Origin of the sequence: Pseudomonas sp. 2835 (assembly GCF_050435905.1) — a bacterium.
In the GTDB taxonomy this organism is placed as follows: domain Bacteria; phylum Pseudomonadota; class Gammaproteobacteria; order Pseudomonadales; family Pseudomonadaceae; genus Aquipseudomonas.
This window is the reverse complement of record NZ_JBNDLE010000001.1, coordinates 1-115,343: the sequence shown is the minus strand read 5'-3', so window position 1 is coordinate 115,343 and position 115,343 is coordinate 1. Positions and strand designations below refer to the sequence as shown.

Below are 115,343 nucleotides of genomic sequence, written 5' to 3'. Positions count from 1 at the left end.
GCCCGAGGCGTGCCAGCTTGCTGCCCTGGGCGAGGATCATCAGGCTCGGCTCGTAGATCTGCGGGCTGCTGGCCACGTAGTGACTGGCCGACAGTACCTGCACCTGGGCAAGTGGCGTGTCGACGAAACCCGGGCGTAACGCCAGAGAGCGGATCAGGGCACAGAGGGCGGCGTTGGCATCGGAGTGGCGAGTGAGCTGCATGGAAAACCGCACGGAGGAATGGACACTGACATCATCGCAGTTTCGCAGCTATGCGCCAGGGGCTGGCGACCAAGTACGGAGTTTTAGGCATGAGACACGGAGGAATGACGATGGGCGGCTCGCCGCCGGATGCGCAGAATGCGCAGCCTTCACCGACCACCGTTTTTTGAGGCCCTATGTACACAGCCATCGGTTACGCCGCCCAGTCCGCCACCGCGCCCCTGGCGCCCATGACCTTCCAGCGCCGCAGCCCGCGCGCCGACGATGTGGCGATCGAGATTCTCTACTGTGGCGTGTGCCACTCCGACATTCACCAGGCCCGCAACGAATGGGGCATCGCCGTCTACCCGCTGATGCCCGGCCACGAGATCGTCGGCAAGGTAACCGCCGTCGGCGCCAACGTCAGCCGCTATAGCGTCGGTGACCTGGTGGGTGTGGGCTGCATGGTCGACTCCTGCCGCCACTGCGAAGCCTGCCAGGCGGACCTGGAGCAATATTGTCTGCAAGGCCCGACCATGACCTACGCCACCCCCGACCGGGTTGACGGCAGCAACACCATGGGCGGTTACTCCAGCAGCATCGTGGTCAGCGAGCACTTCGTCGTGCGCATCCCGCAAGGCCTGGACCTGCCCAGCGCGGCGCCGATCCTCTGCGCCGGCATCACCACCTACTCACCGCTCAAGCATTACGGGGTCAAGCCCGGCGACCGCGTCGGCATCCTCGGCATGGGCGGCCTGGGCCATATGGGCATCAAGTTCGCCAAGGCCATGGGCGCCGAAGTCACCCTCTTCACCCGCTCGCCGGCCAAGGCCGAAGAAGCCCGGCGCCAAGGGGCCGACCACGTGATCGTGTCCACCGATGAGGCGCAGATGCGCGCCGCAGCCGAGCGTTTCGATTTTCTGCTCGACACCATCCCGGTCCAGCACGACCTCAACCCCTACCTGCAGACCTTGAAGTTCGACGGCGTGCATATTCTTGTCGGCCTGATCGAGCCGGTCGACCCGGCGCTGCACGCCGCCAACCTGGTAATGAAGCGCCGCGTACTGGCCGGCTCGCTGATCGGCGGCATCGCCGAAACCCAGGAAGTGCTGGAGTTCTGCGCCGATCATGGCATCAGTTGCGATATCGAGATGCTCGATATCCGCCACATCAACGAAGCCTTCAGCCGCATGATCGCCGGCGATGTGAAGTACCGTTTCGTCATCGACATGGCCACGCTCAAGGCCTGAGCCTGTCAGGCAAACACCTGACTGTATTCGTGAGCGCGGTGCAGGGAAATCCCGTTGGCCTGCTCCAGTGCCAACGGGTGGTTGCTGTCGGTCAGGGTCACGCTGGGGCGCGAGGTCGGGCCGCTCAACTGCAACTGGCCTTCAAGCCCCAGGGTTTCTGCCAGGGTCGGAATACTGTTGGCCAGGCGCACGGCAAAAGGCGGCTCGGCGGCCTGGCGCTCATCGCGCCAGAGCTCGCAGACACGCTCGAAATCCGCCGGCTGCAGTTCGACCCAGATACCGATGCAGTAGCTATCGTTGATGTGCGCCACGGTCAGCGGCAACAGCGCCCGCAAAAAGAACCGCTCGCCGGCGATCACGCACCAGTCGTTGCTGTCCTTGACCTTGTTCTGGCGATCCTCGGCGCTAAGTGCGAACAGCGCATCCGGGCGCCGGAATGCCAGTTCACCCAGGTCATCGGCGTGGTCCTTGCCGCACTGACTGCACATCATCAAAGTTGCCTCCTGCATCGGATCGATTGGTAAAGGGTGGCGACTCTAGCAGGCTCGCCGGACAAAGTTGAGCTGCGGCTGATTGCCCCACTCGGCTTGGCCGCAGTTTTACTGGGCTAGGATTAAGGGTTAAGCCATTGCCAGCCACCTGAGCAGGAATCTTGGTGCTGGCCACCTTCCTGCTCAGCCACTTCGAACTGTTCGGCCTCAAGCAGGCGTTCGACGCCTTTCGCCCACACCCCGGTGAAGCCAGCGCCTTCAAGACCCCCTGGTTGTACCAGCTGGTGCGCCACCCGTTGTACCTGGGCGTTGTCATGAGCTTCTGGGCGACGCCGCACATGACGGTTGGCCACTTGCTGTTTGCCGGGGTGAGTACCTTGTACATCCTGATGGGCACGCTGCTGGAGGAGAAGGACCTGGTGCAGTTGTTTGGCGAGCAGTATCGGCAGTATCAGCGCAAGGCCGGGATGTTGTTGCCTTTTGTGGGGCGCAGATAGATTGATCGCGGGGCAAGTCGAGGCGTCGCACCGCCGCTCCCACAGGATTGCGCGGCCCCGCGATGCTTTTGGCTACACCGACACTTTCAACATCCCCCGCTCGACAATGAAATCAATCACCCGCTGCAAGCCCTGCCCGGTCTTGAGGTTGGTGAAGGCCCACGGCCGTTCCGGGCGCATGCGCCAGGTGTCCTTTTCCATCACCTCCAGCGAAGCGCCGACATAAGGCGCCAGGTCGATCTTGTTGATCACCAGGAAATCCGACTTGGTGATCCCGGGCCCGCCCTTGCGCGGGATCTTCTCGCCTTCGGCGACGTCGATCACGTACACGGTGAGGTCGGCCAGCTCCGGGCTGAAGGTGGCGCTGAGGTTGTCGCCGCCGCTCTCGACGAAGATCACTTCGAGGTTGCCGAATTTGCGCGCCAGCTCTTCCACCGCCGCCAGGTTCATCGAGGCATCCTCACGGATCGCGGTGTGCGGGCAGCCGCCGGTCTCCACCCCGACGATGCGCTCGGGGGCCAGGGCGCCGGCCTCGGTGAGGATGCGCTGGTCTTCCTTGGTGTAGATGTCGTTGGTCACCACGGCGATTTCATAATGGTCGCGCATGGCCTTGCACAGCGCTTCGAGCAGCGCGGTCTTGCCGGAGCCGACCGGGCCGCCGACACCAACGCGCAGGGGTTGCTGATAGCTTTGCATGGGGCTTTCCTCAGGATCGGAACAATCGGGTGTATTGGGTTTCGTGGCGCGCCGAGGCAATCGCCAGCAACGGCAGGCCGCCACCGAGCTGGTCATCGTCCAGGGCCAGGGCGGTGGCCAGGGCATCGGGCAAGGCTTCGCTCAGGTCACGCAACAGGGTCTGTGCCGCTTGCTGGCCGAACGGCACCAGCTTGACTCCGGCCATCACCGCGCCTTCGAGCCAGGCATAGCCGTGGGCGAGGGCCAGGTCAGCCAAGGGGAGATCCCAGTGCACGCCCAGCCAGGCCATGCCGCCGAGTTGGCTGAGCTCAAGCGAGCTGCGCCATTCGGGTGCCTGGCCCAGTTGCCAGCCGTCGAGCAAACGGGTCAGGGCCATGCCGCGCTGGCGTTCTTCCAGGCGCAATTCGGCGGTTTCGCGGTTGGCCAGTAAAAACCGGCTCCAACGCTCGAACGCTTCGGCGTCATCCGCCAGGCAAGCCTGGTACAACCGCGCCAGCAGCGGCCAGTCGAGGTGGCACAGGGTGTCCTCGATCTGCTGCCGTTGCCAGGCGCGAAAGCCTTCGGCGCCTTGCACCCAGCCGGCCTCCACCGCCCACTCCAGGCCTTGCGAGTAGGTAAAGCCGCCCACCGGCAGGCTGGGGCTGGCTAGCTGCAACAGGCGCAGCAGCTTCAGCTCGTTGCTCATCAGCCGGCCAGCACCAGCGCGGCACCGGCCAACAGGCCGCCACCGAAGGCCTTTTGCAGGCCGGTGTGTCGACGCAGCAGGCAACCGCCGGCAAAGCCTGCCAGCAACAGCAGGCCACTGACAGTGACGAAACCTGCGCTGAACACCCAGAACGCGCCCGGGCTGGCTTCAACGCCGTGGGCCCAGCCGTGGAACAGGGCAAACAGCGGCATGGCCAAGGCCAGCAACAGCTGGCGGCTGGGCATCAGCAGCGCGGCGGCGGCCACCAGCAGCGAACCGATGATCATCTGCTCCATGCCGATCACGCCACCGAACAAATGGCCCATCAGCGCCCCGCCGAACATCGCCCCCAGGGTCAGCAATGGCAGCGCCAGGGTGCGCCCGGTCAGCGCCGCAAGTACGCCGGTGCCAAGCAGCATGAGCAAGTGATCAAGGCCGGTCAGCGGGTGCAACAAACCGTCCTGCAGCGGGTTGGCGTCGTGGCCGGGGTGGGCAAAGACCGGAAGCGCAACCAGCAGCAATGCGAGGGTTATGAACTTTTTCATGGGTAATCTCCTTATCAATATTCAGGGGTGAGCGACGCGAACGAACAGGTGGTCACTGTGGGCATGACTGTGCGGGGCACTCTGGTAGGCCCCGGCCTCAGGCTCGAACGGCGCCTGCTCGACCGTTACGTCCAGGCCCAGACCACGGACCATTTCATCCAGCACATGGTCGTGCTGGTAGCGCACCAGGCCGGCCTCGATCTGCAGCGGCACATGGCGGTTGCCCAGGTGATAGGCGGCGCGGGTCAGCAACAGCGGATCGGCGCAGCGCACGCTGGACACCTGCTCGGCCGCCGCCAGCACGCGAATCACCTCGCCGCCCTGCGCTTCGCCGAGCAACTCGCCACCGCGCAGCAACTGCCCGCGCTCAAGCATCAGGCCGGCCTCGCGGCCATCGTCGAGGGTGATGCGCACGCGGCTCTTGATCCGCGTGTCGACATTCAGGGTGACGGTGCCGCTTACCGAGGCGGCGTCGCTCAGGCGACGGGTCAACAGGATCATGCTCGCTCCTTAAAACAGAAAATAACGCTGGGCCATCGGCAGCACCGTGGCCGGTTCGCACACCAGCAGTTCACCGTCGGCGCGCACCTCGTAGGTTTGCGAGTCGACCTCGATCATCGGCAACAGGCCGTTATGGACCATGTCGCCCTTGCGCACCGTGCGACAGCCCCGGGCCTCGCCGATCAGGCTCTGCAGCCCCAGTTGCCGGTGCACGCCACGCGCGATCGCCGCCTGCGACAGAAAGGTCATGCGCGTAGCGTGGCGCGCGGCACCGAGGGCGCCGAACATCGGCCGGTAGTGCACCGGTTGTGGGGTCGGGATCGAGCCGTTGATATCGCCCATCGGCGCCATGGCGATCATCCCGCCCTTGATCACCAGCGCAGGCTTGACGCCGAAGAACGCCGGGGCCCAGAGCACCAGGTCGGCGAGCTTGCCAGCCTCAACCGAGCCCACTTCATGGGCGATGCCATGGGTCAGCGCCGGGTTGATGGTGTACTTGGCGATGTAGCGCTTGACCCGGAAGTTGTCGCTGCGCGCGGTATCCGGCGCCAAGGGGCCACGGCGTAGTTTCATCTGGTGCGCCACCTGCCAGGTGCGCAGCACCACCTCGCCAACCCGGCCCATGGCCTGGGAGTCGGACGAAGTCATCGAGAACGCGCCCAGGTCGTGGAGGATGTCTTCGGCGGCAATCGTCTCGCGGCGGATCCGTGACTCGGCAAACGCCACGTCCTCGGCAATGCTCGGGTCCAGGTGATGGCAGACCATGAGCATGTCCAGGTGCTCGTCGACGGTGTTCTGGGTGTAGGGCAAGGTCGGGTTGGTCGAGGACGGCAGCACGTTGGCGAAGGCCGCGGCGCGGATGATGTCCGGCGCATGGCCACCGCCGGCGCCTTCGGTGTGGAAGGTATGGATGGTGCGATCGCCGATGGCCGCCAGGGTGTCCTCGATGCAGCCGGACTCGTTGAGGGTGTCGGTGTGGATCGCCACCTGCACGTCGTGCTCTTCAGCCACCCCCAGGCAGCAGTCGATGGCCGCCGGGGTCGAACCCCAGTCTTCGTGCAGCTTAAGGCCCACGGCGCCGGCTTCGATCTGTTCGCGCAGGGCTTCGGGCCGCGAGGCGTTGCCCTTGCCCAGCAGGCCGATATTGATCGGCAACTGGTCGGCGGCCTGGAGCATGCGCGCCAGGTACCAGGGCCCGGAGGTGCAGGTGGTGGCATTGGTGCCGGTGGCCGGCCCGGTGCCGCCGCCAATGAAGGTGGTAATGCCCGAGGTCAGCGCCTCTTCGACCTGCTGCGGGCAGATGAAGTGAATGTGCGAGTCGATGCCGCCGGCGGTGACGATCTTGCCTTCGGCGGCGATCACTTCGGTGCCCGGCCCGACTGGCAAGGTCACCCCCGGCTGCACATCGGGGTTGCCGGCCTTGCCGACGCCGACGATGCGCCCGTCCTTGATGCCGATGTCGGCCTTGACGATACCCCAGTGGTCGATGATCAGCGCGTTGGTCAGCACCAGGTCCAGCGCCTGTGCGGCAAGCATCTGGCCCTGGCCCATGCCGTCGCGGATGACCTTGCCGCCGCCAAACTTGACCTCCTCGCCATAGATCGTGAAGTCCTTCTCGACCTCGACCCACAGCTCGGTGTCGGCCAGGCGTACGCGGTCGCCCACCGTCGGGCCGAACATGTCGGCATAGGCCCTGCGCGAAATGCGGCTCATGCCTGATTCTCCAGCTTGCCCATGACCTTGCCCTGGAAGCCGTAGACCTCACGCTTGCCGCGGTACGGTACCAGCTGGACGGTCCGCGCCTGGCCCGGTTCGAAACGCACGGCGGTGCCGGCGGCGATGTCCAGGCGAAAGCCGCGAGTCGGCTCGCGCTCGAACACCAGGGCGTTGTTCACCTCAAAAAAGTGATAGTGCGAGCCGACCTGCACCGGCCGGTCGCCGTGGTTAGCAACGGTGACGCTGATTGCCTCAAGGCCGGCATTGAGTTCGATGTCGCCGTCGGCAACCTGTAGTTCTCCGGGAATCATCCTGCGCTCCTAGACGATCGGGTCATGGACGGTGACCAGCTTGGTGCCGTCGGGAAAAGTCGCTTCCACCTGCACATCGGGGATCATCTCGCTGACCCCGGCCATCACCTGGTCACGGCGTAGCACCTCGCGGCCGAGGTTCATCAACTCGGCGACAGTGCGCCCGTCGCGGGCGCCTTCCATCACCGTGGCGCTGATCAAGGCCACCGCTTCCGGATAGTTGAGCTTCAGGCCACGGGCCAGACGCCGTTCGGCCAGCAGTGCAGCGGTAAACAGCAGCAGTTTGTCTTTCTCTCGCGGGGTCAGCTCCATGGCGTTCTCTCAAGTGGCCCAGATCCGCGGCGGGCATGGCGCCAGGCCGACCACGGCGGGTCGCAAGGCGTGCCAGAGCCGCTGCAGGGTGAGTTGCAGGCGTTGGTTGTCGTGATCGAGCAGGCGTACCACCAGCAGCTGGCCGAGCAGCGTCGCGCCAGCCGGGGCGCCAAGGTCTGCAAGCAAGGCGCGGCTCTGCTCAAGCAGTTCGCTGTTGGCCGGAAAGGCGCAAAAGGTTGCTTGCAGCGCCAAGCCGGCGACTTTGTCGAGCTGCCCGCCTTCGATGCGCAGGCGCTCGTGCAGGCCCGGGTCATCGGCCACTTCGATGTGCAGGCGGCTGTCGACGGCGCCATGGCTGAACGCTTCGGCCATCACCGGGCGGCCCAGGCACAGGGTTTCCCAGGCCAGCAGGCGCGCGCCGGGCGCCAGGGTAAAGCGGTTTTCCAGGCGCACGCGGGCGCCGGCAAAGCAGATGTTGCCCTGGGGCAGCCATTCAAGAATGCTGTTCTCGGCCAGGTAAAAATGTTGCTGGAGGATCGAGGTCGGGCCGCCACTGCGGTAGAACTTGGTCGCCCCGGGCATGGTCAGCAGCGCATGGCTGCCGGGCTCCAGGTGCACATCGAGCAGCAGTTTGTCGCCGCCGACCACGCCACCTGGCGGGTGCAGCACATAGACGTGGCACGGCGCGCCCTCGGGGTAGAACGGCCGCTGCACCAAAAGAGGACCAAAATGGCGCCGCGCACCAATACAGGTCTTGCTCTCGCCCCGAACGAAACGCAGCCTCAGCTCGGCGCGCCAGCCGGCGTCGGCGGTGACCAGGTCGGGGGTTTCGGGGAGCGACATGCCTCAGGTTCCAGTAAACGCTGCACCAAGACGGCGACAGACGCATTTGCAAGAAACAACCTACGCGCTCAAACGAACTCAGCGACTTGCAGGTTTGACCAATCGATCAGCAATCGATAGGTGAGGCAAAGCACATAGCGGGCCAAGATGGCGCGCTGGAGGGGTTTGTTTAAACAGCCGGCATGCACCGGTTTAGCGCTGTGCGCTTGCCGCGTGTTTAAACCCGGGCATCAGACAATGCCTACAACGGCGGCCACCCGCAGCAGTGTTGCCCCTCGATAGGGTCACCACCCATGCCTGAGGTGCAGTAATGATCTGCAATCAACCCGATTGTTGCGCCACGCCCCGAGCAATACCCTCGACCACACTCACACTGTGCTCGAGGAGCCCACCCCCATGGTCATGCAAATCCGCCTTCAGCAAACCGGTGCCCCCGCTGTCCTGCAGCTCGAACAAACCAGCGCGCAAGCACCCGGCCCCGGCGAAGTCTGGCTTGAACAGGCGGCCATCGGCGTCAACCCGCTGGACGTCAGCCAGCGCAAGGGCGATGTGCCTATCGCCCTACCTTCGGGCCTTGGCCTGGAAGGCGCGGGGACGGTGGCGGCAATCGGCGCGGGAGTCAGCGGGATCAATGTCGGCGACCGCGTCGGCTATGCCACCGGCCCGCTCGGCGCCTACGCCAGCGCCCGGCTATACCCCGCCGAGCGCCTGGTCAAACTCCCGGACAATCTCGGCCTGGACGAAGCGGCCGCCCTGCTGTTCAAGGGCATCACCGCCCACTACCTGCTCAACAGCACCTACCTGGTCGGGCCCGGCACGCGGCTGATGATCTACGGCGCGGCAGGCGCGTTGGGTCAGTTGATGGTGCCCTGGGCCAAACATCTGGGCGCGTTTGTCGTCGGCGTGGTATCGAAGCCGCAAAGTGTCGCCCGTGCCCGGGCCGCCGGGTGCGATGAAGTGCTGGTGTTCGACGCCGCCACCCTGGCCGCGCAGGTGCTGGACGTGACCCACGGGCAAAAACTCGATGTGGTCTACGACCCGATCGGCCGGCTGTCGTTCGAGGCCTCGCTGGACAGCCTGCGCCCACGCGGCCTGCTGGTGTCCTGCGGCATGGCTTCGGGGGCGCCGCCAGCCATCGAGCTGAGCACCCTCAACGCCAAGGGCTCGTTGTTCATCACCCGGCCGTCGCTGGCGGCGCACACGGCAAGCGCTGGCGAGTACCAGCAGCGCGCCGGGGAGGTGCTGGCGGCGCTGGCGGCAGGTATCATTCGCCCGCATATCTGGCAGCGCTATGCCCTGGCCGACGCCGCCCTGGCCCATGACGACCTGCAACAAGGACGCTCACAGGGCGCAATCATCCTCACGCCCTGACCTACCGAGGTAACCGCGATGGACCCGTTCGACAGCCGCCAGGCCGATGAGCTTGCGACCCTCCTGGCGTTGTTCGAGCACGGCTCGTTTGCCGCCGCCGGGCGCGCGCTGCAGCGCCACCCCTCGGTGCTGTCCAAGCGCCTTGGCGCCCTGGAGCAGCGCCTGGGGATTCGCTTGGTCGAGCGCACCACCCGCCAGGTGCGCTTCACCGACGAAGGTGCGCGGCTGGTGGAGCGCCTGCGCCAGGCCGCCAGCCTGATCAGCGAAGCCGAACGCGAAGCGGCCCAGGGCGCCACCCAGGTGCGCGGGCGGCTGCGCATCGCCCTGCCCTCGTCCATGGGCCGGCTGTGGCTGAGCCCGATGCTTGCCGAGTTTGCCCTGGCATTTCCCCAGGTGCAGCTTGAGACCGAATACGCCGAACGTTTTGTCGATATCGTCGCCGAAGGCTTCGATGCCGCTATCCGCATTGGCGAGCTGGCCGACAGCCGCCTGGTGGCACGCAAGCTCTGTGAGCACCGGCGTATCCTCTGCGCAGCGCCAGCCTACCTGCAACAGCATGGCCAGCCGCAAACTCCGGCCGACCTCGCCCAGCATAACTGCCTGGGTTTTACCGGCCTGCGCTCGTACCCCGAATGGCGACTGACAGGCTTTGGTCAGCAGCAGACGGTAAAAGTACGCGGTTCACTGGTCAGTAACGACAACGAAGCGCTACTGGCCGCCGCGCGCGCCGGGGTCGGCATCCTAGCCGGCGGCGACTGGCTGATGCAGCACGACCTGGACAACGGCCGCCTGCTGCGGGTGCTGCCCGACTGGCAACTGGATGCCGACGCCGGCATCTACCTGGTGCGCCCCGGCGCCCGCTACAACAGCGCCGCGACCCTCGCCTTCAAGCAGTGGATCGAGGCGCGCTTTGCCCACGGCGCGCCCTGGCGCAGCCGCTAGACCGCCGCCAGCCGTGGCGTATGGGCCAGCAGGCTCTGGGTGTAGCGATCTGCCGGCCGGTCGAGCACCTGATCCACCAGGCCCTGCTCAACGATGCGCCCCTGCTGAATCACCACCACCCGGTCGGCAATTGCCCGCACCACCCCCAGGTCGTGGGTGACGAACACCAGGGTCATGCCTTCGCCTTGCAGTTGCTTGAGCAACGCCAGGATCGCCGCCTGCACCGAAACGTCCAGCGCCGAGGTCACTTCATCGCAGATCAGCACACTCGGCTCGCACACCAGCGCGCGGGCAATCGCCACCCGCTGGCGCTCGCCGCCGGAGAGGTGATGGGGATACTTGTCGGCCACCGAAACCGGCAAGGCCACCCGCTGCAGCGCCGCCTCGATACGCGCCCGGCACGCCTGGCCCTTGAGCTTGAAGAAGTGCTCCAGCGGTGCCTGCAGGCACTGGGCCACGGTCTGCCGGGGGTTCAAGGCCCGGTACGGGTTCTGGAAGATGTACTGGATGCGATGACGGGTTGCGCCGGGACGTTGCCGGGCCAGCAGGCTCAACGGCTGGCCGTCGAAACGCAGCTCACCGCTGGCGTTGTCGCCCAGGCCTGCCAGGGTGCGGGCCAGGCTGGTCTTGCCCGAGCCAGACTCGCCGACCACCGCCAGGCACTCGCCGGCCTGTACATCAAGGGCCAGGTCGAACAGCACCTGGCGGTCGTAGCTGAGGTTCAGATTGCTGATTGCCAGCAGCGGCGCCTGATCGGCGCGAATCGCCCGAACCAGCAGCGCCGCGGTCGGTGCCAGTGTCTCAAGCTGCGGATGCAGGCAAGCGACCTGTTGCTGCGCCTCGAGGGTTTGCAAGCCCGGCTCGGCCTGCTCGCAGGCGGCCGTTCGCCGTGGGCAGCGCGGTGCAAACGCACAGCCATAGGCACGCTGGCCCGGCGCCGGGGCATGGCCGGGAATCGCCTGCAGCGGATGCTGGCGGGCAACGTCCGGAATCGCCGCCAGCAAGCCCAGGGTGTAAGGGTGCCTGGGCCGGGCGAACAGCCGTTGGCGGCTGGCGACTTCAACGATGCGCCCGGCGTACATGACCATCACCCGGTCGACCAGGTCCTTGATCACCGCTAGGTCATGGGACACGTACACCGCCGCCACGCCCTGCTCCTTGCACAGCCGGCGCAGGGTTTGCAGGATGTGCGCCTGGGTGCTGACGTCCAGGGCCGTGGTCGGTTCGTCGAGGACGATCAACCGTGGGCGCAACACGAACGCCAGGGCGAGCATCACCCGCTGCTGCTGGCCGCCAGACAATTGATGAGGGAAGCGCCGCAGGAACTCGGCGTCGCCCGGCAGGCCGACGTCGCTCAGGGTCTGCTGCAGGCGCTGTTGCTGCGCCTCCTTGGCCAACTGCGGTTCATGGGCGTGCAGTGTTTCGAGCAACAAGCGGCCGATGCGCAGGGCCGGGTTCAGGGCTTGCGCCGGGTCCTGGGCGACGTAGCCGATCAGCCCGCCACGGGCCTGGCGCAGGGTCTCGCCGCGCAGTTCGAGCAGGCTGGCGTCGGCGACCCGGATATGCCCGGCGGCGATGCGCGCACCGCGCCGGGCATGGGCCAGCAAGGCGGTGGCCAGGGTGGTCTTGCCCGAGCCGGACTCGCCCACCAGGCCGAGGATTTCGCCGGGGTCCAGGCTGAAGGTGATGTGGTCGATGATGTCGGCGCTTGTGTTGAGTTCAACCCGCAGGTTTTGCACCAGCAAGGCCGGCTTTTCGCGGGTCAAGCCCGCTCCCACAGGGTTCGGTGCATGCAGTTCCACTGTGGGAGCGGGCTTGACCCGCGATGGGGCATAGGAATTCATCGACGTTCTCCCGCGCTGTGCCGGGCAATGCCTTCGGCGAAGATGTTGGTGCCGTAGGCGAACACCCCGATCAGCAGCGCCGGGGCCAATACCGCCCAGGGCTGGACCAGCAGGCCGGCCTGGTTTTCATTGATCATCAGGCCCCAGTCGGCAGCCGGTGGCGCCACGCCATAGCCCAGGTAGCTGAGCCCCGAGAGCATGCCGATGCCCCAGGTGAGCATGTTGCCAAAGTGCACCAGCAACGGCGTGAGCACATTGGGCAGGATCTCGCGCGCAAGGATGCGCGTACGCGAAAAGCCCATCATCTGCGCCGCCTCGACGAACTCCTGGCTGGCCACCGCCACCGCACTGCCACGGGCCAGGCGGATTACCCCAGGGGTGAAGGCAATGGCCACGGTCAGCACGATCAGCCACGGCGCCCGGCCAAGCATCGAGACGATCAACAGCACCAGGATAAGGTCGGGGAACGCCAGCCAGACATCCGCAAGCCAAGTGATCGCCTGGTCCAGGCGCTGGCGCGACAGGCCGGCCAGCAGGCCCAGCACAGTGCCGACGATCAAGGCAATCGCTGCTGCCGCCAGCGACATCCACAAAATCGACAGGCCGCCATTGAGCAAGCGCGACAGCACGTCATGGCCAAGAAAATCATGGCCCAGCGGCGCATCCGTTGCCGGCGCGCCGTACACCCCGCCAACCATGTCGGTAGGCGCATGGGGCGCCAGCCAAGGGCCGAACAGGGCCAGGAGGACGATGGCCAGGGTCACCAGGGCGCCGCGGCGAATCTGTGGCTCACGCCACCAGCGTGGATTGAACATGGGCTATTCCTCTCAAGGGGCTTTGGCTGCCGGGCGCCGCCACCAACTCTGGATACCACGGCGGTTGCGCTGGATCAGGGTGGCACGGCGTGCGGTGCGCAGTTTCGGGGTAAGCAGCACGGTGAGCAGGTCGGCCACCAGGTTGATCAGCACCACCCCGAGGGTGATGACCAGCACCACGCCCTGCACCAGCGGCAGGTCGCGCATCTGGATCGCGCTGTTGAGCTGGGTGCCGATGCCCGGGTAGCTGAAGATCACCTCGGCGAGCAAGGCGCCGCCGATCAGGGTGCGCAGGGTCAGGGCCACGCCCTGGATCGCTGGCACCAGGGCATTGGGCAAGGTGTGGCGCCAGACGATGCGCCATTCGGCAATGCCGCGCAGGCGCGCCGCGCTGACGTAGTCCGACTCCAGCGCTTCGATCATCGAGGCGCGGACCATGCGCGCCAGGTACGGCAGCGACGACAGGCTCAGGGCAAAGATCGGCAACAACAGGTACTCAAGCTGCTGCCACAGGGCCTTGTCCGGATCAAGGATCGACACCGCCGGCAGCAGGTTGACCTGGGGCATGGAGAACAGCAGCACCAGGCCGATGGCCAGCAAAAACCCCGGCGTGGCCTTGAGGAAAATCAGCGCCGACAGGCCGATCCGGTCCAGGCGGCTGTCGCGGCGCAGGGCCAGGCTGACGCCGATGCCCAGTGCCAGCGGCACCACCAGCACCAGCACCCCGGCCAGCAGCGCCAGGGTATTGCCGAAGCGGCTGAAAATGATCGAGGCCACCGGCTGGCTGGAGTCCAGCGAGATGCCCAGGTCACCGCGCAGCACCTGGCCTAGCCAGCTAAAATACTGCACCAGGATCGGCCGGTTCAGGCCCAGTTGCTCGCGCAGGGTCAGCACGCTTTGCAGCGGTGCCTCGGGGCCGAGGATGACCCGCGCCGGGTCCGACGGCAGCGCCTGAGTGGCGATGAACACCACCAGGCTGATGACCCAGGCGGTGAGCAGGCCGTAGCCCAGGCGGCCGATGAACCAGGGCAGCCAGGCAGGGAGTCGGGAGAATCGTGGGCAGGGTTCAGGCATGGTTCAACCACAGGCTGTCAAAGCGCCAGGAGGCGAAGGTGGTCTGTTCGCCGTGCAGCCCGCCGACCTTGCTGGAGGCGGCATCGAGCACGTCGGTAAAGCCCCAGATCAGCAAGCCACCGCGCTGGTGCTGGATGCTCTGGGCCTCGTGCACCAGTTGCTTGCGCCGCTCAAGGTCGGGCTGGCCGAGGGCCTGGGTGAACAGCTCGGAGAAACGCTCATCGCGAAAATTGCTGCGGTTGTAGATTGCCAGCGGCGCGTCGTTGTGCAGGCCGGTGGCCAGGAAGCCACGGGCAGGCGTGGAGCCTGGCGACATCAGCCACTGCTCTTTCTGCGGGCCGTTGAACACCGAGCTGTCCACCGGCGTAACCTTGACCTCGACCCCGGCCTTCTTCGCCTGCTGGGCGAACACCAGGGCGGCGTTGACTTCATTGGCGGTGGTGGTCAGCTCGACGCGCAGGTCAGTGGCCCCCGCCTGGCGCAGCAGCGAGCGGGCCTGGTCGAGGTCGTAGCCGCGCTGGGCGATGGCGTGGTTATAGGTTGGGTCTTGCGGCGAGTACAGGTCGTTGGCGATGCGCCCGAAGCCATTGAGGCCACGTCCGATCAGCTCCTGCCGATCGGCCAGCAGGCGGAACGCCTGGCGCACCCGCTCATCCTGGAACGGCGCCTTGGCGGTGTTGAGGTTGAAGCCGCTGAACGAGGTGGTTGGCGACACCACCAGTTGCAAGCGTGGGTCGGCCTTGATCAGGGCGCTGTGCTCGGCCTGCACACCGCTGGCGACGTCGATCTGCCCGGCGCGCAGGGCCGCAACCCGCGACACCTGGTCCTTGAATTCAATGATCTCAAGCTCGTCGGCGTAAGGCTGGTTGGGTTTGAAGTAGTTCTCGAAGCGGGTGAACAGCGCGCGCTGGCCCGGCACGAAGCTTTTCAGCCGGTACGGCCCCGCCCCCACCGGGTTGCTTACTGGATCGTAATCGGTCGGCACGATGGCGCCGAAGGCGATCAGGGTTTCGTCCAGCGGGAAGAAGCTGCGGCCCTGCTTGAAACGGATCTCGATGGTGCGCGCGTCAAGCTTGCGCAACGCCTGGCGGTCGATGGCGCCGACCAGCCCGGCAAACGGCGAAGCCAGTTTCGGATCGGTCAGGCGCAGGATCGAGAACAGCATATCGTCGGCAGTGATGCTCTTGCCGTGGTGGAACTCAAGGCCCGGCTTGATGCGGATGGTCCAGGCGCTGGCATCGGCATTGGGCTCGGCGAACTCGGCCAGGCCCAGGCGCGTGCTGACGTCGTCGTTCCACTCCCAGAACTTGCTGTACAGCGCCCAGCCGCGAATGATCCCGCCGCCGGACGGCTTGTGCGCATCAAGATTGCCGGCCTGATCGCCGTCGATGATGCCTACCCGCAGGCGCCCGCCACGCACCGGCTGGGTGGGCCGGCTGATGGCGGCGACGGCGGCCGGCTCACCGGCGCCGCAACCTGTGAGCAGGCTGGAGCCGAGCAACAGGCCGCCACCGACGGCCAGGCTGTTGCCGAGAAACACCCGGCGGGAAAATTCGTTTGGCATGGGCAACTCCTTAAGCCGGTTCGGCAACCGTGCGCGCACTCAGGCGCGGAATGTCGAAACCGTGGTCCAGGTCGAGCAAGGGGAACAGCAGGTCGGCGACCCGGTGGGCTTCATCAATCAGCGGGAAGCCCGAGAGAATGAACGCCGAGGTGCCCTGGGCTTCGTACTCGCGAATCCGTTCGGCCACCTGCTCGGCGCTGCCAACCAGGTAGGTACCGGCCGCCGGGCCGAGAATGTTGAAGCCGAACAGGCTCGGGCCGGTCCAGACGTTGGGGTAGATCTCAAGCTCCCGCGCGCTGGGCAGGCGGCCGTCGCGGATGCTCTGCACATTGCGCTGGATCTGCGGGTTGTCGCTGCTGAAGGTGTCGAGGGTTTGCCCAGGCGGCAACTGGCGTTCGATGGCGGCGCGGGCGGTGGCCAGCGAAGTCTGCTGCAGCAGTTTTTCGGCGTGGGCCCAGGCCTCGTCTTCGGTTTCGCGCACGATGATCTGTAGGCGCGTGCCAAAGGTCAGTTCGCGGCCGATTTTCGCCGCCTCCGTTGCCACCCGGCGGAACTTGTCACCAAGCTTTGGCGGGGTGTCGGCAAAGCTCAGGTAGACGTCCAGCAGTTGCACCGAATGAGCCACGCCCGGGCCCGAGGTGCCGGCGCCCCACAGCGGCACGCTGGCACGTTTTGGCGGGTGCCAGCCGCCCAGCGGATGCCGCGCCGCCGCAGCCGGACGCGGCGCCAGCTTGACGTACTGGCCGTCAAAGCCTGCGGTTTCGCCGGCATAGATGCTCTGGAACGCGTGCCAGTATTCCAGGCTGAACTGGTAGCGCTCGTCGTGCGGGTAATGCACGCCGAGGGTGGCCAGGCCGGCATCGCTGCCGTTGACCACGTTGAACAACAGGCGGCCGTTGGAGAACTCATCAAAAGTCAGCGCCCACTTGGCCAGTACCGCCGGCGACAGCTCGCCCGGATGCTGGGCCACCAGAAAGCGCAGGCGCTCGGTGGCGTCGATCAGCGCGGCGGCCACTGCCAGGCTCTCGTTGGGGCTCGAACCCAGCAGCGAGCCGTAGTAACCCAGGCGATCGCTGGCCACCGCCAGTTGCTTGAGGTGGGCGAAATCGGTCTTCCAGCGCCCCTGGGCCTCCCACGGATACGGGCCATCGGGGCTGGTCAGGTACCAGAGAATCTTCACTGCCATGTTCTTTCCTCAGGCGCGAATGCGGTCGGTGGCGGGAATCAGGCCCAGCTCGCTGGCCTTCTCGATCAGCTTGCTCATCTTCCATTGCTGGGTGAGCACGCCGGGGCCGAAGGGCCGCGAGCCGCCGATGGCTTCGGCCAGCAGTTGCAGTTGCGCGCCCTCCTCCAGCAGCACGATGAACTCGGCAGTGGCGCGCAGGCCCTGCTGGCCCCACACCGTGGCGCCGCCGTTGGCTTCGAGGATGGCCGGGGTGAAGGGGTTCTCGGCCAGGCGTTCGAGGATGAAGTCGACTTCGTCCTGGCGCCGGTCGATGTAGGTCGGCAACTCGCGGGCCAGCTGGAAGCGCTGCACCGGCACGTAGTTGAACGGCAAGGTGCGCTGGGTCTGGGCCCAGGCGCCGAGGTACGGCGAGTGCACGTGGGACACCGTGGTGATCTGCGCCTGCTCGCGGAACAATTTGGCGTAACGGCCCAGGCCGCCCTTGCCCTGGCCATGCACCAGGTTGCCGGCCAGGTCGCTGACCGTGGCCTGCAGCGGTTTGCGGTAATCCCACGGCCCCGGGTAGTTGACCGACACCAGCAGCTCGCGCCCCGGTACCCGTTCGATAAAGCCGACCGTGCCGTTGGCGGTGATGGTGTTGGTCTCGCGGAACACGGTGAAGGCCTGATCGGCCTCGTTGACCACCTGCTCGATGAAGGTTTGCAGCTCGGCATCGATCAGGTGCTCGGTGGTCAGTACGGTCATGGCAATGCTCCTTTAAGCGCGGGCGCGGCGTTCAGCCAGCAGGTGTTGGGCGGCTTGCAGTGGACGCGGGTCGACCCAGTCGGCCAGGGCAAAATCGGCTTCGAGAAAGCCGTGCAGGTTGAGGAAGGTTTTCTGGATATCGAGGTACGCCAGGCGCTCGGCCGAGAGGTCCGGAGCCAAAGTGGTATGGAAGTCGCCGCGGTAGGCTTGATCGACGCCTTCGGCACCGGCGCGGGTTTCGTCCTGGAGGATGCGCAGCAGGCCGTCGCGGTTGTCGCGGGCCCAGTCCGCGGCGCGCAGGGTCTGGGCAAGAAAGCGCACCACCAGCTCGAAGTGATCGTCAAGCAGGCTCTGGTGCACGGTGATCGGCCGTGGCGTGCCGTTGTTGATGCGATAGCGCGGGTCTGCGATCTGGTCCAGGTCAATACCCACCACCAGGCCCAGGCGCCGGGCGGCATCGGCGGCGGCCGCGCCCTTGACGTAAACCGCATCGACCTCGCCGCGCACCAGATAATCCAGGCCCGACCACAGGCGTTGCAGGCCCTGCTGCGGGGTCGGCGCATCGTCCTGGGATTGCAGCGCCACTTCCACCAGTTGGACATCATCGAAGCTCAGCCCGGCCAGACTCAGCGCGCCCTTGTAGCCGTGCAGGCTCATGGCCCGGGCGATGCTGCCGGGGCGGTTGGCGCCCCAGGCCGGCAGCGCCAGGCGCTTGCCCTTGAGGTCAGCGGCGCTGCGAATGCCCGAATCCGGGCGCACCAGAATGGTCTGCCATTCCTCGATCCAGGTCAGGCCGATCAGCCGGCTCGGCGCACCGGCGGCGCGGGCGGCCAACGCCGGCACGTTACCGCCCTCGCGAAACAGCCCGGGCAGTTGGTGATCGTAGTGGTGATGACCCAGTTGCCGGGCTTCCTGCAGGGTTTCTACCGGCAGGCCATCGGCGGCGAATTCTTCCGTGAGCCAACCCAGGGTGTAGGCGATGCCTGAGGCGGTCGGCACCGGGCAGCGGGTGAACCAGAGTTGCTCAAGCGTGGTTGCGCTGGGCAGTGGCAAGGTGGCGGCGATTGTCATGGGCATGCTCCATCAAGCGGATCGAATCGGCCAGGTGGCCTTTGCCTGAGCTATTGCAGCGCCCGTGCCAACTCGGCAAAGCCCTGATTTCATTGGGCTTTACCCCTTGCTGCAGGGCCCGACTGCTGATCTGCCAGCAATCGGGCCGCAAGCCTGCTGCTGCCAGAGCAACAATCACCGGCTTACTGCTGCCCCAGCAACACCCGGCACCGGCAAAAACGCCGCGAGCCTTGCATCACGGGGCTTTGCCGCCACTGGCACAGAACCTGCTCAAGGCCCTGGGTACCTGTTCATTCAAGGAAGCCCTATCGTGAGTACCCTGCCCCGTCGTCTGCACAGTCCCGCCCAGGCCATCGCCGCGGCCCATGAAATTGCCGAGGAAATCGCCGCCCTTGCCGCCGACCCGTTGCTCAACCGCGAACTGCCCCGGCGCCAGGCACAGTTGCTGTCCGACAGTGGCATCACCGCCATCGGCGTTCCGACCGCACTCGGCGGCCTGGGCGCGTCGGTCGAGACCATCGTCGAGACCGTGCGGATCATCTCCCGCGCCGACGGCGGCGTCGGCCAGTTGCTGCAGATTCACAACGTGATGCTGCGCGGCGTGCTCAGCGGCTACCCGGATGCAGTGCGCGATCGGCTGGTCGCCGATGTGCTGGCCGGCAAGCGCCTGGGCAATGCCCTGGCCGAGGTCGGCGGCAAGAACAAGTTCGCCCTCAAGACCCGGGTCGAGCGCCGCGCCGATGGCAAGCTGATCCTCAACGGCAGCAAGTTCTACTCCACCGGCGCCTACCTGGCCGAGTGGATCTCGCTGACCGCCGCCAGCGATGATGGCGGCGCCGGCGTGCTGCTGCAGCGCGACACGCCCGGCCTGACCCTGGTCGATGACTGGGACGCCTTCGGCCAGAACAACTCGGTCAGCGGCACGGTAATCTTCGACAACATCGAGCTGGACGAGCGCTACGTGCTGCGCCGCCAGGGCCCGATGAAGCGCACCGGCCTGACCTTCCCGCAGATCCTTCACGCCGCCATCGACACCGGTATCGCCGCCGGCGCCCTGCAGGCCGGCATCGACTACCTCAACCAGCACGCCCGGCCGTGGGTCGAGAGCGAGGTGGAACGGGCCAGCGACGAGCCGCACATCATCCGCCAGATCGGCGAGTACGCGGTGGCCCTGCGCGCCGCCGAATCGCTGCTGCGTGACGCCGCACGAACCTTCGACGCCCATGAGCAAGCCCCCGACAACAAGGCCCTGGAAGACGAACTGATCCTCTCGGTGGCCACCGCCCGCGCCCACTCCGATGGCGCTTCGCTGAAGATCTCCAGCGACATCTTCTCGCTGCTTGGCGCCAGCTCATCCTTGAGCAAGTGGAACCTCGACCGCTTCTGGCGCAACGCCCGGGTGCACACCACCCACGACCCGATCCGCTGGCGCCTGCACCACGTCGGCAACTACTACCTCAACGGCATCGACCCCGGTGAATACACCGCCATCCTCAATGCCAAGCAAAAGGCCGGCGCCAGCCGCTGAGCACACACTTTCCTCCTGCCGCGAGTCTTTCATGAGCCCTCGACACCCGCTGCTGCGCAGCCTGGCGATTTACGGTGAAATGCCCTGGCGTTTCGCCCTGGTCGCCGGGCTGTTCGTTTCCATCAACCTCGGCCTGGTCTGGCAGCAATGGCTGATCGGCCGCGCCCTCAACGAGGTCAGCGCCGGCACAGCGGTGCAGCGCCTGGCCGATGGCAGCCTCGACAGCCAGCGCGCCTGGGGCTGGTTCTGGCTGATCCTCGGCGTGGCCCTGGGCCGCGCGCTGCTGCAGTACGCGGCCGCCATCGGCTCGCTGATCCTTGGCCAGGCGCTGCTCACGCGCCTGCGCGAACGCCTGCTGGAGCAGGTGCTGCGCCTGCACCTGGGGTATCACTGGCAGCACGGCATGGGCGAGATGGTCACCCGCACCACCCGCGATGCCGACAAGGTTCGCGATGCACTGGTGAGCTTCTGGCGCCAGCTGGTCGAAACGCCGCTGGTGATACTCGCCACCGTCGGCCTGCTGGCCTGGTACCACCCGTGGCTGGCGCTCGGGCCGCTGCTGCTGACGGTGATCGGGGTGTGGATATTCGTATTGCAGACCGAGCGCCTGGTCAGCCTCGACCGCGCGGTCGGCGCCGCCTACGACCGGGTCAACCAGGACCTGGCCGAAGGCATTGGCGCGGTGCGGGTGATCAAGTCGTTCGGCCTGCAGGCCCAGCGCATCGACGGTTTCGAGCGTCAGGTCGAGCAATTCAGCGCCCTGGCGCGCCAGGCCCTGGCCTATGCCAGTTCGCGGATTCCACTGCCGCAAGCGGTGGTGGCGCTGGGGCATGTGTGGATACTGGTGATTGGTGCACAGTTGGTCGCAAAAGGCCTGATCGGCATGGGCGAATTGGTGACTTCGCTGCTGATCGCCACCACCCTGGTGTTTCGCATCGAAGGCATTGGCCGGGTGATGCAGACCTTCGCCGACGCCCGCGCTTCGGCCGGGCGTATCTGGCAGTTGCTGGATGCACCGGCGGCGATTGCCGGCGGCAGTCAGCGCCTGCCCGAGGGGCCGCTGGGGCTGAGGCTTGAAGACGTCAGCGTTGCCGCCCCTGGCGGTGGCCAGGCGATCCTGCATCACTGCTCGTTCGAGCTGGCCCCCGGTGAAACCGTCGCCCTGGTCGGCGCCACCGGCACCGGCAAGAGCCTCTTGGCCAGCCTGTTGCCGCGCCTGACCGATGTTGCCCAAGGCCGTGTGCTGCTCGGCAACGCGCAGTCCGGCTGGCAGGACATTCGCGACCTGGACCTGAGCGACCTGCGCCGGCGCGTGCATGTATTGCCTCAGGAGAGCTTTCTGTTTGCCGACAGCCTGGCCGCCAACCTGCGCCTGAGCGCGCCCGGCGCCAGCGACCCGCAACTGCTCCAGGCCCTGCACCAGGCCGCCGCCGACGACATCCTCGAACGCCTGCCCGCAGGCCTCGACAGCCCCCTCGGCGATCGCGGCGTGACCCTCTCCGGCGGCCAGCGCCAGCGCTTGTGCCTGGCCCGGGCCTTGCTCGCCACGCCGGCCATTCTCTGCCTGGACGATGCCACCAGCGCCCTGGATGCGCTGAGCGAAGGCCGGGTGCTGGACAAGCTGCGCCAGCAGGCAAGCGCCACCACCCTGCTGCTGATCGCCAGCAAAGTTTCCACCGTGCAACGCGCCGATCGCGTGCTGCTGCTCGACAACGGCGCCATCGCCGACAGCGGCACCCACACGCAACTACTGCAACGCAACCCGACCTACCGTGACCTGCTGGGGATCGACCATGGCTAAGCCACTGCCGGGCAACGCCCTGAGCGATATCGAAATCGAAGAGCTGCTGGCAAAAAAAGCCCTCGACCGCAGCATGTTCCAGCGCCTGCTGCCGTTGTTGCGACCGGTGCGCAAACAGATCGCCTGGGTCATCGGCCTGGAGCTGGCGCTGGTGTTCACCGTGTTCCTGCGGCCCTGGTTCGTTCGTGAGCTGCTCGACCGCGGCCTGATCCACGACGGCGACCGCTGGCTGCTCGACCAACCGCTGGTGCTGTGGCTGGGGGTGGGCCTGGCGGCCAGTTGGCTGGGGCGCTTTGTGCTGGCCGGGGTATCGCAGTACATCGCCGGCAGCGCGGCGATCCAGGTGCTCAACCAGTTGCGGGTGCGGGTATTTGCCCATGTTCAGGCCTTGAGCGTCGGTTACTTCGACCGCACCCGCGCCGGGCGTATCATTTCCCGCGCCGACCGCGATGTCGATGCCCTGGAGCCGCTACTCATCCAGGGCCCGCCGGAACTGCTCGGCGCCCTGCTGCGCTGCAGCCTGGCGGCGGTGATGCTGTGGCTGATCGAGCCGCTGTTCTTCTTCAGCCTGATCGGTAGCGTGCCGCTGCTGCTGGCGGCGACCTGGGCGTTCAAGCGCATCGCCCAGCGCAACTGGGCCAAGGTCGCTGAACAGCGCAGCCGCTTTACCGCGCACCTGGTCGAGAGCGTCAGCGGCGTGCGCCTGCTGCAGCAGACCGGCCGGCAGGCGCCGAACCTGGCGCGCTACAGGCAACTGCTGCATGACTTCAACAACGCGCTGATCGTCGGCAGCCTACGCTCGGGCTGGTTCGCGCCCTTTACCGCACTGCTCACCGCCGCCGGCATGGCGGTGCTGGTGCTGGTCGGCGGCTACAGCCTGGCCGAGGGCACGGTCACGGTCGGCCAGGTCGGCGAAAGCCTGTTCTATGTGATGCTGTTTCTCGGACCATTGCAGGAGCTGACCGACCTGTTCGAGCGCTATGCCACCGGCTCCGCCTCGGCCCAGCGGATCTTCCTGTTGCTCGACACCGCGCCGCAGATTGTCGACCCGGTGGCGCCGGTGGACTTGCCCATGGCGCGCGGCGAAGTGCATTTTCAGCAGGTGCGCTTTGCCTATTTGCCGCAACCCACCCGGCCAGTGATCGACGGCCTCGACCTGCGCATCAATGCCGGTGAAGTGCTGGCGATTGTCGGCCCGTCCGGGCATGGCAAGAGCACCCTGGTGCAGTTGCTCACGCGTTTCTACGAAGTCGATCACGGTGCCGTGACCCTCGATGGCGTCGATATCCGCCAGCTCAGCCAGCAACAGTTGCGCCGCCATGTGGGCGTGGTGCTGCAGGACAACGTGCTGTTCAACGGCAGCATCCTCGACAACCTGCGCCTGGCCGCCCCGGATGCCGAGGATCAAACCCTGATTGCTGCGGTGCGCGAACTGGGTGCCGACGAGGTGCTGGAGCGCCTGCCGCATCGCTACGACACCCAGGTCGGGCCGCTGGGCAGCCACCTGAGCCAGGGCCAGCGCCAGCTGGTGTGCCTGGTGCGTGCTTACCTGGCGGACCCGGCGGTGCTGGTGCTCGACGAGGCCACCTCGGCGGTCGATGTACACACCGAGCGGCGCATCCAGCGGGCGCTGCGGCGGCTGTGCGAAGGGCGCACGGCGATCATCATCGCCCATCGCCTGGCGACCATCCGCGATGCCGACCGGATTGTGCTGATTCGCGAGGGCAAGCTGGTCGAGCAAGGGCCGCATCAGCAGTTACTGGCCAAGGGTGGCGATTATGCGGCGTTGTATCGGCGCTATCAGCACGGTGCCGAGTTACAAGGGCAAGCCAGCTGAAAAGCGGGAAGGCTTCGCCTTCCATCGCCGGCAAGTCCGGCTCCCACAAGGATCGGTGTACTTTGTGCTGCAACCGCCGCAGCCACTGCTGACCGGTTGCTGCCCTGGCAACACCCCTGCCCGCAATCCCCAATGATTGCGGGCCCGCGCCGCGTGGCATGGGCGTTGCACCGCTGTCCTGACCTTCATCGAGGAACAGCCATGAGCACCGAATTCTTCTGGCGTCTGCCCCTGGGCACCGACGGCCCGCAACTGAGCACCGACAAACACAACCGCGGCAGCTTCAGCCGCACGCCTGGGCATATCGCCCCCGGCCTGTTGCAGGATGGCAGCGCCGATGGCTTCACCTACATCGACTACATCGCCCAGGTAGCCAAGGCCGCAGAACTTGCAGGCTTTGAAGGCGCGCTGCTGCCCACCGGCCCCGAGCCGTGGATCGCCGCCGCGGCCCTGGCCCGGGAAACCCGCCGGCTGCGCTTTCTGATCGCCTTCCAGGCCACCTGGACCCTGCCCGCCTACGCCGCGCAGCAGGCGGCAATCCTCCAGCACCTGAGCCACGGCCGCCTGGACTGGAACATCATCACCGGCGGCAACCCGGCCAGCCAGCGTGCCCAGGGCGACTTTCTCGACCACGACCAGCGCTACAAGCGTACCGGCGAGTTCCTCGACATCATCCAGGGTTTGTGGAGCAACGAACGCTTCTCTTACGATGGCGACATCTACCGCCTGGAGAACGGCGCACTGCCGCCGCACCTGGGCGACGAGCGCAAGCCGGGGGTGTACTTCTCGGGCTTCTCCGAGCCGGCGCTGGAAGTCGCCGCCCGCCACGCCGACGTGTACCTGAACTGGGCCGAGCCGGTTGAGCAGCTCAAGCCACACATCGAGCGGGTACGTGAGCTTGCCGACAAGCAAGGGCGCACGGTGCGTTTCGGCCTGCGTGTCGACCTGTTCGCGCGGGAAACCGAAGAAGCCGCCTGGCGCGACCTGCGCCGCCAGTTCGACAAGCTCGAAGGCAAGCCCAGCGCCGTCTCCAAGGCCTTCACCAGCGCCAGCGACTCGGTTGGCGGCGCGCGGCAGACCGCCTACCACCAGAATATCCAGCGCTTTGACGACCTGATCATCGGCGCCAACCTCTGGGCCGGTTTTGCCAAGGCCAAGCCGGGGCCGACCGTGGGCCTGGTGGGCAGCCACGAGAACATCGCCGAACGCCTGGCCGAGTACCGCGACGCCGGTTTCTCGACCTTTATCCTGGCCGGCAATCCGCACCTGGAAGAAGCCTTGCGCATCGGCCAGGAGGTGCTGCCGCTGGTGCGCCAGGCGCCGCTCGCGAGCCTGCCGCTGACTGCCAGCGCCTGACCGGAGCCCGACATGAGCACACCCCTCGATACCCTCTGGTACACCCGCTGCCCGGTGCCCACGGGCCTGGGCATTGCCGTTCAGCAAGGCTGGCTGCAGGATAGCCTGCACACGCTTGGCACCCAGGTGCAGTCGATTCGCGAGGCCGACGATGCTGCGGTGCGCGAGTCGCACTTCGATCACAGCCTGCGCCATTCGGTGCGTCATGGCGGCAGCATTCCAGCAATCTGGGCCCGCGCCCAGGGCCGCGAGACGCGCCTGATCGGGCTGTCCTGGGCCGATGAGGCGCAGTTGATCCTGACCCGCGCCGACAGTGGCATTCACAGCATCAGGCAACTGGCCGGCAAGCGTTTCGGCCTGCCCGACCGCGCCCGTGCGCAGATCGACTTCACCCGCGCCCAGGCCCTGCGCGGGCTGGAGAACGCGCTGAAGCTCGAGGGCTTGCAGGTTGGCGACTTGCAGCTGGTCAACTACCGCTACGACAACGGTTTCAGTGACAGCCCGGTGCGCGTTGTTGCCGGTAGCAGCGTGGCCAGCAGCGAAGAGGCGCGCAACCTGGAGCTGATCGGCCTGCTGCGCGGTGAGGTCGATGCGATCTTTCTCAAGGGCGCCAGCGCTGTGCAGCAGGCCCATGATTTCGGTCTGCGCACATTACTGGACATCGGCGCCCACCCCGACCCGCTGATGCGCAGCAACAACGGTACGCCGCGCACCCTGACGGTCGACCAGGCGCTGCTCGACCAGCACCTGCCGGTAGCCACCCAGGTGCTCGACAGCGTCCTGCGCGCCGAAGCCTGGGCCCATCAGCACCCAGAGCAGACCCGCCGCTACCTGGCCCTGGAAACCAACAGCAGCGAGTACTGGGTCAGCCGCGCCTACGGCGAGAACGCGCACTTGCGCTTGCGCACCGCCCTCGACGAACAGGCCATCGCCGCCCTGCAGGACTTTGTGACCTTCCTGCAGCGCTGGCGCTTTATCCGCACGGCGTTCGATGTACGCCAATGGATCGACCGCCGCCCCATGGACGGGCTGCATACCGCACTGGCCGGCTAACCGGCCACCTGACAAGGACTAGAACCGACAATGAGCACACCCCTCGATACCCTCTGGTACACCCACAGCCCGGTGCCTACCGGCCTTGGCATCGCCGTGCAAAGCGGGCGCCTGGCCGAAGCCTTCCAGCCGCTGGGCACCTCGATCCAGTCGCTGCGTGAATCCAGCGAGCGCGAAGTGCGCGAAGCCCATTACGACCATCACCTGCGCAACTCGGTGCGCCACGGCGGCAACATTCCGGCCATCTGGGCCTACGCCAGCGGCGTGCAGACCCGCGTGCTCGGCCTGAGCTGGGCCGATGAGGTGCAGTTGATCCTGACCACTGAAGACAGTGGCGTGCGCACTGTGCGCGACCTGAAGAACCGCCGCTTCGGCCTGCCGAAATGGGCCAACGTGCAGATCGACTTCACCCGCGCCCAGGCCCTGCGCGGGCTGGAGAACGCGCTGAAGCTCGAAGGCCTGAACGTCGCCGATGTCGAGCTGGTCGACTACCCCTACGGCGGCACCCACAGCGATGAGCAGGTCACCCATGTGCATGGCGCGGCGGTGACCCTCGGCGTTAACCGGGTCAGCCGCCGTAACAACGAGCTGATCGGCCTGCTGCGCGGCGATATCGACGCGATCTTTTTGAAAGGCGCCACGGCCCTGCAATTGGCCCACGAGTTCGGCTTGCGGGTGGTGATCGACACCGGCTCCCACCCTGACCCGCTGATTCGTTCGAACAACGGCACGCCGCGCACCCTGACCGTGGATATCAACCTGCTGGAGCAGCACTTCGGTGCCTGCAAGCGCATCGTTGATGTGCTGCTGCGTACCGAGCAATGGGCCTGGGCCAATGCCGATGAAACCCGGCGCTACCTGGCCCGTGAGTTGAACACCAGCGAGTACTGGGTGGCGGCGGCCTATGGCGAGGATGCCCATCGGCGCTTGCGCACCACGCTCGATGGGCGCTCGATCGAGGCGTTGCAGGACTTCACTGACTTTTTGCATCGCTGGGACTTTATACCGCGACGCTTCGATGTGCGTGACTGGATTGATTTCAGGGTGCTGGAGGCGGTGATCGGCTCGACATCGCGGGTGGCGACCTGAGGGTTTTTGGGGCTGCTTTGCAGCCCATCGCTGGCAAGCCAGCTCCCACAGGGTTGGTGATTGCTGCTGGAGCAGCAGGCATTCCACAGCCCCCTGCTGAATAACTAGCAGTCACCGCTAAAAAACCCAACAAAACCCTTTAAATACAACACGATACAAACATGGCACAAACCCTGCTCTATCCCCTGCAACTGCACATCCGGGGAGACCAGCAGCATGCACACACTTAACCCAATCGCCAAAGGCATCGGCCTGAGCATCCTGCTGGCCAGCCAGTCGGAACTGCTCAGGGCCGAAGACAACACCAGCACTACACCGGCCCTGAAGACCGTTACCGTCACTGCCCAGCACCGCGAAGAGACCCTGCAGGAAGTGCCGGTGGCGGTCACCGCGGTACAAGGCAGCAGCATCACTGCCGACGGTGTGCGCGCCATGGGCGATATCACCACCTTCATCCCCAACGCCTCGGCGAAGAACCCCGACGGCGATGGCCGCCCGCGCTGGTACATTCGCGGCCTGGGCACCGGCGACACCGGCGCCGCCACCGTCTACCCGGTGGGTATCTACGCCGACGACGTCTACCTCAATGCGCCGGTGGCCGGCGGCGGCCCGCTGTTCGACCTTGAGCGCATCGAGATCCTGCGCGGCCCGCAAGGCACCCTGTACGGCAAGAACACCACCGCAGGCGCGGTGAACATCATCTCCAAGAAGCCGGGCTTCGATACCGACGGCTTTGGCACCCTCGGCTTTGGCAGCAAGAACGAGCGCATCTTGAGTGGCGCCATCGGCGGCGTCCTGGTCGATGAGCGCCTGGCAGCAAGGGTGTCGCTGTACTCCGAAGAGCGCGATGGCTTCACCCATAACCTGACCAACGACCAGACCTACGGCGACGTCAACAAGAAGGCCGTGCGCGTGCAGTTCCTGGCCAGGCTCAACCCTGACCTGGAAGCGCTGTGGAAAATCCACGGGCGCCAGTTCAAGGGCGATGGCAGCAGCGGTTCGCTGCCGCTGGGGCGCTACTACAACGTCGGCTACCAGCGCCCGGAAGGCCGGCGCATCGAGCTCAACGTCGATGAAGATGCCAAGCTCGACCACAACGGCACCTCGCTGACCCTGAACTGGGACATCGGCGACTACAAGCTGACCTCGATCACCGCCTACGACTATATCCGCAACCAGCAACTCAGCGACGCCGACTACACCCCCTATGAAGTCAACGGCGCCGCCGACAGCGACAACCGCTACGACCAGTATTCCCAGGAATTTCGCCTGGCCTCGCCGCAACAGGAAACCCTGCGCTGGATGCTCGGCGCCCACTACTTCCACGAAACCCTCGACAGCAGCGCCCTGCGCACCGTCACCCCGGGGCCTACGCCCAATGGCACTGGCTCCAACCAGACCGGCGGCACCGTGGACTTTCGCGACCTGAGCTACACCCACAAAACCGACAGCTACGCGCTGTTCGGAAATCTCGCTTACGACTTGACCGACAACCTGACGGTGACCGGCGGCCTGCGCTGGACCACCGAGAAAAAGGATATCGACCTGGACCTGGTGCAACTAACCCGCGCCACTGCCAACGGCCCGCTGATCCCGCTGACCGCCAGCGGCAGCAACGGCTCCCAGGAAGAGGCCAAGCGCTGGGATGCCTGGACCTACGACCTGACCCCCGAGTACCGCATCAACGACAACCTGCGGGTGTTCTTCCGCTATGCCCATGGTTTTCGTTCCGGCGGCTTCAACACCGGGCTGTCGACCAGCCTTGCGCAGTTGACCACGGTCGATCCGGAAGAGCTGGATGCCTACGAGCTGGGCCTGAAATCCGAATGGCTCGACCATCGCCTGACGGTCAACGCCAACCTGTTCTACTACGACTACCAGGACATCCAGGTCAACCTGCTGACGGTCAACAACGGCATCCTCACCACGGCGTTGACCAACGGCGCCAAGGGCAAGGTCAAAGGCGCCGAGCTGGAGCTCGAAGGCCAGCCGACCGACTACCTGCACCTGCGCGCGGCGCTGTCGTTCCTCGACACCGAATACACCGACTTCAAGAACACCAACCCCACCACCGGCGCGGTGACCGCCGACTACAGCGGCAACAGCTTTGTGCGTTCACCGCGCTACGTGGTGTCGCTGGGCGGCGACTACACCATCCCGCTGGAGGTCGGCGGCAAGCTGGTGGCCGGTGCCGATGTCAGTTTCCGCGACCGCGAGTACTTTCTGGCCGACCGCCAGAGCAGCGCCGACCAGCCGCTCAACCAGCCGCACTACACCCTGGCCAACACCCGCCTGACCTGGTTCAGCCCGGATGAAAAGCTCAGCGTCACCGGTTTCGTCAATAACCTCACCGACCGCCGCTACCAGGTCCATGGCCGCCCCAACGGCACCGCCGGCCAGTACGTGATCACCTATGGCGACCCGCGCACCGTGGGCCTGAGTGTCACCAGCCGGTTCTGATCGCTGCATCCTTTTTGCCTTACAGGAGTCTGTTCCCATGTTCCGACCTACCCCCTTGGCTGGCGCCATCGCGCTGGTCATCGGCGGCTTCGGCGCGCCCGGCGTTTACGCCCAGGCGCCGGGCGCCAGCGACAGCAAGCTCGACACCGTGGTGGTGGTCGGCACCCGCCGCAGTGATCTCACCGCCCTGCAGAGCGCGGCCCCGGTGGATGTGCTCAGCGCCGAGCAGTTGCAGGAAACCGGCGCCCAGGATTTGTCCGGGGCGCTCACCGCGTTGTCGCCGTCGTTCAGTTTCCCGCAGTCGCCGCAGGGCGCCTTTGCCGGCTCCATCGCCCAGGGCGCCTCGTTGCGCGGCCTGGCCTCTGACCAGGTGCTGGTGCTGGTCAATGGCAAGCGCCGCCACAGCAGCGCCAACGTCACCCGCCAGGGCCTGGCCAACGGCCGCGGCGCGGCGGCGGTGGACTTGAGCCTGATCCCGCTGAGTGCCATTTCGCGGGTGGAGATCCTGCGGGACGGTGCTGCCGCCCAGTACGGCTCGGACGCCATCGCCGGGGTAATCAACATCGTGCTCAAAGAGAACGACGCCGGTGGCAACCTCGGCTATCGCTTCGGCGGCTACGCCAAGGGCGACGGCCTGCAGCGCAAGCTCAGCGGCTGGAAGGGCCTGGCGCTGCCCAACGATGGCTTTCTCAACCTGAGTTTCGATGCAGGCAGCCAGGACCCGGCCAGCGACACCCGCGCGGACAATCGGATCTTTTACCCAGGCTCCACCAACATCAATACCGAGCGCGAACAGAACAACCGCTACCGCACCTGGCACTGGGGCTCGGGCAATGTCTCGGACCAGTACAACCTGGTGGCCAACAGCGAGATTGGCGTCGGCGACGGCCTGACCGCCTACGGCTTTGCCACCTACGCGCACAAGAACACCGACGCCGAAGGCTTCTTCGACCCGCCGACAACCCTGCGCAACAACTACGCCAGCGTGGCCCTGCAGCGCTACCCGGACGGGCGCCTGCCGATCACCCGCTACAACCTCGAAGACTACGCCGTGACGGGTGGCCTGCGGTACGAAGACGAACACCTGGGCAAGTTCGACCTCGCCGCCAACTACGGCAACGACTCGCTCAAGTCCACCGACCGCAATGCCATCAACCCCAGTTGGGGCAACGCCAGCCCGGCGAAAATCTACACCGGCGAGCGCGAGAACGAGCAGACCAACCTGACCCTGGACTGGGTCCGCGACTTCCCTACCGACCTGCTGGCCAGGCCGCTGACCCTGTCGGCGGGCCTGGCCTGGCGCAAGGAGAACTACCGCCTGAGTGCCGGCGAAGCGGCCGGCTGGCAGAACGGGCCGCTGTTCAACACCCTCGATCCGCTCACTGGCCGGCGCATTCCCGGTTACTACGCCGGCATCACCCAGGTCGATGCCGCATCGCTTGAGCGCAAGGTGTTCGGTGCCTATGTCGATGTCGAAGGGCAGATCACCGACAAGTTCCAGGCCGGAGTCGCGGTGCGCTCAGAGCACTATTCGGACTTTGGCGACACCACCAACGGCAAGCTCTCGCTGCGCTACGACTTCACCCCGCAGATTGCCGCGCGCAGCAGCATCAGCTCCGGCTACCGCGCGCCGTCGCTGGTGCAGAGCGGGCTGTCGTCGTTCAGTGTGCAGGTAGTCGAGCAGCCTTCGGGCAGCGGCAATTGGGTCGAAGTGCAGCAGCGCACCCTGCGCGCCGACAGCCCGGAGGCGGCCTTGCTCGGCGGCCGGGCGCTGAAACCGGAGGAGTCCACCAACCTGTCGCTGGGCCTGGTCTGGCGCCCGCTGGCCAACGCCTCGGTGACCCTCGATGCCTACCGCATCGATATCGACAACCGTATCACCCTCTCCGACCAGCTACCGGGCAACGTGGTCGGGCCGATCTTTGCCGGCACGCCCTACGCCAATATCCAGAGCGCGGCGTTCTACACCAACATCGCCGAAACCCGCACCGACGGCGTCGAACTGGCCGGGCAATACCAGTGGGACTTGCAGCAGTTTGGCCGGCTCAACCTCAACGCAGGCTTTGCCAAGACCCGCACGCGGATCACCGAGTTGCGTGATGTCGGCGGCATCAGCGGCGAGCAGATCGTCGGCCGCACCACCCAGGGCCTGATCGAGCACGGCACGCCGGAAGATAAACTGACCTTGAGCGCCAACTGGCTGTATGAGAACTGGGGCGTGACCCTGACCCAGCGCCGCTATGGCGAGTGGCAGAGCTTGAACAGCAGCAACCCGAACCTGGACCAGACCTTCAGCGCGCAGTGGATCACCGACCTGGACCTGAGCTACAGCTTTGACCAGGGGCTGAAATTATCGGTGGGCGCGATTAACCTGTTCGACAGCCATCCGGACAAGCTCGAAGGGCCGCAGTTGTATGGGGTGCCGAAGTATTCGATTACCTCGCCGGAGGGGGCGCAGGGGGCGTTTTACTATGCGAGTGTCAGTTATGACTTTTGAGGCTTGAAAACCATCGCGGGGCAAGCCCGCTCCCACAGGGTGGACTACCCCTGTGGGAGCGGGCTTGCCCCGCGATAGCTACATTAGTAGTAAGCGTTTTCTTTCTGACTGTGGTCAGTCACATCACGCACACCCTTGAGCTCGGGAATACGCTCGAGCAAGGTCCGCTCGATGCCTTCCTTCAAGGTCACGTCGGCCTGGCCGCAGCCCTGGCAACCGCCACCGAACTGCAGCACGGCAATGCCGTCCTCGACCACTTCGATCAGGCTGACCTGCCCGCCGTGGCTGGCCAGCCCCGGGTTGATCTCGGTTTGCAGGTAGTAGTTGATGCGCTCGTTGACCGGGCTGTCTTCGTTGACCATCGGCACCTTGGCGTTCGGTGCCTTGATGGTCAGCTGGCCGCCCATGCGGTCGGTGGCGTAGTCAACCACGGCGTCCTCAAGAAACGGAATGCTGACCGCGTCAAGGTAGGCGGTAAAGGTCTTCAGGCCCACCGCCTCGTCCTCCGGCTTCTCTTCGCCCGGCTTGCAGTAGGCAATGCAGGTTTCAGCGTAGGTGGTGCCCGGTTGGGTAATGAAAATGCGAATGCCAATACCTGGGGTGTTCTGCTTTTCCAGCAGATCGGCCAGGTAATCATGCGCGGCGTCGGTAATAGTTATGGCGCTCATGGAAGTTCCTCACAGACTTGTCGGCAGTTTACGCCAACCTGGCCGCCGAACAAAGTCCTAGTAATTCTGTCAGGAAAGGGTTACCGCCACCGGCGTGCCGCGCCGCGCCTCGAACCAGTCGCTCATGCGCCGGTACAAACGCTTTTCCAGCAGCAGGTAACTGGCCCACGACAACCCGGCGATCAACGGTACACACAGGGCGAACACGGCATAGGGGCTGAGGTTCAGGCGCTCGCTGGCAAACCAGCCGGCATACAGCACCAGCACGTGGATCAGGTACACCGAGTACGAGCAATCGCCGAGCGCCTTGAGCAGGCGGTTACCCTTGAAGTACGGCTCCAGGGCAATGCAGGCGAAGACGATCAGCGCGCTCGGCACACCCCAGTGCAACAGGCGCATCGAGGCATCCAGGTGATAGATTGCCAGACCCGCCGCCGCCAGGATCGCCAGCGGCAGCCACAGGCCCTGGGCGATCCAGCCACGGCGGTAGAGCACGCCGATGCCGATACCGAGCAAAAATTCATAGACGATATTGTTGCGGTAGAAGTGATTGAGCAGCCCGGCGCGGGTCAGCACCTCGCTGACCAGCAGCAAGGCCACCGCCACCAGCAACAGCCGGTGTTGCTGGCGGACCACGAACACCAGCGAGAACAACAGGTAGAAGAACATCTCGTAGTTCAGGGTCCAGCCGACATTGAGGGTCGGGTACTGGCCGTAACCGCCGGGGTTCTCGGCCGGAATGAACAGCAACGACAACAGAAAATGCTCAAGGTCGATGGCCTGGTGCGGCATCCACTGGCTGGCGGCGACCAGCAGCAAGGCCATCAGCGCGGTGTAGAACCAGTAGGCCGGCACGATGCGCAGCGCCCGGTTGAGCAGAAAGCGCCGGGCCGGCATGGCCTTGTCGCGGGTCGACAGGTAGATCACCAGACCGCTGATCACGAAGAACACATCCACGCCCACGGCCCCGCGGTCAGTCAAGAACTGTCCAATCGGGCCACTGGCATGGAAGTCGAAGAAAATCTGCATGAAGTGATGGCAAACCACCACCCAGGCGGCAAGCGCCCTTAAAGCCTGAAGCGAATACAGCATCCGGTTACCTGCGTCTTAAGTCCCACTCAAGCCCCGGCCGGAACCGGGGCCGCATGAGAGCTCGGACCACAGGTTGCCGGGAAAGGTCAGGCGACCTTCCCGGCGGTCATCGTTACAGGTTCTCGTAGCGGTTCATATCGAGCACGCCCGACTCCACCGCGTCGGTCTCCTTGATGTAGCTGTTGAGATCGTGAAAGTACTGCCAGAACTGCGGGTGGCTGCGGCGCACACCCCAGCGCATGACGATGCGCTCGAACCTGGCGGTGTCATCGCGCGCCGCTTCAAGGTCTTCGACGAACTCCGGCACATCGCTGGCCGGGACGTTGAACATGAAGTTCGGGTAGCTGCTGAGCACGCCCGGCACCAGGGTCAGGGTGTCCAGGCCCGGCTGGTAACGGTAGGCTTCGCCGAGCATGAAGGCGACGTTGCTGTGCGCGCGGTTGCGCAGCAGGCTGTAGACCTGGCGCTGGCCGCCCTGCCCTTCGATGCGCAGCATGGTTGCTTCGGGCAACTGGTTGATGACCTTAAGGCCCGCCGCCGGGCGCGATACCAGGCGGCTCAGCGACTGCTCGACATCCCGGAACTCCTCGCTCATTTGCGGCCGCGAGCAATAGGCGCCCTGGCAGCGGTTGATCGGGTCGGGGGCGGCGTTGAGGCTGCCGGTGCGCTGGATCAGCTTGAGGCCGAAGTCACGCTTGGGGTCGCGCTTGTCGAGTTTCAGCGCGCTCGGGGTGTTGGTGTCGATGTCCTCGTAGTCCATCCACATCTTCACCTTGCCGCTGTTCTGGTACCAGTCGCTGAGGATCGTACCGCGGGCATCGGCCGGCATCAGGCGCAGGAAGTTGACCTCGGCGCCATTGCGAATCAGGTCGAAGTACAGCCGCGTCTGCGCCTGGTGCGAGACGTTGCCGTAAACGTCGAAGTTGACCGCCAGCTGGTAGTAGGTGCGCTCGAACAGCGGGTAGTCGAACAGCCAGATGGTTTTCGGCACATCACCGATCAGGCCCTTGCTCACCGAGGCGCTATCGAAGTGCCGGAAGATGGTCAGCAGCGCGTTGTCGTTGCCGGCCCAGAGGCTCGACCAGCTCGGCGGCGGCACTTCGGCGTAGGCTTCGCGGCGCAGCTTTTCGTACTCGTTGCGCTTGTCGCGGTAGGCATGCCAGAGGGTCAGGATGCTGCCGACGTCGTCGATCTGCCCGGGCATCGCCAGTAGCGGCGTAGCCTGGCCGCGGTACTCGGCATCGGTCAGATAGCGGTCGTGGGCCGGCTCCTGGAACAGCGTCCAGAAGTTGTCGCGGATCACGTCGGTGGCAATCTGGCCACGGCACACCGGGCCACGAATGAAGGTGCGCACGAAGTACTCGGCGTTATCCAGCATGAACTGGTAACGGGCCACCGCCGGGATCGCTTCGAAGGTTTCGAACGGGTTGGCGCGGTGGCGCGGGCCGTAGCCGGGCAGCGCACTGGCGTGCCAGTCGCCGCTGTAGAACAGCTGCTTGACGCGCTTGAGCTTCTGCGGGCCCATGGGGTAGGTGATGTGGGTTTTATGCACGATCACGCCCTGCACCGGCATCAGCCGGTAATAGAAGTCGGTGCCCGGCGGGTCGTTGGGCCGGCGCGTGGCGATCAGGTCGATCGGCTGGCCGCTTGGGGTGCGCGAACGCACCCACTGGAAGAAGTGCCCCTGCTCGCCGCCGACAAAGTGAATGTGGGCGAGGAACAGGTGCTCGTACAGCCAGCGGCCAACCAGCGCTTCGGTCGAGCCCGGACGGTTGAGCAGTGCTTCCCAGTCGGCAATTTGCGCGGCCTCCCTGGCGCTTGGCTGGATCGGCTCGTGCTCCACCGGCGCACCGGCCGCCAGCCAGCGCTGCAGGGTCTGGTACTGGGCATCGGTGAGACCGGTGACCGCCAGCGGCATGCCCTCTTTGGGGTGCGCGCCTGCATAAACGTCGAACTCGCCGGGCAACGGGCACATGTTGTTGCGGTTCAGGCCCAGGACGATCTCCTCGGGCAACTTGGCGTTGGGCGTCAGCGGGGTCTTGTGGCCCAGCTCGAGCATCCGCGCCATCAGCGCAGCCTGGCTGCCCTGGTTGTCGAGCACCGAGTAGAAGCCCTTGCGCTGCCAGCCTTCAGTGCTGGTGGCGTCGTAGAACAAGCGCGTCGGCGCGACCGCCGTGCTGCGTTCGCCCTGGTACACCGGCACCTTGGAGGCACCCCGCGAGGCGCCCTCGGCACTGCCCAGGTTGAGCTGGCAGGCAGCGTCGTTGCAGGCGTGGCAGGCCACGCATTTCTCGGTGAAGATCGGTTGGATGTCCCGGGTATACGAAATAGCCGAGCTTGATTGAGGGGCTTGCCCCAACGCTACGCTGCTGATGAACAGAGCGAAAGCGCCGGCAAGTAAGCGATGCACCATGTGCCGAATGTCCTGGGTATTGATAGCTTCACGATTCTACCGGTGCTGGCGGCGTGCCAACATGAATGAAATTCATGTAAATCTTCAACACGTCTAAAAACCGCGCAGCTTTGTTATTATTCCGCAACTTTTGTTTTTGCCCGACCAGGTAGTCCTATGTCTGACCGCAGCGCTCGTTTCCAAGCACTTCAGCAAGCACTCAAAGAGCGCATCCTGATTCTCGATGGCGGCATGGGTACTATGATCCAAAGCTACCGCCTCGAGGAACACGACTATCGTGGCACGCGCTTCGCCGATTGGCCAAGCGATGTCAAAGGCAACAACGACCTGTTGCTGCTGTCGCGCCCCGACGTCATCGCCGCCATCGAGAAGGCCTACCTGGACGCCGGCGCCGACATTCTCGAAACCAACACTTTCAACGCCACGCAGATTTCCCAGGCCGACTACGGCATGGAGTCGCTGGCCTATGAGCTTAACCTTGAAGGCGCACGCATCGCCCGCCAGGTCGCCGACGCCAAGACCCTCGAAACCCCGGGCAAGCCGCGCTTCGTTGCCGGCGTGCTCGGCCCGACCAGCCGCACCTGCTCGATTTCCCCCGACGTCAACGATCCGGGCTATCGCAACGTCACCTTCGACCTGCTGGTAGAAAACTACCTGGAGGCGACCCGTGGCCTGATCGCAGGCGGCGCCGACCTGATCCTGATCGAGACCATCTTCGACACCCTCAACGCCAAGGCGGCGATCTTCGCCGTGCAGCAGGTGTTCGAGGAAGACGGCGTCGAATTGCCGATCATGATCTCCGGGACCATCACCGACGCCTCCGGCCGCACCCTGTCGGGGCAGACCACCGAAGCGTTCTGGAACTCGGTGCGCCATGCCAAGCCGATCTCGGTGGGCCTGAACTGCGCCCTCGGCGCCAAGGACCTGCGCCCCTACCTCGAAGAGCTGTCGAGCAAAGCCGGCACCCATGTCTCGGCGCACCCTAACGCCGGCCTGCCGAACGCCTTCGGTGAATACGACGAAACCCCGGCCGAAATGGCCGTGGTGGTCGAAGAATTCGCCGCCAGCGGCTTCTTGAACATCATTGGCGGTTGCTGCGGCACCACCCCGGGGCATATCCAGGCGATTGCCGAAGCGGTAAGCAAATACCCGCCACGGGCCATTCCGGACATCCCCAAGGCCTGCCGGCTGTCGGGCCTTGAGCCGTTCACCATCGACCGCAACTCGTTGTTCGTCAACGTCGGTGAGCGCACCAACATCACCGGTTCCGCCAAGTTCGCCCGCTTGATCCGCGAAGAGAACTACACCGAAGCACTGGAGGTCGCCCTGCAGCAGGTCGAGGCCGGCGCCCAGGTGATCGACATCAACATGGACGAAGGGATGCTCGATTCCCAGGCGGCCATGGTCAAGTTCCTCAACCTGATCGCCGGTGAGCCGGACATCTCCCGCGTACCGATCATGATCGACTCCTCCAAATGGGAAGTGATCGAAGCGGGCCTCAAATGCATCCAGGGCAAGGGCATCGTCAACTCGATCTCGATGAAGGAAGGCGTCGAGGCCTTCAAGCATCACGCCAAGCTGTGCAAGCGCTACGGCGCCGCCGTGGTGGTGATGGCCTTCGACGAGGTCGGCCAGGCCGACACCGCCGCGCGCAAGCGCGAGATCTGCCAGCGCAGCTATGACATCCTGGTCAACGAAGTGGGCTTTCCGCCCGAAGACATCATCTTCGACCCGAACATCTTCGCCGTCGCCACCGGCATCGAGGAGCACAACAACTACGCCGTCGACTTCATCGAAGCCTGCGCCTACATCCGCGATCACCTGCCCTACGCCCTGAGCTCGGGTGGTGTTTCCAACGTGTCGTTCTCGTTCCGTGGCAACAACCCGGTGCGCGAGGCGATCCACTCGGTGTTCCTCTACCACGCGATCCAGAATGGCCTGACCATGGGTATCGTCAACGCCGGCCAGCTGGAGATCTACGACGAGATCCCGCCGGCGCTGCGCGAACGGGTCGAGGACGTGGTGCTCAATCGCACCCCGGAAGGCACCGACGCCCTGCTGGCGATTGCCGACGATTACAAGGGCGGTGGCGCGGTCAAGGAAGTCGAGAACGAGGAATGGCGCTCGCTGCCAGTTGGCAAGCGCCTGGAACATGCGCTGGTCAAGGGCATCACCGCCTTTATCGTGGAAGACACCGAAGAGTGCCGCCAGCAGTGCGCGCGCCCTATCGAGGTGATTGAAGGCCCGCTGATGAGCGGCATGAACGTGGTCGGCGACCTGTTTGGCGCCGGCAAGATGTTCCTGCCCCAGGTGGTCAAGTCGGCGCGGGTGATGAAGCAGGCGGTAGCGCACCTGATTCCCTTCATTGAACTGGAAAAAGGCGACAAGCCCGAAGCCAAGGGCAAGATCCTCATGGCCACGGTCAAGGGCGACGTGCACGACATCGGCAAGAACATCGTCGGCGTGGTGCTCGGTTGCAACGGCTATGACATCGTCGACCTCGGCGTCATGGTCCCGGCCGAGAAAATTCTGCAGACCGCCCGCGAGCAGAAGTGCGACATCATCGGCTTGTCCGGCTTGATCACCCCGTCGCTGGACGAGATGGTCCATGTTGCCCGCGAAATGCAGCGCCAGGACTTCCACCTGCCGCTGATGATCGGCGGCGCCACCACCTCCAAGGCCCACACGGCGGTGAAGATCGAGCCCAAGTACAGCAACGACGCGGTGATCTACGTCACCGACGCCTCGCGCGCGGTGGGCGTCGCCACCCAGTTGCTGTCCAAGGAACTCAAGCCAGGCTTCGTCGAGAAGACCCGCCTGGACTACATCGAGGTGCGCGAGCGCACCGCCAACCGCAGCGCCCGCACTGAGCGCCTGAGCTACGAGCAGTCGATTGCCGCCAAGCCCAAGTACGACTGGGCCGGTTACCAGCCGGTGGTGCCGAGCTTCACCGGCGTCAAGGTGCTGGAAAACATCGACCTCAAGGTGCTGGCCGAGTACATCGACTGGACGCCGTTCTTCATCTCCTGGGACCTGGCCGGCAAGTACCCGCGCATCCTCACCGACGAAGTGGTCGGCGAAGCCGCAACCGCGCTGTTCAAGGATGCCCAGGAAATGCTCGCCAAGCTGATCGACGAAAAGCTGATCAGCGCCCGCGCGGTGTTCGGCTTCTGGCCGGCCAACCAGGTCAACCATGACGACATCGAAGTCTATGGCGCCGATGGCCAGCCACTGGCGCACCTGCACCACCTGCGCCAGCAGACCATCAAGCCGGACAACAAGCCGAACTTCTCCCTGGCCGACTTCGTCGCGCCCAAGGAAACCGGTATCACCGATTACGTCGGCGGCTTCATCACCACCGCCGGCATCGGCGCCGAGGAAGTGGCCAAGGCTTACCAGGACAAGGGCGACGACTACAACTCGATCATGGTCAAGGCCCTCGCCGACCGCCTGGCCGAGGCCTGCGCCGAATGGCTGCACGAGCAGGTGCGTAAAGACTACTGGGGTTACGCCAAGGACGAGCACCTGAGCAACGAAGCGCTGATCAAGGAGCAGTACTCGGGTATCCGCCCTGCCCCGGGCTACCCGGCCTGCCCCGACCACACCGAGAAGGAAACCCTGTTCCGCCTGCTCGACGGCACTGCCATCGGCGAAACCGGCCCCAGCGGCGTGTTCCTTACCGAACACTTCGCCATGTTCCCGGCGGCGGCGGTCAGCGGCTGGTACTTCGCCCACCCGCAAGCGCAGTACTTCGCCGTGGGCAAGGTCGACAAGGACCAGGTGCAGAGCTACACCGCGCGCAAAGGCCAGGACCTGAGCGTGAGCGAGCGCTGGCTGGCGCCTAACCTTGGTTATGACAACTGAAGCTTCAAGCTACAAGCTACAAGCTGCAAGAAGGCGCACCAGCTTCTTGTAGCTTGTAGCTCATAGCTTGCAGCTACCGTCTACACTGAGGGGGATGCCTTTTACAAGGAGCCCCTCATGGACGAACCCGCCCAAGGCAAACCCCCGACCTTCTGGCAGATGCTGCAAAGCATCCTGGCAGCGGCCTTCGGGGTGCAGAGCGGCAAGAACCGCGCCCGCGACTTCAACCACGGCAAGGCCAGCCACTTTATCGCGCTGGGCACCGTGTTCACCTTGCTGTTCATTCTGGTATTGATCGGGCTGGTGCAACTGGCCATGCACCTGACCGCCCGCTGAAAAGCAGTCCGCCCGCAGATGTCCATTCTGCGGGCGGTTCACTGTTACCCATCGGGTGATGTCACTGGTGGCTGACCCAATACACGGCGGTCACTACCACGAGGATGATCAGACAGAGTATCGCCCAGGCATCGACACTGCTGTCAGGCTTACCCGCTTTGGTCGAATTTCCCATTGCATTGCCTCTTGTTGGGGTTATGGGAATGCATGTCACCCGTAGCAGTTAAGTTCAGCAATGGCCATTGCTCAAGCAGGGGTTTTCACTGTTCGTCGGTTGCAAGCCCCATTTGCTCACGGGTCAGTTGTACCAACAGGTCCTGCTCGGCCGCTTCATAGGTGTCGCGCAAGTTGTTGGCCTGTTGGCCGTAATCCGGTGCATCAACGTCCAGAGCTTCCTGGCGTTCAGCGAAACGGTCACTCAGGGTGCTGAAACGCGCAGGATGCCGATTGCGCAGGTACGACTGCCAAAACGTCCGATCACTGATCGATTGCACCATCAATGGCCCGTCGAACTCACTCTGCAACAGTGTCCTGGCGGCACGGTAATGTGCTTCGGTAAGACCGCAGACATCGGCGTATAACATGGTGCGGGCCACCGGCGGCAAGTTGAACTCGGACTCGAACCGGATGCACAACGCCAGGTAACCCTCAATCTGCTCGCCGCCAGGCAAGCGTGAAGCATATTCGGCAAGTACCCCGCGTTGAAACAACCCCCGGGCCAGCCCCAGCAACTCAGCGCCTTCGGCCTGACCGTTCGCGACCCTGGCCTCAGCCCTGAACAGCAAGACCTCCTCCTCCAGCAAGGCAAACTGGGCGATCACCGCATCCCGGCAGCGTGGCTGCTCGGCGACCTCGAACAGGCGTTGGCGCAACGCCTGGCTTTCGCTTGCTGCGTCAAGCAGTGTCCAGGCCCGGTTCCTGAGAACCTGCGGTACCTGCTGGGCATCAGCAGTTGAGCCCAAGCGTTCGATGATCACAAACAGCGGCCCTGACCTCTGTTCAGCCTTCAGTTGCTGCCACTGCGCACGGCGCACATCACTGACACCCGATAGCAGAAAGTCGGCCTCAGCCGGAATACCCACTACAGGCCCCCAACCTCCAGTGGCAATAGCCTGTATCAGATCCATACGCTCAATACCGAAATCCACTACGCCGCCTTCGAGGTCGCCCGCCTGGCCATCTGTCTGCAACTGTTGTTCATCAATGAACTCCAGAAGCCTGTCACTACTGGGCATGTCCAAGGGGTTTCCCTCCAGGCCAATCGCAGCAGCGCGTGTGCGATTGGTTGCCGCCAGCCAGAGCTCTGGCAGGGTAGTAATCCGATTACGTTGCAGGTAGACGTTTTCCAAGTGGTTCAAGTGCTCCAGCCCACGTGGCCACGCGCTGATTTCGGTACCGATCAGGCCCAGGATGCGCAGGCGCGACATGCCCGATACATCAGGCGCCCGGGTCAAAGGGTTATCGCTCAGGAACAACTCTCGCAGCCGGGTAAAACCTGCCAGTACCTCGACGTCTATGGCATCCAGGACGATCCGGTTGCTGTTCAGGCTCACGCTACGCAACTGGCGCCTGGTACTCAACACATGCAGCAACCGGACTGAATCGAGCTCGCATTCACTCATGTACAGGTTCTCCAGCCTGGGCAGCGCTGCCAGCCGGGTGTAGGCCTGGGCATCCAGGTTCAACCTGTTGCTGGACAGGTCCAAGGTGCTCAGTTCAGTCAGGCGGGTGATTTCCTCCGGAACGGTGGTCAGGTTGGTGTTCGGCAGCGAGAGAGTATCCAGTTCGGGGAAGCTGGCCAGAAATCCCGGCGGCAAACTGCCCAGTTGCACGCTGTCCAGCTCCAGGTGCAACACCGAATCCATCTGGCAGCCAAGTGTCGGCAAGCTTTGCAGTTCAAGTTCCGACAGACTCAGGTGCAGGCCCATCCGCTGGCGCGGTGCCCGGCCGAAAGATAACGGCGGCTCCTGGCGTTGCCAGCAGCTACGGATACGGCGCGCAGCCTCCAGGTGATCACGATGGGTACCGGCCCAAGCGGTCAGGTTCTGGTCCAGGGCCTGGTAGTCACGCTCAAGCTGCGCCACCCTTGCTTGCAACTGTTCGATGCCCACCTCTCGTTGAAGCTGGGAAAGGTAGTGACTCGCACGTTCGTCATTCATCTGCGGGTACAACTGGCGGACGCGACTGCGAAGGTTGACATCGGTTCGTAGCCTGCCAACCGCGCTGCCGCCACCGCGCAGACCAAGGCCGGGCCTGAACCAGGGATGCACCGCCGGGGTGCTGATGATTCGCGCAACGCGCGGGTGGTCGGCAAGGGCCAGCTCGGCGAGTCGTGCGCCCAGCACTTGGCTGTCGTGTATTTGCAGGGCCATGCTGAGCCGTGCCCGGTCCGGCAATGCCTTGAGGATGGATGCAAACAGGTTGTGCTCGCCTTTACCCGGCAGATTGTTCAGGCTCAGGCCGTTGCCATCGTAAGCACGAATCCCCCCAGCCTCGCGCACCAGGTACTTGACCTCGCTCGCCGTCGCTGGCCCCACGGTTTCCAGTTGCACCCCCGACGTCGAGCCAACCCGCAGCTCCAGGCGCAAGTCGTCTGGCCAACCCGGCAAGAACTCCAGCAAACGCAGGGCCAGGCGGTCGCTGTCATCGCCGTGCAATGCCGGGCGGCACACGCCCTCGATTGCCTGCGAAACCCTAGCCTGGCTATTCAGCACCTGTGCCTGCTCGGCCAGGCGCAGGGGAATCGGCTGGTCGAGGTCACTCAACTGCAAGGCTTCACGGCGGGTGGCCTGTCGGTACAACGCCTCGACGCTGCGATTGGGCAGGTAGGGAAAGCGGTCTTTCAGGCGCTGCAGCGGCGGCTCGAGCGTACGGTCGGCGCGCATGCCGAGGAGGATTTCGGTCCTGTTGACCTGCAACGTTTCGACCATGCGAGCACGCAACACCTGCAGCGCATTACCCGTTTCAACGCTGCTTCCCATCATCTGCCTGAACGTCGTCGGCTGCATTTCACGCTGGATGGCCTGGGCAAGTTTGCCCTCAAGGATTTCGTCATCAGACACTTTGAGCAAGACACTGTCCGCGTTCACCACCCCATACACCGTCGAGTTACCGCTCAACTGCGGGCTCTGGAAACGCTCAAGCACATGAGTTTTCGGCCAGCCTTCGATCTGCTCGAGGTAATTCAGGTGATAGCTGGTCTCTGCGGACAGGCTGCGACCTTCGCCTATTGCCACGATGGCGCCCTCTACCTTGCGTTCGTCCTGCAGGTGGTCAAGGATGTCACTCAGGGCCATTGGTGCTTCTGTGCCTTGCACGTGAACTTGCAACAGGCTTTGCTCGCTCACTCCCGACGCCTTTAGCGCGTATTCAAGCTCGAGTTCGTCCAGGCCATGCGCGGCCCCGCCCAGGTGCTGGAGCAACTGACGGCGTGACCAGGCCAGGGGATTATCGCCTTGAACCTGCCAGGCGCCTTGCCCGTAATGCTGCACCTGGGGCTGGTAAGCATTGGGCTCGCGTGCATGGGCGATTCGTTGCGGGTCCTGATGGCTTTGCTGATAGTGCTTGCCATCGCGCCGCCAATACCGCCTGCCCGCATAGGTATGCTGTCCGAACTCATCAGGTGGGGATTCAGGTGCTATCGGCACCTGTGTCTCGTATCCTTCCAGGCCAGGCCGCCAAAGCCGTTGTTGGCCATCCGGCAGGCTCACCTCGACCAGCTCGTCGACGACCTTTGGGGACGGCGCCACCACCTTCGCGCCCACCAGCAGGCCGGCTGCCAGAGCGACATTCAGCGCCACCGACTGTAAATGCGCCAAGGCCTGGGCCTTGTCGCCATCCCCCCAGTCATGGGCGCCCTCGAAAACGTCCTCAATCAGTTGCACGCCTTGCACGACCGCCATCACCTCTCCCAGCCCCGGGACAAAGAATGCCGCCACATTAAGCAAGTTCAGGCCCAGGCTTTGCCAATACGCGATCCGGCTGTGACGAAGTTGCTCGTCGACCTCCGCACTGGGGACTGCGAGGACTCTGGCATCGGCTTTGATCCGAGCAACATGCTGGGTGTAGAGAGCGGCAAACAGCGGTGCATGGACCACGGTTTCTCTCAGGTGCAAATTGGCCTGCGGATCGTTGATCGTCCAGCGCAGCCCGTCGGCACCGGTAACGGTAGTCTGCAGATTGAGCTTAAGACGGTGGCGGAAGGTCTGCCGGTCGGCCTGCGGCACAAAGCGGATGAAATCATCGACGAAGGCTGTATCGCGCAAGCGCTCGCGCAGGTCGGCCTTGAGCAGTGCAACCGAGCCATACTCCTTGAGTACGGCGCCTGGCACACCCGGCAGATAGAGTGACACCGGCTCCACTTGCTGGCTGCTGTCGCGGTCCGGCCCCAGCACCAGTACGTCGCTGAGGGCGATACCGAACATCTGCAACTGGCTGAATCGTACATGCTGGCCAGCCCGGGCCTGCGCAATCAACTGCAACAAGCGAGCGTGGGCCGTCTCACTGATCCAGTTGCGCAGCAAGGCAACATGGCTATTGACCTGCAATCGGTCAGCGGTGGCAGTCATCCATGCACGGCCTAGCACCTCTCGGGTAGTAGGTGATTCGTAGATTTGGGCGAGGTGCGCCTGGTACTGGCCGCCCAGGTCGAGCTCATGGCAGAGCGCGGCAAACGCCTGGGGGGTTACGCTCAGGGTGCTGGCGAAGCCGAAGCTGACCGAAGGAAGCGAATCTTCGCTGGCCCCGGGTACCACGGTCAGTGCGAACGCATCCACCGGCGCCAACGCGCTGCGCTTGTCGAACCGGGTGTCCTTGTCAAAATTCTGCAAGGCCGCCTGCAAAAGCGTGTACTGGATGATGTCAGGGTCCAGTAGATTGTTAGCGCCAGGCTGGAACTGCACGAGATTGTTACGGCTGACATCGATTTCAACCTGGTGTGTGGCTTGCAGGCGCGCCCGTAGTCGCGGCTCGCTGAACTCGGTGATGCCTTGCAGACCCTTCAAGGCCTGCGCAAGGGCTCGCGCGGAGGTACGGCTGGCTGCCTGGCTGGCCAGCAAGGCCTGCTGTCGAGCCTGGGGGGCATCGCTGAACCAGGCTGGCTGGCGCTCGGCCTGGTTCTGCGCACCCAGAAAGAAGCGGCGCAGACGTGCAAAATCATCGGCGGTCGAATGTTTGACCCATTCAGGTAATCGATCGCGGATGAACTGCGCGTGGCGAGAGGTGGCCGCAGGGAGCGTAGGCGTATTCATAGAGTCACCGGTATGAGTAGATAAGCCAGTTAAGCGGCGCTCCACCCAGTACAGGCGCTACATATGTACTCGCGTCAGTAATCCACCGAACGCACCAGGAAAGGATACTGGTAACCGGCAGCCTGTTTTTGCGCACTGAACTGGCGAAAATCCAGGCCGTAATCGGCTTCGTCCTGCAGTTGGAGCCAGCGGCGCGCCCTTTGAGGGCCGATCATCTGCAGCACCGGCACCTGATACTCATGTCTCCTATCCTCGGTGATCGGCAGGTGCAGGGCGTCATCGTGCAGTAACACCATGGCCCAGCCGCCGAGGGAAAAGTGCCCGCCCATGAGCACACTCAGGCGCCCGTCGATACGGGCCTGCAACGCCGCCGGCGAGCTGTTGACGGCGCTCAGCAACACATCCTTGCCCGGCACGCGCCCGGATTCCTCCAGCGCCTGCATGGCGCCAAAAGCCATTTCGTCGTTGGCCGACCACACCAGCTCGACCTTAGGGTAGCGCTGTAACAGCTGCCGGGCCTGTTCGTAGGCCCGCTCCTGGCCCCAACCGCCGTACACCACCTGGCGCAGGCGCACCTCGGGGTGCTCGGCCAGCGCGCGGCGCATGCCCTGCTCGCGTAGCTGCGAGGCCGGCGTGGTCTTGAGCCCGGAAAACGCCAGCAGCTCCAGCGGCCGGGTCACCCCCGGCTGGGCGCGCAGGGCAATCAGCGCCTTGAGCATCTGGTAGCCGGCCTGCTCGTCATTGCCCACCAGTGTGCCGAGCAAGGGCGGGTATTTGTCCGGGTGGTTGTCAATCAGCTCGGCCTGGTCCGGCGTCAGGCCGTTGTTGACCAGGAACAGCTTGACCCCGCTGTCACGGGACAGGCGGATGATCTCCGGGGCGATGTACTGTTCGTTGACCAGCACCAGGTAGTCCGGGCGCTGGCGGCCTTCGAGCACTTCACGGGCCTGGGTCAGCGCCAGCTCCGGCCGGCGTTCGCTGTACTGGATGCGCAACTGCAGGCCGAGGTCGTCGGCAGCGGCCTGCATGAAACGCGAATAACTGACCCAGAAGGTCTCGTTGGAATAGCCCGGATTGAGAAACACCACTGAAGCCGCCTGCGCGCCGGCCACCAGTGGCAGGCTCAGGCAAAGGCTTTGGCACAAGGCCTTGAGCATGCGTTGACGCTCCCGCTATTCAAACCGCTAATTATAACCGCCCGTAGTGGCACATTGGACAAATGCCAGTCAGTCTCACTTAGTCCAAATGGTTCTTTTCATATGCAAAAACTTCACTTTTGCGCATAAACGCAAACTGCTATCTTTCCTCGGCTCCGCATCGGAGTGCGCGGCCGTGCGCGCGATTAGCTGCAAGCAGCTTGAGAACAGGACCCCTATGTACGTATACGACGAGTACGATCAGCGGATCATCGAGGACCGCGTCAAGCAGTTCCGAGATCAGACTAGCCGCTACCTGGCCGGTGAACTGAGCGAAGAAGAGTTCCGCCCCCTGCGCCTGCAAAATGGCCTTTATATCCAACGTTTTGCCCCGATGTTGCGGGTCGCCGTGCCCTATGGCCAGCTGACCTCGCGCCAGACACGGATGCTGGCGAAGATCGCGCGCGACTACGACAAGGGCTACGCCCACATCAGCACCCGGCAGAACGTGCAGTACAACTGGCCAGCCCTGGAAGACATCCCCGAGATCCTGGCCGAGCTTGCCACCGTGCAGATGCACGCGATCCAGACCAGTGGCAACTGCCTGCGCAACGTCACCACCGACCAGTTCGCCGGTGTCGCTGCCGATGAAGTGATCGACCCGCGCCCCTGGTGCGAGATCGTCCGCCAGTGGACTACCTTCCACCCCGAGTTCGCCTACCTGCCGCGCAAGTTCAAGATCGCCATCAACGGCTCGAGCAGCGACCGCGCGGCCATCGAAGTGCACGATATTGGCCTGGAGCCTGTGTACAACGCAGCCGGCGAACTGGGTTTCCGCGTACTGGTCGGTGGTGGCCTGGGCCGTACCCCGGTGGTCGGTGCCTTCATCAACGAGTTCCTGCCCTGGCAAGACCTGCTCAGCTACCTGGACGCGATCCTGCGGGTGTACAACCGCTACGGCCGTCGCGACAACAAGTACAAGGCGCGGATCAAGATCCTGGTCAAGGCGCTCACCCCTGAAGTGTTCGCCGAGAAGGTCGAGGCCGAGATGGTCCACCTGCGCGGCGGCAGCACCACCCTGACCGAAGCCGAAGTGCACCGCGTGGCCAAGCACTTCGTCGACCCGGACTACAAGGCGCTGGACAACCTCGACTTCAGCGAGCTCGAACAGCAGCACCCCGGCTTTGCCCGCTGGCGCGCGCGCAACGTGCTGGCGCACAAGCAGCCTGGCTACGTCGCCGTCACCCTGTCGCTCAAGCCAACCGGCGTCGCCCCCGGCGACCTCACCGACAAGCAACTGGATGCGGTGGCCGACCTTGCCGAGCGCTACAGTTTCGGCCAACTGCGCACCTCCCATGAGCAGAACATCATCCTCGCCGACGTCGAGCAGAGCCAGTTGCACGCCCTGTGGCTGGAGCTGCGCGAAAACGGCTTTGCCACGCCGAACATCGGCCTGCTGACCGACATCATCTGCTGCCCGGGCGGTGACTTCTGCTCGCTGGCCAACGCCAAGTCGATCCCGATAGCCGAGTCCATCCAGCGCCGCTTCGACGACCTCGACTACCTGTTCGACATCGGCGAGCTGGACCTGAACATCTCCGGCTGCATGAACGCCTGTGGTCACCACCACGTCGGTCATATCGGTATCCTTGGCGTAGACAAGAAAGGCGAAGAGTTCTACCAGGTCTCCCTGGGTGGCAGCGCCAGCCGCGACGCCAGCCTGGGCAAGATCCTCGGCCCTTCCTTTGCCCAGGACGACATGCCGGATGTGATCGAGAAGCTGATCGACGTCTACGTTGAAAAACGCACCGAAGACGAGCGCTTCATCGACACCTACCAACGTATTGGCATCGACCCATTCAAGGAACGCGTCTATGCAGCGAATCATTAAGAACAACCAGATCGTCGACGAAACCTGGCACCTGCTGCCCAAGGATTTCAACATCGACGAGGTGACCAACTGCGACGACTACATCGTGCCGCTGCAGCTGTGGCGTGAACACGGCCATATGCTCAAGGCCCGCGACGGCGGCCTGGGCGTCTGGCTGGACGCCGACGAAGAGGCTGAAGAAATCGGCGAAGTCGCCAACCAGTTCCAGGTCATTGCCCTGAACTTCCCGGCCTTCACCGACGGGCGCAACTACTCCAACGCGCGCCTGCTGCGTGACCGCTACAAGTTCACCGGCGAGCTGCGCGCCATTGGCGACGTATTGCGTGACCAGTTGTTCTACATGAAGCGTTGCGGCTTCGATGCCTTCGCCCTGCGTGCCGACAAGGACCCGGTCGAAGCGCTGAAGAGCCTGCAGGACTTCTCGGTGACCTACCAGGCCGCCACTGACGAACCGCAACCGCTGTTCCGTCGCCGCTGAATGCATCGCGGGGCAAGCCGACTTGCCCCGCGATCAATCTCAAGTACCTGGATCATCCTGCGCCAATGCCGTGCCCTCTGCCGCGCTTCTCGCGGCACGACGCAGCTTGCGGCCTGACGTGGGGCGCTTCGTCGACTCAAGGGCGAGCCAGGCATCCTGGTCTTCATCGGCAAAGGTTTTTTTCTGGCCTACCGGCGACAACGGCCCTGCCGCGTCGGCAAAGCGCCGGGTCATGAGTAAAAAGCCGGTGTGGGCGATCATCCGGTGCTCGGGACGCACCGCCAGCCCTTCAAGATGCCATTCACGAACCATCGACTCCCAGGCTTGGGGCTCAGTGAAGCGCCCGTCTGCGCGAATCGCTTCAGCCGTACGTGACAGCTGGGTCACGGTGGCGACATAGCTGATCCATACACCACCGGGTACCAGCACCTGGGCGACCGCATCAAGACACTCCCAAGGCGCCAGCATGTCGAGTACCACACGATCGATACTGCCCGGTACTTCGTGCTTGAGCACCTGTTCCTGCAAATCACCCAAGGTCATGCGCCAGGCCGGGTGCATCTGCCCAAACAGGCTCTGGACGTTACCGCGAGCGATATCGGCGAACTCCTGGCGGCGCTCGATCGAGTGCAGGTAGCCGTGATCGCCCACCGCACGCAGCAAGGAAATAGACAGCGCCCCCGAACCCACGCCAGCCTCAACCACCCGCGCACCAGGAAAAATATCGGCCATGGTCACGATCTGGCCGGCGTCCTTGGGGTAGACCACCGCCGCACCGCGGGGCATGGATTGGACAAAGTTGCTCAGCAGCGGCCTGAAGACGTGGTACTGCTGGCCTTGGCTGCCGGTGACCCGGGAGCCATCCGGACACCCGATGATCTGGTCATGATCAAGATAGCCTTTGTGGGTGTGAAATTGCCCCCCCGGCGCCAGGCAGATGACATTCAGACGCCCGCGTTCATCACTGAGCTGGACACGCTCCCCAGCACGCATCGGGCCACGTCGCTGGGACGACCCTACCGCTACCTGAGGTGCGGCTTGGGCCGATGGCGAGCAAAAACTGTTCAAAAGGCGTACTCCTCCAGGCTCTTGGAAAAAAATCCGTGTGTCGAGACTGGAGTAGAACCCGGGCAGAGTGTTACGCAGCCGGCATGTGTCACGCCAGTGCTTGTGTAATAGCATGTAAGAACGGCTCCCGCACCCAGCCAGGCACGGGAGCCGGCAGTTAGAGATGGGTAACCTGGTCCGGCACGCTATTCCAGATCGTCGTGGTCAGTGTCTCGATCAGGCGTTGTTCTTCCGCCTTGCGCCGTTGCCCAATGGTTTCTGATCTTTCACGGTACACCTGGTCAGTCATCGTCTGTTTGTCGGCATCCAGCGCCTCCAGCCGGGCAAAGTAAGGCTTGTTGACGGCATCGAATCGGGCCGCATAACGCGCCTTGAGAAACTCGATCCAGAAGTCCCGCCCTGCAATACCCGCCTTCATGAACTCAGGCGTCTCGCCTTCCAGCACCTCGGTAGCAGCGCTGTCCAGTTGCGCGGCGGTGACATTGCCCATGCGTTCGAACAGCATGCTTTGCGGTTGACCCGGCAAGTCCAGGCGCTCGGCCAGCCCGATGCGATACGCCAAACGCACTTCCACATCGTCAACCCGAAGCCCTGCCGCGCGCCGCTCAGCGATATCACCCAAGGCGATCCGCTCTACTGCATCCAGGCGGCTCAAGCCACGGGCGAGGTTAATCAGCGCGTACTCGGCGCCGACCACTGTCCCGGCGCGCTTGGCTTGCTCCAACAGCACCAGCACCTCCAACTGGCTGAACACCAGAATGATGCCATCGCCGCAGGTGTCCACGTGATTGGCAAACTCGAACAACGCGGTACGCGCGCCCTCATAGTCGTTGGCGGCAGCGAGCATGTTCCATACCCGCGCGCGCAGCCCGGGGTAGTCCTGGCTAAAATCGGCGGTACTGCGCAAATCGTTGAGCAGGCGGAAGAACTCACCACTTTGCGGATTTTCAGCCAACGCACTCCAATACCCATTGATCTGCGCCACCCTGGCCGCATCGGCGCCGATCAGCCAATGAGCTGCCGGTGATACCGGTGCTTGCAGGTGCGGCCCGCGCAGGTTCTGCACTACCTGGAAATTCACGCCAGTGCGCTGGTGGTAAGTTTCGAGCCGCTCAAGACTGAATTGATCCAGGAAATTGCCATGCAGGCTGGTGATGCGATTGATCCTCACAATCTGCGGCGAGCTCTGCAATACCGCATCGGGTATATGGCGAATCTGGTTGTTGCGCAGGTCCAGCATAGTCAGGTGCTCAAGCCCGAACACGCCCTCCGGCCAGGTGCTGATTCCGGTACTCCTCAAAGACAGATTGAGCAGCCCCGGCATTGTTCCGACAACAGGTGGCTCGCGCAGCGGGTTGTCGTCCAGAAACAGCAGTTTCAGTTGCGTGAGCCGCCCCAGCACCGCCTGGGTCGCCTCGGTCATTTCCAGGTTGTTATGGCGTACTTGTAGCCGGGTCAGGCCCTGCAGTTCGCCGATTGCCTCGTCCAGCCCGGTCAGGCGGTTGCCGTTGAGGTCGAGCCAGCGCAGCCTGGTGAAAACCTGCACGAAGCTTGCCGGCACTGATCGCAAGCCCATTGCCGAGAGACCCAGGTCGCCAATGTGACTGAAATCCGCCGTCAACGCTGGCAGCACGCCCAGACGCCAGTTGCTCAAGTCCAGACGGTAACCGATAAAGCGCCCGTCACCGGCGTGGACACGGGCAGTTTCCCGGCGCCAGGCCTTTTTGATTTGTTCAACTACCCGAATCAGCGCCGGCGAGTTTGCCGGGGCTACCATCGCACCAAACCCTAAATCCTGCTCCTGGCCGGCCCATTGCTTCAACGTTTCACTCAACTGCCGATACTCTTGCCGACGCTGCTCCAGCGCCTGTGCCTGCTCAACCTCGGTCGCGCCCAGTTCCTGAAGCAAACGCTGCGCCTCTTCCGGCTCCAGGATCGGATACAGGCTGCGGACCTGGCTCAACAGGCTATTGTCGAATCGATTGCCAACCGCGCCACGGCCACTGAGCGGATAGCCGGTACGTCCGTCGGCCAAACGCAACGGCGAGCGTAACCAGGGGCGTACCGGCTGCTGGCCGAGCAAGCGTGAAGCGCGAAGCCGGTCTGCCGAGGCCAACGCTGCCAGCTTCGCCTGCAAGCGATCCCGGTCGCCAATCTGCAGCCCCAGTGACTGGCGTTCATCGTCCGGCAGTGCCCGCAGCAGCGCCGCGGCCATGTCGTCGTTGACCGTCAGTTGGTTACCGTGCTCATCGAAGGCGCTGTAACGCTGGTCTTTGCGCAGCAGGGTTTTGAGTTCGCCGTTCGGCTCGCCAACCGACGCCAGCAGCTCACCATCGAAGTTGTCGGCACGCAATTGCAGATGGACCCTTGCGCTCCAGCCGGGTAATTGATCGAGCAGGCGCAGCATCAGCAGGTCACTGTCCAGGCTGGCCAAACGCGGTTGGTAGATCCCCTCGAACGCCCGGTTCAAGCGCACCTGGCGCTGGTACAGCCGGGCTTCCTCGGCCAGGCGCAGGGGCACCCGGGCAGTGGCTTGCTGCAACGTGCCAAGTTCGGCCGGGGTGGCATGGCTGAGCAGTTCTTCAGCGGCCTGCAGGGGCAGCAAGGGGAAGTCCCGTTGCAGCAGACGCACCTCTGCTTGCGCCTGCTGGGCAGGCGTCGCATAGATGCTTTCGAATATCGCCGCACGCCTGAGCTGCGCCCGCGTTGCCAATGCGTTACGCAGTGCCTGAAGGCGATCAGCAGGTTGCACGTGGGCGCCCAGCAGACGCTTGATGGCCTGTTCATCGAACTGCTGCAGTATGGCTTCGGGCAACTGGTTGGCGTAGAGCTCACTGGTCAGCACCTTGAACGTCGCCACATCAGGCCAGCGGGCCAGGCCGTATGCCGTCGAGTCGCCCCATAACTCGGGGCCGCGAAACACTTCGATCGGCAGGTTCAGCCAGTTGGGCAGTTCGGTGGCCAGGACCACGGCAAAGTCCCGGCCCACGCCGCCCGGCGAGCCGCTGCGCAGGTTGCCGATCCAGGTTTCGAGCTGGCGGTCCAGGCGCAAACGCAGCAGGGTATCGGCCAGCACCGGCGGCAGTGGTTGCTGCGTGGCATAGATGGCGCGCAGGACATCATCGCTGACCCCGCTGATATCGGCCGCCTGCAGCCGCTCGGCATCGCTGAGCCCTTCGGCGGCATGCCCCAGTCGCTGCAACAACTGCAGGCGACTCCAGCCCAGTGGCTGCTCGCCGATCACCCGCCAGGTGCCCTGACCGTTGTGCTCAAGCGCTGGCCGGTATGCCGCTTGGTCCGATGGGTGGAGGATACTCCACTGCCCGGTTTCGGTTGTCGCCACGGCGAAAGTGTCGTCGCCCAGGCGGATGTAGCGTTTGCCCTCGACCAGGTAGTGACCCATGCCATCAGTCTCGATCCCTTGCAGGTCGATGTCCCGGGCGTAGTCGCCCAGCGCAGGCTGCCATAAGCGCAATTGACCATCGGGCAGCCTGACCTTGACCAGGCGATTGATCGCCTCGCTGGATGCAACCGGCTCGAGGGACCTGCCAGCGACGCCCAACCCGGCAATGAAGGCAACATTGAGGCCGACCGATTTAAGGTGCGTCCAGGCCTCGGCCAGCTCCCCAGCCTCCCAGGCGTGGGCACCTTCGACCACCTCGCCGATCAGTTGCGCCGCCGCCACGGCGGCCATCACCGCCCCGAGCGAGGGGACAAAAAACGCCGCAGCATTGAGCAGGTTGAAACCGATCGACTCCCAGTAAGCCAGGCGTTCGCGCCAGGCCTGGTCGTCGGCGTCTGCGCTGGGCACCGCCAGCGTCCGCGCGTCATCTTTGATCTTCTGCAGATGGCGGTCCTGCAGGTAGCCAAACAGTTCCTGGTCGATGAAGGTCTCGCGCACCTGCAGGTTGGCGTCCGGGTTCGGACGCCGCCAGTGCAGGCCATCGCCATCATTGACCAGGTGATACAGCGCCTCCTCCAGCCGTTTCAATACATGTTGCTGCGATTGGTGGGCAACGTAGCCGCGCAACAGCGACTGGTACGCGGGCTTGCGCAGCAGGACCTTCAGGTCGTCAGTGGCGGCCTTGACCGACGGGTACTCCTTGAGCGCCGCACCCGGCGCCCCAGGCAGGTAGAGGATCACCGGCTCAACACGATTGTCGTTGCGCTCAGGCCCAATCACCAGCACATCGGACAGCGGCGCTTCGAACATGCTCAGTTGGCTGCAACGCACGGGCTTACCATTCCAGCGCGGCGCCCGCACGCCACTCAACAGATCGAGCAAGGCCTTACGTCCCTGCTCGCTGATCTGTTGTTTCATGAAGGCGACCTGCAGGTTCACCCTTAACTGATCCTTGTACAGCTCGATTGCCAGGCTACGGCGCAGGGCGCTGCTGGCCGGTGTCTCGAATACTTCGCTCAGGTGCCGCTGGTATTGCCCACCCAGGTTCAGGTCATGGCACATGCGGGCAAACGCCCGGGGTTCGATATCAAGCTTTTGCGTGTACCGATAGCGAAAACGCGGGTAGCCCTGCTCAGTCCCCGGTATCAGTTCAAGAAAGAAAGCGTCCTTGGGCGCCAGTGCAGTGCCGGCTTCAAACTCACTGCCGGCGGCAAAGTTCTGCAAAGCCACCTGCATCAGGCTCTGCCGGCGCGGGACAGTCCTGAGCATTGACCCGAGCAGCACCGATTCGCGGTCGATGCGCACGAACTCGTCATTGTCGATATCAGGCTCAGCCCCAAGCTCGGCCTTGATCTGCGCCTTGAGCAAGGGCTCGCAAAACGCGCCGATGCCTTTGAAGTCTTTCAGTTCACGGGCCAGGCGCTGGCCGGAGTAGCGGCTGCGCTGCTGGTAATCGAGCAGTAGCGTTTGTTCCGCTGCGCTGGCAGTCACAAACCAGTCTTGCTGCTCGCGACCATGCTGCTGCGTCAGCAGGTGCGCGCCCATGCGCTCAAAGTCTTCGGGCATGGCATGGCGAAGCCAGGCCGGCAGGCGTTGCGAAATGAACGGGCCATGCAGGCCGGGAACGGATAGTGAAGAGGGGGTGGTCATGGCAAGTCTCCTATTGGCTTGAATGCCTAGGAGACCTGCCGGCAGCACCGCCAGGGTGCTAATTAATGCTTGTGCGTTGCAGGGCTAGCCGGTCACCACAGCCGGCCACTGAGACGGCTCCAGAGCTTGATCGCCAGGTGCTCAAGCGAGCCACTGGCCGCCAGGCCCACACGCTCCTGCAGGCTTTTGCGCTCGGCAAAGTGCAGGTGATAGAGGTTGGCCTCGCGGGCGCGCTGGCTCAGGTACTCGTCGCTGGTCATCAACTGGTCGACCAGTTGCTTGTTCAGCGCCGCAACACCCAGCCAGACTTCACCGGTGGCGACATCATCAATGTGCAACTGCGGGCGGTAGCGCGAGACAAAATCCTTGAACAACTGGTGGGTGATGTCCAGGTCTTCCTGGAACTTCTCCCGGCCTTTTTCGGTGTTCTCGCCAAACACGGTCACGGTGCGTTTGTATTCACCGGCGGTGAATACCTCGAAGTCAACGTCGTGCTTTTTCAGCAGGCGGTTGACGTTGGGCAGCTGCGCCACCACGCCGATCGAGCCGAGGATGGCAAAGGGTGCGCTGACAATCTTGTCGCCGATGCAGGCCATCATGTAACCGCCACTGGCGGCGACCTTGTCGATGCACACGGTCAGCGGCACGCCGGCCTGGCGGATACGCGCCAGTTGCGAGGCGGCCAGGCCATAGCTGTGAACCATCCCGCCACCGCTTTCAAGGCGCAGCACCACTTCGTCCTGGGCAGTGGCCAGGCTCAGCACCGCGCTGATTTCATGGCGCAGGCTTTCGGTAGCAGAGGCCTTGATGTCGCCGTCAAAGTCGAGGACGAACACCCGGCTTTTGTCTTCGGGCTTTTTCTTCAGCAGTTTGTCGGCCTTGGCCTGCTGCTTGCGCAGGGCTTTGAGCTGGGCCTTGTCCAGCAAGCTGCTTTCCAGGCGCTCGCGCAAGTCCTTGTAGAACTCGTTGAGCTTGTTGACCTGCAACTGACCGCCGCCTTTGCGCCGGCCCTTGCCGCGCAGGCCGGCAATCGCCGAGAGGACAATCAGAATCGCGATCACCAGGGTCGCGGTCTTGGCGAGAAAGCTTGCGTACTCTGCAAGAAACTCCACAGTAACTCCTTAACATGCCGGCGCCCGTGCGGCGCGAACCGATAGTCAAGCATACCGAGGCCGCCGCGCCCCTGCCAGCGCAGGAAATCTTCGGCAACGCAGTTCAAACGCTCTTTTCAAACGCTTGTATGCTTTTTCGTTGACAGCCTGCCAGCGGCAACCTAACCTCGGCTCATCCTTAGCACAGGCGGACGACGTGGGCAGTATCTACCTGATTCGACATGGCCAGGCTTCATTTGGTGCAGACGACTATGACGTCCTCTCGCCCGTGGGCATGCGCCAGAGCGAGGCCCTCGGCGAGCACCTGGCGCAGCTGGGCCTGCGCCTGGACCGCTGCCTGGCCGGCGACCTGCGCCGCCAGCAGGATACCGCGCGCCTGGCCCTGGCCCGCATGCAAGCGGCCGGAGCCGCGGTACCGGCACTGGAAACCGACAATGCCTTCAACGAATTCGACGCCGACGGCGTAATCCGCGGCCTGCTGCCCGGCCTGTTGCCGGACGAGCCCGAAGCCTTGCACGTGCTGCGCAACGCCGCGCAGAACCGAAGCGAGTTCCAGCGCCTGTTCGCCTTGCTGGTGCAGCGCTGGCACGGCGGCGAACACACCTGCGACGGCGCCGAGAGCTGGCAGGGGTTTGTCCAGCGTGTCGACGGCGGCCTGCAGCGGGTGCTGCAACAGGCCGGCAACAGCGACAACATTGCCATTTTCACCTCGGGCGGCACCATCGCCGCCCTGCTCCACCTGGTAACCCGTATCACTGCCGGCCAGGCTTTCGAGCTGAACTGGCAGATCATCAACACCTCGCTCAGCCAACTGAAGTTTCGCGGCCGCGAGGTGGCCCTGGCTTCCTTCAACAGCCAGGCCCATGTGCAGCTGTTGAAGGCGCCGGAGCTCATCACCTACCGATGAACCCCGGCTCGTTGTGACCTCACCCGTCACGCCAATCACTTAATAAGGAACACACCATGAGCGATGTAGCAAAAGCCGTCGAAGCGATGAAAGCCAAGTTCAACCCCGCCGCTGCCGCCGGCCTGGACCTGGTTTTCGGTTTCAACATCACTGACGAAGACAAGCACTACGCCCTCATCGTCAAGGATGGCACCTGCGAAATCCAGGAAGGCGAAAACACCGACGCCAACTGCACCCTGGTCCTGGACAGCGAAACCCTCAAGGGTATCGTCAGCGGCGACACCGACGGCATGCAGGCCTTCATGGGCGGCAAGCTGCGCGTTGAAGGCGACATGATGCTGTCGATGAAACTGAGCGAGCTGTTCCCGGCCTGATCGGCTTGCAGCGATAAAAAAACCGAAGCCCTGGCTTCGGTTTTTTTTGTTGGATCAACCGGCTTTACGCTCAATTTCCTCTTTTGTCAGGACCCCTGGAAGCTCATTCTCCTTTGCCTCCCTGGCATCCTGCAGTTTTGCGTACGCCTGAGTCCAATTGGCTTCATCGTAGGCTAGCTGCGCCAGCTCGCTTGGTGCCACCGCAAATGCCGAGGCCAACTGTTCAGCCGTCTCACCCTCTGGCGCAGGAAGCGGCGTCGTCAGGTCCGCTTGCTCCCCTCGCAGCTGTTGTAGTGCCTCCATGAAATCGATTGCCGGATCGAAGATGCTGGCCAGTTCAACCTGCAGTGCCTCAAAACGCGTGCTGTGCACACGCCTGAGATAATCCTGCCAATAGATTTCCTGGGTCATCCACTCGAGCAGCAGAGCCGCCTGATCCTGGCGGATGATGTGCGCAGCGTCTGCGAGCATATCGCTGGTGACCCAGAACACCGTATTACCATGGACCATTTCTGTCGGTTGATGACGCAAGCCCAGGCGTTCGGCCAGATGAATCCGGTAATACAATTCCACTTCGATCGCATCGATAAAGTGCACGAACTGCGGATCGGCCTGCCAGCCACGGATCTGCTCCGCCACATAGGTACGCAGGCGCTGCAAGCGCCAGCGGCTGATACCCAGGGCGAGCAATTGCCGGCTCGCCTGGTCACCTTGCGCCAGGGCAACCTGGCTGAGCGCTTGATCGGCTTCGCGAAGCCCCTCCATGTCACTGAACACCACAATGTCGCGGTCCTCGCAGGTATCGGCATCAACTGCCTGGGCGAACAGTTGCCTGCCCAGCCCTTCAGGGTCATTCGCTGCCGCCTCGATCATCCGCAGCGCTTCATCCTGGCCTATTTGCCCGTTGTTCAACAACCGGTCCAGCAAGCACCGGAATGACCGCGACCCGGGCAGGCGAAACAGCTCCAGCGCGGTTTGCTCCTGTTCTTGCGTCAGCGCCTGATAGGCACTGAGGTCATCATCCGCGCCCTCATCCAGCACTTCCTCGATCAGCACGTCTGCGCCCGGTTCGGCCTGCACCTGCATGCGCTCACCAATCAACCGGGTGATGAGCGCTTCGCTCATGCCCCCATAGCCGAACGACAGCCCCGGCATCCTTCCGGCACCCACGGGCACCTCGGTGATGGCGTTGCCTTCGAGACGCACTTCAATGTTCGAGGTGGTCTCGAGCCCGGCCGGCCAGCTAGCGAGCTGCGCATCCGGCAAGGCCAGAAGGCGCAGCGCTGGCATCTGGCTGATGTCTGGGGTGCGCATCAGCGGGTTCATGCCCATGGACAATTCGCGCAAGTTGGTAATCCCTGCCAGGTCACTGACGTCGGCCTCGGTCAGGGTGATGTTGTTACGGGCCAGGAACAACCGGCGCAAGCTCGGCATCCGGGCCAGTTCAGCAAACGCCCCCGGGCCAAAACTGGCTTCGTTCTCCATCAGCGACAAGAAGCGCAAGCCAGGCAGCTGGCGCAAGGGCGACAGTTGCTCGGCTGTCACAGTGACAGGTGATGGCGAGACGCCCCGCAGATCCAGCGACCACAAGCGCCGAAGCCCGCTCAAACGCGCCAGGTGGGCCAACCCTGTTCGGCTGTAGGTGAGATCAAGTACCCGCAACTCACTCAGTTGCTCAATGTTCTGCGGGATTTGCGTGATCGGTGTGTGACGTACGCTCAAGCGGCGCAGGTTGGGAAAAGCCCGCAAGAAATCTGCCGGCAGTTCGCTGATGGCCGTCATGCTGCTCAACTCCAGCTCGAGAATCTGGTCGATGGCGCTCGCAAGAGGCGGCAGCGCATCCACCACAGGGGAGTCGAGTGTCAGGAGGTAGCCAGGCGCCCCATCCAGTTGATACTCGCTGACCTCAAGTGGCGCCCTGCTTCGAAGCTGCCAAACATCCAGCAACTGCATCGCCAGTTGCCTGCGCCGTTCGCGGACAGTGGCTGTAGCCCCCTGCTCCACCCAGGCTGACAAGCCTTGGCGTTCGCTTTCAAGCTCCTGCTCCAGGTCACCGATCACGCTGTCCAACGCTTCGCCCTGCAAGCCTACATTGCGAGAAAAGTCGCGCAACTGCGCATCGGTATAGTCGGGAAACAGGGTACGCAGACGCTGCTCATCCGTGCGCGGCAACAAGCGCCCGACCACCCCGCCCAAGGGGTAGCCGCGGCGCCCTGCCCCCACCGGCAGAGGCGGCCTAAAGCGGCCATGCTCCACCGCCATGCCCAGCGCCAGCCGCGCCTTGGCAGGCTGACGCGCTGCCTGCACCAGCAGGGCGCGGCGCAGTGCGCTGCTGTCACCGATATTCAGGCCAAGCGCCACGCGCTCGCTGTCGGGCAAAGCCTGCAGCAGGCTGGCGAAGAAGCCGTGATCCGCTGTCTCAAACCCGCTCAACTCGGCGTCATTTTCGTCGAAAGCGCGCCAGCCTCGGGCGCTTTTAACCAGGGTTTTTCGCGACGTCGCGCTCGCGCTGCCAATGCTGTCGAGCTCGGTGCCGGAAACACTGTCGCGGCGCACACTCACATGAACCGTATCGCTCCAGCCAGATAATTCCGGCAACAAATGCAGGGCCAGCCGGTAGCTGTCGTCATTGGCCAGGTAGCTGACTTCGAGGCCTTCGCAGGCACGTGACAGGCGTACCTGGCGCGACGCCTCGCGGGCCCGTTTGGCAAGCGTCAGCGGCACCCGCCCGGAAGCCTGCCAGCGGCTGCGTTCAAGTTCGCTGGCAGCCTTGGCCAGCGCTTCGGCGAACGGACGCGACAGCCCCTGGAAATCCCTTTGCAGCGCCGTTTGCAGTGGGTCGAGCGGTTCACTCACATTCTGGTACAGGCTGTCGAATATCCGTGACCTGGATGCCTGCATCTGCTCAGCCAGTTGCTGGCCGATCTCGGCCTCAAGGTCGCGGGCCAGGTGGTCATTACCAAACCAGCGGCTGCGTTCGGCCAGGCTCAAACCTTCTACCACCCGGCGAGCCAGACTACCCGCCGCAAGATCACTGCGCGACACTTTGATCGCTTCGACACCAGGCACCGGGCTGCCATACACCGTGGGTTGCCCCCACAATTCGGCACTGTCGTACAGCTCGATGGCCTTGCCCATCGGCCAGCCCGGCAACTCCGGCAGGAGCGATACCGGGTATTCGAAACCTTGCTGCAGCCCCTGCCCCGCCCGGACACTGGCGATCTGCGCACTGATCAGGTGATCAATTTCAAACCGCTGCCTGACGTCAAGCAGAGCCGCCGGAGCAGGTTCGTTATCACTGTAGACACGGCGCAGTTCAGCGTCGCTGACGCCGCTGATGTCGGCCATGCGCTCAAGCACCGCGTCAGGCCAGCCCTCGAAGGCATGCCCGAGCCTGCGCACCAGGGCCTTGCGCGGCCAACGGTCCACGGGTTCCAGGGAGTGATGCCACGCGCCTTGACCGTTGTGCTCAAGCACAGGCCGGTAAGCCTGGGGATCGTCAGGATGCTCGACGCGCCATTTGCCCAGGCGCGAATCCAGGGTGATTTCGAACGGTTTGCCGTCGATGCGAATGTAGCGCTTGTCAGCAACCCGAAAAATGCCCTGCGGGTCGGCAAAGCGTCCCTCAAGGGCCGCTGCGCTTTGCTGGTAAGGGTCAAGATCCGGCCGCCACAAGCGGACCTCGCCACCCGGTAGCTCGACAGCCTCCAGCACATCGATCGCCAGGGGCTGGCGCAGCGCTGCGCTCACGGCGCCGCCGGCAATTCCCAGACCGGCGGTAAGGGCCAGGTTGATACCAAAGGATTGCAGGTAGCTGATGGTCTCTCGCTGGTCATTGGCTTCCCAGGCCTGCAGACCATGGAAAAGGTCGCTTAGCAGCTGCGCGCCCAAGGCCACCATCATCACTTCGCCCAGGCCCGGGACAAAGAAGGCGGCAACGTTGAGCATACTAAAGCCCAGCCCCAGGTAATGGTTCAACTCCTGCAGCCAGGCGTCGCGATCAACATCAGCGGTCGGCACCGCCAGCACTTTTGCGTCGTCCCGGGCCCTGGCCAACATCGCGGTGTGCAGGTAATCGAAACACTCGCCCCGCACTTCCTGGGCCTTGGGCTTTTGCACGTGCCAGTTGCTGGAATTGGTCAATTGACTGAACACACTCGATTGCCCACGGCGCCCAACGAAGCGACTGAAAAAACGCTGGAATTGCGGGTCCTGCAGGCGTTCTTTCAAGCTGCTGTAAAAATCTGCATAAGAGTCGTACTCCTGCACAGGCCTGATATCGCCCGGCATCACTACCACCACTGGCACCGGCAGTTGCTGGCCCGCCGGATCGGGGCCAACCAACAGGAAGCCGCCGCCCAGGGTGCTACCGAAGAGGTTGAGCAGGTAGCAACGCGAGCCGTCGAACGCGCTGTTGCCACGCTCATTGACCTTGTCGACCCTCAAGGTCTGGGTGGCCTGCGCCTGTGCCGACTGCCTGAGCATCTGTTTGAGCATGCGGTAGGCCGGCTCGCTGATGTGCCCGGCAATACGCGCGGCGTGCACGTTGCTTTCGCAGCGGTCGCGGGCTGCCGAAACCAGCGTGCGGCGTACGGCGTCGCGCGTCTTGGGGGCATCTAGAATCGATTGCAGATGATCCTGGTACTGTTGGCCAATATCCAGCTCCCGGCACAGCTTCGCAAACTGATGGGGGCTGATTGGCGACTTGCTGGAGTAATGGATGGATTGATGGGCGCGGCGCGCGGGGTCCACGGTCGAAGGGAAAGGCTGCAAGGCACCCACCGCCGTTACCGCGCTGTAGGCATCGGTGCGAAAGATCTCGACATCGCCCGCACTGAAGTTCTGCAAGGCCGCTTGCAGCAGCGGCTGGCGTGATATCAGCACCGAGGCCAGACGGTCCTCGCGCAACGAAGCGTCATCGCGCATGTGTACCAGTTCATTGGTGGTTACGCTGACATCCTGGGCGAAACGCTTCTTTATTTCAGCGCGCAGCAGCGGCTCGGCAAACTCGCTGATACCCTTGATCTTGCTCAGGACCCTGGCGGCGGCAGCGCTGGAAACCTCGGTACGCCTGAGGCTGTCGCTCAAGGCCTGGCGCAGTTGCGGATCGGTATCAGCGACCACCTGCGCACGGGGTAATTGACGTTGATGCAGCTCTTTGATGGCATGGGTGCTGGCGTGGCTCAGCCAGGTGGGGATCTGCTGGGTGAAATAGCGCTCGTGGCTATTGAATGGCGTGAGTGCGTCGGCGGTCATTGTCGCGGCCTCTTGGATGGCGTGAGGCAGCAGTCAACCAAAGGCACGCCGGGCGCAGGATGTAGTTATATATGCACCTGAAGGCCACAGCCGATCAAACCTGCTGATTGTGCTGCAACACGCTCACCTATAACGCCCGGGCGTGCTTGTGAGCATCCGCCGCAGGAATTAGATTGGCCAATAATCTCTGGCTTTGATCATAAGGGAAACGCATGACGCTCACCGACCAGTCCACCCAGGTCCGCCCCGGCGAAGAACTTGACGCCGCCGTGATCGACCCTTATCTGAAAGCACATATTCCGGGCCTGGCCGGTGCGCCAACCATCAGCCAGTTCCCCGGTGGCGCCTCGAACCTGACCTACCTGGTGCAATACCCCGAGCGCGAGTTTGTGTTGCGCCGCCCCCCGTTTGGCCACAAGGCCAAGTCCGCCCATGACATGGGCCGCGAGTTCCGCATCCTCAACCAGCTCAACAGCGGTTTCCCCTATTGCCCCAAGGCCTACGTGCATTGCACCGACGAGTCGCTGATCGGCGGCGAATTCTATGTCATGGACCGGGTCAAGGGCATCATCCTGCGCTCGGACCTGCCGCCGGAGCTGGGCCTGGATGCCCAACGCACCGAGACCCTGTGCAAGAGCTTCATCGAGCGCATGGTCGAGCTGCACCAGGTCGACTACAACGCCTGCGGCCTGGGCGACCTGGGCAAGCCCGAAGGCTATGTGCAACGCCAGATCGAAGGCTGGGCCAGCCGCTACGAAAAAGCCCTGACCGCGGACGCACCGCGCTGGGAAAAGGTCATCGCCTGGCTGCGCGACAAGATGCCGGCCGATCACCCCAAGCCTGCCATCGTGCACAACGACTACCGTTTCGACAACGTCATCCTCGATGCCGACAACCCCATGCGCATCATCGGCGTGCTCGACTGGGAAATGACCACCCTCGGCGACCCCTTGATGGACCTGGGCAACACCCTGGCCTACTGGATTCAAGCCGACGACCCGGCGCCGGTGCAACTGATGCGCCGCCAGCCGAGCAATGCCCCGGGCATGCTGAGCCGCCAGCAGTTTGTCGACTACTACGCCGAGCGCGCCGGGATCAAAATCGACAACTACGACTTTTACTACACCTACGGCCTGTTCCGCCTGGCCGGCATCGTCCAGCAGATCTACTACCGGTTCTTCCACGGCCAGACCCAGGACAAGCGCTTCGCCCAGTTCATTCACATGAACACGCTGCTGGAGCACATGAGCCTGCAGGTCATCGCCAAGTCCCCACTCTGACGACTAAAACAAGGAAAAGATCATGTCCAAGACCCAACTGTTCGACCTCGACGGCAAAGTCGCCTTCGTCTCCGGTGCCAGCCGCGGAATCGGCGAAGCCATCGCCCACCTGCTGGCCCAGCAAGGCGCCCATGTGATCGTTTCGAGCCGCAAGCTCGACGGCTGCCAGCAGGTTGCCGAGGCAATCATCGCCGCCGGCGGCAAGGCCACAGCAGTTGCCTGCCACATCGGCGAGATGGAGCAGATCAGCCAGGTCTTCGCCGGCATTCGCGAACAGTTCGGGCGCCTGGATATCCTGGTCAACAACGCCGCCACCAACCCGCAATTCTGCAACGTGCTGGACACTGACCTGGGCGCCTTCCAGAAGACCGTCGACGTCAACATCCGCGGGTACTTCTTCATGTCGGTGGAAGCCGGCAAGCTGATGCGCGACAACGGCGGCGGCAGCATCATCAACGTCGCCTCGATCAACGGCGTATCGCCAGGGATTTTCCAGGGCATCTACTCGGTGACCAAGGCGGCGGTGATCAACATGACCAAGGTCTTCGCCAAGGAATGCGCGCAGTTCGGTATCCGCTGCAACGCCCTGCTGCCAGGCCTGACCGATACCAAGTTCGCCTCGGCGCTGGTCAAGAACGATGCGATCCTCAACACCGCCCTGCAGCAGATACCGCTCAAGCGCGTGGCCGATCCGAAGGAGATGGCCGGCGCGGTGCTGTACCTGGCCAGTGATGCGTCGAGCTACACCACTGGCGTCGCGTTAAATGTCGACGGCGGGTTTCTGAGCTGAGGGCTGGCCGTAAAAGAAAGGGGCCCAGGCCCCTTTCCTCATGCCTAGATGCTTTTGCCGATCAGGGCTTGCGCTGTACCCCTGAAGGCCCGGGCTCCGGGCTTTGTGTCGGTATGCCCTGGGCAACGTACTCGCTGACTACCTGGCGGGTGTATTCGACCCTGGACAACTGGATCATTGCCGGCATCAGGTTGAACGCTTGCAGCCGATGGTCTTCGTTGTCCAGCACCAGCGGCCCGGAACTCACCGGCACCTCATCACGCTCGGCAATGACGTTGCGGGCCTGAGTCAAGAGTTGCTCCAGCCGGGTACGTGCCGATTCGCCCAATGTGCGTGGCAGCCCTTCACCAACGGCCAATTCCTGCAGCGCCGACTCAACCTCGTAGCTCCAGGGAGCGCACTCTTGCGCAACCAGGTGCTCCTGCCAGAACGGCTGGTCGCTCAAGGCAACGGGGAAATCCTGAGCCTGCGTGGTCAGCACATCTGTCTCGACCTCATCCGCCATCGAACCGGTCATCCACGTCACCATGCCGGCATTGACCTGGCGTCTGGGCTGGTGGCGCAAGCGCAGCCGGGCCGTCAATGCGATACGAATGTACAACTCGATCTCGGCATAATCTGGCTGGCCAGCGCGTTGCCCCCACCAATCAAGGTACCGCCTGGCAACAGAGGCTCGCAAGCTGCGCAGCCGCCACAAGGAAAGACCCAGGTCGATCAGCTCAGGGCGGGCATTGCCAGAGGCATCGGCCGCCACCCGATCCGCCTCTGCCAGCCCCAACAGGTCGGAAAAACGCTGTACTGCAGAATCAATGCAGCCCAGGTCCAGTGCCACGCGGTAGAACTCCTCGCGCCGGGTTTCATCGAACATCCGCAGGATGATCGAGTGGGCTTGCCTGGTTACCTCGTCGCGCTCATCCGCTGGCGTTCGCGACAGTATCGTATTCATCAACGCAAAGAACGCACGGCTGCCATTACTGTTCGAATCGACCAGTTGCTGCGCCAGGCTGCGGTCTTGTTCCGACAGGCCGTCGAACAGATTACCTACGACTATCCCTTCAGCGCCGATGGGCGCATCAGGTTCGATCTCCTCCTCTTCGGATTCATTTGATGTCTCGCCCAATTCGACCCGTGACAGGTAGAATTCGCTATGATCCGCGCCCTGCAGGTTATTCACTTCAGCCATTTCCCTCAAAACCCGTTCGCGATCCGTGGCGTTGAGGTTGACAACCGACAGACGCAGCCCGCGCGCACGGCCAGCACCAGCCGGCACCGTGTTCAGGTCGACCTCTGTAAGGTTAGCCTGTTCAATATGCGCGAGGTTTTCCAGCCCAACCGGCCAATCAGCCCGGGAGTAATGCAGGTCGAGACAGCGTAGATCGCTCATGGCACTCACATCGAGCCCTGCGTTCAGCGGATTGCGACTCAGGTCCAGGTGGCGCAGATGAACGAGCCCGCGGACATTCTCCCCATACAGCGTGAACGAGTTGCCCGAAAGGTCTAGATGCGTCAACTGTTGAAGTGGCGCCAGCGCGCCAATCACATCGCCCTCGAACAGCGCCCGGCAGTCCTGGATCTGCAAGCGCCGCAGGTGTTGGCAACGGGCGATAGCCGCCATGTCTTCGGTGTCCCAGGTGCGTGCGGCGTAAACCGATTCGCCCTCGCTTTGCGGCGGCGTCAGGTGAATGATGCTCAGCTCTCTCAACTGCGCAATCTGGCCGATCGGCCTCAGGTCCTCTGGACGCAGGTGTGCGTTGGTCAAGGACAGGCTACGCAGCTGCGGCAATTCCACCAGGCCGTTTGGCAGCCTGCCGACCCGGGTGTTCAAACGCAGTTCGCGCAGGTTCGCAAAGCGCGCGAGAAAGCGGCCAGGCAAGCTATCCATGGCCGGCAGGTTAATGGTCAGGACCGTTATGGCGTCGAAGTCCAGCGGCAATTCGGGCAAGCTGCTGACAAACCCATCATTGATCTCAAGCACAGTGACTGTCGGGTCCAGTGCGTTGAGCAACTGCTCGGCAATATGCCCTCGCCGGCGCGCCCCAAAACCCGCCCCGTACACAGTGGTGGCCCCGACCCAGGCCCGCAGCGCACCGTCCAGGCGCAATCGCGCATCTTCCAGGCGATTGAGTGCGTCAACGACCGTTGGCCCCTGTCGTGTCACCTGTTCAAGAATACGCTGGATATGGCTATCGAGTGCCCGAGGGAACATCAACTGCAACCGTTCGATGCTGCTCTCGCGCTCGAATCGCCCACCCGTACCAGCCATCGCCCGGGCGCGGCGCTCGGATCCATGCGGATGCAAGGTAACCCGTGGACGTTCGATGCCGAGCAGGGCCAGGGAGCGCGTCGGCTGGCTCACAGCCAGTTCATACAGCAGGTCGCGCAGTCGTTCAGTCTCGTTTGTACCCAACCCCAGGCGTTGGCGCTGCGCCGGCCCCATCAGATCCAGCAATGCGCCATAGAAATCACGGTGTAAACGGCTTTCAAGGTAACGTTCGCCTTGCAGTTGTACCACTTCGTAGCTGGACGCGCCGCCAACCCCCATCCCCCAGGACGCCGCACCTTGCACCTGGGCAAGGCGCCTGGGCGTGGTTCTGCGCACATCCCCCGGGTACAATGCCAGGTTCAGGTCCGAGTGCCAGCTGGGCAAGGCCGGTAACAATGCGAACGCCAGCGTACGGGTATCGAGGTCGGCTTGAGCTGGCGCGCGAAAGCCCATCAGCGCCCGCGTCAGCCGGTACGCGTTCCAGGCTCGGCGTGAACGCTCAAACAGGTTCAGGTCAAGGACACCGCGGGCAAGACGCTCCAGAACGGGCGGTGAGGACTGGGCAATCAGCTCGTCAAGCATCTGCACAGGCAGGTTCGGGTAATGCTGGCGAAGCTCTCCGAGCTGTACATCGGAAGCCACTTGCGCCGACTCAGGCAGTTGCGGCATGTGTTCGCTGCGCGCCAGGAATGCACGAAAAAGCCTGTCGTACCATTCCAGAAACAGCACCGCCGGCGGTGCGCCGCAGTCCGGCCCACAGTACGCGTTGCTATCGTCCTCAAGCGGGCTGCGTCGTGGCCGGAGGACTTGAGTCTCGGTGCCGGCAAATAACGCACGAAATGCTGTCAGCTCTGGCACCTCGTACTCAGCAGGCACTACACGCCCATCCTTGACCAGCGCCAGCAGCGATTCGGCCTTGCGCACCCGCCGCAGTTGGCCGATCGTCCACACCAGCAATGCAGGCGGCGCGTCGTCATGGCTATACACCCTGCGCAAGGTGGCATTGGTTACCCCACTGAGGCGTGCAGCCAGCATCAGGTCGTCATCGCCAAGTTCGTCCAGCCAGCTACCCAGGCGACGCAGAAGCGTTAGCCGCCCCCATCGTTCAGGCCGCTCCAGGCTGTGATGCCAACTGCCCGCGCCGTTGTGCTCGAGGATCGGGTTGTAAGTACGTTTATCGGAAGACAGGTACAAGCGCTCTTTGCCGATACTGGCATCGAATCTGATCAAATAGCTGCGGCCATTGATACGGATGGCCCGCCCCAGGGACGAGTGGATGATACCTTGGGAATTTGGCGGATCGAACTGCAGCCCGGGCCTCAATGTGTATGGGGCCAGGTTACTGGCCCAACGGCTGTAGCGACCGTTGGGCAGGATTACCCAGCGCAACGGCGCGACGTAGTCGGAAGGGGCCTGGCCTTCGTCCTCCTCGCAGGCCTGAAACCCGACGCCGGCCCCGTACATCAGGTGCTGCTGGGTAGCTTCGAGAAAACCGGGGATTCTGGCGAACGTGGTGCGACCCTCCACCTTCGCGGTGGGCACGGCCAGGTACTTGGCATCATCGCCCAGCCTGCGGCACATCTGCTCATACCAGTGGGCCTTCAAACCCTTGTTCAGCGATTGGGTACGCAGATTCAAGCGCCTGGTGCGTGTGTACTCGTCGGTTTCCTGCAAGGCTTCCAGCACGCGGGGCCATTTGGCCAATGGCACGAACCGACGGAAAAAGGCCTGGAAGGCTCCGTCGCTCAACTGTACCTGCAGATCATTGAGAAACGCTGAACGGGAGGGATACTCCTTCAGCGGCTGCTGTGGATGCCCCGGTACAAAGGCAACGCAGGGCGCTTGCGGCTTGGCCGCGCCAAACACGAGAATTTCACTCAGCGCCAGATCATCCAGCAGGTGTAGCGACCACTCCTCGGCATAATCGTAGGGTGAAATACCGTCGTTGAGCGTATGGCGGATCTGACTGCCATGAGGGTCATCACGCTCAGCGCCCTTTATGAATTCGTTAAGGACGACCTTCGCGGCGCTGCTCAACAGCCCCTTGATATCGGCAATTACCAACTCCTCGGACAGAACATTCGTGGCAGCTTCACATTTGGCCTGCTGCAAGGAGCCGGCAGCCAGCTGGCGGGTCAGGTACTCCTGGTATTGTTTGCCCAGATCCAGGCTGCGAACGCGCAACGCATAGCCGACACCCTCATCGGCATAACAAACAATCGAGCTGACGGCATCTAAAGCATCGCGTTCCTTGCCATTGAATCCGGCAAACAGGTCGAACTCCGTCGGTATCGCCAGCTTGACGAAGGGATTGCCGCCCAGTTGCAGCAACTGCGTCTGGCTGAAATTCTGCAAGGCTGCCTCATACAGCGAGCGCTGACTCACCAGCACCTCATCCAGGCGGTTGGGTAGCATGGCTGAGTTGGGCTTGAACACCAAAAACGTGCCATTCTCGGTATCGACCACATCACCGTGGCTTTCCTGGGCCATTTGCTCAAGCCTGGGTCGACAGAATTCATGCAGGGTCTGCAACGTGCTGATTGCCGCTGTCAGTTCATGGCGCAGCGTGCGGCCCTCTTCACGTATGCGCATCAGGCGCAGGCGCTTGGCCGGATCGGCAGTCTGCAGCCATTGGGGCAAACCTTCCTGTTCAAGGGGTGAAACCAACGACGGGATGTAACCGATCCCGGCATGCGGCAACGATGCCACAGGGGAATTGTTCATTAGCGATGACATCTTAGGTGCCTCTGATTGAAGGGGAACCTTCAGTTCATCAGAGGCAGGCAGCGCCGATCACATAGATAATTGTTCAGTACCTGGGTTGTACTGGGCAGCGCAAACGCTTGCGTTTAACATGGCGGCCTTGCGCCTGCCAACGCGCGTCCTGTTAAGCCCATGCCATGCCTTTCGAACTCAGCGTAGACCTCACTACCCTCGCGATTCTCGCTGCCGTCGCCTTCGTTGCCGGCTTCATCGATGCCATTGCCGGCGGTGGCGGCCTGCTCACCACCCCGGCGCTGCTCACTGCCGGCATGCCGCCGCACCTGGTGCTGGGTACCAACAAGCTCAGTTCGACCTTCGGCTCAGCCACCGCCGGCTTCACCTATTACCGGCGCAAGCTGTTCCACCCGGCGCAGTGGCGTCACGCCCTGGTCGGCACCTTCGTCGGCGCCCTGATCGGTGCGGTGGTGGCCCACTACCTGCCCGCCGAATGGCTGAACAAGATGCTGCCGGTGATCGTCTTTTTGTGTGGCGTCTACCTGCTGTTCGGCGGCACGCCCAAGGCACCACTGGATGCCGACGCACCGGTAAAAAAGACGTGGCAGATCCCCCAGGGCTTCACCCTGGGCTTCTACGACGGCGTGGCCGGCCCCGGCACCGGCGCGTTCTGGACTGTCAGTACCCTGCTGCTCTACCCCATCGACCTGGTCAAGGCCAGCGGCGTGGCGCGCAGCATGAACTTCGTCAGCAACGCCGCTGCCTTGTCGGTGTTTATCTTCTCCGGCCAGGTCGACTGGCTGGTGGGCCTGTCGATGGGTTCGGCGCTGATGGTCGGCGCGTTCTTCGGCGCACGCACCGCCATCAGCGGCGGCAGCAAGTTCATCCGCCCGGTGTTCATCACCGTGGTGCTGGCGTTGACTGTGCGCCTAGCGTGGCAGCACTGGTTCGGCCAGGCCTAGGCGCCGGGCCACGTACAGGTCAATCAGATACCGCGCAATCGAGCGTCCCGCCGGCAACGGCGGCAGCGCATCGACGCGGAACCACTGGGCATCCTCGATCTCGTCCGGCTGCATGACGATCTCGCCGCCGGCGTACTCGGCATGAAAGCCGAGCATCATCGAATGCGGGAACGGCCAGCACTGACTGCCGACGTACTGGATGTTCTGCACCTCGATCGCCACCTCTTCGCGCACTTCGCGCACCAGGCAGTCTTCGGCCGACTCGCCAGGCTCGGCGAAGCCTGCCAGGGTGCTGTAGACGCCGCTGACAAAGCGTGGTGAACGGGCCAGGAGGATTTCGTCGCCACGGGTAATCAGCACGATCATGCTCGGCGAAATGCGCGGGTAACTGCGCAGATCACACGGCGCGCAGTACATGGCCCGCTCCCAGTGGATCTGGCTCATGGCCTGGCCGCAGCTGCCACAAAAGCGGTGCTCGCGGGCCCAGGTGCCGATCTGCGCGGCGTAGCCAAGAATCTTGTAGGTCTCAAAGTCGCCTTCGAGCATGAACTGACGCAAGCCGCGCCAGCTACAGCCGGCTACCACCTGCGGGCTGCGCAACTCCAGAAGGAACACCGGCTGGCCATCGAAATGGCCGATACCGTGTTCGCAAAGTACATCCAGCTCCTGGCGCTTGAGCCAGTCACGCGGGAACAGCGCGCCGTTGTCATCGACCAGAAATCCCTCGCGGCTGCGGGCGACCGCCCAGCCGCCGGTAAGGTGTGTGTCCAGTACTGCGGTGGTCCAACGCGCTGACATGTGCCGGTTCCTTGCGGGGCTCGCCGCCGGGGGTCAGTCGGCGAACTCGGGTTTCTGTTTGCTCATGTGGGCGGCAACCGCCACCCGCAGATCGGTGGATTGCAGCATGGCGGCGTTCCAGGTGGCGATGTACTCCAGGCCATCGTCGATGCGGTGATCACGCATGTAGCTGATCATGTGCTTGGTGCCGGCCACGGCAATGGGGGATTTTCCCGCAATTTCGGCGGCAATGGCAAAGACTCCGTCAAGCAATGCCTCATGGCTATCGAACACGCGGTTGACCAGGCCGATACGCCGGGCTTCGTCGGCGGCAACATTGCGCCCGGTGTAGGCCAGCTCGCGCATGATGCCGTCGCCGATGATCCGTGGCAGGCGCTGCAGGGTGCCGACGTCGGCGGCCATGCCCATGTCGACTTCCTTGATCGAGAACTGTGCATCGCTGCTGCAGTAACGCATGTCGCAGGCCGAGACCAGGTCGATGGCGCCGCCGATGCAGTAGCCCTGGATCGCCGCCAGCACCGGCTTGCGGCAGTTGTCAACGGCATTGAACGAGGCCTGCATGCGCAGGATGGTGCGACGCAGCAGGCGCGCATTACGACCGACGTCCTTGCCCAGCTCGTTGGCTACCGAGGCCAGCAGCATCAGGTCGATGCCGGACGAAAAATGCTTGCCGGCACCGCTGATTACCACCGCGCGCACTTCGTCGGTTTCATCGATCCAGCGGAAGATCTCGACGATTTCGCTCCAGAACGCCGCGTTCATGGCGTTGTACTTTTCCGGGCGGTTGATCTGCACGTGGGCAATGCGGTTGTTCAGTTCGACCTTGAACGCTTGGTAGTCAGTCACGGTGCTCTCCTTGAAGGCGGCGAGGTTGATCGCAGGACTATAACAAGGTGCCTGTTGGCGCCAAGGCCGCGCTTGTGCCAAAACCGGGACTTTTACCTTGATCTCCGTTCACACATGCGGCACTTTGCCCAGCTGTTGAATCATAAGGATACATTTTCATGTCCCGCTCCCTGGCCGGCGCCCTGGCCCACAATTTTCTCGGCCAGTCGCCGCGCTGGTACAAGGCTACCTTGTGCCTGTTCCTGCTGCTCAATCCCCTGCTGCTGTTCACCCTCGGCCCGGTCGTGGCCGGCTGGGTGCTGGTGATCGAGTTCATCTTCACCCTCGGCATGGCGCTCAAGTGCTACCCGCTGATGCCCGGCGGCCTGCTGATGGTCGAAGCCCTGCTGCTGGGCATGACCACGCCGCAAGCGCTGTATGAAGAGCTGCAGCACAACTTCCCGGTGATCCTGCTGCTGATGTTCATGGTCGCTGGCATCTACTTCATGAAGGACCTGCTGCTGTTCGTGTTCTCGCGCATCCTTCTCGGTGTGCGCTCCAAGGCCCTGCTGGCCTTGCTGTTCTGCTTTCTGTCGGCCTTCCTCTCGGCGTTTCTCGATGCGCTGACGGTCACCGCGGTGATTATCAGCGCCGCGGTCGGCTTTTACTCGGTGTATCACCGCGTCGCTTCGGGCACTAACCCACGGGAAGACTCGGACCTGGACAGCGACCAGCACGTCGCCCATCTGCACCGCGAAGACCTGCAGCAGTTTCGCGCGTTCTTGCGCAGCCTGCTGATGCACGGCGCCGTCGGTACCGCCCTGGGCGGCGTGTGCACCTTGGTGGGCGAGCCGCAGAACCTGCTGATCGGCCACGAAATGGGCTGGCACTTCGCGGACTTCTTCCTCAAGGTTGCGCCCGTGTCACTGCCGGTACTCGCCGCCGGACTGGTCACCTGCGTGCTGCTGGAAAAGCTGCGCTGGTTCGGCTACGGCACCCTGCTGCCAGACAACGTGCGCCAGGTGCTGGCCGCCTATGCCGCCGAAGACGATGCCCAGCGCACCACGCAGCAACGTGCCGCGCTGGTGGTACAAGGCCTGGCGGCGCTGATCCTGATCATCGGCCTGGGCCTGCATGTGGCCGAAGTCGGCCTGATCGGCTTGTTGGTGATCGTCTTGATTACCGCCTTTACCGGCATCACCGACGAACACCGCCTGGGCCGCGCGTTCCAGGACGCCATGCCGTTCACCTCGTTGTTGGTGGTGTTCTTTGCCGTGGTTGCGGTGATTCACCAGCAGCAGCTGTTTACCCCGCTGATCCAGTGGGTGCTGGCGCTGCCGGCCGATCAACAACCGGGCATGCTGTTTATCGCCAACGGCCTGTTGTCGGCGATCAGCGACAATGTGTTCGTCGCCACTATCTACATCACCGAGGTCAAGCAGGCGTTTGTCAACGGCGGCATGAGCCGCGAACACTTCGAGACGCTGGCGGTGGCAATCAACACCGGCACCAACCTGCCGAGCGTGGCCACGCCCAATGGCCAGGCGGCGTTCCTGTTCCTGCTGACCTCGGCAATTGCCCCGCTGATTCGCCTGTCGTATGGGCGCATGGTATGGATGGCGCTGCCTTACACCGTGGTCATGGGCGGCCTTGGGTGGTGGGCGGTGACTTACTGGTTGTAACTCTTCTGCATGCACGGAACCTGTGGGAGCCGGCCTTGCCGGCGATCGAGCGCGCAGCGGTCGCAATCCAGACAGGCTCTCGCGATGCCTTTAACCACATTGCGCCCGGTCGCGCGCCGGGCACTGGGCGCGGTGCAGGTTCAGCGCGGTGTTGATAATGCCGATGTGGCTGAACGCCTGGGGGAAGTTGCCGAGCATGCGCCGGCCCAGCGGGTCGTACTGCTCGGCCAGCAGGCCGACGTCGTTGCACAGGCCCGCCAGGCGTTCGAACAACGCCCTGGCCTCGCGCTCACGGCCCAGCAATACATAGACATCCGCCAGCCAGAACGAACAGACCAGGAAGGTCCCCTCCCCCGGCGCCAGGCCATCGCAGCCGCTGTCGCTGTCATAACGCAGCAACAGGCCATTGCGCAGCAGGCGCTGCTCGATGCGCGCAAGGGTGGCGAGAAAACGCGGATCATCCGCCGGTAGAAAACCGGTCAGGGCAATCTGCAACAGGCTGGCATCCATCTCGGTCGAGCCATACGCCTGGACAAAACAGCCCAGTTGCCGGTCGAAACCCTGTTCGCACACCTGGCGGTGTATCTCGGCAGCGACCTGACGGTAATGCCCGGCCCGCGCCTGGCCTTCTTCGGTGGTGTCGCTCAAGCCGGCAGCACGGTCAAAGGCCACCCAGGCCATGACTTTGGAATGGGTAAAATGCTGCTGCCCGCCGCGCACCTCCCAGATGCCCTCGTCCGGTTGCTGCCAGGTGTTTTTCAGGTACGGCATGATCAACCGGGCAATCGCCGCGCTACGCGGGTGGCGCGGCAAGCCACCGCGAATCGCCTGGCTCATGGCGTCGGCGACCTCGCCATAGATATCCAGCTGATGCTGCAAGGCCGCGGCATTGCCGATGCGCACCGGTCGCGCGCCCTGGTATCCGGCCAGCCACGGCACTTCATACTCCGGCAGCCGCCGCTCGCCGGCCAGGCCGTACATGATCTGCATCTGCTCGGGGTTGCCGGCCACCGAGCGCAGCAGCCATTCGCGCCAGGCCTGGGCCTCTTCGAAGTAACCGAGGTTCATGAACGCCAGCAAGGTCATGGTCGCATCGCGCAGCCAGCAATAGCGGTAGTCCCAGTTGCGCTCGCCGCCCAGGCGCTCGGGCAACGAGGTGGTCACCGCCGCAACAATGCCGCCGGTGGGCGCGTAGGTGATGGCCTTGAGGGTGAGCAGCGAGCGCTTGACCAGCGCCGTCCAGGGGCCGACGTCCGGGCAGCGCGACGAAAATTGCTGCCACTGCTCCCGGGTCCGTTGCAAAGTTTGCTCGGCGTCGAACGCAGCAGGCAATGGCAGGTGTGACGCCTGGTGGCTCAGGCTGAAGGCCAGGCGCTGGCCGGCCTTGACGGTAAAGCGGCTGCCGGTGTGATGATCCAGGGCATGAGTTGCCGTGTCGCTGCGCACGATCAGCCGGTCCGGCCCGACCACCGCCGAGAGCACCAGCGGCTCGGCCTTCTCGACCCAGGGCACGCTGTTGCCATAGTCAAAGCGCATCACCAGGTCCATCTCGAACGGCACTTCGCCCTCCAGGCCTTCGACAATGCGCAACACGCTGTTGTGTTCAGCCAGGGGCATGCAGTCGATCAGGCGCGCACGGCCACTGGTGGTGGTGAAGGTGGTGTGCAGGATCAGGGTGCCGTCGAGGTACTCGCGGTTGACCCGCACTACCGGCTCGCTCGGCGCCAGGCGCCAGCGGCCGTTTTCTTCATCGCCGAGCAAGGCGGCGAACACCGCCGGGGAATCGAACCTGGGCAGGCACAGCCAGTCCAGGGAGCCGTCGCGGCCGACCAGAGCGGCGCTGCGGCAATTACCCAGCAAGGCGTAGTCTTCGATCAAACCGGGCATTGATCCCCCTTGTGCGTGAACCTCAACCAATCGGGTGCCAGACCCGTCGATCGCGGGTCAGCAGTTCGTCCGCCGCGGCCGGGCCGTTGTCACCGGCGGCATAGGGCTGCACCTCGCCGCCCTCCTTCCAGGCATCGAGGAACGGCTGCACCGCACGCCAGCCGTTCTCGATGTTGTCGGCGCGCTGGAACAAGGTCTGGTCGCCGGTCAGGCAGTCGTAGATCAGCGTCTCGTAGCCAGTGGACGGCTGCATCTTGAAAAAGTCCTTGTAGGCAAAGCCCAGCTCGACGTTCTCCATGGCCAGGGCCGGGCCCGGGCGCTTGGCCTGCAGGTCGAACCACATGCCTTCGTTGGGCTGGATCTGGATCTTCAGGTAGTTGGGCTTGAGCCGCTCGACCTCGGTATCGCGAAACTGCGCATAGGGCGCAGGCTTGAAGCAGATGGCGATCTCGGTGTCACGCACGCTCATGCGCTTGCCGGTGCGCAGGTAGAACGGCACGCCGACCCAGCGCCAGTTGTCGATCATCACCTTGAGGGCGACGAAGGTTTCGGTGTTGCTGTCAGGCGCGACCCGGGGTTCTTCGCGGTAGCCCGGAACCTTCTTGCGCCCTTGTTTGCCGGCGCAGTACTGGCCGCGTACCGAGTTTTTCAGGGCCATGTTCTTCGACCAGGGCCGGATCGCACCGATGACCTTGGCTTTCTCGCTGCGCACCGCATCGGCGCCGAACGCCGCCGGCGGCTCCATAGCGACCATGGCCAGCAACTGGAACAGGTGGTTGGGTACCATGTCACGCAGGGCGCCGGTGGTGTCGTAGAAGGCGCCGCGGCTTTCGACGCCGACGGTTTCGGCGGCGGTGATCTGCACATGATCGATGTAGTGGTTGTTCCAGAACGCTTCGAACAGGCCGTTGGAAAAACGGCTGACCAGGATGTTCTGCACCGTCTCTTTGCCCAGGTAATGATCGATGCGGTAGATCTGTTTTTCGCTCATGACCTTGAGCAGGCAGGCATTGAGCGCTTCGGCGCTGGCCAGGTCCGAGCCGAAGGGTTTTTCCACCACCACCCGGCGAAAGCCGTCGCTTTCGTCGAGCAGGCCGGCGTCGCCCAGGCGCTGCACCACTTCGCTGAAAAAGCGCGGCGAGGTGGCCAGGTAGAACACCGCATTGGCGCTGGGGTTGCTGCGGATGCGTTCGGCGATGGCCTGGTAGGTCGCCTCGTCGAGAAAGTCTCCGGTGAGGTAGCCGATGCGCTTGGCCAGGCGCGCCCAGAGTTTGTCGTCCAGGCACTTGCTGGCGCCTTCGCTGGCCCTGTCGCGCTCGCGCATGAAGGCTTCCAGGCGCGCGGCAAATTCACTGTCGGTGGCGGCGTTGTGATCGACGCCAATAATGCGCAGGCCCTTGTCGAGCAGGCCGTCGCGGCTGAGGTTATACAGCGCCGGCATTAACAGGCGTTTGACCAGGTCGCCGTTGGCGCCAAACAGGAACAGGTTGCAAGGCGGTGCCGCTTCGATCGGTGTTTTGCTCATTCGGCTTTCTTCTCGACGTGACCACCAAAACCGAAGCGCATGGCCGACAGCATGCGGTCGGCGTAGGTGCCCTGCTGCTGGCGCGAACGAAAGCGTGCGAACAGCGCACTGGACAGTACCGGCACCGGCACCGCCTGCTCCACCGCCGCATCGATGGTCCAGCGCCCTTCGCCGCTGTCGGCCACCGAGCCGCTGTAGCCGCCCAGTTGCGGATCGGCCACCAGCGCGTCGGCGGTAAGGTCGAGCAGCCAGGAGGTGACCACACTGCCACGGCGCCAGACCTCGGCGATCTCGGCCAGGTTCAGGTCAAAGCGGTGCTCGGCCGGCAGCGCATCGCTGCCCTTGCTCTTGAGCAGGTCGAACCCTTCGGCATAGGCCTGCATCAGGCCGTACTCGATGCCGTTGTGGATCATCTTCACGTAGTGCCCGGCACCTGCGGGGCCGGCATGGATATAACCCTGTTCGGCACGCCCGGCCGGGCCCTGGCGGCCGCGGGTACGGGGAATGTCACCGACCCCGGGGGCAAGGGTGGCGAACAGCGGGTCGAGGCGGTCGACCACCGCCTGCTCGCCGCCGATCATCATGCAATAGCCGCGCTCCAGGCCCCAGACGCCGCCCGAGGTACCGACGTCGATATAGTGCAGGTTGCGCGTGCCCAGCTCGGCGGCGCGGCGCATGTCGTCCTTGTAGAAGGTATTGCCGCCGTCGATGATCACGTCGTCGGCGTCGAGCAGATCGGCCAGTTGCGCGATGGTCTGCTCGGTCGGTTCACCGGCCGGCAGCATCACCCACACCGCCCGTGGTTTTTCCAGCTTGCCCACCAGGGCGCCAAGGTCATGGGCGCCGTTGGCGCCTTCCTTGACCAGGGTTTCAACCGCCTGGCGATCGCGGTCATGCACCACCATGCGGTGCCCGCCACGCATCAAGCGCCGTGCAATATTGCCGCCCATGCGGCCCAGCCCCACGATTCCCAATTGCATGTGCGATGCTCCCCTGGAATGAAAAATACCGGCTCAGGCCTTCAAGGTTAGTCCAGCCCTCGCCCACTTGGTTCAGCGACGAACGGCAAGACACCCAGAAACAAAAAAGTTCCCAACCCCGGAAAAAGAATTCAGAATCGCCGCCGATCAAGCAGCTACGCTGTTAGAAAAACGAACCACCCTATGCGAGGTGTGCAATGGGAACCCTTCTGCCGAAAATGCCTGCCCAGACCCTTTACGTCACGATTACCCGCGACGAGCTGCGTCGACTCAAAGAAGAACGCGAACAGCTGCAACAGCAAGTCGCGCAACTCAGTTTGCTTCTGCAGCAAGCCCAGGACGGCCAGTTGCCAGCGCGCAGCTGACCTTCCCCGCGGCTGGTTGTGCACCTAATGTTTTTCTGCCCTGCTTGACGGCATTTTTCCAGCCCAAGCCGTCTGAAACGTTGTGCCACAACCTGCAGCCGCGCTGCTGCAGGTTCCTGCGAGCAAAAGTGACCAGCGGGTCACATTCTTCACGATATCTCTCCTACACTCGGTATTCGGCCAGACATCGCCCGGCAAACTCGACTGAAAATAGTCGAAACTTCTGGAATCGCGGTAGGTCAGGAACTAAGTAGGCCATCGATTCCGCTTCAACGGACGCGGCCCACCCACCCCATATCGTCAACACGCCGCCGGCAGGACGCCGGTTTGCGTAGCGCTTGTGCGCTTGGCTTCGGGGCATGGAACGCAAGGCAAGACCACTTACAGAGAGAAGTACCAGCAGAGAAACAACAACGGGCGCCCACGCCCGCACAACATAGGGACGGAGAGAAGTATGATCAGTGCCGCTGTCGAACCTCATGTAGAGCAATTCACCCCGGATTCGCGTGAACCGCTGGTTGGAGCGGATTTAACGCCGACAGCCAAGGCACTGGGTGCTGACCCCAGACATTCTTCGCACAAACGCAAAGTGTTGTTCGTCACCTCGGAAATCGCCGATCTGGTCAAGACCGGCGGCCTGGGCGATGTTTCGGCGGCGCTGCCGCGGGCCATGCGACACCTGCACGATGTGCGCGTCTTGATTCCCGGTTACCCGCAGGTGCTGGAAAGCGACAACCCGATCCACCTGGTCGGCGAGCTGGGCGGCCACGCGGCCTTGCCGCCCTGCAAGATCGGGCGTATGGACCTCGCCGATGGCCTGGTCATCTATGTACTGATCTGCCCCGAGCTGTACCAGCGCGAAGGCACACCCTATGGTGCCAACAACGGTCGCGACTGGCCCGACAACCACATCCGCTTTGCCCGCCTGGGCCTGGCCGCGGCGGAAATCGCCGCCGGCGAAGGCATGGTCCACTGGAAGCCCGACCTGGTCCACGCCCATGACTGGCCCGCCGGCCTGGCCCCGGCCTACATGCACTGGCGCGGCCTGCAGACGCCGACCCTGTTCACCATTCACAACCTCGCCTACCAGGGCGTGGTCAGCCGCGCCTGCTGCCCGGAGCTGGCGATCCCCGACCATGCCCTGCAACAGGAAGGCATGGAGTTCTACGGCAAACTGTCGTTCCTCAAGGCGGGCCTGGCCTACTCCAGCCACATCACTACGGTCAGCGCCACCTACGCCCGGGAAATCACCACCCCCTCGTTCGGTTGCGGGCTGGATGGCTTTCTCGCCAGCAAGGCCCAGCAGGGTTTGCTCAGTGGCATTCCCAACGGTATCGACGAGAGCTGGGATTCGGCCAGCGACCCGCACCTGGCCCACCCTTTCAGCCTCAACGACTGGAACGGCAAGGCCGCCAACGCCCGTCAGGTGCGCGAACTGTTCGAACTGCAGCCCTCGACCGGGCCGCTGTTCGCCGTGGTCTCGCGCCTGGTCTACCAGAAAGGCCTGGACCTGACCCTGGGTGTAGCCGAATACATCGTCCGCCAGGGCGGCCAGATCGCGATCATTGGCCGTGGCGAGCCAGAGGAAGAACAGGCCATGCGCGAACTTGCCGTGCGCCATCCGGGGCAGGTCGGCGTGCGCATCGGCTTCAACGAAACCGATGCCCGGCGCATGTTCGCCGGCAGCGATTTCCTCCTGATGCCGTCGCGCTACGAGCCCTGCGGCCTGAGCCAGATGTACGCCCAGCGCTTCGGCTCGCTGCCGGTGGCGCGCAATACCGGGGGGCTGGCCGACACCATCGAGAATGGCGTCACCGGCTTTTTGTTCGATGAATCGACTGTCGACAGCTACCGCGAAGCCCTGAGCCGGGCGTTCTACGTGTACAGCAAGAAGAACCTGCTCAACGCCATGCGCTGCCTGGCCATGACCCAACCGTTCAACTGGTGCCAGGCCGTCGAGCCTTATGCCCGCCTTTATCAGGAGCTGGTCGAAAACGCTCGAGTAACCCCACGCTGAACGCGAGGTGGCAGGTATGCCCTTGAGGTCACAGGAACAGGCGACCCACGGGGCCGCGATGGTGGACAGTAACAGCGCCCGGTTTGCCCTCTGGGCTCCGGACGCGCAGCAGGTTGAAGTCGAGTTCCAGGCTGGCCGGTGTGAACCTTTGCAGGCGCAGGCTGACGGTTGGTTCGTCGGCCGCTTGCCGTGCAGAGCGGGTGATCGCTACCGCTACCGGATCGACGCGAACCTGGCGGTGGCCGACCCGGCCTCGCGCTACCAGCCAGAAGGGGTACACGGCCCCAGCGAGCTGGTCGATCCTGCGGCCTACCGCTGGCAGCACGCGGATTGGCACGGACGCCCCTGGCACCAAGCGGTCATCTATGAGCTGCATGTTGGCCTGTGCGGCGGCTATGCCGGGGTGATCGAGCGCTTGCCGGCGCTGGCCGAGCTGGGTATCACCGCAATCGAACTGATGCCGCTCGGACAGTTCCCGGGGGAGCGCAACTGGGGTTATGACGGCGTGCTGCCGTTCGCCCCGCAGCACAGCTATGGCAGCCCCGAGCAACTGCGCGAACTGATCGACCAGGCCCACGGTCATGGCCTGATGGTGCTGGTGGATGTGGTCTACAACCACTTCGGCCCGGATGGCAACTACCTCGGCCAGTATGCCAGTGGATTTTTCCGCGAAGATCGCCAGACCCCTTGGGGCGCGGCGATTGATTTTCGCCGCCGCCAGGTGCGTGACTTCTTTGTCGAGAACGCCCTGATGTGGCTGCAGGACTACCGCGTCGACGGCCTGCGCCTGGACGCCGTGCATGCCATTGACGACCCGGACTTTCTCGCCGAGCTGGCGCGTCGGGTACGCAGCACCCTCGACCCGGGGCGCCAGGTGTGGCTCAACCTTGAGAACGAACACAACCAGGCGCACCTGCTCGAACAGGGCTTCGATGCGCAGTGGAACGACGATGGCCACAATGCCCTGCACGTGCTGCTCACCGGCGAGCAGGAGGCCTACTACGCCGACTACAGCGAGTCGACCATCGAAAAGCTGGCACGCTGCCTGAGCCAGGGCTTCGTCTTCCAGGGCCAGCCGGATCGCAATGGCCGCCCCCGCGGCGAACCCAGCGGCCACCTGCCACCCACCGCCTTCGTGCTGTTCTTGCAGAACCACGACCAGATTGGCAACCGCGCCTTCGGCGAGCGCCTCAACCAGCTGTGCCCACCCCAGGCGTTGCGCGCCGCCACCACCCTGTTGCTGCTGGCGCCGATGATTCCGCTGCTGTTTATGGGCGATGAATGGGGCTGCGAGCAACCTTTCGTGTTTTTCACCGATCACCACGATGAGCTGGCCGATGCCGTGCGCGAAGGCCGACGCGCCGAGTTTGCAGGCTTCACCGCCTTCGCCGATGCCGCCACCCGGGCGCGGATTCCCGACCCCAACGCCGCCAATACCTTCAACGCTTCACGGCCGCTTGCCGCCGAAACCCGCCAGCACGCCTGGCTGCAATTCTACCGGCAACTGTTGGCGCTGCGCGCCCGCCATATCGTCCCGCACCTGCCTGGCATCCACGCGCTCGGTGCGCAGGTGCTGGGGCCGCAGGCCCTGAGTGTGCGCTGGCACCTGCACAGCGGCGCTGAACTGCGTATCGACCTGAACCTGGGCCCGACCGCGCAAGTTGCCGACCTGCCCGATCACGCCGTACGGCTGTTCACCTGCAGCCAGGCCAGCGTCGGTACCACTCAACTGCCGCCCTACACCACCCTGGTCAGCCTGATGCCGACCACCCCAGCGGAGCCCGCCCATGACTGACCCACGCTTGCAGCAACTGGCCGAACTGGCCGGCCTTGCAGTGGACTGGATCGATGCCAACGGCCGCGCCCAGCGGGTCAGCGACCCGGCGCTGCAGCAGGTCCTGGCCGGCCTTGGTCACCCGGCCGACAGCGCTGAAGCAATCGAAGCCAGCATCCAGGCGCTGCTGCGCGCCCACGATGCCCGCCACCTGCCGCCGCTGTTGACGGTTGACCACGGCCAGCCCCTGGAGTTGTCCGGTTTTTTCCCGGCAGCGATGGACTGCCAGGTGCTGCTTGAAGATGGCAGCGAACAACCGTTGCAACTGGATGACCAGGCCAGGCTTCCCGCCGGCTTGCCGATCGGCTATCACCAGGTGCAGATCGACCGCCAGCAGTTCACCCTGGCCGTGGCGCCGGCACGCTGCTACAGCATCGCCGACGCCCTCGATACGCCGACCCCGCGCTGCTGGGGCCTGAGCGCCCAGCTTTACAGCCTGCGCCGCCCCGGCGACGGCGGTTATGGCGACTGCCTGGCCCTCGAAGCGCTGGTGCGCAGCGCGGCCGAACGCGGCGCCGATGCCCTGGCGATCAGCCCACTGCACGCCATGTTCGCCAGCGACACCCAGCGCTACAGCCCTTACTCGCCCTCGAGCCGGCTGTTTCTCAACAGCCTTTATGCCAGCCCCGCGGCGCTGCTGGGTGATCGCGCCGTGCGCATGGCCATCGAAGCTTGCCAGTTGCACGGGCCGCTGGAGCAACTCGAACTGCTGCCAATCATCGACTGGCCACAGGCAGCGTCGTTTCGCCAGCGTTTGCTGCGCGCGCTGTATCGCGACTTCATCGCCGGCGAACACCCGCTGTTCGCCGACTTCGACAGCTATCGCCAGCACGCAGGTCCGGCCCTGGAACGTCATTGCCGCTTCGAGGTGTTGCTGGAACACGCGCTCAAGCGCGATATCGGCCAGGACTGGCGCGACTGGCCGGCTGCCTGGCACGACCCGCACAGCCCGCAGGTGAGTGCCTTCGCTCGCCAGCACAGCGAAGAAGTGGAGTTTCACGCCTTCTGCCAATGGCTGATCGAACGCAGCCTGCAACGCGCCCAGGATGCGGCGCGCAGCAATGGCATGAGCATCGGCCTGATCGCCGACCTTGCGGTCGGTGCCGACGGCGCCGGCAGCCAGGCCTGGAGCCGTCAGGACGAATTGCTGGCCGGCCTCAATGTCGGCGCGCCGCCGGATATTCTCAACCGCGCCGGGCAGAACTGGGGCATCTGCGCCTTCTCGCCGGAAGGTTTGCGGCGCAACGGCTACCGCGCCTTTATCGAAATGCTGCGGGCCAACTTCGCCCATGCCGGTGGCTTGCGTATCGACCATGTCATGGGCCTGCAACGCCTGTGGCTGATCCCCCAGGGCGCCACTGCGGCCGAAGGTGCCTACCTGCACTACCCGCTTGATGATCTGCTGCGCCTGCTGAGCCTTGAGTCGGTGCGTCACCAGGCAATCGTGCTGGGTGAAGACCTCGGCACCGTGCCCGAAGGCCTGCGCGAAAAGCTCGCCGCCCGGGCCATCCTCGGCATGCGCGTGCTGCTGTTCGAGCAAGACCCGCCCGGCCATTTCAAACCTATCCTCGACTGGCCCGACAACGCCCTGGCGACCACCAGCACCCATGACCTGCCGCCACTGGCCGGCTGGTTGCAGGCCCGCGATATCGACTGGAGCCAGCGCCTGAGCCTGATCGACGCCATCACCGAACGCCACTGGCGCGAAACCCGCCAGCACGAGCGCCAGGGCCTGCGGCGCATCCTTGAGCAGAACTACGGCCAGGGCCTGGCCGAGGGCGACGCCCTGATCGATGCCAGCATCCGCTACCTCGGCCATACCCGCGCGCCGCTGGTGCTGGTACCGCTGGAAGACCTGCTGGGCATCGACGAGCAACCCAACCTGCCCGGCACCATCGACAGCCACCCGAACTGGCGCAGGCGCTTTGCCCTGCCGGCCACCGGCCTGCTCGACGACGAGGACGCGGCGCGGCGCCTGGAACTACTTGCGCAGGCCCGAGAACAAGCCTGGGAGCGTGACCGATGAAAGCCCTGACCGCGACCCTGCGCCTGCAGTTTCATGCCGATTTCGGCCTTGACCAGGCCGCAGCGCTGGTGCCCTATTTCGCCCGTTTAGGCATCAGCCACCTGTACGCCTCGCCACTGCTGCGCGCCCGCCCCGGCTCGCGTCACGGCTACGACGTGGTCGACCCCGGCCAGGTCAGCCCGCAGCTGGGCGGCGAAGCTGCGCTGGAGCGCCTGGTGGCGGCGCTGCGCCTGCACGGCATGGGCCTGATCCTCGACATGGTCTCCAACCATATGGCGGTCGGCAGCGACAACCCCTGGTGGCAGGACCTGCTGGCCTGGGGCCGGCGCAGCCGCTACGCCGAGTTCTTCGACATCCAGTGGCACTCGCCCGACCCCCTGCTTGAAGGCCAGCTGCTGCTGCCGTTTCTGGCCGGCGACTACGGCGCGATGCTGCAAGGCGGCGAAATCCCCCTGCGCTTGGACACTGCGACCGGCCAGTTGCATATCCAGCACCACGAACACCGTTTTCCGATCTGCCCGGCCGACTATGCCGTGGTGCTCGCCACCGGTGGCGCCGCTCTGCAGGAACTGGCCACCCGCTTCAGTGCCTTGCGCAGCGGTGCCGACGCCCCGGCGCGGGCCAGGCCGCTGCTGGCCGAACTGGCGGCGCTGGCCCGCCAACAGCCCCTGGATGATCTGCTCAGCGCTTTCGACAGCCGCACGCCCGAAGGCTTCAAACGCCTGCATGCGCTGCTCGAACGCCAGCCCTACCGCCTGGCCAGCTGGCGCACTGCCGGTGACGATATCAACTGGCGGCGCTTCTTCGACGTCAACGAGCTGGGCGGCCTGCGCGTCGAGCGCACGGCAGTGTTCGAAGCCACCCACAGCAAGGTCTTCGAGCTGATCGGCCGCGGCCTGGTCGACGGCCTGCGCATCGACCACATCGACGGCCTGGCCGACCCGCGAGGCTACTGCCGCAAGCTGCGCCGAAGGGTCGACGGGCTCTTGGCCCAGCGCCCACTGGAGGCAGCGCTGGAGCACTTTCCGATCTATGTCGAGAAAATCCTCGGCGCCGACGAGCAGTTGCACCGCGACTGGCAGGTCGACGGCAGCACCGGCTACGAATTCATGAACCAGGTTTCGCTGCTGCAGCATGATCCAGACGGCGAAGCCGAACTGGCCACGCTGTGGAGCGCGGTGAGCGAGCGCCCGGACTTCAGCGAGGAACTGCGCCTGGCCCGCCAGCACATCCTCAACGGTAGCCTGGCCGGCGACTTCGAATCGGTGGCCCAGGCACTGTTGCAGGTGGCCCGCGACGACCTGATGAGCCGCGACCTGACCCTTGGCGCCATTCGCCGTACGCTGCAGGCGTTGATCGAGCATTACCCGGTGTACCGCACCTACATCAATGCCTGCGGGCGCCCGGCAGAAGATGAAGGGTTCTTCCAGCAAGCCATGCGCGGTGCCCGCCAGTGCCTGAGTGAAGCCGACTGGCCAGTGCTCGAGTACCTGCAGCGCTGGCTCGGCGGCGAGCCCTGGCGCCGCTTGCCACCGGGCCGGCCGCGCAAGCACCTGCGCCACGCCTGCGTTCGCTTCCAGCAACTGACCTCGCCCACCGCTGCCAAAGCCGTAGAAGATACCGCGTTCTACCGTTCGGCACTGTTGCTGTCGCGCAACGATGTCGGCTTCGATGCCGAGCGCTTCAGCGCCCCGGCCGAGGACTTCCATCGCCAGTGCCTGAAGCGCCTTGAGCAGTTCCCGGACAACCTGCTGGCCACCGCCACCCATGACCACAAACGCGGCGAAGACAGCCGCGCGCGCCTGGCGGTGCTCAGCGAACGCAGCCGCTGGTTCGCCAGTCGGGTCGAACACTGGCGCGAACTTGCCAGCCCCTTGCGCAGCAACCTGGCCGACGGCGAGGCGCCGGGTGCCGGCGATGAACTGCTGCTGTACCAGACCCTGCTTGGCAGCTGGCCACTGGACCTCGACGAAAACGATCCGCTGGCGCTTGAGGCCTATGCCGAGCGCCTGCGCCTGTGGCAGCGCAAGGCCCTGCGTGAAGCCAAGCTGCGCAGCAGCTGGAGCGCCCCGAACGAGGCCTATGAACAAGCCTGCCTGGATTTCATCGACACCCTCCTGCTGGACCGCGCCAGCCAGCAGTTGCGCCACTCGCTGGCCGAGGCCGCGCAGGCCATCGCCTGCCCGGGCGCCCTCAACAGCCTGGTGCAGTGCCTGCTGCGCATGACCGCGCCCGGGGTGCCCGACCTGTACCAGGGCAACGAGTTCTGGGATTTCAGCCTGGTCGACCCGGACAACCGCCGCGCGGTGGACTTTGCCAGTCGGCGCCAGGCCCTGGGGGACGGCACCACAACGGCGCAGTTGCTCCAGGACTGGCGCAGCGGCCGGGTTAAACAAGCGCTGATTAACCAGGTGCTGGAATGGCGCCAGCACTACCCACAGTTGTTCCTGCGTGGTCAATACCTGCCCCTGCAAGTGCGCGGCAGACACGCCGGGCGGGTCCTGGCGTTTGCCCGGGTAAGCGCCGAACAGCGCGCCGTAGTCGTGGTGCCACGCCTGGCCTGCAGCTTGCTTGGCCAATCACCGATACCGCTGATCCCGGCACAGAACTGGGACGATACCCGGCTGATCCTGCCGTTTGCCTTGTCGCCTGCCAATTGCTCGGGACTTTTTGCCACAGGCGCAGTCACACCCACAAAGGAGCTGTGGCTGAGCACTGCACTCAAGGAGTTTCCGGCCAATCTGTTCGTTGAACACAGTTAAGTCCTCAGGAGCGTAGAGATGAGTGTCGAAGAAAAACGTATCCGTGAATTCGCCTATCAGATCTGGGAGTCGGAAGGTAAGCCCGAAGGCCAGGAAGAACGGCACTGGGCGATGGCGCGCAAGCTTGCCGAAGCCGAAGCGCTGGCGCCCAAGGTCACGCCGCGCAAACCGGCCAAGGCGCCGGCGGGCAGTACCGGCAAGGCCAAGCCGGCAAGCAATGCGCCAGCGCCGAAAAAGCCCAGGGCAACCAAGAAGCCACCGACTGCATGAACCTGATCGCGGGGCAAGCCCGCTCCTACACAGCCTGTGGGAGCGGCGGTGCGACGCCTCGACTTGCCCCGCGATAACCCCTGTGCCAACCCCCGGTCTCATCAAGGATCTCCATGAGCAAGCCAAAGCCCGCCGCCGATCACCTCGAACCCTCGCGCATCCGCGAAGGCCTGCCCTTCCCGCTGGGCGCCACCTGGGATGGGTTGGGGGTCAATTTCGCGCTGTTCTCGGCCAATGCCACCAAGGTCGAGCTGTGCCTGTTCGATGCCAGCGGCGAGGTCGAGCTTGAACGCATCGAGCTGCCGGAATACACCGACGAGATCTTCCATGGCTACCTGCCCGACGCCCACCCTGGGCAGATCTACGGCTACCGCGTGCACGGCCCGTACGACCCGGAAAACGGCCACCGTTTCAACCCCAACAAACTGCTGATCGACCCCTACGCCAAGCAACTGGTCGGCAGCCTGAAATGGTCCGAAGCGCTGTTCGGCTACACCATCGGCCACCCTGACGGCGACCTCAGTTTCGATGAGCGCGACAGCGCGCCGTTCGTGCCCAAATGCAAGGTCATCGACCCGGCCTACACCTGGGGCCGCGACCAGCGCGTGGGCATCCCCTGGGAGCGCACCATCCTCTACGAGGCGCACGTGCGCGGTATCAGCATGCGCCACCCGGCGGTGCCGGAGGCCAATCGCGGCACCTTCGCCGGCTTGATGTGCGACGAGTTGCTCGGGCATATCAAGCAGCTCGGGGTGTCGTCGATCGAGCTGTTGCCGATCCATGCCTTCGTCAACGACCAGCACCTGCTGCAAAAAGGCCTGAACAACTATTGGGGCTACAACAGCATCGCCTTTTTCGCCCCGCACCCGCGCTACCTGGCCAATGGCAAGATCGCCGAGTTCAAGGAGATGGTCGCGCACCTGCACGACGCCGGCCTGGAGGTGATTCTCGACGTGGTCTACAACCACACCGCCGAAGGCAACGAGCTGGGCCCGACGCTGTCCATGCGCGGCATCGACAACGCCTCTTATTACCGGCTGATGCCCGATGACAAGCGTTTCTATATCAACGATTCCGGCACCGGCAACACCCTGGACCTGAGCCACCCGTGCGTCTTGCAACTGGTCACCGACTCGCTGCGCTACTGGGCCGGCGAGATGCACGTGGACGGTTTTCGTTTCGACCTGGCAACCATTCTCGGCCGCTACCACGAGGGCTTTGACGAGCGTCACAGCTTTCTCGTCGCCTGCCGCCAGGACCCGTTGCTAAGCCAGGTCAAGCTGATCGCCGAACCCTGGGACTGCGGCCCCGGTGGCTACCAGGTGGGCAACTTCGCCCCCGGCTGGGCAGAATGGAACGACCGTTTTCGCGATACCGTGCGGGCGTTCTGGAAAGGCGACGAAGGCCAGCTGGCCGACTTTGCCGCGCGCATGACCGCCTCCGGCGAGCTGTTCAACCGCCGCGGGCGCAGGCCCTACGCCTCGGTCAACTTCATCACCGCCCACGACGGCTTCACCCTGCGCGACCTGGTGTCGTACAACGACAAGCACAACGAGGACAACGACGAAGACAACCAGGACGGCAGCAACAACAACCTGTCGTGGAACCATGGCGTCGAAGGGCCCACCGACGATCCCGAGATCAAGGCCCTGCGCCTGCGCCAGATGCGCAACTTCTTCGCCACCCTGCTGCTGGCCCAGGGCACGCCGATGATCGTTGCCGGCGATGAGTTCAGCCGCACCCAGCACGGCAACAACAACGCGTACTGCCAGGACAGCGAAATTGGCTGGATCAACTGGGAGCTGGACGACGACGGCGCCGCGCTGCTCAAGTTCGTCAAGCGCCTGACCAAACTGCGCCTGGCCTACCCGGTGCTGCGCCGCTCGCGTTTTCTGGTCGGTGACTACAACGAGGCGATCGGGGTCAAGGACGTCACCTGGCTGGCGCCAGACGCCAGCGAGATGAGCGTCGAGCAGTGGCAGGACGCCCACGGGCGCTGCCTGGGTATGCTGATGGACGGCCGCGCCCAGGTCAGCGGTATCCTGCGCCCTGGCGCCGATGCCACCCTGCTGCTGATCGTCAACGCCCATCACGATACCGTGGCCTTCACCCTGCCGCAGGTGCCTGAGGGCGAATACTGGAACTGCCTGATCGACACCGACCGGCCGCAACTGCGCAAAGGCGAGCATCATGACTTTGGCAGCGAGTTCCAGGTCAGTGGCCGCTCGTTGCTGTTGCTGGAGCTATACCGTGACGATGATGTCTGAAAACCAGGCGGCCGCGGTCAAGCGCCTGCGGGTGCTGACCGTCAATACCCACAAGGGCTTTACCGCCTTCAACCGCCGCTTCATCCTCCCCGAACTGCGCGAAGCGGTTCGCAGCACCCGCGCCGATATCGTCTTCCTTCAGGAAGTGCTCGGCTCCCACGACCGCCATGCCGCCCGTTACGCAGGCTGGCCGCAGACCTCGCAGTACGAGTTTCTCGCCGACAGCATGTGGAGCGATTTCGCCTATGGGCGCAACGCCGTTTACCCGGACGGCCATCATGGCAATGCGTTGTTGTCCAAGTACCCGATCATCGAGCACCGCAACCTCGATGTGTCGATCACCGGTCCCGAGCGGCGCGGCTTGCTGCATTGCGTGCTGGATGTGCCCGGGCAGCGCGAGGTGCATGCCATCTGTGTGCACCTGTCGCTGCTCGAAAGCCACCGGCAAAAGCAGCTGCAACTGCTGCGCAAGCTGCTTGACTCACTGCCTGCCGACGCCCCGGTGATCATCGCCGGCGACTTCAACGACTGGAAACTGCGCGGCAACCGTACCCTCAACCTGCACCGCGACCTGCACGAAGCCTTCGAGCGCCATCACGGCCTGCTTGCCCGCACCTACCCTGCCCGCCTGCCGCTGCTGCGCCTGGACCGCATCTACCTGCGCAACGCCCACAGTCATGCCCCGCAAATCCTTGGCAACAAGCCCTGGAGTCATCTCTGCGACCATCTGCCGTTGGCGGTTGAAGTGCAGCTTTAGCAATCATTCGGCATAGCCGCAACGCTGGAAAGAGCGGTTGCGGCTATAGGATGAAATTTATTGTTTAATTTCAGCAAATTGCCGCTACCAATAGCGTGACAACGGTTACTTCACGCTTTCTTGACGCCTGCCCCGTCCTCTCCTTAGCTACAAGTAATGCAGCAACTGCAGATTCCATTCCGAGCCTCTAGCGCGCGCTTTTCAGCGCGTGAAAGGGACCGGTTTGCTGGTTTGGGTCGCCCTCTGGTTTTGCTTTACAGCCCGTGACATCAGGCCAGAACCCTGGCTAATAAAAACAGAGGAGATCCGCCATGAAAAAAACTCCGAATCCTGCGGGCTTTGAGTATGTTTTCTATGCGGTTTCCACGTCGCTGCTACTGGCAACCCCGTTGGAAACCCATGCATTGGGCCTGGAGGATAACGACCCGTTCAACAACCTGGTGCAGGCACAACCTGTGCTGACGCTCAACCCGGTCAGCGCCAGCGGTCTGGGCCTGAGCACCCTTGGCGCCTTTTCCGAGCGCCTGGCCGAGCGCAATGCTCCGGCACCGCGCGACAACATCGCCACGCAATGGGCCCAGTTCTTCCCGGCCCCGGTGCGTACCCCGAGCCCAGAGGCCGACAACCTCGCCACCCCGAACCAGAGCCTGCAAATCAGCCCAGACCTGTTCGTTCGTGAAACCGGTGGCGGCAATACTCACCGTGCCGGTTTCTTTGTCGGCCACAGCAATCTGCAAAGCGGCTTTGATGGCCTGCGCAAACCCCAGGTCGGCAACAAGGAGACCGTGCTCAACCTCGACGGGCAAAGCCTGGGTGTGTACTGGAGCATGACCCACGACCAGGGCTGGCACCTGGATGCGGTGGCCATGGGTACGCGATTTGATATCAACGGCCGCAGCGAGAGCGGCCAGCGCCTGGATGGCAACGGCCACGCCCTGACCCTGTCGGTCGAAGGCGGCTACCCCATCAGCCTGGGCAACAACTGGACCCTGGAACCGCAAGCACAGTTGATCAACCAGCAGTACTTTCCCGGCAGCCAGACCCAGACCGACACCCAGCAAGCCTTTGACCAGCAGCCCAACTGGACCGGCCGGGTCGGTGCCAAGTTGTCGGCGCGCTACAACGTACGCGGCATGCCGATCGAACCGTTCGTGCGGACCAACGTCTGGTACGACTTCTCCAATGCCGACACGGTGAGCCTGGACAAGGTCGACAAGATCAGCAGCGGGCGCAACTCCGCCACCGTTGAACTGGGCTTGGGCCTGGTGGCGCGGGTCACGCCGAAAGTGGCGCTGTTTGTCAGCGCCGACTACAGCAGTGACGTGGATGACAATGACCTCAATGGCCTGATCGGCAACCTGGGGGTCAGGGTGCGCTGGTGATGCCAGCGCTGGCACGGCCAACTCCCACAGGTTCACTGCATGCAGGTCCGTTGTGGGAGCCGGCCTTGCCGGCGATGGCCCTCACTGCGGCCGCAGGATCAACACCCCCAGCGGCGGCAGGTTCAGTCCCAACGACAGCGGCTGGCCATGGCTGGGCTGGGCCTGGCTGGCCACCTCGCCAAGGTTGCCGTAGTTTGAGCCGGCATAGCCCTCGGCATCGCTGTTGAACACCTCGGCCCAACGCTCGCCAAACGGCACGCCAATGCGATAACCCTCGCGCGGCACCGGGGTGAAATTGGCCACCACCAGCAACGGCGCGCCGTTCGCACTCCAACGCAGCCAGGCGTAGACGCTGTTGTGCGCGTCATCGCCGATCAACCATTGAAAGCCCTGCGGCACGCAGTCCTGCTCGTGCAGCGCACGCTCGTCGCGGTACAAGCGGTTGAGGTCGCTGACCAGTCGTTGTACGCCCAGATGCTCGGGGTACTTGAGCAGGTACCAGTCCAGCTCGCTGTCATGGTTCCACTCGCGCCACTGACCGAACTCGCAGCCCATGAACAACAGCTTCTTGCCCGGATGGGTCCACATGAAGGTCAGGTAGGCGCGCAGGTTGGCGAATTTCTGCCAGCGATCACCGGGCATCTTGTCGATCAGCGAATGCTTGCCGTGCACCACTTCGTCGTGGGAGATCGGCAGGATGAAATGCTCGGAATAGGCGTAGATCAGGCCGAAGCTCATTTCGTTGTGATGATAGGTACGGTGGATCGGGTCGTTCTGGATGTAATGCAAGGTGTCGTGCATCCAGCCCATGTTCCACTTGTAGGCAAAGCCCAGGCCGCCCTGCTGGGTTGGCTGGCTGACGCCCGGCCAGGCCGTGGATTCTTCGGCGATCACCAGGGCACCGGGGGCCTCCAGGGCCACCACGTCGTTGAGGTGACGCAAAAAGTCGATGGCCTCGAGGTTCTCGCGCCCGCCGTGGCGGTTGGGCACCCACTCGCCGGCCTTGCGTGAGTAGTCGCGGTAGAGCATCGAGGCCACGGCATCGACGCGCAGCCCGTCGATATGAAAGTGCTTGAGCCAGTGCAACGCCGAGGCCAGCATGAAGCCGTGCACTTCGGTGCGGCCGAGGTTGTAGATCAGCGTGTCCCAGTCCTGGTGGAAGCCCTCCAGCGGGTTGTCGTACTCGTACAGCGCGGTGCCGTCGAAGCGCGCCAGGCCGTGGGTGTCGGTGGGGAAATGCGCCGGCACCCAGTCGAGAAGCACGCCGATCTGCGCCTGGTGGCAGGCGTCGATGAAGGCGGCAAAATCCTCGGCGCTGCCATAGCGCGCGGTCGGCGCAAACATCGACAGCGGCTGATAACCCCAGGAGCCGCCAAACGGATGCTCCATGATCGGCATCAGTTCGATATGGGTGAAGCCCAATTGCTGGATATAGGGCACCAAACGCTCGGCCAGTTCGCGCCAGTTGTAAAAGCGCGCCACTTCGCCATTGTCGTCCAGCTCGCATTGCCAGGAGCCGGCGTGCAGTTCGTAGATCGACAGCGGCGCGTTGCTGGCCTGGCGCTCGCCGCGCAGTTGCATCCAGTGCTGGTCCTGCCAGTCATGGGCCAGGGGCCCGGCAACCTTCGAGGCGGTGCTGGGCGGCAACTCGGTGGCGCGGGCCAGCGGGTCGGCCTTGAGCGGCAGGATGCCTTCGCGCCCGAGCACTTCGTACTTGTACGCTTCGCCGGCGCGCAGGCGCGGCACGAACAGCTCCCAGACCCCGGACGGATGGCGCAGGCGCATGGGGTGGCGACGGCCGTCCCAGTTGTTGAAATCACCGACCACCGAGACGCGCCGGGCGTTCGGTGCCCACACCGAAAAGCGCACGCCGTCGACGCCTTCAACGTTCAGCGGTTGCGCGCCCATTGCCGCCGACAGGTCACGGTGGTTGCCCTCGGCAAACAGGTACAGGTCCATGTCGCCCAGCAAAGGCCCGAAGCTGTAAGGGTCTTCGGTGATCTGCTCACCGCCGGCCCAGTTGATCTGCAGCAGGTACGGCTGCGGCTCCTGCAGATGGGTGATGAACAACCCCGGCACCGGGCCTTGCTCCAGCTCTGCCAGCACGCGACTGTCGTCACGGGCCAGCACCCGTACGTTCAGGGCGTTGGGCAGGTAGGCGCGGACAAACTGGCCACCGGCACCATCCGGGTGCGGACCGAGCACCGCGAACGGGTCGGTATGTTCGGCTCTTACCAGGGCATCGATATCGCGCTGCCCCAGTCCTCCTTCCTCGCGCTTGCGTTGAGTCATTTACTGCTCTCCCCAGGTACTGATCAGACCATGCAGGCCATGCAAAGGCACGGCCAGCCAATGCGGACGGTTCTCGGCTTCGTAGAGGATTTCGTAGGCGGCTTTCTCGAGGCTGAACAACGCCAGCGCCGCCTGCTCGCCGTCAGCCAGCTCCCAGGCATGGGGCATGGCCGCACTGGCCAGCCCATACGCCTCGACAAAGGCATGCCGGGCCTGGTGCAGATAACGGCGGGCGACGCGTTGACGCGCCTGACGGGCAGCCTCGGAAAGGTCGACAGCAGAAGCACTGCGCAGCACCATCGCTGCAGCATAGTCGAAGGAACGCAGTACGCCGCTGACATCCTTGTACGGGCTGTGCCTGGCCCGCCGCTCATCCAGCGGCCGCGCCGGTTCGCCTTCGAAATCGATCAGGTAGGCATCACCCTGCACCACCAGCACCTGGCCCAGGTGCAAGTCGCCATGCACGCGCATCAATAGCCCGCCGACCGCCTGTTTGCTCAGCTCGCCAATGTGCTTGAGCAGGCTCTTGCGTTGCTGTTGCAGGTCGTCGACCAGGGCCTGGCTGTCGCTGTCGAGGCTGGCGCGGTGCTCCTGCAGCAGGTCCAGGGCGCGGCTCAGCTGGGCGCTGATGTGCTTGTTCCAGGCCTGGCTGTCGCGGCTGTTGCTGGCCCGTGGCTGGAACGCCGGATCAGCGCTGGGCGCGGCCAGCAGCAGGTGCATCTCACCCAGGCGCTGGCCGAGCAAGGCGGCAAAGTCGGCCAGGTCCTGCAGGGCATCGGTGTGTACGTCCTGATCCTTGCTCGACGGCTCCATCTCGTCGCGGATGGCCCGCTCGAGGTTGTTCTGGGTCCAGTCCCAGGCATCGCCCTGGTTGCTCAGGTAGCCCTGGGCGATCATCAGCAGGTGCGGTTGCGCCTCAGCATCGACGCGGCTGACCCAGGCCAGCAGCGGCGAGATATTGGCAAAGCCTGCGGCCGTCAGGTAGGCGCTCATTTCCAGCTCCGGGTGCACCCCGGGATTGACCCGGCGGATCAGCTTCAGCACCAGGCTGCCACCGACCACCACCGAGCTGTTGGACTGCTCGGCGCTCAGGTAGCGCACGTCGGCATCCTCACCCAGGTTCAGCGCCGCCAGTTGTTCGCTGGCCTCAAAGCGCAGCTCGCCCTCGCTGCAGGGCAAGCGCAAGCCGTCCTTGCAGCCGGCAAGGACGGCACGCACAAAGCTTTCAAGCACAAAGCCATCGGTGATCAGCCCCACCTGGCGACCGCGGCGCACCCGCGCCAGGGCCAGTTGTTGCGGCGCCGGGCTGTTGATGTGCTCTTCGCCGATCAGGCCGAACGGCAGTTGATAGCGGCTGCTCTGGCCGCCGCCCTGCACGTCGATCTCGCTCAGCAGCACCGGGCTGGTGGCGGCGCCAAAGCGCACGCCGTAGGCGATCTGCACCTGTTCGATGCGGGTTTCCTTGCCGGAAAACCAGCGGCGCTTGGGCAGGTACTGGGGCAGGATGCTGTCTTGCAAAGTAGCCCGCGACGGCGCTTCAAGCAGCTCTTCCATGCGCTTTTTCAGCACCAGGGTGGTGAACTCCGGCAGGCTCTGGGCCGGCTCCATGTGCCAACTGGGCATCTGGTCCTTGTCGGCGAGCAGGAACCAGTAAAAACCATAGGGCGGCAAGGTCAGCAGGAACGGCAGCTGGCCGATCGGCGGGAAGGCGCTGCCGCCGAGCATCTCCACCGGCACCTTGTCGACATACTGCTGCAGTTCGAGTTCGGCCGCCTGCGCGGCGCGCGAAACGTTGGCCACGCAGAGGATGATCTCGCTCTTGCCGTCGCTGGCGGTGTACTCGCGGATGTAGGCGAGAATCCGTCGGTTGCTCGGCGTGAGCATCTTCAGCGTGCCGCGGCCAAAGGCTTTTTGCTGCTTGCGCACCGCCAGCAGGCGGCGGTTCCAGTTCAGCAGCGAATGCGGGTCGTGGGCCTGGGCCTCGACGTTGACCGACTGGAAACCGTACAGCGGGTCCATGATGGGCGGCAGCACCAGGCGCGCCGGGTCGGCGCGGGAGAACCCGCCGTTGCGGTCGATCGACCACTGCATCGGCGTGCGCACGCCATCGCGGTCACCCAGGTAGATGTTGTCGCCCATGCCGATCTCGTCGCCGTAGTACAGGGTCGGCGTGCCGGGCATCGACAGCAGCAGGCTGCACAAAAGCTCGACCCGGCGTCGGTCGCGTTGCAGCAACGGCGCCAGGCGCCGGCGGATACCGAGGTTGATCCGCGCGCGGCGGTCCTCGGCGTAGTAGTTCCACAGGTAATCGCGCTCGCGGTCGGTGACCATCTCCAGGGTCAGCTCATCGTGGTTGCGCAAGAAAATCGCCCACTGGCAGTTGGCCGGAATCTCCGGGGTCTGGCGCAGGATATCGGTGATCGGAAAGCGGTCTTCCTGGGCCACGGCCATGTACATGCGCGGCATCAGCGGGAAGTGAAACGCCATGTGGCATTCATCACCCTGCCCTTCGCCAAAGTACAACTGGGTGTCTTCCGGCCACTGGTTAGCCTCGGCCAGGAGCATGCGGTCGGGGTAGTTGGCGTCGATCTCGGCGCGGATCTTTTTCAGCACCTGGTGGGTTTCGGGCAGGTTCTCGTTGTTGGTGCCGTCACGTTCAATCAGGTACGGGATGGCGTCCAGGCGCAGGCCGTCGACGCCCAGGTCGAGCCAGTAGCGCATGACCCCGAGCACCGCCTTGAGCACCTGCGGGTTGTCGAAGTTCAGGTCCGGCTGGTGCGAGTAGAAGCGGTGCCAGAAGTACTGGCCGGCCACCGGGTCCCAGGTCCAGTTGGATTTCTCGGTGTCGAGGAAGATGATCCGCGTGCCGTCGTACTTCTGGTCGCTGTCGGACCACACGTAAAAGTCCCGGGCCTTGCTTCCCGGCTTGGCGCGCCGGGCTTTCTGGAACCATGGGTGCTGGTCGGAGGTGTGGTTGATGACAAGCTCGGTGATCACCCGCAGGCCGCGCTTGTGCGCCTGGGCAATGAAGTGCTTGACGTCAGCCAGGGTGCCATAGTCGGGGTGCACCGCCTTGTATTCGGCGATGTCGTAGCCATCGTCGCGCCGTGGCGAGGGGTAGAACGGCAGCAGCCACAGGGTGTTGACCCCTAGCTCGGCGATGTAGTCGAGCTTGGCGATCAGGCCGGGGAAGTCACCGATGCCATCGTTGTTGGAATCAAAGAAGGATTTGACGTGTACCTGGTAGATGATCGCGTCCTTGTACCACAACGGATCATCGATAAAGGCGGCTGGGCGGGCGCGCTTGGCCATGCTCGACTCCTTTCTAGAGGGCTTTTTCGATACGCCAGATAGCAAACGGCAGGTGCCAGGGCTCGATGCGCATCCATTGGGTCTTGCCGTGCCAGGTCCAGCGATGGCCGGTCATCAGGTCTTCGCCGAAGGTGTCGGTATTGTCGTCCAGCCCCAGCTCCCACAACGGCAGTTCGAAGTGCGCCTCCTGGGCGTTGTGCGGGTCGAGGCTGACGGCGATGAGGATGAAATTGTCGCGTTCGGCGGTGCGTTTGCCGAAGTACAGGATGTTGTCGTTCCAGGCGTGATAGAAGGCCACGCCAAGATGCGTGTGCAAGGCCGGGTTCTGCCGGCGGATACGGTTGAGCTGGGCGATTTCGGCGATGATGTTGCCGGGCTGGGTGAAGTCGCGCGGGCGGATCTCGTACTTCTCGGAATCGAGGTATTCCTCCTTGCCCGGCACCGGCGTCGCCTCGCACAGCTCGAAGCCCGAGTACATGCCCCACAGGCCCGAACCCATGGCCGCCAGCGCGGCGCGGATAAGAAAGCCGGCGCGCCCCGACTCATGCAGAAAGTACGGGTTGATGTCCGGGGTATTGACGAAGAAGTTCGGCCGGTAGCAGTAGCACCACGGCGGCTGGTTGAGCTCCTCGAAGTAGCTTTGCAGCTCGGCCTTGGTGTTGCGCCAGGTGAAGTAGGTGTAGCTCTGGGAATAACCGACCTTGCCCAGGCGCGCCATCATCGCAGGTTTAGTGAAGGCCTCGGCGAGGAAGATCACCTCGGGGTATTGGCTGCGTACATTGGCGATCAGCCAGTGCCAGAACGGCAAGGGTTTGGTGTGCGGGTTGTCGACACGGAAGGTCTTGACCCCCTCCTTGACCCAGCCCACCACTACGTCGCGCAGGGCCAGCCACAGGGCTGGTACCGAATCGGCAGCATAGAAGTCGACGTTGACGATATCCTGGTATTTTTTTGGCGGGTTCTCGGCGTAGCGGATGCTGCCGTCCGGGCGCCAGGAGAACCAGCCCGGGTGCTCTTTGAGCCAGGGGTGATCCTGGGAGCACTGGATGGCAAAATCCAGGGCGATTTCCAGGCCGTGCTCGGCGGCAGCGGCCACCAGCCGGCGAAAATCCTCGCGGCTGCCCAGTTGCGGGTGAATCGCCTCGTGCCCGCCTTCGGCGCCGCCAATCGCATAGGGGCTGCCCGGGTCGCCAGGCTCGGCCTGCAAGGCATTGTTGCGGCCCTTGCGGTGGCGCACGCCGATGGGGTGGATGGGCGGGAAGTACAGCACGTCAAAGCCCATGTCGCGGATCATCGGCAGGCGTTCGTGCACGTCATTGAAGGTGCCGTGACGCTGCGGGTCGTCGGTGACCGAGCGCGGAAACAGCTCGTACCAACTGGCGAACTGGGCCTGGATGCGTTCGACATCCAGCGGGTATTCGGGGCTGCGGCTCAGGTAGGTGCGGTGCTCGGCCTCGGCCATCAACAGCGCCGTGTCCGGGTGCAGCAGCAAGGCCACCTGCTCGTCGACCGGCAAACCTGGCAGGTGCTGGTACAGGGCCTGCAACTGGTCACGCAGGGGCCCGTTGCTGCGGCCGATATTATGCTCGATAAGCAGCAGGCCTTCCTGCAGTTCCAGCGGCACCGCGACGCCGGCATTGAACTTCTTCTCCAGGTCATGGCAATAGGTGGCGAAGGGGTCGATCCAGGCCTCGATACTGAACAGGTGACGGCCTTGCTCGCTGACGGTGAACTCTGCCTGCCACAAATCATTGCCGGCAAACTGCATCGGTACACAATGCCAGCGCCGGCTGTGGGCCTGGCGCCAGTTGAGCATCACCGCCAGGGCGTCATGGCCATCAACATAGACCTTGCTGCTGACCTGCACCGCGGCACCGACCACCGCCTTGACCGCAAACAACCCGCCATCGAGCACCGGCACGGTGTTCTCGATCACGATCCGCGGTTCGAGCAAGGCCTGGGACAGGCTCAGGGCCTGGTCCGGGTGGTCGCTAGCCGCGGTCATACGGTCGGTTTCGAAGGGCTCATCGCGGGTCATCGAACGTTGCTCCGTTATGAAGTGGCGGTAAAGGTTCAGAGCGGGGGCGCGGCCGGGGGTTCAAAAAAAATGAGCGATTGATCGGCGCCGGGGTCCAAACCCTGAGCATGCCAACCATAACCCCGTTGCGAGGTCAGGCCATGAACATTCCCATCCCGGCAGAAACGCCCGATCCGAATATCGACGACCCGACACTGCCACCGCCGGTGCCAGAGCAAGACCCTGAAGAGGTGCCGGTGCAACCGACGGTGCCGCCCACCGTGGGCGACCCGCCGAGTAGCGAGCCGCCGGTGAAAGCGTAGAGGATTATTGGCAGTCAGCACCGGCCTCATCGCTGGCACGGCCAGCTCCCACAGGTCTAGTGTGGGAGCCTGCCTTGCCGGCGATGCAGGCGCCGCCGAATCAGCGTTTGATCAACTCTTCAATGCTGATCTCGCGCATCCTGAATTTCTGCACCTTGCCGGTCACCGTCATCGGAAACTCATCGACAAAGCGGAAGTAGCGCGGGGCCTTGAAGTGGGCAATGCGGCGCTTGCACCACTGCTGCAGTTCGATCTCACTGGCGCTGTGGCCGGGGTGAAACTTGATCCAGGCGACGATCTCTTCACCATAACGCTCATCGGGTATGCCGATCACCTGCACATCCGCCACCGCCGGGTGGGTAAAGAAGAACTCCTCAAGTTCGCGCGGATAGATGTTCTCGCCACCGCGAATGATCATGTCCTTGTTGCGCCCGGCGATACACACATAGCCGGCCTCGTTCATGCTCGCCAGGTCGCCGGTGTGCATCCAGCCGGCCGGGTCGATGGCTTCACTGGTGGCCGCCGGGTTGCCCCAGTAGCCGAGCATCACGCTGTAGCCGCGCGTGCACAGCTCGCCGATCTGCCCGCGCGGCACGATGCAGCCCTGTTCATCAATGATCTTGCTCTCCAGCTGCGGCTGGGTCCGCCCTACCGTGGTCACCCGCAGTTCAAGGTCGTCATCGGCGCCGGTCTGCATCGACACCGGGCTGGTTTCGGTCATGCCGTAGGCGATCTGCACCTCGCTCATGTGCATCTCGCCGATCACCCGGCGCATTACCTCGATCGGGCAGGTGGCGCCGGCCATGATCCCGGTGCGCAGGGTCGACAGGTCCATGTCGGGGCGCTGCGGATGATCGAGCATGGCGATGAACATGGTCGGCACGCCGTACAGCGCGGTGGCCTTCTCCTCGCTGACACAGTTCAAGGTCAGCAGCGGGTCGAAGGCGTCGTTGGGGTAGATCATGGTGCTGCCGTGGGTAATACAGCCGAGGTTGCCCATGACCATGCCGAAGCAGTGGTACAGCGGCACCGGGATCACCATGCGGTCATGCTCGCTCAGGCCCAGGCTCTCGCCGACCATATAGCCGTTGTTGAGGATGTTGTAGTGGCTGAGGGTGGCGCCCTTGGGGAAGCCGGTGGTGCCGGAGGTGTACTGGATGTTCACTGGCTGGTCGAACTGCAGGCTGTGCTGGCGGGCCTGGAAGTCAGCCGGGTCGGTTTCGCTGGCCAGCCAGGCCAGGCGTTCCCAGGGCAGAAAGCCTGCCGACGGCTGCGCATCGAGGCTGATCAGCCCGCGCAGCTCCGGCAGGCGCTCGCTGCGCAGTTGCCCCGGCGCTTGTTGAGCCAGGTCCGGCAGCAGCTCGCCAAGCATGGCGTGGTAGTCGGAGCTCTTGAAGGCACCGGCGCTGATCAACCATTGGCAGCCCGACTGCTTGAGCACGTATTCAAGCTCGCTGGTGCGATACGCCGGGTTGATGTTGACCAGGATCACGCCGATCTTGGCGCTGGCGAACTGGGCGATGCACCACTGCGCGCAGTTGGGCGCCCAGATACCTAAGCGATCGCCGGTTTTCAGCCCCAGCGCCATCAGCGCCCGGGCATGCAGGTCGACGCTGGCGGCCAGCGCCTGCCAGGTGTAGCGCTGCTGCTGATGACGCACCACCAGCGCCTCGCGATGGGCAAAACGCGACACCGTCTGGTCGAACGCCTGGCCGATGGTCATGGCCAGCAACGGCTTGTCCTGACGGCCCTGGGTATAGCTCGGTTGATTCATGGCGGTCCCTTTTTGTGGTTGTTCTGGGAGCTGACTCAAGCGGGTCTTACTCTGGCGCATATTTACGTTAACGTAAAGGTCATGGCGAGATTGACAGCATCGGGCGGCAGGTTTACGTTAACGTAAAGGTTACTGACAATCAGGGTTTGTGTTGTGAGGCTATCGCGGGGCAAGCCCGCTCCCACAAAGAACTGTAGGAGCGGGCATAACCTGCGATGAGACCAGCACAAGCACCCTTAATCCAAGAACAATCAACAATAGGTGCCAGCATGCGTTATCCGACCCTGAACTTCGCCCTGGGCGAAACCATCGACATGCTTCGCGACCAGGTGCAGTCCTTCGTCGCCGCAGAGCTGGCGCCGCGCGCCGCGCAGATCGACCAGGACAACCTGTTCCCCGCCGACATGTGGCGCAAGTTCGGTGACATGGGCCTGCTGGGCATCACCGTCAGTGAAGAATACGGCGGCGCCGGCCTCGGCTACCTGGCCCACGTGGTGGCCATGGAAGAAATCAGCCGCGGCTCGGCCTCGGTCGCCCTCTCCTACGGCGCCCACTCCAACCTCTGCGTCAACCAGATCAACCGCAACGGCAACGCCGAACAGAAAGCCAAATACCTGCCCAAGTTGATCAGCGGCGAGCACATCGGCGCCCTGGCCATGAGCGAGCCGAATGCCGGTTCCGACGTGGTATCGATGAAACTGCGCGCCGAACAGCGCGGCGATCACTTCGTCCTCAACGGCAGCAAGACCTGGATCACCAACGGCCCGGACGCCAACACCTACGTGATCTACGCCAAGACCGACCTTGAAAAAGGCGCCCACGGCATCACCGCCTTTATTGTCGAGCGCGACTGGAAAGGCTTCAGCCGCAGCAACAAATTCGACAAGCTGGGCATGCGCGGCTCCAACACCTGCGAGCTGTTCTTCGACAACGTCGAAGTACCGAAAGAGAACATCCTCGGCGTGCTCAACGGCGGCGTCAAAGTGCTGATGAGCGGCCTGGACTACGAGCGCGTGGTGCTCTCCGGCGGCCCGACCGGGATCATGCAGGCCTGCATGGACCTGGTGGTGCCCTACATCCACGACCGCAAACAGTTCGGCCAGAGCATCGGCGAGTTTCAGTTGATCCAGGGCAAGATCGCCGACATGTACACCCAGCTCAACGCCAGCCGCGCCTACCTGTACGCCGTGGCCCAGGCCTGCGACCGCGCCGAAACCACGCGCAAGGACGCCGCCGGGGTCATCCTCTACACCGCCGAGCGCGCCACCCAGATGGCCCTTGAGGCGATCCAGATTCTGGGAGGCAACGGCTACATCAATGAATTTCCGGCCGGCCGCCTGCTGCGCGATGCCAAGCTCTACGAGATCGGCGCCGGCACCAGTGAGATCCGCCGGATGCTGATCGGTCGAGAACTCTTCCAAGAGACGCGCTGAAGCGCTTAGCAGCAAGCTACAAGCGGCAAGTCGATGCAGCCCGCGCAGTACTGACGGCTTGCGATTGCCGCCATAACACAGATCAGTCTTGCAGCTTGAAGCTTGTAGCTTGATTCTGCGTGAGGAACCACAATGATCATCAAGTCTCACATCAATCCGAAGTCAGCAGAGTTCGCGCAGAGCTACGCCGCAATGGCGGACCAGGTCAACGCCTTGCGCAGCCTGATCGCCCAGGTACACCAGGGCGGCGGGCCCAAGGCCCAGGAGCGGCACACCTCGCGGGGCAAACTGTTGCCACGCGAACGAATCGACCGCCTGCTCGACGCAGGTTCGCCGTTCCTCGAAATCGGTCAGCTGGCCGCCCATGAGGTGTACGGCGAAGACGTCCCGGCCGCAGGCGTGATCGCCGGCATCGGCCGGGTCGAAGGCGTCGAATGCATGATCGTCGCCAACGACGCCACGGTCAAAGGCGGCTCCTACTACCCGCTGACGGTGAAAAAGCACCTGCGCGCCCAGGCCATCGCCCTGCAGAACCGCCTGCCGTGCCTGTACCTGGTGGACTCGGGCGGTGCCAACCTGCCGCGCCAGGATGAAGTATTCCCTGACCGTGAGCACTTCGGGCGGATCTTCTTCAACCAGGCCAACATGAGCGCCCTCGGCATTCCACAGATTGCCGTGGTCATGGGCTCATGCACCGCAGGCGGCGCCTACGTGCCGGCCATGGCTGACGAAGCAATCATGGTCCGCCAGCAGGCGACGATCTTTCTTGCCGGCCCGCCGCTGGTCAAGGCCGCCACCGGTGAAGTGGTCAGCGCCGAAGACCTTGGCGGCGCCGATGTGCACTGCAAAACCAGCGGCGTTGCCGACCACTATGCCGACAACGACGAGCACGCCCTGGCCATCGCCCGGCGCTGCGTGGCCAACCTCAATTGGCACAAGCTCGGCGAATTGCAGCAGCGCGCGCCGGTGGCGCCGCTGTACAGCAGTGAAGAGCTGTACGGCGTGGTGCCAGCCGATGCCAAGCAGCCGTTTGATGTGCGCGAGGTGATTGCGCGGCTGGTCGACGGCTCGGTGTTCGATGAATTCAAGGCGCTGTTCGGCACTACCCTGGTGTGCGGCTTTGCCCACCTGCACGGGTATCCGGTAGCGATCCTGGCCAACAACGGCATCCTCTTCGCGGAAGCGGCGCAAAAAGGCGCGCACTTCATCGAACTGGCCTGCCAGCGCGGCATCCCGCTGCTGTTTTTGCAGAACATCACAGGTTTCATGGTCGGCCAGAAGTACGAAGCCGGCGGCATCGCCAAACACGGCGCCAAGCTGGTCACCGCGGTGGCCTGCGCCCAGGTGCCAAAGTTCACGGTGATCATCGGCGGCAGCTTCGGCGCTGGTAACTACGGCATGTGCGGCCGCGCCTACGACCCGCGCTTCTTGTGGATGTGGCCGAATGCGCGGATCGGCGTGATGGGCGCCGAACAGGCCGCCGGCGTGCTCGCCCAGGTCAAGCGCGAGCAGAGCGAACGCAGCGGCCAGGCCTTCAGCGCCGAAGACGAAGCGCGCCTGAAGCAGCCGATCCTCGACCAGTACGAGCACCAGGGCCACCCTTACTACTCCAGCGCCCGGCTCTGGGACGACGGCGTCATCGACCCGGCGCAAACCCGCGAGATCCTTGGCCTGGCGTTGTCCGCTGCCCTCAACGCACCGATCGAACAAAGCCGTTTCGGCATTTTCCGGATGTGACCATGAGCGACTTCACTACCCTTGAACTGATCAAGGACCCCCGTGGTTTCGCCACCCTGTGGCTGAGCCGGGAAGACAAGAACAACGCCTTCAACGCACAGATGATCCGCGAGCTGATCATCGCCATCGACCACATCGGCGCCGACAGCAGCCTGCGTTTCGTGCTGTTGCGCGGCCGTGGCCGGCACTTCAGCGCCGGTGCCGACCTGGCCTGGATGCAGCAGTCGGCCCAACTGGACTACAACACCAACCTTGACGACGCCCGCGAGCTGGCTGAGCTGATGTACAACCTGGCGCGGCTCAAGGTGCCGACCCTGGCGGTGGTGCAAGGCGCAGCCTTTGGCGGCGCCCTGGGCCTGATCAGCTGCTGCGACATGGCCATTGGCACCAGTGACGCGCAGCTGTGCCTGTCGGAAGTGCGCATCGGTCTCGCGCCAGCGGTGATCAGCCCGTTCGTGGTCCAGGCCATGGGCGAGCGCGCCGCACGCCGCTATGCCCTGACCGCCGAACGATTCAGCGGCGAGCGTGCCCGTGAGCTGGGCCTGCTGGCCGAAGCCTACCCGGCCGCAGAGCTGGAACAGCAGGTCAACAACTGGATCGACAACCTGCTGCTCAACAGCCCGCAGGCCATGCGCGCCAGCAAGGAGCTGCTGCGTGAAGTCGGCCACGGCGAGCTGACCCCGGCCATCCGCCGCTACTGCGAAAACGCCATCGCCCGCATCCGCGTCAGCCCCGAAGGCCAGGAAGGCCTGCGCGCCTTCCTGGAAAAACGCAGCCCGGCCTGGCAGGGCCAACCGTCGAACAAGGAGCCGCGCCCATGAGCCGCACCCCGTTGACCACCCTGCTGGTCGCCAACCGTGGCGAGATCGCCTGCCGGGTGATGCGCACCGCCAAGGCCCTGGGCCTGACCACCGTGGCCGTGCACAGCGCCATCGATCGTGAAGCGCGGCACAGCCGCGAAGCTGATATCCGCGTCGACCTGGGCGGTGCCAAGGCCGCTGAAAGCTACCTGGACATCGACAAGCTACTGGCCGCGGCCAAAGCCAGCGGCGCCCAGGCGATCCACCCCGGCTACGGCTTCTTGTCCGAGAACGCAGGCTTTGCCCGCGCCATCGAGCAAGCCGGGCTGATCTTCCTCGGCCCACCGGCCAGCGCCATCGATGCCATGGGCAGCAAGTCGGCGGCCAAGGCCCTGATGGAACAGGCCGGCGTGCCGCTGGTACCGGGTTATCACGGCGAGGCCCAGGACCTGGAAACCTTCCGCGCCGCCGCCGAAAAGATCGGCTATCCGGTACTGCTCAAGGCCACCGCCGGTGGCGGCGGCAAGGGCATGAAGGTGGTCGAGCACGAAAGCCAGCTCGGCGAAGCCCTGGCCTCAGCCCAGCGTGAAGCGCAGTCGTCGTTCGGCGATGCGCGCATGCTGGTGGAAAAATACGTGCTCAAGCCGCGCCACGTGGAGATTCAGGTGTTCGCCGACCAGCACGGCAATTGCCTGTACCTCAACGAGCGCGACTGCTCGATCCAGCGCCGGCACCAGAAGGTCGTCGAAGAAGCCCCTGCCCCGGGCCTGAGCAGCGCCCAGCGCCAGGCCATGGGCGAAGCGGCGGTCAAGGCCGCCCAGGCCATCGGCTATGTCGGTGCCGGCACCGTGGAGTTCCTGCTCGACGCCCGCGGCGAGTTCTTCTTCATGGAGATGAACACCCGCCTGCAGGTCGAACACCCGGTCACTGAAGCGATCACCGGCCTGGACCTGGTCGCCTGGCAGATCCGCGTCGCCTGCGGCGAGCCGCTGCCAATCACCCAGGCGCAGGTGCCGCTCAATGGCCACGCCATTGAAGTGCGCCTGTATGCCGAAGACCCGGCCAATGACTTTCTCCCGGCCACCGGCCACCTGGCGCTGTACCGCGAGTCGACGCCGGGCGAAGGCCGGCGGGTTGATAGCGGCGTCAGCGAGGGCGACGACGTTTCGCCGTTCTATGACCCGATGCTCGGCAAGCTGATCGCCTGGGGCGAAACCCGCGAACAGGCGCGCCTGCGCTTGCTGGCGATGCTCGACGAGTTTGCCATCGGCGGGCTGAAGACCAACATCGCCTTCCTGCGGCACATCCTCGCCCACCCGGCATTTGCCGAGGCCGAGCTGGATACCGGGTTCATCCCGCGCTATCAGGAGCAACTGCTGCCGGCGCCGCAAGCCTTGCCGCCGGCCTTCTGGCAGGCAGCGGCCGAAGCCTTCATCCAGAGCCAGCCGGCCCAGGCGCGGGCCGATGACCGTCATTCGCCGTGGGCCGCCAACAGCGGTTTTCGTGCCGGCGTGCCGGCGCAGATCAGCCTGCACCTGACCTGCAACGGTGAGGACCGTGGCATCACCCTCAGCCAGGCGGCGGCGTCGAACCTGACGCTGGATGGCGAGCAACTGCTGATCGACCTCAACGGCCTGCGCCGCCGGCACCTGGCGATCCGCCGAGGCCAGACCCTGTACCTGCAATGGGACGGCGAGCTGCACAGCGTCAACCGCTACGACCCGATTGCCGAGGCCGACGCCAGCCACAGTCATCAGGGCGGCCTCGGCGCGCCGATGAACGGCAGTATCGTGCGGGTACTGGTGGAAGTTGGCCAGGCGGTGGAAGCTGGCACGCAGCTGGTGGTGCTGGAAGCCATGAAGATGGAACACAGCATCCGCGCGCCCCATGCCGGGACGGTCAAGGCGCTGTTCTGCCAGGAAGGCGAGATGGTCAGTGAAGGGGCTGTGCTGGTGGAGCTGGACGAGGCTTGAGCGCCTCATCGCGGGGCAAGCCCGCTCCCACAGTGTGGGAGCGGGCTTGCCCCGCGATCAGATTCAGCTCAAAACTTGACCAACGCCTGCACCACCACCCCCAGCAACTCACACTGCTCGCTGCACAAGGCCTTGGGATAGGTCGGGTTGAGCGGGCGCAGATAGCGCTGGCCGCCCTCCTCGCTCAGCTGGCGAAAACTCACCGCTGCGCTGCCTGGCGAACGCGCGATCACCAGCTTGCCGGTTTCGGCCTCAAGCCCGGTGTCGACCAGGATCAACATCCCCTCCGGCACGCTCAAGCCCAGCGGCGCGGTCATCGCATCGCCTTCAACCCTGAGCCAGAACGCCCGCCCCTGCGCTTTGTAGTCGGTTGACTGCAACGGCGAGTCGTCGGCCGCCTCCACCAGGTCAAGATTGCCCCAGGCCAGAATCGGATAGCGAAAATACAGTTCGTGCTGTAGGCCATCGGCGCCAGTCACAGTAGTCGGGTTGCCCGAGACTGTGTAGGAACCGTTGCTTTCCGAAACCTGGTGGGGGAAAACCATCTGCAGCGGCGGCAGGCCCACTTCCACCAGGATCTGGTTGAGCACCCGCAGTTTCGGCTCACGCTCCTCGCGCAGCCAGTGGCCCACGGCGCCCTGGGTGACTCCGATGCGTTCGGCGAGATTTTCCTGCGTGACCTTCAGTTCACGCATCCTGGCTTTGACCAGGTCAGTCCATTTATCCATCGCTGGCACGATACGGACTGCCTCCTGGCGCTCAATACACATATTGTAGTATTTAAACAATAGTCATAACTACATATCGTATTAATATCTGCCAACACCTTTCATCGCTTACCCAGACAGCAGGCAGACGCATGAAACCGATATCCCCTGAAATGGACCTCAGCCTCGATTCCGAAGCATTAAGTAACAGTGATGCCGCCCGGCGTGCGCTGGACTACTACCTCAATCCGGCCCCGGTGGCCTTTGGCCCGGACGAACCACTGCTGGTCGCCCGCGAAGGCCTTAGTGGCGCGCAAGCCACCGCCCATGCCACCAATCTGTTGCGTTGCGCCGCCGCTACCGCCTACGAATCGGCTGACGGCCTGCAAGGCGTACCGCGCGAACTGGCGCTGGCGTCGATGCACATGATCAACATGGCCAGGGCCATGCTAGAGCGTACGGCGGCCAACCAGGAGCATTCCTGAGCCTTGATGCAGAACGTTACGTGGGAGTCGACCGAAGGCGGGTGCTGGTGTCCGCCGGTCAGGAGGGAGCGCACTGCGTAAAAGTTTTTTACGCAATGACAGAAAATTCATTTGACTTGCAAATGATAACGATTATTATTGCTCACAACTGGTCGCGAGACTGGTTGGATAAACTGAAAGCCCTTAGGTCGGACTCTCAGATTATCTCCTCATCAGGCTAATCACGGTTTTTGACCCGGCTTTTTGCCGGGTCTTTTTTTTGGTCTTCAGGCTAATGAAGATGGGTGTTGCTTGAATGGCCGCGATGATAGCAAATGAATGTCGCGCAGTGAATGGTTGTAACAGCGCTTTGCAGAATTAGCACTTGAGAATCAATCTCGTTACTAATAAGCTGTTGCAGCGTCACGGAAGACGCCCCCACTCCACCGACCAGCAAGGAGCTTGTACATGACCCGTCTGTTGCTGCCCCTTGAGCACAATCCCCTTTCCCACAACCTGGCGGATGACGCCCTGCTGCTGCGCCTGAAAAAGCTGCCGCGCCGCGTTCAACAGGTGTTCCTCCTCAGCCGCCTCGACCAGTTGTCGTTTGCCAGCATTGCCGAGCGCCTCGACCTGCCGGCCGTCACCGTCGAGCGCCACATGAACCAGGCGCTGCAGATTGCCCGCGAAGAACGCGACGCCCTGGCGAGCATCGCCGGCCAGTGGTACGTGCGCCTGCAGAGCCCGGATGTGACGGCCAGCGAACGCATCGACTTTCGTCGCTGGCTCGACAGCGCCCCGGCACACCGCGAGGCGTTCCACGCCACCGAGCTGCGCTGGCGCACCTTGCTGGCCCCGGCCCGTCAGCTGGGCGAAGACGGCTGGTACCGTCAACCCCGCGCGGCGCTGTCGCTGGGCGGTTGCTCGGTTGCCATCGGCCTGGGGCTGGCGGCATTGGCAGCGATCGGTTTCTGGTCCTGAGCCAGGCGTGTAGAGTAGTTGCCACAACAACTCTACATGGAGCCTGGTGATGACCGTGACGCTGTCCCCCCTGCACATCGACTGCGATTTCGATTCCGGCAACATCCTCGTCAAGGATGCCAGTGACCCTGCACAGGTGCGCCTGGATATCCGCCCCGATACCAGCAGCGAGCACTTCCAGTGGTTCCACTTCAAGGCTGCGGGGCTGACCCCGGGCCACACCCATGTTTTTATCCTGGAAAACGCCGGCGCCTCGTCCTACCACAAGGCCTGGAGCGGTTACCAGGCCGTGGCGTCCTACGACCAGCAGCAGTGGTTCCGGGTGCCCACTACTTTCGATGGCAAGGCCCTTGAGTTCAGCCTCAAGGCCGAACATCCCCATGCCTGGTTCGCCTACTTCGAGCCCTACCCGCGCGCGCGCCACAATCAATTGATTGAACGCGCCACCAGCCTGCCTGGCGTTGAACTGCTGGCCACCGGCCGCAGCGTCGAAGGCCGTGACATCCAGCTGCTGCGCGCCGGCGACGGCGCCGCAACCAAGCGCAAACTGTGGATCATCGCCCAGCAGCACCCGGGCGAGCATATGGCCGAGTGGTTCATGGAGGGGGTGATCGATCGCCTGCAGCACAATGACCCGACTGTCCAGGCCTTGCTGCAGGAAGCCGACCTGTACCTGATCCCGAACATGAACCCCGACGGCGCCATCCATGGCCACCTGCGCACCAACGCCAAGGGCCAGGACCTGAACCGCGCCTGGCAGGATGCAAGCATCGACAAGAGCCCGGAGGTGTACTTCGCCCAGCAGCAAATGAAGCTGCACGGCGTCGACCTGTTCCTCGACGTGCACGGCGACGAAGAAATCCCCCACGTGTTCACCGCCGGCTGCGAAGGCAACCCCGGCTATAACGCGCGCATCGCCGCCCTGGAAGCCACCTTCCGCGACAGCCTGTGCAAGCGCACCGTGGACTTCCAGCAAGTCCATGGCTACCCGCGGTCCGCCCCAGGCCAGGCCAACATGACCCTGGCCTGCAACAGTGTCGGCCAGGCCTTTGACTGCCTGTCGCTGACCCTTGAGATGCCGTTCAAGGACCACGACAACGCGCCCAACCCCAAAACCGGCTGGAACGGCCTGCGCAGCAAGGACCTGGCCAGCGCCGTACTCGATGTGTTCGGGCAGATGGCCGCCACCTTACGCTAAACCTGCTGGCGAGCAGGATCAACCGCCCTGGCAGGCAAAGCAAAGACCTGCCGGGGCCTTCGAACCCTAAATGGCGGCCACCAACGCCTCCTTTAGGGAACCTGCGCCATGACCACCCGCCTCCCCCGTTTGCTCAAGGGCACCGGCCTCAGCCTGCTGCTGGCCCTGCCCCCGGCTCAGGCACTTGAGCTGTATGCCGATGACGACACGCACCTGAACGCCAACTTCCTCGCCGTCTACGGCCTGTTCAACAGCCGCAAGAACTACGACGGCACCACGGGCGGCTCGACCTGGCGCGAAGGCTTCATCAAATATGGTCTGAGCGCCGACCAGCGCCTGGGCGAGCTGGGCACGGTCTACGGCACCACCAACCTGGTAAGTTCCGCCACCTGGGGCGACGGCGATGCCGCCGGTATCAGCGATGGCAGCGAACGCACCACTAAATTCGACGAAGCCTTCGCCGGCTGGCGCTCGGGCAAACTGATCCCGGCACTGGGCGAGGATGGCCTGGACCTGTCGTTCGGCCGCCAGGTGATCACCCTCGGCGATGGCTTCATCATCAACGACGACGGCCTTAACTTCGGCAAGGGCCCGGCCGACGGCGCGCTCAATCGCGGCGGCGCCTATTACCTGGCCGCCCGCCATGCCTTCGACAAGACCGCAGTACTGCGCCTGGGCACCAAGGAGGGCCTGCATGGCAGCCTGCTCTGGATGAAGTCAGACAACCGCGCCCAGGCCAACAGCGAACTGGCTGCCAGTACGCTGGCCTACAGCGCTGCCCCCGGCACCCTGGAGCTGGCTTACATCCGCGGCCTGAACGTCGATGATCGCTACGCCAGCGAGTTCCAGAAGCAACGCGAAGGCATGGACATCTACAGCCTGCGCGGCGCCGGTGATGCCGGGGTCGAGAACGCGCATTTTGCCTTCGAGTACGCCTGGCAGAACAAGGACGCAGGCGCAGAGAAAGCCTGGTACGCCGAGGCCGGCTACACCTTCGCCGAGGTGCCCTGGCACCCGGACCTCACCTACCGCTACAGCCGCTATTCCGAAGGCTGGGACTCAATGTTCAACGGCATGAACCGCGGCTACGGCACCTGGTTCCAGGGCGAGGTCACAGGCAACTATTCAGGCCCGTTCAACAGCAACAACGACGTGCACTTTGTCGGCCTCAAGGCCACCCCGGTCGAGAACCTGACCCTGGGCGTACTGCTGTTCAACTACAAGACCCTGCACGAGCGCGACACGCTGAACCTCGATGGCCGCGAGCTGGACCTGTACGCTGAATGGGCGGTCAGCGAGCACCTGATCATCAGCCCGCTGCTGGGCCTGTACCAGCCGCGCAAGAGCAGCGATGACGGCGGCAACCAGGTCGGCGGCAATGGCACCAACGTCTACAGCCAGTTGACCATTGCCGTGCCGTTTTAAGCGGTGCCGTGGGCCTTGTGCTTGAGCTTTTCGGTGTCGACCCGAACGAACACCGAGTCGGCGCTGACGGTCAGTACGTCGTCGGCCCAGACTTCGCAGATCACCCGGCTCTTGCGCCCCACGTCACCCTCGACCCGGGCCCTGAGCAGTAGCTCGACGCCCATCGGCGTGGGTTTCAGGTAGGTCAGGTTGAGCTGGCCGGTGACGCAGTCGATACGCGGCAGGCTGCCCGGCTCGCGGCCTTCGGCGCGGTAGTGGTAGGCCATGGCGGTCCAGTTCGAATGGCAGTCGACCAGCATCGCCAGCAAACCGCCATAGACCAGCCCCGGCCAGCCGAGGAAGGTGCTGTCGGGCGAATGGCGGCACAGCAGGTGGATACCGTCGGCGTCCCAGTGGCTCTTCAGGTGCAGGCCGCTGGGGTGGGAACAGCCGCAGCCGTAGCAGACGCCTTCGGGGGCGGCCAGTTCCTGCAGGGATAAGGCTTGGGTACTCATAGGCTTCCTGATTGTCTGTTTTTTAAAGGGAAAGCATTGCCGATAGTAACGCCGCACAACGAAAAAGCCCATGAACCAGTCATGGGCTTTTGCCGTGCCAAGCGCCGCGCTAGAGGCCTTTGGCCGATACCGCCGGGCTGCCGGCCGGCTCGCTGGCCGGTGTTTTGCGCCGGGTCAGCGAGATCAGCAGGATGGCCAGGGTCACCCCTGCAGTCATCAGGGTTTCATAGCGGTAGGCCGGGCTGATCAGCATGTAGCCGAGCACCAGGGTAATCAGGCCGATGACCAGCCAGGTCAGCCACGGGAACAACCACATCTTGAACGCAAGCTCGGTGCCCTGGCGATCGGTGATGGCGCGCATGCGCAGCTGCGACACGGCGATCACCAGGTACACCAGCAAGGCGATGGCGCCGGTGGTCGAGAGCAAGAAGCCAAAGACCTTGCCAGGGAACACGTAGTTGACCAGGCAACCGGCAAAGCCTGCGAAGGTCGAGAGGATCACCGCCACGGTCGGCACGCCGTTGCCGGAAATGCGCTTGGTCATCTTCAGGGCTTCGCCGCGCGAGCCCAGCGAGTAGAGCATGCGCGAGGCGGTGTAGAGGCCCGAGTTCATGCAGCTGGTCACCGCCACCAGCACCACCAGGTCGACCATCAGCTTGGCGCCCGGCACGTTCAGCACTTCCAGCACGCGCTGGAACGAGCCCACAGCCTTGAGGCCCGGATCGTTCCAGGCCACCAACGAAACGATGAAAAAGATCGAGACGATGTAGAAGATTGCGATGCGGTACACCACCAGGTTGGTGGCCTTGCGGATCTTGTCCTTGGGGTTGGAGGTTTCGTCGGCGGCGATGGTGACGATCTCGGCACCGAAGAACGAAAAGATCGTCACCAGCACGCCGCCGAGCACCGCGCCAAAACCGTTGGGCATGAAACCGCCGGTGGCCCACAGCTGTTGCACACCCGAGACTTCGGCCAATGGCCAGAAGCCGAACACCGCCAAGGTACAGACGCCAATAAAGGCAAGAATGGCAATGACCTTGATCAGGGCGAACCAGTACTCGAACTCGCCGAAGTTCTTCACGCTGATCAGGTTGGTGCCCGACAGTACGATCATGATCAGGAAGGCGAACAGCCACGACGGTACGCCGGGGAAGTAGGCATGCAGGATATCGGCGCCAGCAATCGCCTCGACCGGGATGATCAGCACCCAGAACCACCAGTACAGCCAGCCGATGGTAAACCCGGCCCAGGGCCCGATGGCCTGGCTGGCGTAGGTGGAGAACGAGCCGCTGTTGGGGTTGGCAATAGCCATTTCGCCGAGCATGCGCATGACCAGCAGCACCAGCAGGCCGGTCATGGTGTAGGAAATCAGAATGGCCGGCCCGGCGGTGGCGATGGCCGTTGACGAGCCAATGAACAGCCCGGCGCCGATGATCCCGGCAATGGAGATCATCGACACCTGGCGCGAGGTCAGACCGTGTTGCAGCGAACGCTGTTTGTTTTGTTGTAGCGATGCCATGGGTAACCCTCTACTGCTTATTCTTGTGGTCATCGCCGGGCAAGCCAGCCCCTGCAGGGTCTTGCATATAGCAGAGATCCCTGTGGGAGCCGGCCTTGCCGGCGATGGAGCCGACGCCGTCGTCAGTCGAAGACAATCCCCTGCGCCAGCGGCAGCTCGCGGGAATAGTTCACGGTATTGGTCTGCCGGCGCATGTAGGCCTTCCACGAATCCGAGCCCGACTCACGGCCGCCACCGGTTTCCTTCTCACCACCAAAGGCGCCGCCAATCTCCGCACCGCTGGTGCCGATGTTGACGTTGGCAATCCCGCAGTCACTGCCCGCGGCGCTCTGGAAGCGCTCGGCTTC

Annotated in this window: 79 protein-coding genes and 1 pseudogene (1 of these 80 running past the window's edge); 40 read left to right on the top strand and 40 right to left on the bottom strand. The window is 64.0% G+C overall.

The features are described 5' to 3' along the window. Positions 1–202 carry the 5' portion of an AraC family transcriptional regulator N-terminal domain-containing protein gene (locus tag ABIE20_RS00400; RefSeq protein ID WP_429501810.1) on the bottom strand. It extends 692 nt beyond the left edge of the window, so the window shows 202 of its 894 coding nt (coding positions 1–202); the start codon lies at positions 200–202; its stop codon lies off the left edge, out of view. A 176-nt stretch (positions 203–378) separates the two neighbouring features. On the opposite strand from ABIE20_RS00400, the gene ABIE20_RS00395 reads away from it, so the two are divergent. Continuing rightward, on the top strand, positions 379–1,431 hold the full coding sequence (locus ABIE20_RS00395) for an NAD(P)-dependent alcohol dehydrogenase (protein ID WP_429501809.1): 1,053 nt from the start codon (positions 379–381) through the stop codon (positions 1,429–1,431). Positions 1,432–1,436: 5 nt separating this feature from the next. Here ABIE20_RS00395 and ABIE20_RS00390 read toward each other — a convergent pair whose 3' ends face one another. After that, complete coding sequence (locus ABIE20_RS00390) at positions 1,437–1,922, bottom strand: DUF2199 domain-containing protein (RefSeq protein ID WP_429501807.1); 486 nt, start codon at positions 1,920–1,922, stop codon at positions 1,437–1,439. Positions 1,923–2,086: 164 nt separating this feature from the next. Between ABIE20_RS00390 and ABIE20_RS00385 the strand changes: the two genes are divergently transcribed. Beyond that, entirely contained in the window at positions 2,087–2,419 is a 333-nt protein-coding gene (locus tag ABIE20_RS00385) for a methyltransferase family protein (RefSeq protein WP_429501805.1), read from the top strand. Between the two features lie 72 nt (positions 2,420–2,491). Here the strand turns inward: ABIE20_RS00385 and ureG are convergent, their stop codons facing one another. Genes ureG through ABIE20_RS00345 form a run of 8 tightly spaced genes read right to left on the bottom strand, consistent with a single transcriptional unit; the run spans position 2,492 to position 8,028 of the window. Continuing rightward, positions 2,492–3,115, bottom strand: coding sequence for an urease accessory protein UreG (gene ureG, locus ABIE20_RS00380; protein WP_045198646.1), 624 nt, complete (start codon positions 3,113–3,115; stop codon positions 2,492–2,494). A gap of 10 nt (positions 3,116–3,125) precedes the next feature. Then, complete coding sequence (locus tag ABIE20_RS00375; RefSeq protein WP_429501802.1) at positions 3,126–3,800, bottom strand: urease accessory protein UreF; 675 nt, start codon at positions 3,798–3,800, stop codon at positions 3,126–3,128. Next, positions 3,800–4,345: a HupE/UreJ family protein gene (locus ABIE20_RS00370; RefSeq protein ID WP_429501800.1), complete on the bottom strand. Its 546-nt coding sequence runs from the start codon at positions 4,343–4,345 to the stop codon at positions 3,800–3,802. The genes ABIE20_RS00375 and ABIE20_RS00370 overlap by 1 nt, the downstream gene beginning before the upstream one ends. A 21-nt stretch (positions 4,346–4,366) precedes the next feature. Further along, on the bottom strand, positions 4,367–4,846 hold the full coding sequence (gene ureE, locus ABIE20_RS00365; RefSeq protein ID WP_429501798.1) for an urease accessory protein UreE: 480 nt from the start codon (positions 4,844–4,846) through the stop codon (positions 4,367–4,369). A gap of 9 nt (positions 4,847–4,855) precedes the next feature. Continuing rightward, positions 4,856–6,559, bottom strand: coding sequence for an urease subunit alpha (gene ureC / locus ABIE20_RS00360; protein WP_429501796.1), 1,704 nt, complete (start codon positions 6,557–6,559; stop codon positions 4,856–4,858). After that, positions 6,556–6,873 (bottom strand): urease subunit beta, encoded by a 318-nt coding sequence (locus ABIE20_RS00355; RefSeq protein WP_429501794.1) that lies wholly within the window; start codon positions 6,871–6,873, stop codon positions 6,556–6,558. Before ABIE20_RS00355 ends, ureC begins: the two co-directional genes overlap by 4 nt. A 9-nt stretch (positions 6,874–6,882) precedes the next feature. Beyond that, complete coding sequence (locus ABIE20_RS00350; RefSeq protein ID WP_038994905.1) at positions 6,883–7,185, bottom strand: urease subunit gamma; 303 nt, start codon at positions 7,183–7,185, stop codon at positions 6,883–6,885. 9 nt (positions 7,186–7,194) lie between these two features. Then, entirely contained in the window at positions 7,195–8,028 is an 834-nt protein-coding gene (locus tag ABIE20_RS00345) for an urease accessory protein UreD (protein ID WP_429501791.1), read from the bottom strand. 396 nt (positions 8,029–8,424) lie between these two features. Here ABIE20_RS00345 and ABIE20_RS00340 point away from each other — a divergent pair, with 396 nt between their 5' ends. Together ABIE20_RS00340 and ABIE20_RS00335 are read left to right on the top strand one after the other, a co-directional pair. After that, entirely contained in the window at positions 8,425–9,399 is a 975-nt protein-coding gene (locus ABIE20_RS00340; protein WP_429501789.1) for a quinone oxidoreductase family protein, read from the top strand. Positions 9,400–9,417: 18 nt separating this feature from the next. Then, complete coding sequence (locus ABIE20_RS00335; RefSeq protein ID WP_429501787.1) at positions 9,418–10,341, top strand: LysR family transcriptional regulator; 924 nt, start codon at positions 9,418–9,420, stop codon at positions 10,339–10,341. Here ABIE20_RS00335 and ABIE20_RS00330 read toward each other — a convergent pair. From ABIE20_RS00330 to ABIE20_RS00300, 7 genes are read right to left on the bottom strand one after another with little or no spacing between them, the layout of a single operon-like run. Continuing rightward, on the bottom strand, positions 10,338–12,185 hold the full coding sequence (locus tag ABIE20_RS00330) for a dipeptide ABC transporter ATP-binding protein (RefSeq protein ID WP_429501785.1): 1,848 nt from the start codon (positions 12,183–12,185) through the stop codon (positions 10,338–10,340). The two genes, ABIE20_RS00335 and ABIE20_RS00330, sit on opposite strands and share 4 nt — an antisense overlap. Continuing rightward, positions 12,182–13,000, bottom strand: coding sequence for an ABC transporter permease (locus ABIE20_RS00325; RefSeq protein WP_429501783.1), 819 nt, complete (start codon positions 12,998–13,000; stop codon positions 12,182–12,184). The genes ABIE20_RS00330 and ABIE20_RS00325 overlap by 4 nt, the downstream gene beginning before the upstream one ends. 12 nt (positions 13,001–13,012) lie before the next feature. Continuing rightward, entirely contained in the window at positions 13,013–14,074 is a 1,062-nt protein-coding gene (locus ABIE20_RS00320; RefSeq protein ID WP_429501781.1) for an ABC transporter permease, read from the bottom strand. After that, a complete protein-coding gene (locus ABIE20_RS00315; RefSeq protein ID WP_429501779.1) occupies positions 14,067–15,638 on the bottom strand; it encodes an ABC transporter substrate-binding protein in 1,572 nt (523 codons plus the stop codon). The genes ABIE20_RS00320 and ABIE20_RS00315 overlap by 8 nt, the downstream gene beginning before the upstream one ends. 10 nt (positions 15,639–15,648) lie before the next feature. Beyond that, positions 15,649–16,824 carry an LLM class flavin-dependent oxidoreductase gene (locus tag ABIE20_RS00310; protein ID WP_429501777.1) on the bottom strand — a complete coding sequence of 392 codons (1,176 nt, stop codon included), beginning with the start codon at positions 16,822–16,824 and terminating at the stop codon, positions 15,649–15,651. 9 nt (positions 16,825–16,833) lie between these two features. Next, positions 16,834–17,568, bottom strand: coding sequence for a class II aldolase/adducin family protein (locus ABIE20_RS00305; RefSeq protein WP_429501775.1), 735 nt, complete (start codon positions 17,566–17,568; stop codon positions 16,834–16,836). 12 nt (positions 17,569–17,580) lie between these two features. After that, on the bottom strand, positions 17,581–18,639 hold the full coding sequence (locus ABIE20_RS00300; RefSeq protein ID WP_429501773.1) for an ABC transporter substrate-binding protein: 1,059 nt from the start codon (positions 18,637–18,639) through the stop codon (positions 17,581–17,583). 310 nt (positions 18,640–18,949) lie between these two features. Here ABIE20_RS00300 and ABIE20_RS00295 point away from each other — a divergent pair, with 310 nt between their 5' ends. The 8 genes from ABIE20_RS00295 to ABIE20_RS00260 all read left to right on the top strand — a co-directional run bounded on the left by ABIE20_RS00295 (position 18,950) and on the right by ABIE20_RS00260 (position 32,260). Further along, positions 18,950–20,167, top strand: coding sequence for an acyl-CoA dehydrogenase family protein (locus ABIE20_RS00295; RefSeq protein WP_429501771.1), 1,218 nt, complete (start codon positions 18,950–18,952; stop codon positions 20,165–20,167). A gap of 31 nt (positions 20,168–20,198) precedes the next feature. Next, positions 20,199–21,968 carry an ABC transporter ATP-binding protein gene (locus tag ABIE20_RS00290; RefSeq protein ID WP_429501769.1) on the top strand — a complete coding sequence of 590 codons (1,770 nt, stop codon included), beginning with the start codon at positions 20,199–20,201 and terminating at the stop codon, positions 21,966–21,968. After that, a complete protein-coding gene (locus ABIE20_RS00285; protein ID WP_429501767.1) occupies positions 21,961–23,805 on the top strand; it encodes an ABC transporter ATP-binding protein in 1,845 nt (614 codons plus the stop codon). The genes ABIE20_RS00290 and ABIE20_RS00285 overlap by 8 nt, the downstream gene beginning before the upstream one ends. A gap of 201 nt (positions 23,806–24,006) precedes the next feature. Continuing rightward, on the top strand, positions 24,007–25,161 hold the full coding sequence (locus ABIE20_RS00280) for an LLM class flavin-dependent oxidoreductase (protein WP_429501765.1): 1,155 nt from the start codon (positions 24,007–24,009) through the stop codon (positions 25,159–25,161). A 12-nt stretch (positions 25,162–25,173) separates the two neighbouring features. Next, positions 25,174–26,214: an ABC transporter substrate-binding protein gene (locus ABIE20_RS00275; protein ID WP_429501763.1), complete on the top strand. Its 1,041-nt coding sequence runs from the start codon at positions 25,174–25,176 to the stop codon at positions 26,212–26,214. A 30-nt stretch (positions 26,215–26,244) separates the two neighbouring features. After that, positions 26,245–27,303: an ABC transporter substrate-binding protein gene (locus ABIE20_RS00270; protein WP_429501761.1), complete on the top strand. Its 1,059-nt coding sequence runs from the start codon at positions 26,245–26,247 to the stop codon at positions 27,301–27,303. Positions 27,304–27,519: 216 nt separating this feature from the next. After that, positions 27,520–29,763, top strand: coding sequence for a TonB-dependent receptor (locus tag ABIE20_RS00265; RefSeq protein ID WP_429501759.1), 2,244 nt, complete (start codon positions 27,520–27,522; stop codon positions 29,761–29,763). A gap of 37 nt (positions 29,764–29,800) precedes the next feature. Further along, a complete protein-coding gene (locus ABIE20_RS00260) occupies positions 29,801–32,260 on the top strand; it encodes a TonB-dependent receptor plug domain-containing protein (protein ID WP_429501757.1) in 2,460 nt (819 codons plus the stop codon). 83 nt (positions 32,261–32,343) lie between these two features. Here the strand turns inward: ABIE20_RS00260 and nfuA are convergent, their stop codons facing one another. From nfuA to ABIE20_RS00245, 3 genes are all read right to left on the bottom strand, one after another. Further along, positions 32,344–32,928 carry a Fe-S biogenesis protein NfuA gene (nfuA, locus tag ABIE20_RS00255; protein WP_045198594.1) on the bottom strand — a complete coding sequence of 195 codons (585 nt, stop codon included), beginning with the start codon at positions 32,926–32,928 and terminating at the stop codon, positions 32,344–32,346. A gap of 69 nt (positions 32,929–32,997) precedes the next feature. Beyond that, positions 32,998–34,020 carry an acyltransferase family protein gene (locus ABIE20_RS00250; protein ID WP_429501754.1) on the bottom strand — a complete coding sequence of 341 codons (1,023 nt, stop codon included), beginning with the start codon at positions 34,018–34,020 and terminating at the stop codon, positions 32,998–33,000. 112 nt (positions 34,021–34,132) lie between these two features. Further along, positions 34,133–36,433: a fatty acid cis/trans isomerase gene (locus tag ABIE20_RS00245; RefSeq protein ID WP_429501752.1), complete on the bottom strand. Its 2,301-nt coding sequence runs from the start codon at positions 36,431–36,433 to the stop codon at positions 34,133–34,135. A 156-nt stretch (positions 36,434–36,589) separates the two neighbouring features. On the opposite strand from ABIE20_RS00245, the gene metH reads away from it, so the two are divergent. Beyond that, positions 36,590–40,297 carry a methionine synthase gene (gene metH, locus ABIE20_RS00240; protein ID WP_429501750.1) on the top strand — a complete coding sequence of 1,236 codons (3,708 nt, stop codon included), beginning with the start codon at positions 36,590–36,592 and terminating at the stop codon, positions 40,295–40,297. A 117-nt stretch (positions 40,298–40,414) separates the two neighbouring features. Continuing rightward, the gene (locus tag ABIE20_RS00235) at positions 40,415–40,633 is read left to right on the top strand and encodes a DUF2970 domain-containing protein (RefSeq protein WP_010223692.1); all 219 of its coding nucleotides are present in this window, start codon (positions 40,415–40,417) and stop codon (positions 40,631–40,633) included. Between the two features lie 260 nt (positions 40,634–40,893). On the opposite strand, the gene ABIE20_RS00230 is transcribed toward ABIE20_RS00235, so the two are convergent. Both ABIE20_RS00230 and ABIE20_RS00225 read right to left on the bottom strand, forming a co-directional pair. Next, positions 40,894–45,882 (bottom strand): dermonecrotic toxin domain-containing protein, encoded by a 4,989-nt coding sequence (locus ABIE20_RS00230; protein ID WP_429501747.1) that lies wholly within the window; start codon positions 45,880–45,882, stop codon positions 40,894–40,896. Between the two features lie 74 nt (positions 45,883–45,956). Next, entirely contained in the window at positions 45,957–47,039 is a 1,083-nt protein-coding gene (locus tag ABIE20_RS00225; RefSeq protein WP_429501745.1) for an ABC transporter substrate-binding protein, read from the bottom strand. Between the two features lie 217 nt (positions 47,040–47,256). Between ABIE20_RS00225 and ABIE20_RS00220 the strand changes: the two genes are divergently transcribed. Together ABIE20_RS00220 and ABIE20_RS00215 are read left to right on the top strand one after the other, a co-directional pair. Next, on the top strand, positions 47,257–48,909 hold the full coding sequence (locus ABIE20_RS00220) for a nitrite/sulfite reductase (RefSeq protein WP_429501743.1): 1,653 nt from the start codon (positions 47,257–47,259) through the stop codon (positions 48,907–48,909). After that, entirely contained in the window at positions 48,893–49,387 is a 495-nt protein-coding gene (locus ABIE20_RS00215) for a DUF934 domain-containing protein (RefSeq protein WP_045198582.1), read from the top strand. The genes ABIE20_RS00220 and ABIE20_RS00215 overlap by 17 nt, the downstream gene beginning before the upstream one ends. A 39-nt stretch (positions 49,388–49,426) precedes the next feature. On the opposite strand, the gene ABIE20_RS00210 is transcribed toward ABIE20_RS00215, so the two are convergent. From ABIE20_RS00210 to sohB, 3 genes are all read right to left on the bottom strand, one after another. Further along, complete coding sequence (locus tag ABIE20_RS00210) at positions 49,427–50,380, bottom strand: tRNA (adenine-N1)-methyltransferase (protein ID WP_429501740.1); 954 nt, start codon at positions 50,378–50,380, stop codon at positions 49,427–49,429. A gap of 232 nt (positions 50,381–50,612) precedes the next feature. Then, positions 50,613–55,508 (bottom strand): NEL-type E3 ubiquitin ligase domain-containing protein, encoded by a 4,896-nt coding sequence (locus ABIE20_RS00205; protein ID WP_429501738.1) that lies wholly within the window; start codon positions 55,506–55,508, stop codon positions 50,613–50,615. A 92-nt stretch (positions 55,509–55,600) separates the two neighbouring features. Further along, positions 55,601–56,620: a protease SohB gene (gene sohB / locus ABIE20_RS00200; protein ID WP_429501736.1), complete on the bottom strand. Its 1,020-nt coding sequence runs from the start codon at positions 56,618–56,620 to the stop codon at positions 55,601–55,603. Between the two features lie 196 nt (positions 56,621–56,816). Between sohB and ABIE20_RS00195 the strand changes: the two genes are divergently transcribed. After that, positions 56,817–57,527, top strand: coding sequence for a histidine phosphatase family protein (locus ABIE20_RS00195; RefSeq protein ID WP_429501734.1), 711 nt, complete (start codon positions 56,817–56,819; stop codon positions 57,525–57,527). Positions 57,528–57,583: 56 nt separating this feature from the next. Then, positions 57,584–57,901 carry an SCP2 sterol-binding domain-containing protein gene (locus ABIE20_RS00190; RefSeq protein WP_429501732.1) on the top strand — a complete coding sequence of 106 codons (318 nt, stop codon included), beginning with the start codon at positions 57,584–57,586 and terminating at the stop codon, positions 57,899–57,901. Between the two features lie 54 nt (positions 57,902–57,955). Here the strand turns inward: ABIE20_RS00190 and ABIE20_RS00185 are convergent, their stop codons facing one another. Beyond that, positions 57,956–63,157, bottom strand: a complete 5,202-nt coding sequence (locus ABIE20_RS00185; RefSeq protein WP_429501730.1) for a dermonecrotic toxin domain-containing protein — start codon at positions 63,155–63,157, stop codon at positions 57,956–57,958. Positions 63,158–63,369: 212 nt separating this feature from the next. On the opposite strand from ABIE20_RS00185, the gene ABIE20_RS00180 reads away from it, so the two are divergent. Then, entirely contained in the window at positions 63,370–64,437 is a 1,068-nt protein-coding gene (locus ABIE20_RS00180) for a phosphotransferase family protein (protein WP_429501728.1), read from the top strand. 22 nt (positions 64,438–64,459) lie between these two features. Continuing rightward, the gene (locus ABIE20_RS00175; protein WP_429501726.1) at positions 64,460–65,227 is read left to right on the top strand and encodes an SDR family oxidoreductase; all 768 of its coding nucleotides are present in this window, start codon (positions 64,460–64,462) and stop codon (positions 65,225–65,227) included. A gap of 61 nt (positions 65,228–65,288) precedes the next feature. Here the strand turns inward: ABIE20_RS00175 and ABIE20_RS00170 are convergent, their stop codons facing one another. Continuing rightward, positions 65,289–70,214, bottom strand: a complete 4,926-nt coding sequence (locus ABIE20_RS00170) for a dermonecrotic toxin domain-containing protein (RefSeq protein WP_429501724.1) — start codon at positions 70,212–70,214, stop codon at positions 65,289–65,291. A gap of 176 nt (positions 70,215–70,390) precedes the next feature. Here ABIE20_RS00170 and ABIE20_RS00165 point away from each other — a divergent pair, with 176 nt between their 5' ends. Continuing rightward, positions 70,391–71,170, top strand: coding sequence for a TSUP family transporter (locus ABIE20_RS00165; RefSeq protein ID WP_429501722.1), 780 nt, complete (start codon positions 70,391–70,393; stop codon positions 71,168–71,170). On the opposite strand, the gene nudC is transcribed toward ABIE20_RS00165, so the two are convergent. Both nudC and ABIE20_RS00155 read right to left on the bottom strand, forming a co-directional pair. Further along, entirely contained in the window at positions 71,138–71,968 is an 831-nt protein-coding gene (nudC, locus tag ABIE20_RS00160; protein WP_429501720.1) for an NAD(+) diphosphatase, read from the bottom strand. The genes ABIE20_RS00165 and nudC overlap by 33 nt on opposite strands. A gap of 33 nt (positions 71,969–72,001) precedes the next feature. Continuing rightward, positions 72,002–72,814: a crotonase/enoyl-CoA hydratase family protein gene (locus tag ABIE20_RS00155; RefSeq protein ID WP_429501718.1), complete on the bottom strand. Its 813-nt coding sequence runs from the start codon at positions 72,812–72,814 to the stop codon at positions 72,002–72,004. Between the two features lie 158 nt (positions 72,815–72,972). Here ABIE20_RS00155 and nhaB point away from each other — a divergent pair, with 158 nt between their 5' ends. Further along, a complete protein-coding gene (gene nhaB / locus ABIE20_RS00150) occupies positions 72,973–74,475 on the top strand; it encodes a sodium/proton antiporter NhaB (RefSeq protein WP_429501716.1) in 1,503 nt (500 codons plus the stop codon). 90 nt (positions 74,476–74,565) lie between these two features. On the opposite strand, the gene ABIE20_RS00145 is transcribed toward nhaB, so the two are convergent. Genes ABIE20_RS00145 through gnd form a run of 3 tightly spaced genes read right to left on the bottom strand, consistent with a single transcriptional unit; the run spans position 74,566 to position 78,867 of the window. Continuing rightward, positions 74,566–76,362 (bottom strand): glycoside hydrolase family 15 protein, encoded by a 1,797-nt coding sequence (locus ABIE20_RS00145; protein WP_429501714.1) that lies wholly within the window; start codon positions 76,360–76,362, stop codon positions 74,566–74,568. 22 nt (positions 76,363–76,384) lie between these two features. Beyond that, positions 76,385–77,887: a glucose-6-phosphate dehydrogenase gene (gene zwf / locus ABIE20_RS00140; RefSeq protein ID WP_429501712.1), complete on the bottom strand. Its 1,503-nt coding sequence runs from the start codon at positions 77,885–77,887 to the stop codon at positions 76,385–76,387. Next, complete coding sequence (gene gnd, locus ABIE20_RS00135) at positions 77,884–78,867, bottom strand: phosphogluconate dehydrogenase (NAD(+)-dependent, decarboxylating) (RefSeq protein ID WP_429501710.1); 984 nt, start codon at positions 78,865–78,867, stop codon at positions 77,884–77,886. The genes zwf and gnd overlap by 4 nt, the downstream gene beginning before the upstream one ends. 197 nt (positions 78,868–79,064) lie before the next feature. On the opposite strand from gnd, the gene ABIE20_RS00130 reads away from it, so the two are divergent. The 9 genes and pseudogenes from ABIE20_RS00130 to ABIE20_RS00090 all read left to right on the top strand — a co-directional run bounded on the left by ABIE20_RS00130 (position 79,065) and on the right by ABIE20_RS00090 (position 92,547). Continuing rightward, a complete protein-coding gene (locus ABIE20_RS00130; RefSeq protein ID WP_429501708.1) occupies positions 79,065–79,232 on the top strand; it encodes a DUF6026 family protein in 168 nt (55 codons plus the stop codon). Positions 79,233–79,686: 454 nt separating this feature from the next. Further along, the gene (gene glgA, locus ABIE20_RS00125; RefSeq protein WP_429501706.1) at positions 79,687–81,249 is read left to right on the top strand and encodes a glycogen synthase GlgA; all 1,563 of its coding nucleotides are present in this window, start codon (positions 79,687–79,689) and stop codon (positions 81,247–81,249) included. Positions 81,250–81,265: 16 nt separating this feature from the next. Beyond that, a complete protein-coding gene (gene treZ, locus ABIE20_RS00120) occupies positions 81,266–83,044 on the top strand; it encodes a malto-oligosyltrehalose trehalohydrolase (protein ID WP_429501704.1) in 1,779 nt (592 codons plus the stop codon). Beyond that, positions 83,037–85,109: a 4-alpha-glucanotransferase gene (gene malQ / locus ABIE20_RS00115; RefSeq protein WP_429501702.1), complete on the top strand. Its 2,073-nt coding sequence runs from the start codon at positions 83,037–83,039 to the stop codon at positions 85,107–85,109. Before treZ ends, malQ begins: the two co-directional genes overlap by 8 nt. Continuing rightward, complete coding sequence (locus tag ABIE20_RS00110) at positions 85,106–87,871, top strand: malto-oligosyltrehalose synthase (protein ID WP_429501700.1); 2,766 nt, start codon at positions 85,106–85,108, stop codon at positions 87,869–87,871. Before malQ ends, ABIE20_RS00110 begins: the two co-directional genes overlap by 4 nt. 18 nt (positions 87,872–87,889) lie before the next feature. Beyond that, entirely contained in the window at positions 87,890–88,141 is a 252-nt protein-coding gene (locus ABIE20_RS00105; RefSeq protein WP_429501698.1) for a DUF2934 domain-containing protein, read from the top strand. 100 nt (positions 88,142–88,241) lie between these two features. Beyond that, positions 88,242–90,408: pseudogene (gene glgX, locus ABIE20_RS00100) on the top strand (glycogen debranching protein GlgX). Further along, on the top strand, positions 90,398–91,165 hold the full coding sequence (locus ABIE20_RS00095) for an endonuclease/exonuclease/phosphatase family protein (RefSeq protein ID WP_429502372.1): 768 nt from the start codon (positions 90,398–90,400) through the stop codon (positions 91,163–91,165). Before glgX ends, ABIE20_RS00095 begins: the two are co-directional and overlap by 11 nt. Before the next feature lie 311 nt (positions 91,166–91,476). Then, on the top strand, positions 91,477–92,547 hold the full coding sequence (locus ABIE20_RS00090) for an autotransporter domain-containing protein (RefSeq protein WP_429501696.1): 1,071 nt from the start codon (positions 91,477–91,479) through the stop codon (positions 92,545–92,547). A gap of 81 nt (positions 92,548–92,628) precedes the next feature. Here the strand turns inward: ABIE20_RS00090 and glgB are convergent, their stop codons facing one another. From glgB to ABIE20_RS00075, 3 genes are read right to left on the bottom strand one after another with little or no spacing between them, the layout of a single operon-like run. Further along, positions 92,629–94,839, bottom strand: a complete 2,211-nt coding sequence (glgB, locus tag ABIE20_RS00085) for a 1,4-alpha-glucan branching protein GlgB (protein WP_429501694.1) — start codon at positions 94,837–94,839, stop codon at positions 92,629–92,631. After that, on the bottom strand, positions 94,840–98,151 hold the full coding sequence (treS, locus tag ABIE20_RS00080) for a maltose alpha-D-glucosyltransferase (protein ID WP_429501692.1): 3,312 nt from the start codon (positions 98,149–98,151) through the stop codon (positions 94,840–94,842). 13 nt (positions 98,152–98,164) lie between these two features. Next, complete coding sequence (locus ABIE20_RS00075) at positions 98,165–100,189, bottom strand: alpha-1,4-glucan--maltose-1-phosphate maltosyltransferase (RefSeq protein ID WP_429501689.1); 2,025 nt, start codon at positions 100,187–100,189, stop codon at positions 98,165–98,167. 140 nt (positions 100,190–100,329) lie between these two features. On the opposite strand from ABIE20_RS00075, the gene ABIE20_RS00070 reads away from it, so the two are divergent. Beyond that, a complete protein-coding gene (locus tag ABIE20_RS00070; protein ID WP_429501687.1) occupies positions 100,330–100,491 on the top strand; it encodes a hypothetical protein in 162 nt (53 codons plus the stop codon). Positions 100,492–100,591: 100 nt separating this feature from the next. Here ABIE20_RS00070 and ABIE20_RS00065 read toward each other — a convergent pair whose 3' ends face one another. Continuing rightward, positions 100,592–102,265 (bottom strand): AMP-binding protein, encoded by a 1,674-nt coding sequence (locus tag ABIE20_RS00065; RefSeq protein WP_429501685.1) that lies wholly within the window; start codon positions 102,263–102,265, stop codon positions 100,592–100,594. 269 nt (positions 102,266–102,534) lie between these two features. Between ABIE20_RS00065 and ABIE20_RS00060 the strand changes: the two genes are divergently transcribed. The 4 genes from ABIE20_RS00060 to ABIE20_RS00045 all read left to right on the top strand — a co-directional run bounded on the left by ABIE20_RS00060 (position 102,535) and on the right by ABIE20_RS00045 (position 108,208). Next, the gene (locus ABIE20_RS00060; protein WP_123565955.1) at positions 102,535–103,698 is read left to right on the top strand and encodes an isovaleryl-CoA dehydrogenase; all 1,164 of its coding nucleotides are present in this window, start codon (positions 102,535–102,537) and stop codon (positions 103,696–103,698) included. A gap of 132 nt (positions 103,699–103,830) precedes the next feature. Then, positions 103,831–105,435, top strand: a complete 1,605-nt coding sequence (locus ABIE20_RS00055; RefSeq protein ID WP_429501683.1) for a carboxyl transferase domain-containing protein — start codon at positions 103,831–103,833, stop codon at positions 105,433–105,435. A gap of 2 nt (positions 105,436–105,437) precedes the next feature. Next, positions 105,438–106,256 (top strand): gamma-carboxygeranoyl-CoA hydratase, encoded by an 819-nt coding sequence (locus tag ABIE20_RS00050; RefSeq protein WP_429501682.1) that lies wholly within the window; start codon positions 105,438–105,440, stop codon positions 106,254–106,256. Continuing rightward, on the top strand, positions 106,253–108,208 hold the full coding sequence (locus tag ABIE20_RS00045) for an acetyl/propionyl/methylcrotonyl-CoA carboxylase subunit alpha (protein ID WP_429501681.1): 1,956 nt from the start codon (positions 106,253–106,255) through the stop codon (positions 108,206–108,208). Before ABIE20_RS00050 ends, ABIE20_RS00045 begins: the two co-directional genes overlap by 4 nt. A 68-nt stretch (positions 108,209–108,276) precedes the next feature. Here ABIE20_RS00045 and ABIE20_RS00040 read toward each other — a convergent pair whose 3' ends face one another. After that, positions 108,277–108,936, bottom strand: a complete 660-nt coding sequence (locus ABIE20_RS00040; RefSeq protein ID WP_429501679.1) for a LexA family protein — start codon at positions 108,934–108,936, stop codon at positions 108,277–108,279. Positions 108,937–109,067: 131 nt separating this feature from the next. Here ABIE20_RS00040 and ABIE20_RS00035 point away from each other — a divergent pair, with 131 nt between their 5' ends. The 4 genes from ABIE20_RS00035 (at position 109,068) to ABIE20_RS00020 (ending at position 112,983) form a co-directional block, all read left to right on the top strand. Continuing rightward, the gene (locus tag ABIE20_RS00035) at positions 109,068–109,400 is read left to right on the top strand and encodes a DUF6124 family protein (protein ID WP_429501677.1); all 333 of its coding nucleotides are present in this window, start codon (positions 109,068–109,070) and stop codon (positions 109,398–109,400) included. A 447-nt stretch (positions 109,401–109,847) separates the two neighbouring features. Beyond that, positions 109,848–110,360, top strand: a complete 513-nt coding sequence (locus ABIE20_RS00030; RefSeq protein WP_429501675.1) for a DUF4880 domain-containing protein — start codon at positions 109,848–109,850, stop codon at positions 110,358–110,360. 49 nt (positions 110,361–110,409) lie between these two features. Beyond that, positions 110,410–111,558 (top strand): M14 family metallopeptidase, encoded by a 1,149-nt coding sequence (locus tag ABIE20_RS00025; protein ID WP_429501673.1) that lies wholly within the window; start codon positions 110,410–110,412, stop codon positions 111,556–111,558. Between the two features lie 108 nt (positions 111,559–111,666). Continuing rightward, positions 111,667–112,983, top strand: a complete 1,317-nt coding sequence (locus ABIE20_RS00020; RefSeq protein ID WP_429501671.1) for a hypothetical protein — start codon at positions 111,667–111,669, stop codon at positions 112,981–112,983. Here ABIE20_RS00020 and ABIE20_RS00015 read toward each other — a convergent pair. From ABIE20_RS00015 to ABIE20_RS00005, 3 genes are all read right to left on the bottom strand, one after another. Further along, entirely contained in the window at positions 112,980–113,477 is a 498-nt protein-coding gene (locus ABIE20_RS00015) for a PaaI family thioesterase (RefSeq protein ID WP_429501669.1), read from the bottom strand. The two genes, ABIE20_RS00020 and ABIE20_RS00015, sit on opposite strands and share 4 nt — an antisense overlap. Before the next feature lie 109 nt (positions 113,478–113,586). After that, on the bottom strand, positions 113,587–114,996 hold the full coding sequence (locus tag ABIE20_RS00010; RefSeq protein WP_429501668.1) for an amino acid permease: 1,410 nt from the start codon (positions 114,994–114,996) through the stop codon (positions 113,587–113,589). A gap of 122 nt (positions 114,997–115,118) precedes the next feature. Beyond that, a partial coding sequence (locus ABIE20_RS00005) for an aldehyde dehydrogenase family protein (protein ID WP_429501666.1) occupies positions 115,119–115,343 on the bottom strand: 225 nt, incomplete at its 5' end.

Bases quoted from the DNA above. Each gene is read 5' to 3' on its own strand.
- ABIE20_RS00395 (WP_429501809.1), top strand. From the start codon at position 379: ATGTACACAGCCATCGGTTACGCCGCCCAGTCCGCCACCGCGCCCCTG.
- ABIE20_RS00390 (WP_429501807.1), bottom strand. From the start codon at position 1,922: ATGATGTGCAGTCAGTGCGGCAAGGACCACGCCGATGACCTGGGTGAA.
- ureG (WP_045198646.1), bottom strand. From the start codon at position 3,115: ATGCAAAGCTATCAGCAACCCCTGCGCGTTGGTGTCGGCGGCCCGGTC.
- ABIE20_RS00375 (WP_429501802.1), bottom strand. From the start codon at position 3,800: ATGAGCAACGAGCTGAAGCTGCTGCGCCTGTTGCAGCTAGCCAGCCCC.
- ABIE20_RS00370 (WP_429501800.1), bottom strand. From the start codon at position 4,345: ATGAAAAAGTTCATAACCCTCGCATTGCTGCTGGTTGCGCTTCCGGTC.
- ureE (WP_429501798.1), bottom strand. From the start codon at position 4,846: ATGATCCTGTTGACCCGTCGCCTGAGCGACGCCGCCTCGGTAAGCGGC.
- ureC (WP_429501796.1), bottom strand. From the start codon at position 6,559: ATGAGCCGCATTTCGCGCAGGGCCTATGCCGACATGTTCGGCCCGACG.
- ABIE20_RS00355 (WP_429501794.1), bottom strand. From the start codon at position 6,873: ATGATTCCCGGAGAACTACAGGTTGCCGACGGCGACATCGAACTCAAT.
- ABIE20_RS00350 (WP_038994905.1), bottom strand. From the start codon at position 7,185: ATGGAGCTGACCCCGCGAGAGAAAGACAAACTGCTGCTGTTTACCGCT.
- ABIE20_RS00345 (WP_429501791.1), bottom strand. From the start codon at position 8,028: ATGTCGCTCCCCGAAACCCCCGACCTGGTCACCGCCGACGCCGGCTGG.
- ABIE20_RS00340 (WP_429501789.1), top strand. From the start codon at position 8,425: ATGGTCATGCAAATCCGCCTTCAGCAAACCGGTGCCCCCGCTGTCCTG.
- ABIE20_RS00335 (WP_429501787.1), top strand. From the start codon at position 9,418: ATGGACCCGTTCGACAGCCGCCAGGCCGATGAGCTTGCGACCCTCCTG.
- ABIE20_RS00330 (WP_429501785.1), bottom strand. From the start codon at position 12,185: ATGAATTCCTATGCCCCATCGCGGGTCAAGCCCGCTCCCACAGTGGAA.
- ABIE20_RS00325 (WP_429501783.1), bottom strand. From the start codon at position 13,000: ATGTTCAATCCACGCTGGTGGCGTGAGCCACAGATTCGCCGCGGCGCC.
- ABIE20_RS00320 (WP_429501781.1), bottom strand. From the start codon at position 14,074: ATGCCTGAACCCTGCCCACGATTCTCCCGACTCCCTGCCTGGCTGCCC.
- ABIE20_RS00315 (WP_429501779.1), bottom strand. From the start codon at position 15,638: ATGCCAAACGAATTTTCCCGCCGGGTGTTTCTCGGCAACAGCCTGGCC.
- ABIE20_RS00310 (WP_429501777.1), bottom strand. From the start codon at position 16,824: ATGGCAGTGAAGATTCTCTGGTACCTGACCAGCCCCGATGGCCCGTAT.
- ABIE20_RS00305 (WP_429501775.1), bottom strand. From the start codon at position 17,568: ATGACCGTACTGACCACCGAGCACCTGATCGATGCCGAGCTGCAAACC.
- ABIE20_RS00300 (WP_429501773.1), bottom strand. From the start codon at position 18,639: ATGACAATCGCCGCCACCTTGCCACTGCCCAGCGCAACCACGCTTGAG.
- ABIE20_RS00290 (WP_429501769.1), top strand. From the start codon at position 20,199: ATGAGCCCTCGACACCCGCTGCTGCGCAGCCTGGCGATTTACGGTGAA.
- ABIE20_RS00285 (WP_429501767.1), top strand. From the start codon at position 21,961: ATGGCTAAGCCACTGCCGGGCAACGCCCTGAGCGATATCGAAATCGAA.
- ABIE20_RS00280 (WP_429501765.1), top strand. From the start codon at position 24,007: ATGAGCACCGAATTCTTCTGGCGTCTGCCCCTGGGCACCGACGGCCCG.
- ABIE20_RS00275 (WP_429501763.1), top strand. From the start codon at position 25,174: ATGAGCACACCCCTCGATACCCTCTGGTACACCCGCTGCCCGGTGCCC.
- ABIE20_RS00270 (WP_429501761.1), top strand. From the start codon at position 26,245: ATGAGCACACCCCTCGATACCCTCTGGTACACCCACAGCCCGGTGCCT.
- ABIE20_RS00265 (WP_429501759.1), top strand. From the start codon at position 27,520: ATGCACACACTTAACCCAATCGCCAAAGGCATCGGCCTGAGCATCCTG.
- ABIE20_RS00260 (WP_429501757.1), top strand. From the start codon at position 29,801: ATGTTCCGACCTACCCCCTTGGCTGGCGCCATCGCGCTGGTCATCGGC.
- nfuA (WP_045198594.1), bottom strand. From the start codon at position 32,928: ATGAGCGCCATAACTATTACCGACGCCGCGCATGATTACCTGGCCGAT.
- ABIE20_RS00250 (WP_429501754.1), bottom strand. From the start codon at position 34,020: ATGCTGTATTCGCTTCAGGCTTTAAGGGCGCTTGCCGCCTGGGTGGTG.
- ABIE20_RS00245 (WP_429501752.1), bottom strand. From the start codon at position 36,433: ATGGTGCATCGCTTACTTGCCGGCGCTTTCGCTCTGTTCATCAGCAGC.
- metH (WP_429501750.1), top strand. From the start codon at position 36,590: ATGTCTGACCGCAGCGCTCGTTTCCAAGCACTTCAGCAAGCACTCAAA.
- ABIE20_RS00235 (WP_010223692.1), top strand. From the start codon at position 40,415: ATGGACGAACCCGCCCAAGGCAAACCCCCGACCTTCTGGCAGATGCTG.
- ABIE20_RS00230 (WP_429501747.1), bottom strand. From the start codon at position 45,882: ATGAATACGCCTACGCTCCCTGCGGCCACCTCTCGCCACGCGCAGTTC.
- ABIE20_RS00225 (WP_429501745.1), bottom strand. From the start codon at position 47,039: ATGCTCAAGGCCTTGTGCCAAAGCCTTTGCCTGAGCCTGCCACTGGTG.
- ABIE20_RS00220 (WP_429501743.1), top strand. From the start codon at position 47,257: ATGTACGTATACGACGAGTACGATCAGCGGATCATCGAGGACCGCGTC.
- ABIE20_RS00215 (WP_045198582.1), top strand. From the start codon at position 48,893: ATGCAGCGAATCATTAAGAACAACCAGATCGTCGACGAAACCTGGCAC.
- ABIE20_RS00210 (WP_429501740.1), bottom strand. From the start codon at position 50,380: ATGCGTGCTGGGGAGCGTGTCCAGCTCAGTGATGAACGCGGGCGTCTG.
- ABIE20_RS00205 (WP_429501738.1), bottom strand. From the start codon at position 55,508: ATGACCACCCCCTCTTCACTATCCGTTCCCGGCCTGCATGGCCCGTTC.
- ABIE20_RS00190 (WP_429501732.1), top strand. From the start codon at position 57,584: ATGAGCGATGTAGCAAAAGCCGTCGAAGCGATGAAAGCCAAGTTCAAC.
- ABIE20_RS00185 (WP_429501730.1), bottom strand. From the start codon at position 63,157: ATGACCGCCGACGCACTCACGCCATTCAATAGCCACGAGCGCTATTTC.
- ABIE20_RS00180 (WP_429501728.1), top strand. From the start codon at position 63,370: ATGACGCTCACCGACCAGTCCACCCAGGTCCGCCCCGGCGAAGAACTT.
- ABIE20_RS00175 (WP_429501726.1), top strand. From the start codon at position 64,460: ATGTCCAAGACCCAACTGTTCGACCTCGACGGCAAAGTCGCCTTCGTC.
- ABIE20_RS00170 (WP_429501724.1), bottom strand. From the start codon at position 70,214: ATGAACAATTCCCCTGTGGCATCGTTGCCGCATGCCGGGATCGGTTAC.
- ABIE20_RS00165 (WP_429501722.1), top strand. From the start codon at position 70,391: ATGCCTTTCGAACTCAGCGTAGACCTCACTACCCTCGCGATTCTCGCT.
- nudC (WP_429501720.1), bottom strand. From the start codon at position 71,968: ATGTCAGCGCGTTGGACCACCGCAGTACTGGACACACACCTTACCGGC.
- nhaB (WP_429501716.1), top strand. From the start codon at position 72,973: ATGTCCCGCTCCCTGGCCGGCGCCCTGGCCCACAATTTTCTCGGCCAG.
- ABIE20_RS00145 (WP_429501714.1), bottom strand. From the start codon at position 76,362: ATGCCCGGTTTGATCGAAGACTACGCCTTGCTGGGTAATTGCCGCAGC.
- zwf (WP_429501712.1), bottom strand. From the start codon at position 77,887: ATGAGCAAAACACCGATCGAAGCGGCACCGCCTTGCAACCTGTTCCTG.
- gnd (WP_429501710.1), bottom strand. From the start codon at position 78,867: ATGCAATTGGGAATCGTGGGGCTGGGCCGCATGGGCGGCAATATTGCA.
- ABIE20_RS00130 (WP_429501708.1), top strand. From the start codon at position 79,065: ATGGGAACCCTTCTGCCGAAAATGCCTGCCCAGACCCTTTACGTCACG.
- glgA (WP_429501706.1), top strand. From the start codon at position 79,687: ATGATCAGTGCCGCTGTCGAACCTCATGTAGAGCAATTCACCCCGGAT.
- treZ (WP_429501704.1), top strand. From the start codon at position 81,266: ATGCCCTTGAGGTCACAGGAACAGGCGACCCACGGGGCCGCGATGGTG.
- malQ (WP_429501702.1), top strand. From the start codon at position 83,037: ATGACTGACCCACGCTTGCAGCAACTGGCCGAACTGGCCGGCCTTGCA.
- ABIE20_RS00110 (WP_429501700.1), top strand. From the start codon at position 85,106: ATGAAAGCCCTGACCGCGACCCTGCGCCTGCAGTTTCATGCCGATTTC.
- ABIE20_RS00105 (WP_429501698.1), top strand. From the start codon at position 87,890: ATGAGTGTCGAAGAAAAACGTATCCGTGAATTCGCCTATCAGATCTGG.
- ABIE20_RS00095 (WP_429502372.1), top strand. From the start codon at position 90,398: ATGATGTCTGAAAACCAGGCGGCCGCGGTCAAGCGCCTGCGGGTGCTG.
- ABIE20_RS00090 (WP_429501696.1), top strand. From the start codon at position 91,477: ATGAAAAAAACTCCGAATCCTGCGGGCTTTGAGTATGTTTTCTATGCG.
- glgB (WP_429501694.1), bottom strand. From the start codon at position 94,839: ATGACTCAACGCAAGCGCGAGGAAGGAGGACTGGGGCAGCGCGATATC.
- treS (WP_429501692.1), bottom strand. From the start codon at position 98,151: ATGGCCAAGCGCGCCCGCCCAGCCGCCTTTATCGATGATCCGTTGTGG.
- ABIE20_RS00075 (WP_429501689.1), bottom strand. From the start codon at position 100,189: ATGACCCGCGATGAGCCCTTCGAAACCGACCGTATGACCGCGGCTAGC.
- ABIE20_RS00070 (WP_429501687.1), top strand. From the start codon at position 100,330: ATGAACATTCCCATCCCGGCAGAAACGCCCGATCCGAATATCGACGAC.
- ABIE20_RS00065 (WP_429501685.1), bottom strand. From the start codon at position 102,265: ATGAATCAACCGAGCTATACCCAGGGCCGTCAGGACAAGCCGTTGCTG.
- ABIE20_RS00060 (WP_123565955.1), top strand. From the start codon at position 102,535: ATGCGTTATCCGACCCTGAACTTCGCCCTGGGCGAAACCATCGACATG.
- ABIE20_RS00055 (WP_429501683.1), top strand. From the start codon at position 103,831: ATGATCATCAAGTCTCACATCAATCCGAAGTCAGCAGAGTTCGCGCAG.
- ABIE20_RS00050 (WP_429501682.1), top strand. From the start codon at position 105,438: ATGAGCGACTTCACTACCCTTGAACTGATCAAGGACCCCCGTGGTTTC.
- ABIE20_RS00045 (WP_429501681.1), top strand. From the start codon at position 106,253: ATGAGCCGCACCCCGTTGACCACCCTGCTGGTCGCCAACCGTGGCGAG.
- ABIE20_RS00040 (WP_429501679.1), bottom strand. From the start codon at position 108,936: ATGGATAAATGGACTGACCTGGTCAAAGCCAGGATGCGTGAACTGAAG.
- ABIE20_RS00035 (WP_429501677.1), top strand. From the start codon at position 109,068: ATGAAACCGATATCCCCTGAAATGGACCTCAGCCTCGATTCCGAAGCA.
- ABIE20_RS00030 (WP_429501675.1), top strand. From the start codon at position 109,848: ATGACCCGTCTGTTGCTGCCCCTTGAGCACAATCCCCTTTCCCACAAC.
- ABIE20_RS00025 (WP_429501673.1), top strand. From the start codon at position 110,410: ATGACCGTGACGCTGTCCCCCCTGCACATCGACTGCGATTTCGATTCC.
- ABIE20_RS00020 (WP_429501671.1), top strand. From the start codon at position 111,667: ATGACCACCCGCCTCCCCCGTTTGCTCAAGGGCACCGGCCTCAGCCTG.
- ABIE20_RS00015 (WP_429501669.1), bottom strand. From the start codon at position 113,477: ATGAGTACCCAAGCCTTATCCCTGCAGGAACTGGCCGCCCCCGAAGGC.
- ABIE20_RS00010 (WP_429501668.1), bottom strand. From the start codon at position 114,996: ATGGCATCGCTACAACAAAACAAACAGCGTTCGCTGCAACACGGTCTG.